Source organism: Rubinisphaera margarita (assembly GCF_022267515.1).
Classification (GTDB): domain Bacteria; phylum Planctomycetota; class Planctomycetia; order Planctomycetales; family Planctomycetaceae; genus Rubinisphaera; species Rubinisphaera margarita.
On record NZ_JAKFGB010000011.1, the window covers coordinates 57,672 to 170,337 of the forward strand.

A 112,666-nucleotide genomic window follows, 5' to 3' on the forward strand; every position below is an offset into this window, starting at 1 on the left:
CAGCGTCATCGACAGATCAGTCTGCCGGCGGCTTTCGGCTGTGCCTTCCGCGGCCTGACCGGAGCTTTGAAACGCGAACGCAACCTGAAAATCATGGTCGCGTTCGCGATTCCGGTATTCATTCTCGGAGCCGTGCTGACACTCGCCCCCTGGGAGTGGATCGTTCTCATCCTGACCATCGCCTTCGTCCTCGTCAGCGAACTCCTCAACACGGCTCTGGAACGTACCCTCGACCGCATCGGCCTCGAAGATCATCCCCTCACCGGAGAAGCCAAGGATATCGCCGCCGGCGCCGTTCTGTTGAGCTCAATGACAGCCGTGGTGATTGGGGTGATCATCTTCGGCCCGAAGTTGTTTGCCCTGCTCAAGTAGTAAAACGGAGTGTCTCGCTTTGGTTCGCTTTCAAGAACTCATCGACTGGTTCGGACAACTTCCTGCGGATCATTCCTTGAGACATGAAACCGACAAAGTCGAGCGACTTCTGTTGAGTTGCGAAGACGTTCGCTACACGAAACTGAGCATGAGCCGAGACAGATATCTGGAAATCACCTCGTTGAAATCAGAAATGTTCCGGCAACGAACCGGAGTGACACTCAATGGTGTTCACGAACTCCTGGAGCAGTTGCGGCATTCATGCTCCGAGACAGTCGTCATCTACACATTTTTAAACGACGAGATCGGAGTCGATATTGTCACGTCGGATCGGACCATCTTCGGGGCATTCTTCTCACAACGGCGCGTCGTTAACGGAATGTCGACCGAAGTGGGCCAGAGTTTTCACCTCGATCGCAAATCGACGGAGGAGATTTAAAACTCAAGTGATCGAGACAAATCAGTGCTGGCAGGGAGAACCGCTGGCATATCCCTGCACATTCGACGATCCACCTCACGACCACCCCGCATGCTTGCCCTGCTTCGCGATGCAAGCATGGCACCCGGCACCGACATAGTCCACTCCAGTAGGGTCCGCTGTGCGGACGCGGAATGGACTCCCGGTCGCTGAAGAGGTCACTGTGCTCCAATTGGTTTTGAAACGTCCGATTGCAAACCACACTCCAGCAATTCCACGCCGTTCTCACAGCCACCTGCCGACGATGTCGGCACTGCGGACCTTACTTCTTCCGGCGGGCTTCGATGGCCTCGATTTTCTTCCGTTCCTTTTCGAGAACGTCTTCCGGAATCTCGGCCGGCGTGAAGTCGCCCGCTTTCACCTCTTCGTCAGCAGGGATTTCCCGCATGCGAATGTTGCGGTACCAGACCGGATCGCCGTGATCCTGCAGCGACAGCTTGGCACCGCGAGCCGTGAGATCGCCGCCGCGACGTTTGAGCAGTTCGACATTCCAGGCCCACTGCGGATCAGTGTAGTCGAAGTCGATCACCTTTTCGCCGTTCAACCAGTGTTGAATGACGGTTCCCTTGCAGACAATCCGTCCCGTGTTCCATTCGCCAACCGGCTTGGTCGCGTCTTTGGAGGGGGCCATGCAGAAGTAGACCGAAGCGGCACTGGTCCGCGGGTTCTCGCCGTCGGCATGTCGAGAGTTGTCGAGGATCTGATACTCGTACTGCGTCGGACGATAATAGACGCCGGAGTTGCTCTTGGGGCCGACCTTCCATTCGAATCGCAACTCGAAATCATCGGGGATCGATTCCTTCTGATAAACGAGACTGCCCCCTTTGCCCGAGCGGGTGATCACACCGTCTTCGACCTTCCAGTTGCCGGAGTGCTGCCAGCCTTCCAGATCCTCGCCATCGAACAGCAGTCGAAAGCCCTGCTGTTTTTCCCTGGCCGTGAGTTCATTCTGTTCAGCCGCGGCGGCGACAGATCCCAGCGACAGACACAACACGCTTAACGCAATGACGAATTTCATGAGTCATCCTCGGAGAGTGTTTCCAATGAGAGCCGGACTGCGAAGGCAGCCAGAGGAATGTTCGCATCAATTCTGCCGGATATGTCCGGCAATTTCCACCGGCTGCGATCGAAGCGATGTGAGCGGTAGAGTTCCGTGGAGCCGGACTGCCGGGTAAACTTCGGGCAGCGCTTTGTCCGCCCGCCTCACCTGGAATTGCCCACCCGATGGAGTTGCCCGATGAAATGGACCACATTGCTGCTCATTCTGCTCGCCTCGTCCCCCACATTCGCTGCGGACTGGCCCCAATGGATGGGCCCGCAGCGAGATAACGTCTGGCGGGAATCGGGAATTGTCGAAGAGTTCGGCGACGAACCCCGCTACGTCTGGAAGACCCCCATCGCCGGTGGTTATGCCGGTCCTTCGATTGCGAACGGTCGCGTGTATGTCACCGACTATGTGACGAAGGACAATGTCCAGGTCGCCAATTTCGAACGCGAGCTATTCACCGGCATCGAACGGGTGATGTGTCTCGACCAGAAGACCGGCAGGGAGCACTGGAAGCACGAATACCCCGTGCAATACACAATGTCCTATCCGGCAGGGCCGCGTTGTACGCCCAATGTTCATGACGGCCACGTTTACACGCTCGGCGGCGAGGGCAATCTGATCTGCTTCAATGCGGACTCGGGAGACGTTGTCTGGTCGAAGAATCTCCCGGTCGAGTATGCCACAAAGACTCCGCTCTGGGGTTACGCGGCTCATCCGCTTATCGAGGGCGACACGCTGATCACGCTGGCCGGCGGTCAGGGAAGCCTGGTCGTTGCTCTCGATCTGAAGACGGGGAACGAAGTCTGGCGTTCGCTGACCTCGAAAGAACAGGGATATGCTCCGCCGCGAATCATTCAGGCGGGCGGCAAGCGACAACTCGTTGTGGCTTATCCGGAAGGGTTGTCCGGACTCGATCCCGCGACCGGGAAGGAATACTGGACCACTCCCTATCAGGCCAACAACGGCTCGATCATCATGACTCCGGTTCACGCCGGCAACTACGTGTATGTCGGCGGCTTCAACAACAAGAACCTGCTTGTCGAACTTGGAACAGACGAGCCAACCGCGAAAACGGTTTGGCGGGACCAGCCACGTCTGGCGATGAGCCCCGTCAACGTGCAACCGTTTCTAACCGATGACAAAACGCTGATCGGCTTCGACCAGAGTGGCCAGATGCTCTGCCTCGATCTGCTGACGGGCGAACGCATCTGGCAGTCGACCGAGCCTTTGAACATGTCCCGCCCCGTCAATTCGGGCACGGCGTTCATTGTGAAAAATGACGACCGTTTCTTTCTGTTCAACGAACAGGGAGAACTGATCATCGCCCGGTTGTCTCGCGAAGGATACGACGAAGTCGATTCCATGAAAGTCATCGAACCGACGAACCTCGCCTTCGGTCGCGATGTCGTTTGGAGTGCCCCTGCCTACGCAGACAAGTGCGCGTTCATTCGCAACGACAAGGAAATTGTCTGCGTCGATCTCTCTGCCCGTTAGGCTTAACGGCGAGAGTTGAGATTCTCATTCTTCACAAGTACGATCACCCCTGCTCTTCGGAAAGCATGTTCAGGGACCATAGCTCAATCGGTTAGAGCAGCGGACTCATAATCCGTTGGTTCTCGGTTCAAGTCCGAGTGGTCCCACTTCCCTCCTCCTGAATGGCCTGCCTGATGAAATTTCTGTCGACTGCTCTGCTGACTCTCTCCCTGGTTCCCGCATCGAGTTTTGCGCAGATGATCGTCGCCCATCGCGGGGCTTCGTTCGATGCACCGGAGAATACACTGGCCGCGTTCGAACTGGCCTGGGAGCAGAACGCCGATGCGATCGAGGGGGACTTCTACGTCACGGCTGATCAGAAGATCGTCTGCATTCACGATAAAACCACGAAGCGGACGGCTGGCAGCGAACTGAAGGTAGCCGAGTCGACCTACGAGCAGCTGAAAGATCTCGATGTCGGACGATGGAAAGCCGACCGCTATGCCGGGGAACGAATTTCGCTGCTCGAAGATGTGTTGAAGGTCGTGCCTCAGGACAAGATCTTCCTGATCGAACTTAAGAGTGGGCCGGAGATCGTCGAACCGCTGACGAAGGTCCTGGAAAACTCGCCTGTGCCTCGCGAGAACCTGCGGATCATCTGCTTCAACGATGACGTTGTCGCTCAATGCAAGAAGGCGATGCCGGACATCAAGGCGTTCTGGCTGACGTCCTTCAAACAGAAGGAAGACGACCAGACCTGGGCGCCGACCGCGGACGACATTCTGACGACCCTGAAACGCCTTAACTGCGACGGCGTCGACACCAAAGCCGAACGAGCCGTGGTGACGCAGAAGTTCGTCGATCAGATCAAGACCGCGGGGTACGAGTACCACGTCTGGACCGTCAACGATCCGACCGACGCAAAGTACTTCAGCAAGATCGGCGTCGACTCCATCACGACCGACCGCCCGGAGTTCATCCGCGAGGCGATCCAGAAGTAAGTCATCCCCCAGCAGGCGGCGGCGCAGCCGTCGGAGAAGTGGGCTTTGACGAGGCTTGCTCCGGGAAGCGTACCTCGCCCTCGCAATCAGCGAGAACCCGCGAGTTGAGGCGAGCGACAGCAGCGTTCTCCTACGGCTGCGCCGCCCTGATAGCCGAGCTATCAGGGCCACCCATAAGATAGCGTCTTGCATAAACCTGCGAGAATTGGCAGCGAACGAGGAATTCGACGGGGTCTCGCTCAAGAGCCCTCGCTGACGCTTCGCGTTGGGATTGGACGTGAAGCACTCTCCACCACAGTGGACTACGCTCCCTTTTCCTGCTTCTCGCGTTGTTTCTCGGCCTGATACTGGGCTTCCATCTCGACGAGCGTCGCCTTATCGATCGACATCCCGTTGCGGGCGAGGCCGGTTTCGATGGCACGGAAGCGGCGTTTGAATTTCGCGTTGGTCTTCCGCAGAGCTTCTTCCGGATTTAACTTCCAGCGACGCGCGATGTTCGCGAGCACGAACAGGACATCGCCGAGCTCTTCCTCGGCTCGCTGGCGGCGGGCTTCGTCTTCAATCGGAACATCATGCGTGTGCTCGGCATCGATGGAGATCTCCATCGTCTCCGACGGTTCGGCTTCGTAAAGTTCATCCCGCAGTTCGTCGAGTTCTTCCTGCAGTTTGCTGAAGAGCATATCGCGATGCGGGAAGTCGTACCCGACGCGGGCCGCTTTGTCCTGCAGTCGTGCAGCCGCGGCTAGAGCGGGCAAGTCCTGCGGAAGACCGTCGAGCTTCGATTCGCGTTTCGGCTTGCCTTCCGCCTGCTTGATTTTGTCCCAGGTCTGCTTCACCTGATCCGCGGTGTCGACCGATTCCTCGCCAAAGACATGGGGATGCCGCCGGACCATTTTCTCTCGGAGGACGCGAACGACATCGATGATATTGAAGCGGTCTTCATCGGCTCCGATTTGTGCATCCAGAACGACCTGCAGCAGCACATCGCCGAGTTCTTCGACAATCGCCGCATCGTCTCCGGAGTCGATCGCTTCAAGCAGCTCGTAGGTTTCTTCGAGGGTAAACGGCTTGATGGTTTCCAGTGTCTGTTGACGATCCCAGGGGCAGCCCTCGGGGGAACGCAGATGGGCGATCACCTGGCAGAGCTGCCAGAATTCCTGTTGAACCTGGCTCTGATCTGGCGGATGGCCCATGGACCGATTGGATGGGGACGTCATAGGATTCCTCGTATGAGTTCCGCCGGTTTCAGTGAAATCGGGCGGAGGATGATTTGCGGAGCAGACGCGACTATACTGAAGTCTGCTCGTGCATCTCAACGCACCACTTCCCCGAAGATTCGAGGAGTCTAATCGTGTTCAGGTTCTCTGCACTGTTGCTCGCTGCCTGCTTGTTCGCTCCCTCCGCCGCCGGCGTCTGCTTCGCCGATGACGGGAAAGAAGGCCCGAAGGTGTCCCGGCAGGAAGCCGAGCAGGCTTTCGTCGAACAGCTTTCCAATGTTGCCCTTGTCGGCTACTTCTCGGTTGAAGGAGCGAATGACGGGAACAACAAGCCGGAACGCTACGAGATCCGTAAGATCAACAAGGTCAACGAATCGACGTGGATGTTTCAGACCCGCATCAAGTACGGACAGGTCGATGCCACCGTGCCGCTGCTGATCCCGGTTGAATGGGCCGGAGACACGCCGATGGTCTCTCTCACCGATTTCACCATTCCCGGAATGGGAACGTTCACCTGCCGCGTGCTCTTTCACGAAGATCGCTACGCCGGCACATGGCAGCACGGCGAGAACGGCGGTCATATGTGGGGGACAATCGAAAAGCTCCCTGAACAGCAGGACGAGAACACCGGCAACCGCCGCAGCCGGGATGGTTCGAAGAGCAAGTAGGTTCACTCCGGTAGCAAAACGTCGATTCGCCCCCTTCACCGAAGCGGGCGATACTCACATTGCACAGCAGGGTTAGCATTCCGCTGGATCGCGTTTGTTGAAACGAGTGAAAGGAAACGTCCTCTTCGCTGTTCTGCATCCAGAATGACCCTCCCGAGAAAATCCTTCTTCGTTGAAGTTGACCCCGGCGTCGATTGGCATGCTTGCCCTGCTCCGCGATGCAAGCATGGCACCCAGCAGAAAGTCCACTCCAGTAGGGTCCGCTGTGCGGACGCGGATTACGTACCGCTGACCGAGTCGGCGTTCCTTGTTACTTCGAACGAGACTGCGATGTGAATCCTGACAATCGACCGCGAAGTTCACGTCCATTCCGAGTCCGCAGAGCGAACCCGACGAAAAAAGCCCACTCCTGTTAAGGAGTGGGCTTTTTGTTTTCTCGTTCTTGTTCGACTTAGCTGAGCGACAGGGCTCCTTCGCCGCAGTAGTCGGGGTTACCGAACGTCTTGAGGTTGTGGCCGAAGCTGTGGGCCAGAGCCAGATGCAGGCGGTTGTGGGCGACGCGGCCGAGCTTCAGTGAGCGGCCCATCTTGTAACCCATACCGCCACCGATCATCACGAACGGGATGTCGTTCAGCGTGTGCGAACTTCCCTTACCGAGTTCGTTGGTCCAGATGACCATCGTGTGATCGAGCATGCTGCCGTTGTCACCCGGTTCCGGCGTTTCGGCCAGCTTCTTACACAGGTAAGCAACCTGCTCGGCATACCAGGTATTGATTTTGGTCAGCTTATCCATGGCGTCGGTATTGCTGTCCGGTTCGTGCGACAGGGAGTGGTGTCCTTCGTCGATACCGAGCCAGCTCATCTTGGCCTGGCCAACCGAGTTCGTGTACTGCAGCGAGGCGATACGGGCGAAGTCGGACTTGAAGCTGTTGACCATCAGCTCGATCTGCATCTTGCTGATCTTGGGCATGTTCTCGTTGGTGTCGCGGACGCCGAGTTCAAGCTGAGGCACGGCGTGGCCGACGGCAGCCGGATTCTCCTGCTTCAGTTCCTTCTCCATCTCGCGAACGAACGTTGTCTGCTCTTCGAGCAATTGCCGATCTTCCACGCTGACCATCGAGCGAATCTTCGCCAGGTCCGCCTGAAGGGGATCGAGAATGCTCTTCAGACTCTCTCGATCTTTCAGCTGACCATAGAGCTTGGAAAGCATCTTGTACGGATCATCAATCGGAGCAATCGGCTTATTGGCGCCGGCGTAGACCATCCGGGTCCAGGTATCGGCCCGTTCTGGAACCACGACACCGAATTCGAGCGAGCCAAACCGGGTCCGGGTTTCAGGATTGCTCTGCAGTGCGTTCTTGATCTCCTGATCGATCGACAGACCGCTCGCCCAGCCAGCTGGCGTGTGCGAACCACCCTGAATGTTGCCGGGGAACAGTTCGGTCCCGGTCAGCAGGCAGCCGATCCCTCGCATGTGGCTGTCGCCGTCTCCGCCAATCTTGTCGCTCACGCCGTGCAGGAGCAGCATCTTGTCTTTATACGGAGCGAGCGGCTGCAGAATCGGCTTGAGAGTGAAGTTCTCGCCCTCTTCTTCCGGCCAGAACTGATCCGGCACCACACCATTCGGGCTGAAGATCACCACCAGACGCTGCTTTTTCGCCGATGCCCCGGCAAATCCGAGACTTGGCAGACCCGACAAAAACGGCAGGGAAAGCGCGCCAAGTCCAAGTTGCTTGACGAAATCACGGCGTTGCAGATTGTATGTCATGGCAAGATCCCTAAGGCAGGATGAGTAAGGTGGGTCAATTCAATTATACAGCGATTTTGATGGATGAACAGCCGAATTCCCTACAGGCGCTGGAGTTCCGGCACAGCACGGAGCTCCGCCCCTAAGGCACCTTTGTTCACTTCGCGGCAGACTTCGCCATTTGATCCTGACGGGCCTGTCGACGCTGCTGAGCCGATTTCAGGGTAATCTGCACCAGCATTCGCTGCATGTTGAAGTTGTTCTTCTGGAAGTCTTCATGCAACTGGCCAAGCATTTCCGGTCCGAAGGCCTGAATGGGCTGCTTGGTCAGGTACTGAAACATCTGTTCGATGAACGCCTGATGAGCCTCGTCACTGGTCACCAGGAATTTTGAGAGCTCTTCGGCACCGACAAACTTCGCTTCTTCACCGTCCCGGGAGACGTAAGAACCGGATGCGTCGATCGATTTCGCCCCTTCCTTCGTTCGGTATCGGCCAACCTCATCAAAATTCTCCAATACGAACCCGAGATGATTAATCAGTCCGTGGCAGGATTTGCAGGCAACAGGAGCCGTCTGATGGGCGACCCGTTCGCGTGTGGTCAGTGACGGATCGAGATCCGGCGGCGTCGGCGTGACGGCGATCGGGGGCGGCTTGAGGAATCGCCCCAGCAGACTGCGTGACAGGAACACCCCGCGGTGAATCGGCGAGGTCGCACTCTCATAAGCCAGTCCGGCCAGCATGTAGGGGTGTGTCAGCAGTCCTGATCGCTGATCCGGTTCGAACGAGGCCTTCTCGAACAACGGCCCATCCACTTCGCCCAGTCCGTAGAACTTCGCGATGCGCGGATTCACGAAAATCGTGTCGGCCTGCAGCAGTGTGCGGAAGTCCGAACTTTCCGACCAGAAGATGTCGTTGATGTAGAGTTCGAGCGAGGCCCTGAGATCGTTCGCAAGCTCCGGCGTGAACTCGGCGTGTTCTTCGTCGGCCTTGTCCATTTCGGAGAAGTGGTCGAAGTAGAGCCACTGATGGAAGAAGGACCGGACCTTCGACCGGGCTCGCATGTCCTGAGCCATCCGTTCGGCCTGCCATTGCAGATCCTTGCCATCGACAAGCTTCTTCTGGGCGGCGGATTTCAGCAGCGAAGCATCCGGGATCGAATCCCACAGAGTCAGCGCCATCCAGGCGGCGTAGTCGTAATCGTCGAACTCACTGCTGCCGACATAAGGGAACAGAAACCGCGGCGACTTGAGCGTGAGGAGCAGCGAGCGTTTCACACCCGCAGCCAGATCGGGAGCCCCCTCGAACTGCTGATCGACATAGAGCTTCTTCACTTCGTCTGACAGCGGGCGACGAAATGCACGGCTCGCGAAGTCGACACAGAACTGCTTCAGCTTCGGCTCCGTTTCCTCGGTGAACTCCCTCACTTTGATCAGGGAATCGAGGCGGGCAAGAACCTTGTCAGCGACTTCGATAGCCGCAGCAGTAGTGGCGTCGTCCCATTCGGGCGAAACCTGCACGCCGCGTTCGTAGCCGACACTCTTGTCGTCCGGCGGGAAGTTCGTCTCAACGATCAACCATTCCGGGAACGTCGCCTTAGACAGCGCATAGGGGGGAATTAACTCTTCGGGCCCATGCGGAGGCTTCCATTTCAGTTTGATGCCGACTGTCTTATCCGACTTGGCTTTGTTCAGATCGAGGCGCAGTGAATAAGGGCGGCCCTCGATCAGGAAGATGTCTTTCCGGTACTCGGTCTGATCACCGGACTTCACGCGGAAGTCGATCAGCGGTTCCGAACCCCCGTTGATCCAGAGTTCGCCGCCGTTCGCGGAGTCGACTACGAATTCGTAGTACCCGGTCTTCGGCGCGAAGATCGAGCCAGACCAACTGATGACGTACTGCTCGTCCTTAATGTTTTCCGGATCGGGGCCGGCTTCGCCGAAGTCGAAGTCGATCACGTGATCGATCCGCTCGATGGCGATGTTGTCCTTGCCACGATTGCGGGACTTGTAATAGCGGCCTTCGAGCCCCTGCTCGTTCCCGAACTGATTGGTCCACTGAAAGCTCGCCACCAGGTCGGCAACGCTGTTGCGATACTGCCGCACGGTCAGGCGCGAGAAATCGACCGTCGGCGGCTGATTCCGCACGCGAGCAATGATGGAGTAAAACTCCTGATGGATATAAGCGGCGACAGCTTCCGCGTCTTCAGCGACACAGGCTTCCGGCTCGCCTTCCGGCATGGCCGCCGAGATGTAGTTGGCCAGTTCACTGACAGCCAGATCGCCAATCAGCGGTTCAGCGTAAACAGACGGAACGCCCTGACCCTGATTCCCGTGGCAATCGGCGCACTGTTTGGCGTAGATTGCCTTCCCCTTCTCCAGCTGCGGATCGTCGGCGGCTGCAACACCATTCGAGCAAACGAAAAGCACAACACACAGGAGCGGAAAGACTCCTGGCTGAGTTCGAAATCGAGCGTGAATCCGGAAATCAACCATATTTGTCCTCTATGGGTCGCGGGGGACGCGAAGGCAGGCAGCGATGAGGGAGGGGTGGACCGACACCGGGGCGGTACCGATCCAACCATCATTATATGAGTCTCGGTGCGAACAGGCAAACGAATTCCGCGTGAAGTCCCCTGTTTCCATGGGCGAAACCACCCATAGTGATCGGATTTCGACGAGTTTTTCGGGTTTCGCTGTTGATTGTCTTCGCGCCGTTATAGAATTGAGATCCATTCAAAAAATCGCCAGTTGCAACTCGCGGGCCGGCGATTGTTTCTCATGCCCTTCAGTGGCGTCAGCGGGTCGGGGGAGTTGGGTAATGCGTTGGTTTTCAGTCGGACTCTGGCTGTGCTGCGTGGCAACGATCGGCTACGCACAGGAACAGACCGGACAGCAGGATGTGACGGTTTTTGTCGGCACCTACACCACGGCTGGAAGCCAGGGAATTTACACGCTCAACTTCGATCCTGGCACGGGCGAATTGAAGCATACGGGAGATCCGGTCTTTCTCCCCAATCCTTCCTTTCTGCGAATGCACCCGAAAAAGCCGGTGCTCTACGCCGTTAGTGAAGTGAGAGACTTCGAGGGGAAGCAAACCGGATCGGTCGCCGCCTACGCCTGCGATTCGGGCGCGGACACACTCACGCTTCTTAATCAGGTGGATTCCGCAGGGGGTTCGCCCTGCCATCTGGCGGTCGATTCGACCGGGTCGTCGCTGGTTGTGGCCAACTACAGCTCGGGCACGGTGGCCAGTTTCAAGATTCAGGACGACGGCTCGCTGTCCGAAGCGGTCAGTGTGATGCAGCACGAAGGGAGCAGCATCAACGAAACTCGCCAGGAAGCACCGCACGCGCACTCGGTCATGATCTCCGCCGATAACCGCTTTGTATACGCGGCCGATCTCGGCACCGACAAGGTGATGATCTACCGGTTCGATCCGAAATCGGCTGAGCTGACGCCGGCGAGTTCTCCGCCTGTTGACCTCGAACCGGGCTCTGGGCCACGGCATCTGGTGATCAATACCGAGGGTGATGGCGTCTATGTCCTGAACGAACTGGCGTCCACGATCACGCTGCTGGAACGGAACGGGGAAACCGGGTCGCTGGCGGTACTGCAGACGATGAACACGTTGCCGGAAGGGTTCGAGGGAACCAACGGCACTGCCGAGATCCTGCTTCATCCGTCGGGCAAATCGATTTACGCGTCCAATCGGGGGCACGATTCGATCGCCATGTTCAAGGTGGTGGGCTGCACTGGAAGACTGGAATCGCAGGGGCATATTTCCACAGGTGGCGAGGTTCCTCGCAATTTTAATATCGTTCCGGGCGGAAACTGGCTCCTCGCCGCCAATCAGAAGACTAATAATATAGTCGTCTTCCGGATCGACCCCGAATTCGGCCAGCTCGAGAACTCGGGGCAATCGATCTCGGTGCCCGCACCGGTTTGCCTCTGCTTCACGGAGCGGTAGAGTTCAGACTGCCGTCTGCTGGTTTCGCCATCTCCTCGGAGATCCTCCGCATTTCCATCGCGTGAGGATCTGAAGGTCTTATGTTTCGATTCGCGCTGCACAATGTTCTCAGCCGACCGGTTCGCTCCGGCCTGGCCATTCTGGGAATGACCGTCGCCATCATGGGCATGGTCGGACTCTTCTCGATCGCCGAGGGATTGGACCGCGTTGTCGGCAACACGCTGAACCGGGTCTCAGGCTTCGTGGCCATGCAAAGGGGCGCTCCCATCCCCCTCTTCTCAACGTTGCCGCGAGCGTGGATTGAGGAAATTGAGACCATTCCGGGCGTTCGCGCGGCCACCTCGGAATGCTGGACCCGGGTGAATGTGATTGAAGGAGAAATCGTCGTCTCTCCCCCTCGAATGCTTTGCGGGACCGATATCGAACGCCGTTCGCAACTCGAAGTCGGTCTGTTTCGGGAAGATATTGTCGCCGGGCGGTTTCTGCAGCCGCAGGATGTCGGGACGCGACACTGCGTGATCAGTCGACAGATCGCTGAAGAGCAGGAGAAAACGGTCGGCGATCCGCTGGAAGTTAACGGGTACGAACTGCAGATCATCGGCGTCTACCATACCGGATCGCTAATGCTCGACGTCGCGATCATGATTGACGATGCCCTCTTCCGGGAGATTGCCCGCTTCGATGAGAAGACCGTCTCAAACTTCTACATCGAGCAGGACGGCACGGTCTCCGACGAAGAGCTCCAGCAGCGAATTCAGAATCAGTTTCGCGGACGAGGGCCTCAGGCCTGGCAGGGGTCGTCCTTCGTCTCGGCGTCCGGCAGGAATCCGCTGTCGGAACTGGTGACCGCGATTGACCGGTACCTCAAACAGGCCACGGACGGAGCATCGTCGCCGGGGGCTCCAGAGTCGACTTCAACGGGGGAACGGAAAGCAAACAGTGCGGCTCTCAGCGATGATCCGATGGAAGTCCGGCTCGCAGCCGACTGGGCCGGACGATTTGACGAGTTCATCGACGATCTCGATCTGGCTCTTGCACTGTTGACCAGCCTGGGGATCATCATTGCAGTGGTCAGTATTGTGAATACGATGCTGATGAGTGTGACCGAACGACTGAGTGAGTTCGGGATTCTACGTGCCAACGGCTGGAGTCAGTTCGATCTGGTCCGGCTGATCGGCTGGGAAAGCCTGACGCTCGGAACCATCGGGGGGCTGTTCGGCTGCCTCATCGGCTGGGCGGGAACACTGATCGTGAATGCCACCTTCCCCGCAAAATTTGAACTCTATGCGAGCCCGTCTCTGCTGGTGGTGTCTTTGCTGGCGAGTGCAATCCTGGGAGGCTTGAGCGGGCTTTATCCGGCTTGGTGGGTCGCCCGCATGAATCCGATGGATGCAATCCGCAGAAATTAAACGGTTGATCCGGTTTCCAGCCGGACCTCGATGAAGAATCGCCGGAAAGCGAAGGGACGTACTGATTATGACTCGACGAGGCGAATGGGCAGCCCGGCAGAAAATCGGTTATCTCATGCAGCAGGGAGTCGATCACCCCGACTGCCTTTCGCTGGCGGCTGGCCTGGTCGACTACTCGTCGCTTCCTGTCGAGCTCGTGCACACGGTGATGGAGCGAATCCTCAGCAATCCGGCCCGCGCCCGGGCGGCTCTGCAATACGGAACGACGCCCGGGTCTGTGGGTTTTCGTCATCAAATCAGCGAGTTTCTGGCGGAACTCGATGAGACGGAAACACGTCCGGAAGAAGTTCCGGTCGACCGCATTCTGATTACCACCGGTTCCCAGCAGTTTCTCGATCTGGTCAGTCAGGCGGTCTTCGATCCCGGCGATATCTGCCTGGTGACGGCCCCCAGTTATTTCGTCTATCTCAGCACGCTCGAAGGCATCGGCGTGGAGATGGTCTCGGTCGCCTGCGATGACGAAGGGATTTGTCCCGATGCTCTCGACGAGCGGCTTCGCGAACTCGAGGAAACCGGCCGGTTGCCGCGGGTGAAGATGCTGTATCTGGTCAGTTACTTCGACAATCCTCGCGGGATCACCATGACGCTCGAACGCCGACAGCAGGTGCTCGACATTCTGACCCGCTGGTCGGCCCGGCAGTTTATTTATCTGCTTGAAGACGCCGCCTATCGCGAGATCTGGTTCGAGGATCCGCCGCCCCCATCCATGCTGAGCCTCGACCGGCACCAGAACCGAGTGATCTATACGCAGACGTTCTCGAAATCGTTGTCCCCAGGATTGCGAACCGCCTTCGGTGTGCTGCCGAGAGAACTGGTCAAGCCGGTGACCGATCTCAAGTCGATTCACGACTTTGGTTCGCCGCATCTGAATCAGTTCGTGATCTCGGATCTGATCGAGACCGGAGAATACGAACGGCATGTGGCCGAGGTGCGGCGATCGTATCGCGATAAAGCCGCCGCGATGTGGCGGGGCCTGGAAGATTACATCCTCCCACTGCCGGACACCGACGCCCGCCGTCCCGAAGGCGGATTGTATGTCTGGCTGCGATGTGCGGCTGCAAACTGCGAGACCAACTTCGAACGGCGGCTGTTTCAGACCGCCGTCGATCATCAGAAAGTCATGTTCGTTCCCGGCGAATTGTTTTACAGTGACCCCGCCGATCCCAACGCTTCGCTGACAATGCGACTCAGTTACGGCGTGCAGCCGATCGAGAATCTTCCCAAGGGAGTCCGCCGCCTCGGCGACGCCCTGACCGAAGTCGGTGGGTTCGCCGAGAGCCAGACCTGAAACGAGCGGGCAGTCTGTTGCCCTCAGGCGGGGATTCTCTAGCATGGAGTGGCACGGCGTATCGGACAACCGCCACCTAGCTCGAAACGCGCTTCGAGTTGGGATTGCGTTCAGAGGAATTGAAACAGACATATGAGTTGGCAGGACTTAATCGGGCATGATCTCCAGCAGGAGATGTTTCGTCGGGCGAGCAGTCGCGGACGGCTGGGGCACGCCTACCTGTTGACCGGAACGGCTGGCATCGGGAAACGGACGTTTGCCCGGCTGCTGGCGCAGGCTCTGCTTTGCCGCAATTCGACGCCCGAGAACCTCGAAATCTGCGACGAGTGTCCCAGTTGCCGTCAGGTGTTGTCTGGCAGTCATCCCGATCTGCTGACCGCCGGACTCCCGGAAGGGAAGTCGGAACTGCCGATCGAAGTGTTCGTCGGATCGCCCGAGAAGCGGGGACGGGAAGGTCTCTGTCACGATCTGGCCCTTTCGCCGATGCAGGGCGGGTACCGCATCGCCATTATCGACGACGCCGACCGGATGAACGTCGCGAGCAGCAATGCTCTATTGAAAACCCTGGAGGAACCGGGAACTCGATCGATTCTGATTCTGATCGCGGCGGACTCGGATCAGGTGATCAATACGATTCGCTCCCGCTGCCAGCAGGTCCACTTCAGCCGACTCGCTCCCAACGATCTCTCGGCCATTCTCACCCGAATTGTCGAACAGCAGGGAGAAGAGGCTCCGGATCCACAGCGACTCCAGCGAGCCGTCGATCTGGCGGATGGATCCGTGGCGAAGGGGCTCGATGCATTCGAACGGCTGCGATCGGGAGACCTGCTGGAGGGAGAAGGCTTCGGTCGAATTCTGTCCCGTCCCGGATTTCAGGCCGCCGATCTTGCCGCCGCCGGGGACGTCATTTTCAGCAAAGCGGCGACGGATACCACCTCTCAACGCGAAGCCGGACTGGTCATTGTTCAGTCCTGTCTGGAGCATTTTCATCGTCAGATTGGCGATCCCGGCCAGACCCCGAGTCACAGCGGAATTATCGATCGTCACCTGGATGCGCTCGACTGTTGTTTCGAGGCGGCTCGGCAGATTGACCGCAAGGTGAATGTGCCGCTCTGCCTGGATACGTTTTACCACGATCTGGAAATGCTGCTGCGCCCGACTTGGAAGACCGCTGCGGACAAGTCATAATCAGACTCTCTTCTTAATATGCCGTTAAGGCAGTTCTTCTCACTTGAGAGAGTCCATGAGTACCGATCAACCGATCGATCAATATATTGTCCGTTACGGTGCAAGTCGTTTACTGGGAGTGTTCAGCTATCGAGGCCGGGAGCAGCCGCGGCGGGGCAACGATGTCATCGTTCGCACGAAGCGTGGCAACGAATGGGGAGAGGTCCTTGGACCAGCGACTCCCCAGGCGATTTCCTTCCTGAAAAGCCCGGAGCCTGAAGGCAAGATTCAGCGATTTCCCACCGCCGAAGACTACACCGCCCGCGACGATTGCCGTCTCCGCGAGCAGAAAGCGTTCGAAGGCTGCGCGAAGATGATCGCGGAGCGGAAGATGCAGATGCAGCTGGTCGATGTCGAGCAGTTGTTCGGCGGAGAACGGGCCATTTTCTATTTTGTCGCCGAGAAGCGGGTCGACTTCCGGGACCTCGTCAAAGCTCTGGCCAAGACCTACGCCCTGCGAATCGAGATGCGGCAGATTGGGATCAGGGACGAAGCCGCCCTGCTCGCCGATTATGGCGACTGCGGGAAGCCGGTCTGCTGCAATACTCACCTGACCGAAATGCCGCCGGTCTCCATGAAAATGGCCAAGGTTCAGAAGGCGACTCTCGATCCGAACAAAATCTCGGGCCGCTGCGGTCGCCTCAAGTGCTGCCTCCGCTACGAGTACGACACCTACGAGGAGTTCCGTCGAGAGCTTCCTAAAATCGGAGCCGAGGTTGTAACCCGCGAGGGGCAGGGCAAGGTCATCGGGCAGGAGATCCTCAGCAAACAGGTGATTATCGCCTACGAAGATCGGCGCCGTGTGACGACGCCCGTGCATGAAGTCATCTCCGTGCTGAAGGCCAAGAACACGCGGAAGCCGGACAGGAAGCCCAAGGAACAGGCGACCACTGAAACGACCCGCCCCGACGATACGGAATCCTGATCGCGAGGGTGTTCCGTTCTATCGTGGCCATGGGTCCCACGGTGATCTCGAAAAAATGCGCAGAATTTCTGCAACCTTCTCCGTTTCGGTGGGTTAGTTATTGAGTGATTCTCGAAACGAGGTCACACAATGACTATGATATCGACTCTGCGGGCTTCTCCCGGTGGTAGCTGTCCACCGAAGAACGGGTCCTGAGCTCAGGACCTGCATTCCACGCACCGATGCACCGCGCACCCAATGCGCAATATCCCCCCCGGTTCAATTAACAGGACTCTCTTCGATGGCGAAACTGGCGTCTGGCCGCAAGGCATTCACACTGATCGAACTCCTCGTCGTGATCGCAATTATCGCGATACTGGTGGCTCTGTTGCTGCCCGCCGTTCAGCAGGCCCGCGAAGCGGCTCGTCGTTCGAGCTGCAAAAACAACCTGAAGCAGCTGGGCATTGCGATGCACAACTATCACGACACTCACGGCGTGCTTCCCCCGCTGAGCAACGCCGGCCTCGGATCCGACCGGGCGCACCAGTACTCCTGGACGCTGCATGTTCTGCCGTACATCGAGCAGAGCGCACTCTACGACGCCATCATGGGACAGGCTGCCGGAACCGGACTGCCGTACTCCTACAACGCGTTCACCTTCCTGGGAACCAACACGACTCCGATCGCAGGTCTGATGTGCCCTTCGGACATCGTTCCGAGTGCGTTTGTGAACGCCGCCTTGAGCTACAAAGCGAGCGTGGGCGACCACATCTTTGAGAACGATGAAGCCTCGATCACGCGCGGCGTCTTCCGTCGTAACGGTCGGACCGGCTTCCGCGACATCACCGACGGCCTCAGCAACACTGCTCTCTTCGCTGAAGTCGTGATGGGCCTGGCGGACACTCGCGACACCACAACCGGCGTCGCAACCTTCGCCCCGGCAACGGCTGTGGCAGACGCCACTCCCGCTCGCTGTCGCGCTCTGGTCGATCCGGCGAATCCCAAGCAGTTCCTGACGTCGGCAACCATCGTTGGCGGTGGTGCCAACCGTTGCCGCGGCTGCCGCATCTGGGACGGTCGTCCTCACTACTCAGCGACCGTATTCGCCATGTCTCCGAACGGCCCGGCCTGCCTGGCAACCACGACCGGCGACAACTGGAGTCTGTCGACTCTGTCCAGCCGCCACCAGGGTGGCGTGCAGGTTGTCCTGGCGGACGGTTCGGTTCGCTTCGTGAGCGAAAATATCGATGCCGGCAACCAGTCCGGTCAGATCAGCCAGACAACGGGAACCGCTTCGCCTTACGGCGTGCTCGGTGCCCTCGGTTCCATTGGAGCTGGCGAAGTTATGGGCGAATTCTAGAGCAAATTCAAAATTCGACTGCAGGCGTTTACAGGAGCAACACAGCATGGCGGGGAATTCCCGCCCATGCGACTGCAGGAGAAGCATGAAAGATTTTCTAAGTTCCATTGAGGAACAATCGAACGCCAAAGAGCCGCGAAGACCAAAGATCTTTGCGGCTCTTTGTATTGGATTCGATCTATTTCTTCATCGACCGTTTCTTAGCCTGCGTAAGTCCCTTCGAGACGGTATCGGCCATCTCGTCGGCGGACATTTTTGAGAGCAGCTCAAATGCCGTGGCCAGAACCCGCTTGGTTTCTGCGACGTTAATCTGCGTTTTGCTCGTATCAACGTGGCGCGAAACTTCGTTGTAGAAATCGGTCAACTTCATGATGTCTCCTTGAGGGAACCCGAGTACGTTTCGACCATGAAACGGTCGTGAGAAACAGTATGCCAATCTGAATGACAGGCGACGGAAACTATCGTGACGTCTCCGTCGCATCCGTCAATGTGAATGACTGCTTTTTCAAGAGCAGCTGCAACATTGACCGGCCGTCATCCCACGTTACTGAAGTTTCACATCGAATTCACAGACGTAGTCGCTCCAGATCTGCTCGAACACTTCGGACTTCGGATCTCCATCAAAGGTCAGGAACAGATAGCGACTCTGCAGAACATCTCCCGGTTCAAGCACCAGCTGCTCATCAATCACCGGGCAGAAACAGAAGTAGGGTTTGGTCGGATGCAGCCGAACCTTTTGGGGGAAGCGGACGTTGTCCGGATGAGCCATCATCACAAGTCCGCAGCGGGAATGCTTCGTGGCCGAATCCGCCGTTGGTCCGGTAATCTTCACCCAGCGTGCGGACTCATGATTGCCCTGCTGTCGGTCGGATCCTTCACTGGTCAGCATCGTGCAGTCATCGTTGTCTTCGCTGATGATCCAGTCGACGCTTCCGCGAAAAGCCATTCCGCCGTAATGGTATTTTTCCAGGGTGATGGGCACATCGAGCACGTTTCGCTGTGTGGACCGCAGTTCCCAGAGATGGAACCGGTCCGAGGGAAACACGCTGACCGTCCATTGTTCCCGAAGTGCGGTTTGAGACTCGGACGTCGGCTGAGTGAGATGCTCAAGCTCGGCCTGGAACGAGGCGAACTCACTTCCCTGTTCGGGCTTTTCAAGCGCCTTATGGAGAACAGTCCCCTGCCCTTTGGCCTGATTCCAGAAATCGACGGGCTTCCCATCAATCGTCGTCTTCACCCAGGCAAAGAAGATGCCGTGCTGATGAGCGTGATCAGCCGGAAAGTCAGCCGTCAGGACATTGCCGGCTGGGGTATAAACGGGATGAAAGTAGCCACTCCGGCGATAGAGCGGATCGAGACCAGACGGGGGCTCATCGATGGCGACGTTGTAATTCAGAACCGGTCGATCGTTCCGGGCGAGTGTCAAATCCCCCTGGGAATGGTTCCAATTAAACTCCGACTTGCTCGGCAGTTCGGCGGCCCGCATTTCAAACGACTGAACCGACCCGGCCGTCCACTTCTCGGATTGCGTAAACACTAGCCGGTTGCCGACGGTCTGAGCGGGGATCTGCCTGCCGGAGGTGGGTTCGAGCAATTCCCAGTTCCCGTCCCGGACATCGTCGGGAAGTTCAATTGAAACGGGAAGATGTCCCTTTCGTTCGCCGCCGGGAACAATCGTGAGAATGAACTCAGGCTCGGCAGCTGAGACGATTGTCGAGAGCACCAGAGGCAGGCAGCACCAGAGGAATCGCATGGAGTCTTCCCTATAAAAACGGGAGCAAAATGGTCGATTCGCGTGTAAGAATTGCATGAACGACCGCTTTGATGTCGCCATTCCGCCGCGAGCCGGGCTCGCCTTGACCGACGACAACCAGTCAGCATAGAGTTCCCATCCCATCACAGCAATTCCCTCCGCGGAATTCCCACCTGAGATCCTCTTCTCATACTCAACGTCAGGTTCACCCCATGCGTCTGATGCCGCCCGCCGTTTGGCAGACGATCTCCTTCTGCCCAGAATGTTCTGGCCGCTCCCTCTCTGCGCTGTCTTATCCCGCGATTCTGCTGGTCATGGTCGTTGTGGGAAGTGGCTGCGCGAATTTCAACGAGAAGCGGACCATCAATGCGTTTCAGGAAGGGCTTGAAACCGGGGACATCATCGCGCTGCGGGAGAAATCGACATCACGATTTCATGAGCTGGCACTGCGTCATCCGGAGTCCAACGATTCTCTGGAGCAGCTGAAGATCCCGGACGGAAAGTTCGAAGTGCTGCACGTTGAGGAAGTCTCCAAGACCGAGAAGAAAGTCACACTCGGGTTCGGCGAAGACGCCAAACGCAAAATCCAATACCACCTCGTCCGCAATGAAGAAACGAAGAAGTGGGAAGTCGACGACATTTATCTGCGTCAGCGTTCCGGCACCAAGGCGATCACCATGCCGGTGACCGATCAGATGGATGTCCTGCTTTCCTCACGCGAATTCTTTGAAGCCTGGACGGGCACCGACCGTCAGCGGGCGCTCGATCAGTGCGGCGAGGACCTGTCCGGTCAACTCGCCAAACTGCCGCCGCATGTTCTGTCGGAAACCATTTCCGGCATGATGGGCAAATCGAACTCCGGAAGCGCCTTCCGACCGGAAGTGCTGATCAGTGGCGATCGAGCAGCCGTGAAGATCAATCGCCCGCATGGAAAACTGTTGCTCTCGATGGAGAAATCCGGGACCGACTGGACAGTCAAAGATCTCGGCCTCGAAACGTCGGAGAAGGAAACCAATATTACGTCGCTGCTGAAGACTTCGCAGATCATGAATAAATCGATCGCGTTTCTGGACGCCTGGCAGCGGAACGACAAACAATCCCTGAAGAAACTCACGAACGAGAAGTTCTTCACCTCCGGTCTGGCTCCCGCCAGCCTTTCGGATCTCACTCTGCCTGATTCGATGGAGATCCAGGGGAAGGTCGACGTCAAACTCGTCGACCAGTCTTCGGACGTCATTATCACCGGAGCGGACAAGACGATTCGGATGACGATCCTCGAAGTCGACACCGATAAGTACGAGATCACCGATGTCACACTTTACGATCGGCATCAGGACCAGACACTTTCACTGACTGCGGCACTGACCGCGCGGCCGGCGGCGACTTTGTTTGTCGAAGCCCTGCGGACGCGCGATCGCAAAATGCTGCAATACAGTTCCACACGAAATTTTCATGAGAAGGTCTGGAACCGCGCTTCGGAGGCCACCCTGTCTGTGGTGCCGATGCCGTTCACGGCCTTCAAGAGTGCTCAGATCCGCGAGACTCAGTTCCTGGGGAACGTGACTCACATCCATATGCAGTCCGAGTCGGATCGCTTCACCGTTGTGCTGCACGACCAGGGTGGACGCAACGTCGTCGATGATGTGCTCGTTCGCCCCTCTGCCGCCGATGCGAGCCAGAACAAATCGCTGAAGGATCATCTCACCGCGATTGTTCCAGTTTACGAACTCGCTTCGGCCATTCATCACAGCCATCTCGACAGCACGATTCGACTCGTGACCGACGACTTCTACGATCGTGTCTTCTCGCTCACCAAAACCATGCCGCAGAATGCGTACACATTCCTCAATCACGTTTCCGCGGGAACGACAGGTTCGCTGGAAGTCAGTCAGCGGAAGCCGGGAGAAGCCGTGGACGCCAAGCTGCACAAGGCTTCCACGATCCCGGGCACGGGCAATTCCATCATCGAACGCTATGTCGCCGATGTGGAAGAGACCATCGTCACGGTGAAGAGCGATCTCGGCACGATGCAGGTCCTGCTTCACCGCGAACAGGGACTGCTCCGGGTCGACGATGCCATCGTGGTGACGCCGCAGAACCCGGTTGCAACTCGCCTGAAACAGACCATGCGAATGGACCTGGTGGCGGCCCGCCAGCAGAACATGATTCAGATGGCGAGCGGAGAGATCCGCACCCTGCCGAAAGCCTCGAAAGACGGTCAGCCGAAACCGACTCCGAAACCGATGGTCCCTCAGACCCTTCAGGATCCGGAAGTCACGACCGCTCATTATGAAGAGCGTCAGCAAGCCACTCCGCAGCAGATGATTCACACAACCGCGGCTCAGGAGCCCCAGGCTTGTCCGGTTGATGAAGACTGCAAGGAATGTCAGGCCGATCCACTCGTGGCTGATGGTCAGTTGAAACCGCACCCGGATTATCTGATTCTCCAGCCGGTGCCCACCGAATAGTCGTTCAGCTCGAGTATTCTCCCGGCATGTGGCCGACGTCGACAATACTGCATGCCTGAATCACATTGATTCCCAGTTCGCGGGCCCGGGCCACCAGATCCGGGCTGTCGCTTCCAGGGTTGAACCAGACTTCCTTCGCATTGGCGGCTTTGATTTCGTCGAGCAGTTGGACGCCCACCTTGGGCGGCACATACACGCTGATCCGGTCAAGCGAATCGACCGGCAACGCTTTCAGCGACGGATAGCACTTGAGCCCTTCAATCTCGGTTGCTTTGGGATTGATGGGGAAGACCTCGAAGCCTTCCGCCTGATGGGCCCGAACCGATTTGTTGCCAAATTTCTCCCGGTTCTCGCTGGCGCCGAGAATCGCAACGGTGCGGTGGCTCATGTCAACTCTTCTCCGACTCAGTCGGTGCTTGAAGATAGCGGGTTAACCCGCTTCGCTTGATCGTTAAGGTACCCACAGGATATCGTCTCCGTAGCTACGGATCGAGGTCCGCCTTGCCGATTTCGCATATGGAGGCGAGCAAACGCCGCCATTTTGTCGTGGCAGACGCGATCGAGCTGAACGGAGTTGTGTTGATGGAAATTCATGTCCGACATACCAATGAGGCAGATACTCCGCGCGCGGTGGAAAGTCTGCTGACGGAGATGACGGACGCGCTGCAGGGGAAGACTCCGCAACTCTGTTTCCTCTTTGTCACGCACCACCACGAGGAGCATTTCTCGACCCTGGCCGGCACGATTCAGTCCCGACTGAACGCCACCGATCTGCTGGGATGCACGACCGAAGCGATCATCCACGACGCGACGGAATGTGAAGGTCTGCCGGGCATTGTCCTGTGGGCCATGGCCGATACCGACGCCGAATTCCAGACGTTTCATCTGCAGTTTGAGCGGGATCAGGATCAGGAGCGAATCGAATGTTTCGGGCATCCGCTGATCAATTCGCTCAACGACCGCCCTTACGGAGCTGTCTTCCTCTTCTGTGAACCGTACAGTTCCTCGCCACATGTCTGCCTGCCCCAACTGACGGAAAGTTTGAATGGCACTCCCATATTTGGCGGCGTCGCCAGCGGAGGCATCGGCCCCGGGGAGAGTTGTCTGTTCCTGAATGGCGAGAAGATCGATTTCGGAGCGGTTGGAGTCGTGTATCGCGGCGAGCACCGGGTTCGCCCGATCGTCTCCCAGGGCTGCCGTCCGATCGGTCACACCTTTGTGATTACGCGGGCCGAGCGAAACATCATCTACGAACTCGGCGGCCGCCCCACGATGACGCAGTTCCGGGAGATGTTCGAAGATCTCGGCGAGGAAGACCAGGAGCTAGTCCGTCAGGGGCCTCATCTGGGCGTCGTGACGAACGAGTACAAGAACGAGTTTCAGCGAGGTGACTTCCTCGTTTCCAATGTTCTCGGCAGCGATCCGGAAACGGGGGCCATTGCCGTCAGCCAACCGGTTCGGGCCGGTCGTACCGTTCAGTTCCACGTGCGGGACTCCGTCACTGCCGACGAAGATCTACTCCTGATGATCGAACAGGACCAGAAGCTCTATCAGGAGTCCGTCCAAGGGGCGTTGCTCTTCAATTGCAACGGTCGTGGCGAACGGCTCTTCGGAACTCCGCATCACGATGCCGAGGCCCTCCGCAAGGCATATGGCGAGATTCCACTGGCCGGGTTCTTCGCTCAGGGAGAGATCGGACCACTCGGCGGCCGCAGCTATCTGCATGGCTTCACGACCAGCATCGTGCTCTTCGAAGAATAGGCAGACCCAACTCGGGTTGACCGCCTGTCGATACGCTTACGATTCGACCGCGGCAGTCTCCTGAGGTTCCAGCAAACGGTCTTCGAAGACTGTCTGATTCACATACGGCGCCCGCAACAGAACCGCATCGTGGCTGAGCAGGTTGGCCAGCCAGCGGCGATATCCGGCCCACTTTGAGAAGGTTCGCAGTCCATAACCCATCCAGTTGGGCTGGTTGATCTGGGCCAGAACGTTATCGGCGATACGAGTCAGCGTCGCGGGGATAATATTCGGCTCGGGGCCGAGATGAATCACGTGATCGATTCCCATATCGAGAATTCCGTGCACGCACTTCCACAGCTGTTGAGGGTGATCGACCCAGTCGGTCAGCATCTTCCGGGTATTGAAACCGGTATATCCAAGATTGCCTGAGACGCAGGAGAGGATCGGAATCTGCGGCGGGCCGGCGTGAACCGGGGTCGTTTGCAATGTCACCGCCGCCCGGTCCCGCAGTTGTTTCTGCAGGACAATCGGCGTGTGCAGGGGCGGCCAGAGGTGCTGGTTCTTCCGCAGATGTGTCGCCTTTGGCAGGAACTCCGACATCCTCGAGCCGAATCGATCGACCGTGTCGCCTTCGCCCATCAGCAGCACGGTATTCGGTGCCAGATAGGTCGACACCGCAATAACGCCCTGCCCTTCGGCCGTGATCGCCTCGCACTGCTGTCGAACCAGTTCCACATCCAGCGCGGGGCCCCGTGAGAAGACGATGCCCATCGTCACGCGGTCGGCCAGTGCGGCGGCATCGCGAGAAAGTTCGAGAACGGGCCGCATCGCCGCTTCATAGTCGATTAAGCCACTCACGATGGCCGCAGTCACTTCGCCAAGACTGTATCCGACCAGCACCTTGATATTGCTCTGCCGCTCGCCAAGAAGTTCCTGAAGCGCATCCCAGTGAGCAAGCTCAACCGCGACAATCATCGCCAGATCCGCCGGATAGGTGTCCAGGTCCGACGGACGGCCCTCAAGGAGATCCTGTCGGATCTGCGTGTGGCGATTGATCAGATCGGAGCACAGCGCGTCCGCCTGTTCGAGCCGGCGGTCGAGATAGGGACCGAGCAGCGGATGATCGAGCAGAGCCGCCGTCTTACCGGCATTGGTGACGTTGTAGCCACGGAATGTCACCGCAAGCTTGCCATTCGTAGCGATCTCAGGATAGAGCGGATTGCGGGCCATCGGGCGGAACCTTGTCAGCGAGAACTGGGGAACGGCGATAGTCAGAACCTGTCCGCGAACAGGCTCTAATGCGGCAGAGCAGAGTGAGCCGCTGGGCTTCGCACGGTTCGCGGCTGGAGCCGGCAGGATTCCCCGGAGCAGACTCCGGCAGGGAGCAGCAGGGAACGGATTCCGAAAGGTATCAGATGGTGCATGTCTTTTTCCCGAGCGAGTGGAAAGTCCGTCCCTCAATTGTAGCGCTCGACCAATCCCCGTGGCTAGAGGGGGTCGTTAATTGTGCGACAAGACGTCGACAACAGTCCCCGCGCCGGTCGACTTCTCGTTCAGCAGCGGCTTTGTTAGCGCCCGAGCCGCAACAGATACATTTCGCGCAACGGAGCGAAGGGCGAATTGGGAGCGACTTCGCGACTGGCTTGAAACGCCGTGACGGCTGCGAACGTGTCGCCCGCTTCCAGACCGAGGCATCCCTGATAGAACCAGGCTTCATCGGCAAGGTCTGCTGGAATCGTGTTAGCACCGAGCAGTCCGCTCAACTCGTGATACAGTTCGACTGCGGATCGGTCCGGTACACCGATCAAAAATGAATAGAACGGCTGCCGATCCGCCGGGAGTTGCGAAAGGAGTTCCGTTGCTCGCTCCCGGTCTCCGTTCTTCAGATGAATCCGCAGCACCTGCTCGGGGTCGCTCAATGCCATCCGATCTGCAAGCCTTTCGCTGTCCGCCTTTGCTTTCCTGATCAGGGCTTCGGCATCATCTGTTCGTTCTGGATGGGAGAACGATCCGTCACCCAGACTCGAATTCGCGAACTCGACCGCTGGTCCATCCGCTTCCAGCACGTGCAGGCTGACTGCCATATCGAGTCGTTCGTCTGCCGTGCACGCGCCTGACCGCAACGCGTTCCGAAAACCCGCGATCGCCCGGGATTGATCGAGAAGCGACGTCCTGCCCGTGTGCCGTCGAACCCGATGGGCGATCTCCACCCAGCACCACGACCGCTGTTTGAGTGTCTCGATCGAATCATCATCCGCAAGGTATCGCATCGCGGCATACGGAAAGCGAATCGCGCAAATGACGGCCGAGACCCGCAGCGATTCGTCCCAGGAATCGGCGACAATGGTATTCCTGGGCAGCTCATTCGCTTTTCCACGAGGCCACTCGAGTTGATTCAGCAGCTCGATCGCACGCCGCCCCTGCGGCTGGATGGTGCGATCATCGGTATAGCCAAAGTACGTGCGTTCGGCATCAATTCCCAGAATTCGCCAGTGTGGACTGAGCGACAGGCGGCGAATCTCCACCAGATTGCCGGAGGACTGCACAAGCAGCGTCGGCTCGATCTGGTCAAGAGGAGCCGCATATCCTCCCCAGCCAAGGTCGGTTCGCAGATAACTGCCGGCCCGGCCCTCGTTCAGATCGCGGCAAAGCACCGCGTAGTCCTCAAACCGCTGCCGACCTTGTTCCCAGCGATCGTCCAGCACGAGATCGTAGCGTTTCCGCAGTCGGCTCCGTTGCCAGTCGCTGGCGTCATTAAGGTTCATCAGCAAAACATGCCCGCTGCTCTGCCAGGCGGCGACATCGAGTCGATGTTCGGACCGATCTCCCAGGACGAAGCCAACCACCGCCGGTATTTGTGGACTTGCGTGGAAACCAGCGAGGACCAGGCCAGCAGCCACTGCGATCTGATTCACCCGCCTCGTCCCGACCGCCAGGGTCGGCAAACGGAAGCTTGCAGAGAGAATGAAAGCCACCAGCCAGAGATAATGCGTGCAGAACAGAGCGACAGGAACGAGAGCAAACGACTGCAGCAGCCGATCAGACGACCTCGCCGCATGCAGCAACCCGAGAATGAGCAGTCCCAGCAGCAACCATTCAGCCAGCGTCGGGCCTGTTCCGGCAACGATGCTTCGAGCTGAGGGAATCAGCATCTCCGCGTGAGGCGTCAGCCCCGCTGTGAGAAATCGCAAACCGGTCTCGATGAAGCCGGGAACAAATGCGAGGCCCCCCAGTATCAGACAGACTGCCGCCCCAGCGATCATCGACAGCTTCGGCTTCAGGGCTCGCAGAAGATCCACGCCCGGGCCGATCAGCAATCCGGCAATGACCAGACCAAATTCCCGCGTACAGAAGATCGCCGCAAGAAGTCCGCCGACGACCAACGCGCTTCGCTTTCCCGGCGATTTTGTTCGCTGAATCAGTCCGTTTGCCGCCAGAACAATCGCTGCAGCCAGCGTGAACTCCGGCTTCATTCCCAGGGCCAGCGCAGCAGTCCCGACCAGCAGAGCAGGCATCGGAAAGAGATGCCGTTGCAACCGCGCGAGGCCGGTCACAAGTGTCGCTCCGATGATCGCGAACACGACGTACGGAACCTCGAGAAACGGATCGAGGAGCATGAACCGCCCCAGCGGGACCTGCCACCCGGTTCCTCCCCAGAGAGTTGACTCTCGGGAATCGAACAGGCGAACCTCGTCTCCCGGATTCACGATCCTGCTCAACAGCAGTAGAAGGGCAATCAGCCACAGTGCGGGCCATAACCACCGCGGTTCCGGAAGCCGGTCGTCGGTGGTTGTGGAATCCGCTTCCTCATTCCGCCGCATGCGTTCCCTCCATATCAGAGCGAACGCGGATCCAGTGATCGGTGAACTCCAGCGGAGAGTCGGCGCGAACCTTTGGCATGTGGCAACGAACACATCCCGATTCCTCCCCCGCTCCGCAATGAGCCTGCGCAGTCCCTTTCGGGTTCTCGTGATGACACTGATTGCACTGCCAGTCTTCATGCAACTTCTGGTCAGCAAGAGGTGTGTGCGGATCGTGGCAGGTCATGCACGTCATCTCCGGCGAACGGAAGCAGGCCGACCGCATCAATCCGACCGGCTGGAAGCGGGCGATATGCGGATTGTCTTCGTGGATGTCCTCGCCATCGACATCGTCCTCGCGGCGATGACATTCCGCGCAGCGATGCACGGATTCGACCTGATCGATGTCTCGCCAGGAGAAATCGGAGATCTTCCCTTCGCTGGCCACATGCTCGCCTCGGGGCCCATGACACCGCTGACAGGTCACTCCGGGATGGATGTGGTCAAAATCGACACGACCATCGACCACTCGCAACTGCGTGGCATGGCAGGCAAAGCAGCGACGCGTCTTCGGGTGATCGAACAACGCTCCCAGGTACTGGAAATAGCCGGGGGGCGGATCAGCCGGTTGTCCGGGTGTGATCTCGAAGTCCCCGGTCAATGCATACCAGGTCAGTCGGAACTCGACCAGATCGGCTGCGCCCCAGCTGTCAGACAGGGAGCCGACCCAGGTTCGCGCATGATGTCCGGACCCGAAACACCACTCGAGGGGAATCTCCTGCGAACTCTGGTCCTCGTGGTGGACGGCGAACAGACCAGCGTCGCGGTGTTCGAGGGAAACCTCGGCTGTCTGAGGAAACTTCGAGGTGCGAAGCGACTGCAGAATCGACAGCGAAGGTTCGGAATCGGCCGGAAGCAGCGTGCGCGCGTGCCCGGTCCTGGCGAAGTCAGCGGCTTCGACGTGGCAGTCCATGCAGCTGGCTTCATCGGCCCAGCCGCGAGAAATATTCAAGGGATGTCCGGGAATCTCGCGATCAACTCGGGTCCACCCCAGGAAGGTCGTCGACAGCGCGCAAACCACAAGCGCGGCGAACAGCCGCAGCCGGGGAAATCTGTTGACGACCGCAGAACCGCTTTTCACTTTCGTCCGTCCAATCATCCTCCGAAATACAAAGAGGAAGCATCGCTGACTCAGCGATGCTTCCTCTGTTGAGTTCAGACCTGTTCAGCTTACTAGTTGGAGAGTCCCTCTTCCATCTCAAGCTCTTCCGGATCGGTAATCTCGGTACTTTCGCCCTGCGTTTCCGGCGGAGCGGCAGAATCTCCTCCTGCACAGCCGAGACCAAACGTTACAAGAAACAAGAGGAGCGCCAGCCAACTGGACTTCATTTCAGACAGACCTTTCAACGGGAGATATCTCAAGAGAAAATGGCGAGGCAGCGCATTCCCACTGCCCCGCTAAACTGGGAGAAACAGTGCTCGTTTTTAGTTGGTCAGCGAGGTCGTTTCGCGACCCTGCATCGACCCGGCTCCGATCCAGGTTCCCTGGTCGACGTTTTCGCTGACGAAGATGACCGAGCCATCCATCATCAGAGCCTGGACACCACCTGAGTGATAGCTCGTCGCGGTCTTGACCCGCATTTCGGTGACGGAGGTATCGTTGTCACACGAAGGGCCCTTCGGGTTCGGCGGCACAAGCGTGTTGAACGCCGGTCCCCAGGTCCAGCGACCGGAAGCCCAGAACCGCTGAGCACCATCGTCGTCGCCGTGAAATGTACTCGTCTGCCACTGAGCCGCACAGGCGTCGTAGTACGAGTTGATGGCGGCGATATCGGTGGCGTTGTTCTCAAAAACGCGACTGTGCCCGGTAGAAGACGTCAGATCGCCGGCAGTACTCACGCGGAACGTCTGATCGCGAACCTGACCATTGGTCGCAATCTTCACTTCAGACATGAAGATCGTATTGGTCAAACCGTCGGTGACGTCGCGAAAGCGTGTCGAGGACTCGAAGCTGAACGGTCCCGGAGCGTTGTTCTGCAGGTTCCAGCCAGTTGCCGGACCAGCCGAGAAGCAGTAGGAAAACGGAGCCGAGTTCCCTTCCTGACGACGCATTCCCATCGGATCGCTCGGACAGCAGATTGTCGGAATCAGATTGTTCGTCGTGTTCCGGTTGTTGTTGCCAGCCGTGCTGTTCCAGTAGCGATTGAAATCGCACTGGTCGTAGATGGCCCCCTGCTCGATGTAGGGGAGCAGCATGGCCATGGCACTCCAGCCTTCCCAACCTTTGTTGCGATAGGCACCGTCGGAGATTGCAGCCACGGGGTTACCCGGCAGGCAAGTGTGAGTGTCGTGATAGTTGTGGAGTGCGATTCCGAGCTGTTTGAGGTTGTTTTTACAGGAAGAACGTCGAGCGGCTTCGCGGGCCTGTTGCACCGCGGGCAGCAGCAGAGCCACCAGGATGGCGATAATCGCAATCACCACCAGGAGCTCGATGAGCGTAAATCCGTCTTTCTTTGGAAATCGTTTCAGAGTTCCGGCCATAACACAGTCCTTGCAGTCTCGAGAATTGAGAAGAAAAAATTGGAGAGAAACTCTCCGCCGAGATGGTATGAATGGTCAGAAAAGTGACCGTGATCGATCCGAAAAGAGATAGGGATCGAATCAAAATTGGACAAATGCAAACAGAACAGAACGTTCAAGCGTATCCTGATATTAACTACGGCTGAAATGATCCGCAACTTAAATTCCGTCGGATCTCTGCCGATTAAGTAAGAATACGCACTCAGAATCGCCGAGTTTCAGCGGTTGGCCCGAAACGAAGCGCACGCAATTACACGACACACATACACACTAGTGAACACGCCGTCCGATACGAAACAGCAGCGAATCAGGGGTCAGACTGCCCACTCTTAGCCGTGGAAAGTGACGAGGAGCGAAGGATGCGTCGATTTCGCGGAGCAGCGCGAACAGAGACGGAGAAAAATCGATCGGGCGAGGATCCGTCCTTCCCGATCGAAAACTTGCTGAAATGATCTGCAGATCAAATCAGCCCTCTGAGGCTGGAATCCTTTCCGGCCCAATTCCACGTCGCCCGGTAAGGCAGCGGGAAGAATTAAGAACGAGCATTAAAACTCGTAATGAGGTGCTTTCGTTTAGTTCTCCAGCGATTGCATCGCTTTACTGGTCAGATTGTCGAACTCGTCGGCATGTTCCGCCAACAGTTGATCCCAGCGGCTTGAGTCCCAGATTTCCGCATGATCCCGCACGCCGACCAGGACGACCTGATTCTCCAGGCCGGCAAACTGCACCAGCCTTCCGGGAAGACGGACTCTCCCCTGCTTGTCGGGCTCAACGGCTTCCGCCTGGGAATAGAAAATTCGCAGATAGTTCCGAACGTCGCTTTGTGCGGACGAAAGCCGCGTAAGACGGTCAGCGAGTTCCTCGAATGCCTTGCGGGAATACAGCGCCAGACAGCGATCGTTTCCGGGAGCGGCATACAGGCTCGTTTCAGTCTCGGACAGGATCTGATCACGGAATGGCTTGGGCAGGGCAAGTCGAAATTTATCGTCGAGCGATCGCTCGAATGTTCCGGTTAAGGGCATCTCCCCACTTCTCCCCACTTCTCACCATTCGGCACCAATTTACCCTCATGGTGGGACCCGTCAAGGTTTGGTTTCGCGGTTTGAACGGTTCGCCGATCCGGAATCGACTTAGCTGTTTGCGGGATAATCGATTACGACTTTCCCAAATTCTGAAACGACCGTCTGCCCCGCGAATCCCGGCCGCCGCAGTCGTGTCAACCTGCGGGCTTTACGCAGCACTGGTCGCAGTTCCGCAGACGAATGCCGATCCCCACGCCGCCCCACAGCTCTGGAGCCGCCGTTCGGCTCCCCACGAGGGCCTTTCCGTCGCAAGTCTTTTCATATCCTGAAATTACAGCCAACACACGTCTTCCCGATTTCGTACCGGGATTGCGGGAATGGCAGGGGCCTGCGGGATTTCCCGGTCCGCGTGACATTCCTCTTAGATCAGCTATCATCACTGCGTCGCAGCGACGGCGTCTTTCCACTTCAAGTCGCCGCCACGACGCCTTTTCACTCCGAAGTTCTTAAGGAGTCCTTATGACGTTACGGCTTTCCCCCGCAGTTGCGTTCGCATTCAGCGCACTCATTCTCGGCTCGACTGGCAGGAGTTCCATGGCGGCAGATCTCGACTACCCCGAGACCAAAAAGGTCGACCAGGTTGATACCTATCACGGCGTCGAAGTCGAAGACCCGTATCGCTGGCTCGAAAAAGACGTTCGCGAAGCTGATGACGTCCGACAGTGGGTCGAAGCCGAGAATCAGGTGACCGATCAGTACCTGTCTCAGATCCCGGCTCGGGACAAAATCGAGAAAGAACTGACAAAGCTCTGGGACTACGCGAAGTACTCCGCTCCCTTCAAAGCGGGCGACCGCTACTTCTTCCAGAAGAACGACGGACTGCAGAACCAGTCTGTCCTGTACACGATGAAATCGCTCGACGATGAGCCGGAAGTGCTGATTGACCCGAACAAGTGGTCGGAAGACGGCACGGTTGCTCTCTCGAACATGTCCTTCAGTGATGACGGACGCTATCTCGCCTACGGCGTGCAGGATGCCGGCTCCGACTGGCGAACCTGGCACATCATGAATGTCGCCACGCGCGAACTGCTGCCCGAGAAGCTCGAATGGCTGAAGTTCACTTCCGCGGAGTGGACTCCGGACGGCAAAGGCTTCTTCTACGGCCGCTTCGACGAGCCTGAAGAAGGCGAAGCGTTCCAGAGTCTGAACCTGAACCACAAGCTCTACTACCACCGCGTCGGTACGCCGCAAAGCGACGATGTCTTAGTCTACCAGCGCCCGGACGAACCCGAGTGGGGGTTCGGACCGACCGTGACCGATGACGGCCGCTACCTCATTATCACGGTCTGGAAAGGCACGGCCGACAAGTACCGTGTCTTCGTGAAAGACCTGACGGAACCTTACGGCATCCCGGTTCCGCTGATTGATCACTTCGAGAACGAGTACACGTTCCTGACAAACGACGGCGCGAAGTTCTACTTCAAGACCGACCTCGACGCGCCCAACAAACGCGTGATCACCATCGACCTGCGGAATCCGCAGCCGGAAAATTACGTCGAGGTGATTCCAGAAGCCAAAGAGCCGATGGAGTCTATCAATGTCGTCGCCAACCAGTTCGTGGTCAGCCTGCTGAAAGACGTGAAAACGCAGGTGAAGATGTACAGCCTGGACGGCAAGCCGCTGCGGGAAGTGGAGCTGCCGGGCATCGGCACGGCGTCCGGCTTCGAAGGCAAGCGGACCGACATCGAAACGTTCTATTCCTTCGCCAGCTTCACGACGCCGCCGAGCATCTACCGGCACAACATGATTACCGGAGAGAGCGAGCTGTTCCGTCGGTCGGAAATCGAATTCGATGAGTCGCAGTACGAGCTGAAGCAGGTCTTCTACAAAAGTAAGGACGGCACGAAAGTCCCGATGTTCATCGCCCATAAGAAGGGCCTGAAGCTCGACGGGAACAATCCGACCCTGCTCTACGCCTACGGCGGCTTCAACATCTCTCTCACGCCGTACTTCTCGATCAGCCGGGCCCAGTGGCTGGAAATGGGGGGCGTGTATTGCGTCGCGAATCTTCGCGGTGGCGGAGAATACGGTGAAGACTGGCACAAAGGCGGAATGCTGCAGAACAAGCAGAACGTCTTTGATGACTTCATTGCCGCAGCCGAATGGCTGATCGACAACAAGTACACCAGCACGCCGAAACTCGCCATTCAGGGGGGCAGCAACGGCGGCCTGCTCGTCGGTGCCTGCATGACGCAGCGTCCGGAACTGTTCGGAGCCTGTCTGCCGGCTGTCGGCGTGATGGACATGCTGCGATTCCAGAAATTCACCGCCGGTCGTTACTGGGTCGATGAATACGGTTCGTCAGACGATCCGGAGCTGTTCAAAGTGCTGAATCAGTACTCGCCGTACCATCAGTTGAAGAAGGGAACGAAGTACCCGGCGACGATGGTGACCACGGCTGATACCGACGACCGCGTCGTTCCTGGCCACAGCTTCAAGTTCGCCGCCCGGTTGCAGGAGTACAACGTCGGTGAAGAGCCGGTGCTGATTCGCATCGAAACCAAGGCGGGACACGGCTCGGGAAAACCAACTTCGAAGATTATTGAAGAACTTGCCGACGTTTACGCGTTTCTGGTGAAAGAGCTCGAAATGGAGTACAAATAAGGTGTCCTGCAGTCTGGCAGGGGCGATTAGGAATCGGCCCTGCTTTTCTGCTTTGATGATGATCGCAGTGTTTCGTCGTCCGAGCGATATTACCTGAATCATCACATCGAGGCAGAACGCAGCCTGTCGGGATGAATCGCAGCGGATGGAGTTCGCTGCCTGGGAGTTGTCCGGTGACGACGCCCGTTTGATGGAGTGACCCTTTACAAACGAAGTGGTACCGGACCCCAGTCTGAGAGCATTCCGTCGGATGGATATCAATCTCGCTCCCATTTTTGCCGCATCGGCCAGTGCGATATATATCGCACTGGCGGGCGTGGCGGTTTTCGGCCTGTTTCAGGTGATTCTGCTTACCCGCAAGATCTCCGAGAAGAAGATGTCGCCCGCAGCGACGGCTCGCTTTCGGGAAACCGTCCAGGAGTTCCTGGAACGTCGCGACTGGCAGGCTATCGCGGAACTCTGCGACACACCGGAATACTGGTCGCGAGCCGTGCCCCAAATGATTCTGGTCGCCATCGAACAGATGGATCGCTCTCCGGCCAAACTGCGACAGGTCCTGGCCGAGCGTTTCGAACGAGATGTGGTCGCCGAACTGGAATACGGGGCCTCGTGGATCAACACCGTCGTCAAATCGGCGCCGATGCTCGGACTGCTCGGGACGGTGAGCGGGATGATCCAGGCCTTCGCCAAGATTGCGGATACCCAAAAGACGGGCGGAGACCCTTCGGCTCTGGCCGGCGAGATCAGCTTCGCTCTGTTTACAACGGCACTCGGACTGGCGATCGCGATTCCGCTGGTGATTGCCGGAGCCTTTCTTCACATCCGCATGGGCAAACTGCAGGATCACGTTCAGGATGAACTCTCCTGGTTCCTGGATCAGATGGAGCAGTTCCGACGGACCTGATTCCGGTTGCCCGTCCACGTTCGGCAAACTTCCGCACAATCCACCGCCACGGTCGGCACTCGATTGCCAACACATCAAGAAATCGAATAATGTAACATGACGCGGTCTCTCGCCCGCGTTTTATCACATCAACGATCGAGCCGGCCTTCTTCAGGCTCGTGATCTGTTCTTTACGTAAGAGTTCAAGCATGACGATTCGCTGGCTACAGAATTCGCCCGCTTCGAAATTCCGCTGTGTCCGTCACCTCTGCTGCTGGGCAACACTCTTCGCTCTTGTCTTTTGCATGGCACCGGCTCGAGTCTCTGCCGAGGAGCCTTATCTCAAGTTCCTGCAGGGACTGCGCGATCGGCAGTATTTCGACATGGCGATGGCCTACATGGACACGCTCGAAGAGCGAAAGGATGTCCCGGCCGACATCAAGACGATTGTTCCTTACGAACGGGCACTCACGCTGCTTCAGAGTTCGAACTTCGTCCAGAATCCGGAAGCACAAACCGAACAACTCGATCAGGCGCAGGCTCATCTCGAAAAGTTCATCAAGAACAGTCCGAACCACGCACTGGTGCCTCGAGCCAATACCGAACTGGCCAACATCATGCTTGGCAAAGCGCGGGTGTTGATCTGGGAATCGAAGTCGCCGTCGAACGTCGACAACCGGCTGAAGTTTCAGCAGGACGCCCGCAAGCTGATTCAGGAAGCCCGCAAGATCTACCAGGCCGCCAACGACGCCTACAAAAAGGAATGGGAGAGCTACGGCGTCTACATTCCGGAAGATGAACGCGAAAAGCGGGCCCAGCGCGAGAACGCCGAAGGGCTCTACATGCGAGCCCAGCTCGATTTGGCCACGTGTACTTACGAAGAAGCTCAGACGTACGACGTCGACTCCGACAAGTTCAAGGAAACCCTGCAAAAGGCCTCGCTCGAATTTGAAGATCTGCACAGTAAGTATCGCAGCCAATATGCCGGTCTGTATGCCCGCACAATGCAGGGCAAATGCTTTGAAGAACAGGACGACATCCGTAAGGCCCTCGGTATCTACGACGAGCTGCTCGGCCACCCCGGTTCCTCGGCTGGTCTCAAACGATTGCAGAGTCAGGTCCGTCACTTCCGACTGATCTGTCTGAATCACGAAAGCCGCAAAGACTATCAGCTCGTCATCATGGAAGCGGACGAATGGATGAAGTCCAACCGTGCCGCGGTCCGCACAACGACCGGGCTCGGCATTCGCTGGGAAATGGCTCAGGCGCAGGAGAATCTGGCTCTGGCCCGTACGACTCCGGAACTCGATCGCACACGATTGCTCCGACAGGCTCTGGAGAATGCCCGCGAGATCAACAAGTATGCCGGTCCTTATAAAGATGTCTCCAACAGCATGATTCAACGCGTGCTCGTGGCTCTCGATCGAGAACCGGGCGATCCCACCGACTTCGACGGCGCGTTTGGCACCGCGAACACGATGCTCGAACAGATTGGCAAACTGCGAGAAAACCTCAAAGTCGCCGAGCAGAAGGGCGACAAAGAGCAGATCAAGAACGTGCAGGACGAACTGCAGGCTCTGCTGAGTGAAACCGAGCGGATGTATCGCCTGGCCCTCAATCTCGCAACCGGGCAGATCGAACCGAATCAGATCAATGCAGCCCGGTATCGTCTCGCTTATATGTTCTACCTGCAGCGGAAGAGCTTCGAGACTGCCGTCGTTGGTGATTATCTTTCGACGCACTCGATTGATGGCGATCCGACGATCGCTCTGGATGGAGCCTATCTGGCGATGGCCGGTCTGACTCAGGCCGTCAACGATGCTCCTGAGAACTCCAAAGACGATATTCTCGACATGATGGTCAAGATCTGCGAACGCATCGCGACGCAGTGGCCGAACTCCGACCGGGCGACCGATGCCCGAATGGAAATGGGCCGCATCTACCGCCAGTACGACCAGCCACTCGACGCGGCGAAGTGGTACGGCGATGTCCCGTCGACCGCGACGCAGTTCTCCACCGCTCAGCTCGAAGCCGGTCAGGCTTACTGGAACGCCTATCTCAATGCCATCATCAAGGAAGAGCAGGACACACCAACTGCGACACTGAAAGAGTGGCAGAATCAGGCCGCGGCGTTCCTGGCCAAGGGCATCGAAGAAAAGGAAAAGGGTCTCCCAGCCGACAAGGCGACTCCACCCGAGTTGGTTCGCGCGAAAGTTTCGCTCTCGCAGATTGAGATTATGCGAGGAAACGACGGCCGCGCCGTCGAGCTGATCACCAAGGATCCACATTCGGTGGTGAAGGCCGTTTCCGTCGGCGATGGCGAATCGCGTCCCTCCGAAGATGGCAACATCAAGAGCACCGCCTTCGCCAGCTTCGCCTATCAGCAGTTGCTCCGAGCCTATATCGGCACGCGGCAACTCGACAAAGCCGAAGAAGCCCGGAATCAACTTGAACAGATCGCCGGCCAGTCGGGCGGAGAGGCGTTGACCGCTGTTTATGTCGAACTCGGTCGTGAACTTCAGAACGAACTCGAGCGGCTCAACAAGCAGGGTGATCAGGAACGTCTGACTCAGGTTCGCAGCGGCTTCGAAAGCTTCCTCAAGCAACTGTTCGATCGCAAGGATGGCCAGACCTACGGCTCGCTCATCTGGATCGCCGAGACTTACTTCGGTCTCGCTGAGGGAACGGCTCAGGATCCTCAGAAGGCCAAGCAGTACTATGCCTCGGCTTCCAAGACCTACGAAGAAATCATCCGTCGGGCATCCAACAATCCGCAGTTCCTGGACCCGAGTCGCCTGACGGCTGTCCGATTGCGTCTGGTCAACTGCAAGCGGGAAGAAGGCGATTACCCGGCGGCCGAAGAAGCCATTCAAATGGTGCTCAAGGAAAACCCGAAGGCTCTCGATGCCCAAATCGCAGCCGCCGCAGTCTATCAGTCCTGGGGCAAAGAGGAGAACGACGCCGAGAAGTCACTGCTGGCCGTCCGCGGACAGACGTTCGACGACGGAGCCGTCGTCTGGGGCTGGGCAAATATCGCCAAACGTCTGCAGATGATCATCGATGGCGGTCAGGCTCCCTCCGAGTACGTCGAACGGAATCGCGAGGTTCAATACCGGCAGGCCGAATCACGACTGGAGTATTCCGATCTGGCTCCGGATCAGAAGGCAGGCGAAGAACAGCTGAAGCGAGCCAAAGCCGACATTCTCACCTACGCTCTGTTCAGTCCCGATCTGACCAAGACTCCCTGGTGGGATCAGTTCGATGAACTCTACCAGACTGTTCAGACGCGTCTCGGCGAAGCAGCCGTGCCGCTCGAGAAGCCGGATCCCGATTCCCTGCTCGCCGACGCAGGGACGACGTCGAGCAACTATGACAGTGGCGAGACCGAGACGGTTCCTGTGACCGAAACCGCCGCCGCTCCGGCCAAACCGACCGAACCGCCCAGCAAGATCGGTACGTACGCTCTGATCGGCTTTGTCGTCATCATGGCGATCGGCATTCTAGGCTATACGATGACGAGCATGAAAAAACCACGGAAGCGCTCGACCGCGGAAATGGTTTCGACGATGCCGAAATCGATCTCCAGGAAGGGAGTTTCCACTGGGGAGAGCAAGGCCCCGTCAGGGAAGTCGCGCCCCAAGACGGTTGCCGCGCCCGATCCCACTGGGGCCAAGGTTCGCAATACGGAGAAGAAGAGTCGTCCCCGAACCCCGGAAGAAGTCGCCAAAATGAAAGCGCGCCGCAAACCCAAACCGGAATAAACCGACCGGTCTCAGTAGCCCGCTTCCCCGACTTCATCTCAGATAACAGCATATTTCAATGACGGAGATACCCGTGATCAATAATTCGTTCCGCCTGATGTCACTGGCGTTGACTCTCGCCGTCCTGACCGCCTCTCCGGCCTGGGCCATCGATATCATTACGCGAAAAAGTCAGACAACCCGTCTCTCGGGAGAGATTACCGGCATCACCAAGAGCGGTGTGAAGATCAAACAGCAGACCGGCGGCGAGGTGGAAGTGCCCGCCAACGATATCGCCCTGATTGAATGGGAAGCCGCTCCGGCAACTCTGAAAGCCGCACTGGGTCAGGAATCAAATGGCGCTTACAATGAAGCCATCGATGCTCTGAAGAAGATTATTGATGGACTTCCCGCAACGGCGACGAACGTTCGTACGGATGCTGAATATTTTATCGCGCGAAATCTCGCCAAAGCCGGCCTCGCGGATTCCGAACGGCTGCCGGAAGCGATTGCCCGGATGAAGGCGTTCACCGACGCCAACATCACCAGCTATCACTACTACGAAGCGATGGATTTCCTCGGCCGTCTGCATTTGGCTGCCGGAAACTACCCGCAGGCTGAAGCCGCCTTCACCTCGGTTGAGAACTCCGGATTCGAAGACTGGAAGATCTCTGCTCAGTCGTCCAAAGCCCGCGTCATGCTGGCTCAGAACCAGGTCGACCAGGCTCTTGCCGCCTTCGATGCGGTGCTCGCGACTCCGGCCAAGGATGACGCCTCCAAGCAGCGTCAGCTCGAAGCCAAACTGGGGAAGGCCAAGTGCCTGAACCTCAAGAACCAGTACGACAACTCGTTGACCCTGCTGGAAAGCATCGTCAAGGAAGCTGCTGAAGACGACGCCCGCCTTCAGGCCGAAGCCTGTGCCCTTTCGGGAACGGCTCTGCTGGGCCAGGGCAAGAATCTCGAAGCGGCTCTGGCGTACCTCAAGATTGATGTGCTGTTCCCCGGTCAGCAGGACTTCCATGCCGAAGCTCTGTACAACCTCGCTCAGCTGTGGCCGTCTCTGGGACAGCCCGGTCGTGCCGAGGAAGCGCGGGCTCAGCTCGAATCGAAATACCCAAACAGCCCCTGGACCAAGAAGCTGAGTGGCGTTTAAGCCGATTCAAATCGTGAGACGAGGCAAGATTTACAGTCTAGCCAGTTGCTTCCCCTTCTCGGGTTCGTCATGATTGGACGTCACTTTTTCGCTGCCGTCCGAAGTGCAATTTACCCATAACTCGACCACCGCTGAAAACAAACTGCCTACGGTTCTGGAGAACAACCCCGTGAAATTTTCCGACACGAATTCTGCACCTGCCCGACGCTTCGGCCTGTTCTGCGTGCTGAGCCTGACCGTTCTGATGGGTCTGCAGGTCTTCGCACCCGCCCCCTGGATGTCTGTCGCGCAAGCACAGGAAGAACCGGCCGCCGCAGAGGCACCGGCTGAAGCCCCAGCGGCCGCCAGCGAGTCATCTGGTCCGGAAGAGAAGAGCTTCCTGATGTGGATGATCGAAGCCTCGGGGATCTTCGGGGGCATTCTGCTGATTCTCTCCGTCGTCATGATGGCCCTCATCATGACCAACGTGATGCAGGTCAAACGGGCCGTGTTCGTTCCGCAGGACTTCATCGACGAATTCCGGGCCAAGCTCGACGCCAAGGACTACAAGGGAGCCTACGATCTGGCCAAGGCCGACGATTCGCTGATCGCCCGCATCATGGCGGTGGGCATGGGTCGCCTGGATCGCGGCTACGCTTCGGCTGTCGAAGCGATGCAGGAACTGGGCGAAGAAGAGAACATGAACTACGAACACAAGCTCAGCTACCTGGCTCTGATCGCATCGGTCGCCCCGATGATCGGGCTGATGGGTACGGTTTACGGGATGATTCTGTCGTTCCAGAAGATCGCCACCGCGACTGTCGCTCCGAAGCCGAGCGAGCTGGCCGACGGGATTTCAACCGCTCTGTTCACGACGCTGGAAGGTCTCGCCGTGGCCATCCCGGCCATGGTCGCTTACAGCATTCTCCGCAACCGGGTCGCTCGCTACATGCTGGAAGTCGGCATGATCAGCGAAGGACTGATGAGCCGTCTGCCGATCACCAAGCAGCAGGCTCCTCAGGCGTAACGACATTTGTCGCTGTCCTCCCTACCGCCGGAACATGAGAGCTTTCCATGCGTTATAAGCAGCAACAGTCCACGGTGCTCGAACCGGACATGACGCCAATGATCGACGTCGTGTTTCAGTTGATCGCCTTCTTCATGCTGGTGACCAACTTCGAACAGACGCAGGCCGATGAGCGGGTCAAGCTTCCCAGCGATCAGCTGGCCCGTCCCCCGGAAGTCGCCCGCGAGAAGGTGCTCGTCGTCAACATCGGTTTCAATCGGAACCGGGAAGGCGAGAAGACCGATCCTCAGGCGTATATTTTCGAGGGGGATGAACTGATTCCCGTCCTCGATTTCGGCCGCCGTCTCAAAGAAGAGCAGCGGGTCGCCAATGCTCTTTACGGACCCGATGGTGTCAAAGAGATGACCATCGAAATTCGAGCCGACGCCGAGACTCCCACCGGGCTGATCCAGGAATTGATCAAGCTCTCCCAGGAAAACGGTTTCGAGAAGTTCTCATTGAGAGCTAAACAGCTGGTGAAATAAACTCCCTTCTCCGTTCGAGAAGTTCAATATCGAGGTTTGCGATGGGTCAGCGACGTTCCCGTGTCTCAGCAACGAAAATCGAAGCACAGATGGCGCCGATGATCGACGTCGTCTTTCAGCTCCTGATCTTCTTCATGCTGACGCTGAAAATTATCCCAATCGAAGGGGATTTCAACATCAACATGCCTCTCGGCAAACAGGCGACCGAGAGCCCTGATGTCCCGATCCCGCCAATTAAGGTCCGTCTCACGGCGAACGTCGACGGCACTCTGGCCGGTGTGCAGTTCCGGCAGGTTTCGCTCGGCAACGACAATCTGGCCTTCGACCGGTTGAACGCCGAGATTGGCAAGCTGGTCGGTCGTCGGGACAATCCGTATCTCGATGAACTCGAGGTCGAGATCGATGCCGACTATAATCTGCATTATCGACACGTGATCGCGGCTGTCTCCGCCAGCACCGGGTATGTCAGTCCGCAGACCGGTCAGGTGATTCGATACATCGAAAAAGTGAAATTTGCCCCGCCGCGTCGTCCTGCCGGCTGAGTTTAATCGAGTGTCGCTGCTGCCGGCGCGAACCGGGAGCGGCTTTCCGGCGTCCAGAGACTCAGGCAGCACGCTGAAACTCTGGCCCTCCACCCACGCCGGCTCTGATTCCGGTTCTCAACCGATATGATCTTCATTCTCGATAATTACGACTCCTTCACGTACAACCTGGTCCAGCGACTGGGCGAGATCGATCCGCAGGTCGAGATCGTCGTCAAACGCAACGATCAGACGACGTTGGACGAGATCGCCGAATTGCAGCCCGAACGGATCATCATTTCGCCGGGGCCCTGCACGCCGAACGAAGCCGGCCTGTCCCGGGATGTCATCCGCGAGTTCGGGCCGCAGGTTCCGCTGCTCGGCGTCTGTCTGGGGCATCAGTCGATCGCCGATGTCTACGGAGCGAAAGTCGTCCGAGCCGTGCGGTTGATGCATGGCAAAGTTTCGAAGATCCGCCACAACGGCGAGGGAGTCTTCGTTGGCATCGAAAATCCCTGCATCGCCACCCGTTATCACAGCCTGGCCGTTCCCGAAGATTCGCTGCCGGACTGCCTGGTTCCGACTGCCTGGTCGGACGATGAGGACCAGCCTGCCGAACTGATGGGCCTGCGCCATCGGGACTACCCGGTGCACGGCGTCCAATTTCATCCGGAAAGCTTCCTCACTGAAGCCGGCATCCCTCTGCTGAAAAACTTCCTGACGCTGTCGAAGTAGAACCGAGTCCGTTCGGTCGCTTCCAGACGTCTGCACGCCTGCGGGCACGAGGTTTCCCATGAAGATTTCCCAGACTTCGCCACTGCTCGCCGCTGCCCTGATCGCAATCGCAAGCTCACTGGCCTCCGCAGCCGAGCTGAAATTCGAACAGGTTCACGCGTCTCTCACGAAGTTCTGTGGCGATTGCCACAGTGCCGACGACGACTCCGAAGAGAGCGTCCTGTTTCTCAAGGCAACCTCGATTGAAGAGCTGAGCCAGATGCGATCGCTCTGGGCCAGCGTTGCCGAGCAGCTCAACAACCGAACAATGCCTCCGCCCGATGAGGAACAACCGACCGAGAAAGAGCGGCTTGAACTGTCCGGATGGATCGACCAGACGTTGCGGGAAACAGCCTGTGCTCAGGGCCCGTTTGCCGGCTCGATCACGACGCGGCGTCTCAATCGGATCGAATACACCAACACGATTCGCGATCTGCTTGGCGTTGAAACGGATGCCGCAGTTACGTTCCCGGTCGATGGTTCCGGGGGTGAAGGCTTCGACAACAACGGCGAGACGCTGTTCTTGCCGCCGATTCTGCTGGAACGCTATCTCGAAGCCGCCAGCAACATTGTCGATGAAGCACTCCCTTCCCGTCCCCTTTCACTTCGGCTCGCTCCTCACGAACTCACCCCGGAGCAGAAGAAAACGGACGAACTTCGAGTCCTCGAAAATAAGCAGGCCGTCCGCTGCTTTCCACGAATCTACGCACCGGGAAAACACGCGCTGACCCTGCAGGCACAACCGGTCGAAGCCGCCAGCGAGATCGTGGTCAAGGTCGATGGAATCGTCGCGGAGCGCTTTGCCGTCGAGGCGCGGGAGACCCCGGGGAACTTCCCGGTGACGTTCGAAACGTCGATTCAACTTTCCAAAGGGTTCCACGCCATCGAAATCCGCTGCAGTGGACCTGCCCCCATCCAGCTCAATGGCCTGAAGATCGAAGGCAGGAGCCGGAAACTCAACGACCAGCAGAAGAAGTTCTATCGACTTCTGACCGGAGTCAATCTCGACGAAGAACCGGAACAGCCCCGCAAGCTGGCCCGAACTCAACTGGATCACTTCGTTTCTCGCGCGTTCCGCCGGCCGGCGACCGACGCTGAGATTGAAAAGTATCTGCAGCTGTTCGATCGATCAGCCGAGCGGGACGAGCCCTATCTGGAATCGATGAAGCTGGCAATCAAAGGCGTCCTGGTTTCCTCGCACTTTCTGTTTCGCGTCGAAACTCCACCGTCGTCGCCCGAACCGGAGCCGATCTCGGACTTTGAACTTGCGTCCCGATTGTCGTACTTTCTGTGGGGATCGATGCCCGACGAAGAACTCTGGCAACTCGCGGACGCGGGAGAACTGCAGAACGAGGAGACGTTGCGGAAACAGATTGAACGCATGCTCAACGATCCGCGCAGCCGGTATTTGAACGAGGAGTTCGTCGGACAATGGCTCGGCACCCGTGAAGTCGGCGCACGAGTCGCTCCCGATACCAGCAAGTTCAAAGGCGAGTTCACTACCGAACTTCTGCTCGGTTTCCGCGAAGAACCGATTCAGCTGTTTTCGTACATTCTGGCCGAAGACCGCAGCCTCATGGAGCTGGTGACGGCTGATTATGTCGTCGCCAACAAGCGTCTTCAGAAGCATTACGGGCTGGAAGAGAAAACCGAGAAAGACAAAGCCGACTGGCCCTGGTCGCCGAACCCGCAATTGAAATCAGACGGACCGTTCGAGAAAGTTTCGGTCGAAAACGGCCAGCGGGGCGGCGTACTCGGCATGGGCGGCGTGCATCTGTTGACGTCGTACCCGAACCGAACCAGTCCCGTTCTTCGTGGCGGCTGGGTGCTCGAAACGCTGCTCGGCATTCATGTTCCCAACCCGCCGCCCGATATCCCCGAACTGAAGAAGAGCAAGAAAGAGAAGCTGACCGTCCGTCAGCAGCTGGCGAAGCACCGCGAGCCCTCGGCCTGTTCGGCGTGCCACAACCTCATCGACCCGCCCGGCTTCGCGCTGGATCATTACGATGTTCTCGGTCGCTGGCGAGAGAAAGAAGACGACCAGCCGATCGACGCCTCCGCAACGTTTCCGTCGGGTGAGACTGTCGAAGGTCTCCCGGGGCTCAAAGAGATGCTGCTCAAACGCAAGGCCGACTACTATCGCCAGATCACCCGCAAAATGCTTGGCTTCGCACTGGGCCGCAGTCTCGATGACCGCGACGACTGCGTCATCAATCAGCTGACCGATCATCTTTTAAACGGCGACGACACTCCACGCGAGTTGATCACCCAGGTTGTCCTGAGTACCCCATTCCGGTATCGACAACAGGGAACAGCCGAGCAACATCACGCCGGGGAATGAAACACCGTTCTTAACCCGAAGCGTCAGCGAGGGGCCGTGCAACATACAGCCCTCGCTCACGCTTCGGGTTGGGATTGCTGCGGCGGAGCTTCGCAGCCCGTTTTTGATGGCACGTCCATTCGGCGGCAGGATGCGCAGGATGTCGCCGCTACGATGGAACTTCCGTGGACTATGGGGGATCGTAGCCTTCTCCGCCCCAGGGGTGGCAGCGGCAGATGCGTTTGAGGCCGCGCCAGGATCCGCGAACAGGTCCGTACTTCTCGACCGCTCCAATGAAGTAGTGACTGCAGGTCGGCTGATAGCGACACTGGCGGCCGATGATCGGGCTCAGCGTCCACTGATAGACACGAACCATGCCGATCAGAATTCGGGACGGCAGATTGCGAATCGTGTGGAGGAACCGGCTCATCGCGACTGTTCTTCTCCGTCCGGGAATCGACTGGCAACCTTCTTCATCAGTCGCTTCAACGATCTTCGGTACTCGCCCACAGTCGCTTGCGTTCCCACTCTGGGGATCAGCACAAAATCAAACCCCGCGGGCAGCTTGGGACGGGAGAGCCGGAAGGCTTCCCGCAACAGCCGCTTCTTGCGGTTCCGGTGCACAGCATTGCCATGCTTCCGCGACACACTCAGGCCGATTCGACTGAACGCCCGGCCGTTCGGGAGGCCGAAGATCAGCAGCAGATGATCGCCCGCCCTGTTCTTTCCGTTGTAGATTCGCTCGAAATCGTCCCCGGATCGCACTCGAAACTCACGCAGAAATCGCAGACCGGTTTCCGAGCCAGACTCGTCGGTCATGCTGATTCGTCCTTCTCGGGCTCGGGTTCCGCACTTGCATCGTTCTTGAGATACCAGAACTCGTTCTTCAACTTGGCCTGCGCCCGTGAGCTTCGGGCGATGCGACGGGCCCGCGCGCCCAGATAGATGACGACCAGTAGCGCGATTCCGCAGAGCATGGCAATCCCGATCAGCATGATCCACGAAGCCGACAGGATGTGCTTCTTTCGCTCGCGAACTTCTTCGGCGACCTCGGGCTCGGCGACGTCTGAACTCGACTGCGGTGACTGCACGGCCAGGGCGACGACCGGACGAAATAAGAACTCAACCGCTAACGCCGGCGTCCGACTCGCCGCCAGGCACCCGGCGAAGGCGAGCAGACAGCAGAGCCTTCGAGCATCAATTGAAAACCAGGCTCTCATAGCGGTTCGAAAACTCATTCAGCAATCAGTTGGATCGGGGGAGTGAGCAGAGCCTTCATTTCGCGGACGGCTCGTTCCATACCGACCATCACCGCACGCGAAACAATACTGTGACCGATATTGAGCTCCGAAACTTCCGGGACCTCCACAATCGGACCGACATTTCGATAAGTCAGGCCATGTCCCATGTGAAGCAGCATCGAGAGCGAATGAGCCTGGGCGGCGGCTTCACTGAGCAGATCGAGTTCGCGAGTCTGCGTTTCGACATCAACCGCGTCGGCATATTGTCCGGTATGAAGTTCGACGGCGTGGACGTTCATTTTGTCGGCCATCGCAATCTGCTTCTCATCCGGATCGATAAACAGGCTGACTTCGATGCCCGCTTCCAGCAACCGGTCGATGCAGCGTCGCACGCGATCTTCGTTGGCGATCAGATCGAGCCCGCCTTCCGTGGTCACTTCTTCGCGTTTCTCCGGAACCAGGGTGCACTGATCGGGCATGATGTCGAGCGCGAAATCGGTGATCTCGTCGGCAATCGACATCTCCAGATTCAGCTTCACCCGAACCGTTTCACGAAGAATGCGAACGTCCCGATCCTGAATATGCCGGCGGTCTTCGCGAAGATGGACGGTGATTCCATCAGCGCCGCCGAGCTCGGCCAGAGCCGCGGCCCAGACCGGATCGGGTTCGACAGTTTTACGGGCCTGTCGCACGGTAGCGACGTGATCGATATTGACTCCAAGTTTGGGCATCTGTTCTCTCTATTCGCTGAATCGGAAACGCACCGTCGGGGGGAAAGACAGGCGAAGTCGGGGTCCGGTTCTCCAGGTTCGATCATATCGCAGCCACGGGAGATTCCATAGCCACTGTTTTCAGTTCTCGGGATCGGTTACGCGCGGAGGAATCGAACGCCCGTGCGGATCGGATTCGGGAGAGCCGAGTTCCCGTTCGATCTGTTCCCGCGACTCCTGATCGAGATAGTGTTCGATCTGATGGGCGGCTTCGTGCAGATGGTCTTCGGGCAATTGAAATTCCGAGCCGAGATAGCTTTCCCAGAGTCGGTGTCCGCGCACGAGACGCTGTGCGGCCCGGCGGCCGCGATCGGTGAGCACATACCCTTCGTCTCGCGTCTGCTCAACCAGAACCGCGTTCTCGAGACGATTGAGCGAGGACTGCATCCGGTGCTGGCCAGCCGAGTCTTCAGCGAGTTCTGCCATTCGTTCCAGCGACATCGAACCATGGGGATCAACTTCTTTACGCTGCTCTTCCCAGCGGAACAGAATCCCCAGCAGGTCTTCTTCGCGGATGCGGGATCGCAGGCGGGCCCGACGGAGCCGGGTGACGAGCAGCCCCTGTGAAGGCGAGAAGACCAGTGCCAGACCGTAGCCGAGTCCAGTAAAGACGGCCATCATCCCGGCTGCACTGGTGTTGAGGTGCCAGGCGACCGCATAGCCGAATGCAGTGGCGATCGCCGCGAAGACGCCCGACAGAACAAGCATGTTGACCAGTCGCTGGCTGACAAGTTGAGCGGTCGCCCCCGGAACGATCAGCATGGCAACAACGAGAATACTGCCGACGATCTTGAACGAACCGACGACGCAGATCGCGACCAGAACGACGAGCACGCCGAGCATCGTCTGACCGTAAAGTCCGATCGCAGCCGCGTACATCGGGTCGAACACGGCGGCTTTGATTTCCTTCCAGAACAGCCCCAGCCAGAGCAGCGAGGCAGCCAGGATTGCCGACGTCGTCCAGAATGCCGTTGGCCAGCGGAGTCCGAAGAGCGTGATCGTTTCCAGAGCAACGTATTCGATCGCTCCTTCAAGAACGACGTCGCGATCGAGATGGACTTTCTCCGCGAACATCTGCACCAGAAGGATGCCGAGGGCGAAAAACGCCGTGAACACGATGCCGAGGCCGGACTCCTCCGTCGCGTGGCCGTAAGTTGTCAGCAGTCGGGAGAGGCCTGCGGTCAGCATGGCGAAGACAGCCGCCCCGACAAACATCGGCACGGCTGCGGTGGTTCCAGTCAACAGAAACGCGATGGCCAGTCCGGGGAGTACGGCGTGACTGAGCGCGTCGCCGAGCATGCTCATCCGTCGGAGAACGAGAAAGCAGCCCAGAATGGCACACGTCACATTGGCGATCGTCCCCACGAGGATGGTCCAGAAGGCCAGCCTCATTGTGGGGTCCAGAAATGCAGGCCAGTCCAGCATGTTCGAATCGCCTGCGACAACTCCCGGGGATCAACACCAACTGCGGCCGGTTGCAAGCCGGCCCTACCTCAACATTAAACCGGCTGTGGCGGCTGGGTCTGGAAGGCCCGGCTGCGGAACAGGAAGTCGACGATATTCCCTTCGTGAGGCTGCAGCCAGTTGAGCTGGTTGGTCCGCACGTGGCCAATGTTGAGCCGGTCGATGTTCATCGCATCGACCAGTTCCGCCGACCAGCTCTTGTTCTCCGTCAGAGCCGTGCAAACCAGCGTCGTGCCGATCGTCTTGATCATCTTGTCCTGCGGACATTCGACAACCGAAACGAACGGGAACATGTATTCGGTATTGGCCAGAGTCGCCGAAGGATTCTTCGTGTGAACGACCGTCGGACGCAGGAAGGCGTACCGTTCGTGCTTCTCGAGCCGTTCGCCATCGCGATACTTCGCGGTCACTTCCGTGACGGACGAGTCCTTCAGGCCATCTTCGATCTGATCGTGCATCGCCTGAGCGACATCCGGATTGGTAAAGGCGGCGAGCTGAGCCTCAGGGTCGGTCATCTTCGTCGTCTTCACCGCGGCCAGACGCTGAGCCAGAGCATCGGCGATCTCGTCGGTATGACGCGATGCGTAAATCGCCGAGGCATTCACGCAGCTGCGACCGCCATTGGAAAGGACGCTGTCGACCATCAGATCGAGATACGATTCCCAGTTGTCCACAACATCGTCGCCAAGCAGAATCTTGCTGAAGCCCGGCCCGTGGACCTGGACGTTCGGATTGCTCGAATACTTGTCGACTGTCGCCTGGCCGCCGAAGATCATCACCCGCTTGCAGAGTTCGGTCACCGAGTTTCCGACTTCATGCGGTCCCGGGTAGAGCGAGATGGCTTCTTTCGGAATCCCGGCTTCAGCGAATGCCGAGGCCATGCGATAGGGTGTCCACGGCTCCGACGAACCCGGCTTCAGCACCAGGCCAATCTGCATCGGAATACAGGGAAGCCAGAGCGTGTGCACGCCCGGGGAGTTCGACGGGAGCACGAGCCCGAGCACCGGCGAGGTCGGCTGGTAGCTGACCATCACGCCGCGATCCTCCATTCCGTAGCCCTTCTGGAGGATTTCGAGCGGCAGGCCGCGTGTCAGGGCGTCGAGGATCTCCTTCATGTTCTTCAGCACGAAGGCGATTTTGTGCATGTTGGCCGCACACATGTTTTCCGGCAGACCGGTGCTCGCCGACTGAATCTTGCAGAAGTCGGCTGGCGACTGGGTTCCGTTCCCGAGGGGCAGCGTGCCGTTCATGTACAGATCGCCGGCTTTGGCACACATCTCGACCAGATCGTAAATGTCGATCTCCCGCAACGCGTCGCGGGCCTTCTGGGCTTTCCGCATGTCCATTTTCACAAGGCCGCCATTGGCCTGATGGACGTCGGCCAGTTTCTCGCCGGTCTCGAAGTGAACAACTTCAGCTTTGTCGAGGCTCTCGTACGGCTGTCCCCAGCGGATCACGGGAATTTCAAGCATCAGTGTCTTTCCTGCTCGGGCGGGCGTCCCGGTCGAATCGGGAGCCTCCCTTTGTGTTCATGGAGTCGCGTTCGGGATTTTTATGATCTTAGCCTGCGCGACCGATTTGGCAATCATCGCCCCGGGCGGGTGGGTGGGAACGAGGCGGGGGATCGACTACGATCCGTTCATTGAACGGGAATTTCCCTCAGAAATCAACCTGCTGACAGGAACCAGCTTACGATCATGAAGACGATTGAATGGATCGGCGATGTGGACGGGCATCTCCGCCTGCTCGACCAGACCGCTCTCCCCGAAAAGACCGAGTTTCTCGACTGCCGGACACCCGAAGACGTTTTCGGAGCGATTCGTCGCCTCAGCGTGCGTGGAGCCCCCGCCATCGGCGTTTCCGCGGCTTACGGACTGCTTCTCGGCCTGAAAGATGTCGCCGACACCAGCCGGGAAGAATTCGATGCCGCCTTCGATAAAGTCTCCACTTATCTGGCCGAAAGTCGTCCGACGGCTGTGAACCTGTTCTGGGCCATCGCCCGGATGCGGGATGTCGTCGCCGAGTCGAACGACATGTCGTCCAGCGACCTCCGTCAGCGGCTGCTCGAGGAAGCTCGCGAGATCGAAGCCGAAGACCGCGAAATGTGCAACGCCATGGGGCGGTTCGGAGCCGAGCTGATTCCCGAAGGAGCCGGCGTGCTTACGCACTGCAACACCGGGATGCTGGCGACCGCAGGAACCGGAACCGCGTTCGCTGTGCTGCTGGCCGCTCATCAGGCCGGGAAGAATATTCACGTCTACGCCGACGAAACCCGCCCGCTCTTGCAGGGAGCCCGGCTGACCGCGTGGGAATTGCTGCAGTCGAACATTCCCGGAACGCTGATCACCGATTCGATGGCCGGCTGGGTGATGAAAGAAGGCAAGATTCAAGCCGTGATCACCGGTTCGGACCGCATTGCCGCCAACGGAGACGCCGCCAACAAGATCGGCACCTACTCAGTCGCTTTGCTGGCGAAAGCCCACAACATTCCGTTCTACATCGCTGCTCCATCGAGCACGTTCGACCTGTCGCTGCCGACGGGTGAATCGATCCCGATTGAAGAACGCGATCCGGCCGAGATCGGTCACGGCTTCGGCCGCCAGACCGCTCCGAAAGAAATCAACATGTACAATCCGGCCTTCGACGTGACCCCGGCTGAGTACATCACCGCTCTCATCACCGAAAAGGGCGTGATCCAACCGGTGACCACGGAGAACGTGGCGAAAGTGGTCGCTGGATAGACCCGACGACGGGTGGGATAGAACTCAATAATGACGGGTGCCATGCCCACGCTCGCGTGGGCATGCTTGTCTTGTGCGCTGAACCAGCAACCGCGCATTGTCTGAGGTCCACGCAATAAGCTCGCCGCGAGTTTTCGGACCCGACGTTTCCTATCCCTTGAACGTCCTTTCCCAGCCTCCTGTTGCGTTGCAACACAGAGATGAATCTCTGTGCCATCCCGGTTAGACGCTCGTGACGTGCCCCCTCCGGGGTGCCATACTTGCATCGCGAAGCAGGGCAAGCATGCCGATGGGCGTGGGGGGGGGGAATGATTCGATGTTAATGGGACTGTCTGCGGTCGTGGGACGCCGTCAGGAGGTTCCCTTCACCCATGATCGGCATAACATCGGTTCACGCGCATGCTTGCCCTGCCTCTTTGAGGCGATGCAAGCATGGCACCCTGGGACGCTACGACTTGGATTTGGCGGGTTTGCGTTTTGGTTTCGGCGGTTGCCAGGTGTCGCCGTTGTCGGGGGGCATCGAGTTGTTCCAGTCGACGACGGCTTTGGTCATCTCTTTCACGATCTTCGGATGCTGCTCGGCGACGTTCTTTGTTTCGCCGCGATCCGATGCGAGATCGTAGAGTTGCGGGTCGGAACCGTCGTATTCGCAGAGGAGTTTCCAGTCGCCGTCCCGCATTGACAGATCAGGGAGATCGGCCTGGCCATAATAGCCGTCGCGATCGGGCGGGCGGCGGAAGTAAAGCGGCTGCTGACGGGAGTTCTCTGACTTTCCAAGCAGTGTTCCGGCGAGGTTCTCGCCGTCGAACATCACGTCGTCCGGTTTTTCGACTCCACTGATCTCAAGCAGACTGGGCACGAGATCGATCGCCGAGAAGACCGAATCGGTATTCACGGAACCGCGAGCCTCTTTCGCCAGCAGTCCCGGTCCCCAGGCCACGAGTGGCGACCGGACGCCGCCTTCGTAAAGCATCGTCTTCATGCCGCGAAACGGTCCGGCCGAGCCGGCGTCCTGATCGGGTCCGTTGTCTGAACAGACGAGAATCAGGGTATTGTCTTTCAACTCCGGTTGAGACTTCACGTAATCGAAAAGCTCGCCAAGCTGTTCGTCCATCGTATCGAGCACGCCCAGGTAGAGTTCCCGGCGTGAACCATCACCGCGACGAGCTTCCGGCGGGTAGTACGGGCCGTGAACGTCGTCTGGCCAGACATTGATATAGAACGGCTTGTCGGCCTTCTCGTTCTTCTTCACGAAATCAAGAGCGGCCTGCGTAAACGACTGTGTGACCAGCGATCGATCTTCCCAGATAATCTCGCCGCGGCCCAGTTGGTCCGACCCGAGTGTATGCCGGCGGAGCGGAGAACCATCGTGAGCATCGCAGATGGCCAGAACGCGGGGGCCGAGCCCCTCGAAGTTGGTCAGCGATTTGTCGAAACCGTATTCGGTGATGAGCGGGGCTTCCCCAACGTCGCGTTGCCCGCCGAGATGCCACTTGCCGAAATGTCCGGTAGCGTAGCCGGCATCGTGCAGCATGTCCGAGAGCATCGGGGCTTCCGGATCGAGCCAGTTAGCGACGCCCCGATCTTCATTCAGCTTGCGATGCGCGAGATACGAGTTGATCCTCCACCGCTGTGGATACTGTCCGGTTGAGATCGCACAGCGGGACGGCGAACAGATGGGCGAGTTCACGTAGAACTGTTCGAACCGAATCCCCTCGGCGGCGAGGGCATCGATGTTCTCGGTTTCGATGTCGGTGTTGCCGAAGCAGGAGAAATCGCCCCAGCCCATGTCGTCGATGAACACCAGAATCATGTTCGGCGGAGCCGCCTGCGTTGTTGAATGCAGACAGAGACCGAACAGCAGCGTGAGCAGCGAGAGCGAGTATCGCATGAAGAGTTCCTGCTTGAGTGATTGAAGCGGGATGATGGGGATCACCCGATCAGGCTAGGAAATCTTCCGCGGAAACTCAACTCGGAGCCTCGCCGGCGCGGCAGGCGACTACTTGCGGGCAAACACCTGCGGCAGCGTGAGCCGCGACTGCAGAATCGCCGGCGGGAGATCGAAGTCGATCGCACACCGGGGAATATTGAAGCGATCTGTCGCGGTCATCGGATCGTACTGGCCATAAAAGCTGAACGCGAATGTGTAGCCGGCTTCACGAACCAACTGCTTCGTTTCTTCGGTAAACATGTCCGGCTGACCGACGGGATAGCTGAAGGCCTTTGGTGACTTGCCGAGTTCTTCCGTGAGTCGCCGCATGCTGCCAAAGATCTCTTCACGCTGGACGCTGGTCTCCTGACGGGCGAGTACCGGGTGGGAGACGGTGTGACCTCCGATGTCGAAGCCTTCGGCGTCTAGTTCACGGACCATGTCCCAGTCCATCCAGAGGTTCCGGGCCTGCTCGGGACCGCAACGCCCCGTGCCGGCCTCTCTGGCGAGGTCGTTCATGAAGTCTTCCGTCGCCGGCCCCTGAAGCTGCCAGTAAGTCTGCACGGCACGGCCGACAGCCGCTCGGGGATCGTTGCTGTCGATCTGGAGCCCGCACTCGAACCAGCGACCGGCTGCCAGCGACGACACTTTTGCGTTGCGGATAATCCAGGCGATCTCGTCCCACCAGGCGACATGCGGACGGTCGATGAAGCCGGTAGCGATAAAGAAGGTCGCCGGCACCCCGGCCTGCTTCAGCACCGGGAAAGCGAGGTCGTAATTGTCGCGGTAGCCATCGTCGAACGTGATTAGAATATGTTTTCCGGGTCGCCCGGCAACGATGGTTTCGAGATCATCGATCCCGACTACATCGGCGTGACGCTGATACTGCTGCACCTGACGTTCGAGCCGTTCCGCGGTCGCGCTGTAGAGATTGCCATCGAACGGACACGATTCGCGTGCCCCGATTCGATGATAGTTGACGACCAGCAGCCCCGACCACGAAGGCAGTCCGCCGAGGGCGAAGTTCACTCCCGAGGCCTGCATCATACCTGCCAGCAACTTCTTCTTGCCGAATGGAACCAGCTTACGCACGAGCTTCATGGGAAGTTTCCAGATGTCGTTTCGAGAGTACGAGGCGCGGGAGTGGACCAGGAGGGCGACTACTTGTCCCGGACATCCTTCAGTCGCAGCATGGTCAACCACTTCTGACCGCCGGAGACCCGCTCGCGTTCTGATTCGCGGACTTTTTCGCTGACGATTCCGGCGTCCTCCAGTTCGATCAAATCGATGCCGTGCTTCTTGGCATGCTTCTCGACCTGCATCCGAACCTGATTGAGTCGGGTTGCTTCCCGGGAAAGCCGGGCCCGTTCGAGGGACAGCGTGATTTCATTAACCCGGGATTGTTCTTCGAGGTGCTCCTCGAGCGACTCCAGCTGTTTGCGGAGTTCTTCGGGGTACTCGTTGAGACTTTCCCAGTCGACGGCTCCCAGCAATCCCGCGTTCCTCCGGACATCCCGATACAGCAGGAGGCACGTTTCGATGTAAACGTCCCGTTCCTGAATCGCGGTGACGAGCTGAGAGCGATCGGCTTGTTCGAGATCGACTTCCGCGGGAGGGACCGGCAGGCCATCGGGGACGGCGTCGCTGACTTCAGAATGGTGAGACCGCGGCGTGCCGAATGATTCCTCGGAAATTTCCTCATCGGGAATCTGTCCGGAGGAGTCGAGCAGAACATCAGCAAGCGTGTCAAACAGTTCGTCTTCCGAGGGGCGATCCGGATTCTCTTCGACGTACCGGGTCTCTGGCTGGTTGTAGATTGTGGGCGGCGTATTGGTGAACCGGACGACGAGGTCGCGAAGTTCCTCGATCTGCATCTCGATTCGGCCGAGCGAGCCGGGCATCTGCGCAGTATCCCACTGCTCGACCAGATAACCGACATCCTGAGCGACCTGCTCACTGTATTCGTCGTTGGTCGAAGCGCGGTGAGGCGCGAGTAATCCGCCGGAACGCTGCATGCGGTCAAGCTGCTCAGCAGCCTGTTCCAGCTGCTCGGTCAGCGCAGCGACGAGTTCTTCCTTCTCGCTGAGTTGTTGCTCGAGTTCGGTCGACGACATAGAAATCCATGTTTTCTATTGCAGAGCCTGTGGGGAAAAGTCCGTCCCCGGCCAATCCGTTTCAACTGTAGCTCGTATGGGCCGCGACGTTTCGCTGTCGGCAGAACTCGCCGGTCAATTGCGGCCCGATTATGAATCTGGCAGCGATTATCCCGAATCGACCGGTTATTCCGCCTCAGAACACGCTGAATCGCGCTTCGACCGGCGGACCGGGAAGGCGAACTGCAATTGACACCGCAGGGACGGAACGTGTAATCAGCCCCTGCACCTGCCTTCAGGATCTGATCAGCCAGGGAACGGCGGCTTTGATGCGTAAATTTTCAATTCGACGTCCGTATCTACTGCGGAAAGCCTGCTCAGTCCTGCTGATCGCCGGATTGCTCGCATTCTGCTGCGCGGAAACAAGGGCTCAGGGCTGGCCGGTCGAATTCACGCACGAGCACTTCGTCGTGCATTCCCAGGTCCCCGGGGAAAAGATTCTCCCAGCCGTACGCGATCTTTCGGCACTGCAGAAACGAATTGGCGATGCTCTGCAGATCACGGTCTACGACGAGCGGATCGACATCATCATCTTTTCGTCTCATTCCCAGTACCGGGCCTACATTCGCCCGAGGGTCCCGGAAGCGGCATCCCGCCCGGCTCTGTTCGTGAAAGGACCGGATCGACTCTATGTCTACGTCGTTTACTCCGATCGCTGGGAAAGGGACCTGCGACACGAGATGACACATGCCACGCTGCATGCGTCCCTCCCCTATCTGCCGATCTGGGTCGACGAGGGGCTGGCCAAATACTTTGAAGTCCCCGACCGTGACGAAGGACTCAATCGCGATCTGCTCGGCAATCTGAAGTGGAGACTCCGCTTTCGGCAGGACGTGAGAACGCGGGAACTGGAACAGATCCAGTCTCTCACCGACATGAAGCCCGAGCATTACCGCGACAGCTGGGCCTGGATCTATTTTCTGCTGCATTACAGTGAGGAGAGCCGGACGCTGCTCCAGGCCTACCTGCAGGAAATTCAGGAAGAAGAAGTGGTCGGCTCACTGATCGACCGCATTTTCGCTGGCTCGGCGGATGCTCACGCCGATATCGATCGCTTCTATCGCTGAACGCTTTCAGCCCCTCGGCCAGACTCTGCCCGGCTACCGAGCGGAAAATTGGTGACAGCAGCCGATGAATCGGAGCCCCGATGAAATTCGCGCGCACTTTTCGGCCGGAACTTACTGCAAATCTTACAAAAGCCGCGCATTGCCTCAATCCCACTCAGATCAAGGTCCGATTAGACCGACTGTTAAGAAAGGATGGACTGTTTCCATCTGATCGGATCTACCCGTCAGGAGGATCCAGTTCGTGTCCGTTCTCATTGGAAAACGACGGACGTGAAGGCAGTTCTGAAGCTGGATGCTTCAGAGTCTTTTCTTTGACCTCCACGAATTAAGGATGATGCACGATGAAGGTAACGATTTTGAAGGGCGCTCTGGCGAGTCTGGCCTGTCTGGGGATGGCGATTCCATCCACCGTGATGGCAGATGCCAAAATGAACCAGGTCGCGAGCAAGGTTCAGATTGCCGATGTGGCGCTGAACAACGGCGTGATGAGCGGAAAAGTGGTTGACACTCAGGGTCAGAACGTCAACGGCGGCGTGGTGAAGGTCAGCCTCGGCAGCAAAGTGGTTGCTTCGGCTGTCACGGATGCCAACGGCGAATTTGCCATCAACGACTTGAAGAGTGGTCTGTATCAGGTGTCCTCTGGCGAATCTCAGTCTGTTGTTCGCCTCTGGGATGGCCAGGTCGCTCCTCCAGCCGCCAAGAGCAATGTCCTGATCGTTCAGGGAAACACTGTCCGTGCCCAATGCGACAGCCCGACCGACTATGTCATTCTGGGAACCGCAATCACCGGTGTTGCCCTCGGTGGTGCTGCTCTGGCTCAAGGCGACGGCGATACGATCATCGTCAGTCCCTAAAACGACCCGTCACCATAACAGTTTCTGACCAACCCACCCGCGGATACGAATGTTTAAACTCGGTATTTATCCCGGGTGCGGTTGGAAGAATCTGATAATTTTCGAAAATGCAAGCAAAAACTTGGAGCAGGTTCCAAATTCCTTCCGAAAGTAATGACTGAGCGGTGGGGACCGTTCGCGATGTCGAATAGTGACGTCTAAGGACAGGTGGTGCTCAGTAGTACTCACTTCTCGTAAGAGGAATGCAGGGCACGCGACTCGGCGAATGTGGAAGACGAGTAACGTTATCTGTCTGGCACGAACTTCAGCGAAAGGATTTGGGGGATGAAACGGTTCAATCTTATTACGAAATCAATGGTCGGACTCGCCTGCCTCGGCATGGCGATGCCACAGGCACCTGCATTTGCAGGTCCTGCAACTCAGCAGATGGCTGCAAAAGTCCAGATTGCTGACGTGGCTCTGAACAACGGAATGCTGAGCGGCAAGGTTGTTGACGCTCAGGGACAGGTCATTTCGGGCGCTGTCGTTAAAGCTTCGCTGAACAACCAGACCGTCTCGACGGCTGTCAGCAACGCCAACGGCGAATTCCAGCTGAGCAGCCTCAACACCGGTATGTACCAGGTTTCGTCCGGCGAATCTCAGGCTGCCGTCCGCGTCTGGGAAGGTGCTGCTGCTCCTCCGGCTGCCAAGTCCGGCCTCCTGCTCGTCAACGGTCAGACCGCTCTGGGTCAGGACTGCTGCGATGATGGATGCACCGGTTACGGTGGACGCACCGGTCTGGGTATTGCTGCGATCGTCGCTGTCGGTGCTGCTACCGCCATCGCCATCACGGCTGCTCAGGACGACGACGACGACGCTGTCATCGTCAGCCCATAGTTGAGACACACTTCCTCGCGGTGGAAAAGACCACGAAGCTTTCGCGGAAGACTTAACAGACTTTCCTACGCTTCTCGCTGAATGAATCCACTTCGCACGGAAAACTGACTCGCACGCATCGAATCGGCCTCAGCTTTTGCTGAGGTCGATTTGCGTTTTTAAGCCCCTCCCGATGGCGTTCTCCGTCTCGAAGCCAATCCCACCTGCAACCTGTATACTTCGCACTGCACCTATTCTCTCTATCCCTGCATTCGCGGTCGATCGTGGCCTTGGTGAGAAATTGCAGTTTGCTTTCGATTTCCTCACCTGTACAATCACGCTATTCCCTCAGGCCACTTCGTGCGACCACTCGGAAACTCTGACACGGTGAGTCGAGGGATTAGAGAAGATTTACGGCCGAGATCAGTTATGTCGGCCCTGCCTGCTTCGACTTCTGTCATCTCCCCTACCAGTTCCGTCGATATTGATGATTAATAGTGTCATTACAACTGCAGCGTGAAGTCCTCAGGTGCACTCTTGAACGACTTCATTTCCCCCGAAGTACGACCGGTCGAGACGACCGCGACTCCGGAACTGGCATTCGCCGGTATTAAGCCTGCATTCGCGTTTCAAGGCGACGAAACGGAGAGAGAATCGTGAATTTCCGATCACTCGAAACATTCCCAAATACGCTCCGACATGCTCTGGCAGTCGCTGCTGTCTGCCTCTGCTCTGCTGCCGGTCAAACGGCCCTGGCCCAGAATCAGACCGATGTTCCGTCCAATCACCCCTTTGCCCCGGTGATTAACCTGGCCATGAAGGGCCAGCAGGCCACGCAGCAGATCAAGGACTACGAAGCTGTCCTGACTAAACGGGAATACATCGGCAAGGAACTGGTCACCAGCCAGATGGAAATCAAGGTGCGGCACGAACCGTTCAGTGTCTACCTGAAATTCCGCGAGCCTCATGCCGGTCGCGAGGTGATGTACGTCGCGGGCCAGAACGGCGGCAAGATCCTCGCTCACGAAGGTTCAGGACTCAGTTCGCTGATTGGAACGGTTTCCCTGGACGTCAACTCCCGCGAAGCACTCAAGGAAAACCGCTACCCGATCACCATGATCGGGATTCGCAACATGGTTTCCAAACTGATCGAACAGTGGGAAGTCGAATCGCAGTACGGCGAATGCGACGTTAAGTACTACCCGAATGCTCAACTCGGCAACGTGGAATGTCGCGTGGTGGAAACTTCCCACCCGGTTCCCCGCCGCCAGTTCAAGTACAGCACGACTCGCCTGTACCTCGACAAGGAAACCAATTTGCCAATTCGCTGTGAATGCTATGGCTTCCCCGTCAGCCCCGGCGAGAAGGCTCCACTGATTGAAGAGTACACCTACACCAACCTGCGGACGAACATCGGCCTGACCGATTTCGACTTCGACCGGAACAATCCCGCCTATCAGTTCTAGCAGATTGCTGCAGACAGAGTGTCGAATAAAAAGGACTCACTTTTTCGGTGAGTCCTTTTTTTGTTTTACGCTTTGGGCAAGGAAACGTTCCCGATCAGCGGGTGGCCGTTTCATTCTGCCGATCCGCGGGAGGCTGAATCTCCATCGTCGCCCGCAACCCGGGCAGCAGGAAGTTGCGATCGTTCTGCACCTCGGCCCAGACTCGGATCCGCTGTGTCACGGGCGTGACTGCTCCGTCGATGAAGCGGATCTTGCCGTTGAAGCTCAAATCCGGCCGCTTCGGCAGCACGGCTGATTCCTCGAGTCGCACGACCACCGGGTCACCAGGACGGATATTCCACGAGTCGGTGACGTCGACAAAGCCTTCCACCTTGAGAGTGTTGTAATCCACCACTTCGACGATCTCGGTCCCCTGCTGGACCGCCTCGCCCTCAGTCTTGTAGCGTCGAACAATCATCCCCGAGAGCGGACTCTCGATCTGATACTCTTTCAGACGCTCGGTGGCTTCCTGAAGCTCGAGATTCTTGATGGCGGCTTCATGCTCGGCCTGTTCGATCTGCAGAGCCGTCTGTTCGGCCGACAGCTTCAGTCGACGAAGTTCGTAGCGGGTCACGACCTGAAGATTCGGATTGATGTTCGCCTGCACGGCCTGTTCGTGCTCCGCTTCGGCCACTTCGTTCGTTTTCTCCGCCAGACGAATATCGATGTCGTTCTCGGTATGCTTCCTGGCGGTCTCCACGGCGGCTTGAACCAGATCGTCTCGCAACCGGCCAATCAGCTGACCGGCTTTGACTTGATCTCCTTCTTCGACAGAGACCAGTTCCAGTACGCCGGGGCGGTCGCTGGCGACTTTCGCCGAATAGAGCGGCGTGATGGAACAGTTGTCGACCGTGATGACATTGCGATCCTGCGCGGCTGCAGAACCGGTCAGCGTCAACGCGGACAACAAGAGCGAGAGAGCGGGAGCGGCGAGTTTCGATGGCTTTATCATGAGTTTTCTATCCGTAGAACACGGTTTGTTGATGTCGAAGGATTCCAGGTCGACTCGTTCAGGATGATCGATTCCCCGGCTGCTGACAATGTGAGTCTTCTGATTTCGGTCCGGCGAACTCAGGAATCGCCCGGCTATTGATCGCCGGCCTCCAGATACGGATTCAGTCCGATGCGACGGTACGTCTCCATCTGCTTTTTCTCGTATTTCATCATCTGTTTTCGCTGCTTGTAGTGTTGCCGCTCCAGGAAACGTTGTGTGCGACGGAAGACGTTCACCCAGTTAGCTGGGAGTTCTCCTTTGCTGGCCTGCAGAGCATTCTCACGCAGACGCTTCACCTTCTCCGGCGGCAAAGCGGTTAGCAGCTCATCTTCCGGCGACAGGAAAAACTGATAACTTCCCGGATCCCCCTGCCGGGCACTCCGTCCGACCAGCTGGCGGTCGATTCGAGCCGAGCTGTGCATTTCGGTGGCGACCACATGCAGGCCACCGGCTTCACGGACTTCCGGTGAGAGTTTGATGTCGGTACCGCGGCCCGCCATATTCGTGGCGATTGTCACGGCCGCTCGCTGCCCTGCTCTGGCGATGATCTCGGCTTCAATTTCATGATAACGGGCGTTGAGGATCTCGTGCGGAATCTGTCTTTCCGTCATCGCGGCACTGAGTCGTTCCGAAGCAGCGACCGACGGCGTTCCCACGAGCACCGAACGCCCCTGTTCGACCAGTCCCTGCATACTCTCTACGATAGCGGCGTACTTGGCTTCCTGGGTCGAAAAGACGCGAGACGGCCACTTCTTGCGTAGACAGGGTTTATCAGTCGGCACCCGTCTGACACCAAGCCGGTACGTACGCCGAAACTCCCGGCGAGCGTCCGATGCTGTCCCTGTCATCCCGGAAGCGTGTTCGTACTGCTGATAAAACCGTTGCACCGTAATGCGAGCCGCGTCGGTCGTCGGCGAAGTGATCGGCAGATTCTCTTTGGCTTCGATCGCCTGATGCAGACCATTCTGCCATTTCCGGCCCGGCATCAGCCGCCCGGTCGATTCGTCGACAATCACCACTTCATCGTCCTGAAGCGTGTAGTGACGATCCCGCATGTAATACAGATTCGCTTCCAGAGCCCGCTCAATGTTCTCGAAGATTGTTTCCATGCTGACCGCTTCCATCAACGGAGGCTTCCCGAGCAGCACAACCTTGCGGCAGCCCGGGTCAGTCAGAAAAACCTGCCGCTTCTTGGTGATGGCGACGTAGTCTTTCTGCGGATCGAGCCGGCGGATGGCTCGCGAACACCAGCGGAACAGCGCAACTCGCTGCGGAGCCTCCGGCTGAGCCGTTCCAATGAGCAGCGGCGTCCTCGCGTCGTCAATCAGGACGCTGTCCGCTTCGTCGACGATGGCGCAAAATTGCCCGCGCTGGACCAGACCGCCTTCCTGGCCTTCGAAAAGTCGACGGGCGTCATCGGTAATTCGTTCCGCTCCCAGTCGCAGGCGATCTCGGAGAAAGTCGAAGCCCATCTCTTTCGCGGTTCCGTAGGTGATGTCGCGGGAGTAGGCCTGCCGGCGCTCTTCATCTTCCATGTCGGTGATCACACAGCCGACAGAAAGCCCGAGCCGTTCATAAATCGGCCGCAGTTCCGTCGCATCGCGATCGGCCAGATAATCGTTCACAGTGACGACATGCACGCCCTTGCCAGCCAAAGCGAACATTACAGCCGGGAGCACCGCGGTCAGTGTCTTTCCTTCCCCGGTCTGCATCTCGGCAATAGCATTCCGGGCCATCATGGCGGCTCCCTGAATCTGCACGTGGTGCAGATCGAAGCCGTGTGTCCGACGAATCGACAGGCAGGCGAGCGCGAAAGCCATTTCCTGAACAGCCGAGAAGGGCTCGCCGTTCTGCACGCGATAACGCAAACTGCGAACGAGACGGGTGAGTTCTTCGTCACTGAGGTGATCATGCTCGTTGGCGACACGAAGGACCGCGTCGGAAGCACGAACGTAACGAGAGTTCGCCGCACGGACGGGACGGACATGCGGCTGCACCGGCGTTTCAGAACCGGTCGGCTCCTGCATCGTCACACTGTCCACAGATTATGCTCCACTGATAGCCACACTCACACGGCAGGCCGCCGCCATGCCTTCAAGCCCTGGCAATGCGCTCAAAGACCTTGCATCCTGTTGAATCCGATCTGTTCAATCGTAGACTGAATCAGACGCGGGGGGAAATGCGAATCGCGATTCTGCCGCGAAACGGACCGGTTTAACCGTCAGAATTCGTTTCAGGCAAAATTTTCCAAGGTCGAACCACCCCGCCAAATGGCGTCCGACGTACACGAAGAAAGCGTGCCCCGTCGAAAGACCGACGTGGCACGCTTTTCAACTGCTCTCGGTCCTAGCCCTGGGGCTGGGTTCCCGGATTCTTCACCCGCTTGCGGATGTCGGTTTCGAGTGTCCCGAAGGTCTGCTCATGACGCTGCACGGCCGAAGCCAGCAGGGAAACCAGTCGCTTGGCGGTATAGTGGTTCAGAATGACCCGCTGGGAAACGCGAATCTTTTCCGGCGGCTGTCCGACGGGATTCGGATTCAGAGCCAGGTCAAGGATCACTTCTTCCGGCGTGCTCGAAACGCGGCACATATTGGCGTAGATCGCTTCCACACCCGAGTCGTCGATCTCGATCCGGATCTGCTGTCCTTCCGGAGCGGCGGTGCGTGGTTCTTCAGCGGGTTTTGCTTCGTCAGCCATCTTGTTTCCTTCTCGTGTTGCAACGTCCGTTGTGCCCGGTCAGAACGCCTCCTCAGTGAGGCAGATTGATCCATTTCCGACCGGTGTGTGGTGTCGGATTATCCCTGAAAATCAGGACTCGACGTCTGATCATGAAGCCAGTCTGATTCAATCTCAGAAATTGTCAACCTGAGTCCGCGGGCTGAGCACTTTCGCGCGAGAAAATCACTCGAGCCATTCACCCCCAACATTCCCTCTCTACCCAGTTTGCAACCAGTTACGTGCTCACAACTCCACTGCGGGCGAGATCGAGCGGGCAATTCACTACACTTTCAATAACCCGCAATCATTACGACAACCGCGCTTTGAGAGGACCTTTCCTGATGCTGCGTCGACATGCCCTTGCTGCCACCTTGTGCCTCCTGCTAACCGCCCCTGGAGCCGCCTCTGTCGCGGCGGAAGCCAGTCCGCAATTCGTTACACCCAATGAATTCGCCGGCAGCGACATCGAACGGATCAATCAGGCGGTCGAGAAAGCTCACGAAGTCGGCTGCCGCGTGCGAATTCCGCGAGTCAATCTCGTCGACGGCGAACGCCGCGAGCTCTGGCTGATCGACTCGGCCATTCTTCTGCCCGGCGATTCCGTACTCGAACTCGACAACTGCCACATCAAACTTTCCGATCGCTGCCGCGACAACTTCATTCGCAGCGCGAATTGCGGCATTGGCTTCGAAGAGATCGAGCCGATCGAGAACATCACCATTCGCGGCATCGGCCATGTCGTTCTGGAAGGAGCCGATCATCCTCGTGCGACCGGCGACGCCGCGAAGAAACTCGGCTCCCGCACCTACGGCACCGACGCCGGGAAAGAAGGCGAAAGCCAGACTGGCGACTGGCGGAACATCGGCATTCTCATGGCCTATGTCGAGCACTTCCGAATCGAGAACCTGACCATGATTGACTCTCACGCGTGGGCGATCTCGCTGGAACGCTGTGCTCACGGCGTGCTACGGGACCTGCATTTCGAGTCGGACGGCTTCAAGGAGATCGACGGCAAACGCGAGACGATTCTGAATCAGGACGGCGTCGACCTGAGAATGGGCTGTCACGATATTCTCATCGACAACATCACCGGGTCCACCGGAGATGACCTGATTGCTCTCACCGCGATCGCCCGCACCGAAGATACGAACGGCAATCTCGACTCGACCATGGTCAGCTCGGCGGTCGATCGCGGGAACGGCCTCGATGAAATTCGCGACGTGATGATCCGCAACGTTCGCGGCTACTGCCGGGGTGGACATCACATCGTCCGTTTCCTGAATACGTCCGGCGTGAAGATGCACGACATCATGCTCGACGGTCTGATCGATACCTCGCCCGAAACGATGCAATGCAAAGCGGCGGTCAAAATCGGCGACAAGAACTACGGCACCGGCGTCGCCCCGCTCGGCACGACGTACCGCATCTTCGTCAGCAACGTGACCAGCAGAGCGAAACACACCGTCCTCATCGGCGGCTCCCTGGCCGACTCTCTCCTCACCAACCTCATCCGCCACGGCTCCCCCGGCGAAGTCGTCACCATCCTCCCCGGCAAAGACTTCATCGAGAACGTCACCATCAGCAACACCCACGTGATGGAATAGAATCGCCAACTGCAATCTCAATCCCCGGGGTGCCATGCCCACGCTCGCGTGGGCATGCTTGCCTTCGACACTCTCAGTCCTTGGCATCAGCCCCCTTGGAGTCCCGACGTGTCAACGCATCGCCCCAAATGTTGATGGTCGTGGTGAAGTGCCCCGGTTCGGAGGCTTCGATTCGAATCGCGATCGGGATGAAGCTGTCGCCCTGGTATTCGGGCAACGCCGTGTAGCTTGTGATTTTCCCCTCCGCCACGAGTGGCGCGATGATGTTGTTATCGATCCCCGCCTTGATGTCAGCGACGCCGATCGGAACGAAGAGTGTATTGCCCGGTATCTCCTGTCCGCCGAATTCGGGCGGCATAAGAAACAGCTTTTCTAACTGCCCCTGTCGATGAAGCTTCTGAGCCTTCGACTGCGAATCAATCGTCGAAAAATCGGGACCGGGCGGCGGAGACTTCTTCTTAAACCAATTGAACATCGCTGTGTCCTATGAAGAGGAGAGTGACGGAGTGATCCCTGATCCAAATGCTACCCTTGCGCAGAGTCCACTCACGTAGAAATCTGGGCATCAATCATCGTTGGTTGTCGAACGTGAGTTCGCACTGCTGGGCAAGCCAGCAGTGGCACCCCCTCGGGTGATAAGCAGCAATGCCATACGACTCAGTACCCGTGGTGAAAGGGTCGAGAGAGGACGGTATCAGGCTCTGAGATAACAAACGGGATCGGAATTTCCAATCCCATCGAATGTTTTGGATGAGTGAAAGGGAGATACCTTGTGTCTACGCCACTTCTACTCCAGCAGAAACACTTGAGCCTGCCGTGTCGCCGGGTGCCATGTTTGCATCGCCTCGAAGAGGCAGGGCAAGCATGCCCGCTGGACAATCTTTCTCCACGACGGGGGTGGGAATTGTCGTTCAGGACAGGTCCATCTGCGTGAATTTGAGAACCATATCGACTGGCATGCTTGCCCTGCTTCGCGATGCAAGCATGGCACCCTCGAAGAGTTATTCGACGGCGAGAGACTCGGTTGGCCCGGAGATAAATCTCCGGACCATCCTGTGTTCTTGTCGAACGTCGAAGAAGTGTGTGGAACGTAGTTGAAATGCCAATGCCCGTGACAAGCATGCCCACGCGAGCGTGGGCATGGCACCCATCTTTGCTGAATTCTCCTGCGATCGCGAACGGCGAACGACCTATCAGCTGTATTCGGGATTAACGCAAAGCACTCGGTCTGTATCAGCGTTCCAACCGTAAGGAAGCAAACCCTGTCTGTAGGCATGGAGAACTGCTTCGAGCGGGACGAATTCCGTTCCCGATGTCAACATGCGGATTTTTACGATCGACTCGAAGTGCGCACGGAGCGTGATCTGGATACATCTTTCGAAGTAGACCCCAGTGAGTGCTCCACCGACTGAATTTTCGATCTGCTCAAGTTTCTTGGCGATGATCGAAATTCGTGAACTCACCTCGTTCGAGACTTGGAGTTTATTTCTTACCGTGCTGAGGTCCTTCTCGAGATGACTCGCGCCCGATCCGGAGATCATCATGAACATCCCATCGACTTTATCCATCACACTTCGACGAAGCATGACAAGCGAAGACTCATCGTCTTGCAGGTCGAGATCACTATGGAAGCCATTCAAGGTTACGATTGAGAATCCCGCAGAGAAACCGTCTCCCCGGAACTTCTCAATACGATATGGAGGCTCCACGCCCGACAAGAGCGTATCTGAATTGAAGACTTGCAGGACGTCTTCAAGGAGTTCAAGTGGACATTCTATTTTACGATTCAGCACGTTCATCTCACTTCTTGGTATCTCACTCATCGGAAACTGACCCGACCAACCAGCCCACAAAAAAACCGGGTGAGATCGTTTGATCTCACCCGGTGATTCAATTCCGATCAGCAACGCTGAATTACTCGTTGTCGCTGTCGCTTTCGCCTTCTTCGGCGTCGGCGGTTGGCATCTGGAACAGCGGGCCGCCGCCAGCTCCCATACCGCCCTTGAGTTCGCCCTGCGATGCGCCGGCTCGGCTGGCGGCATCTTCGGCCTGCAGGGTTTCGATGTCGGCATCGAGACGACGGCTCAGGCCGATCTTGCGATCGTCCAGGTCCAGACGGAGGATGCGGACTTCGATTTCTTCGCCGACTTTCACTTCCTGTTCCGGATCGTCGACCTTGTGGTCGGCCAGTTCAGAAACGTGCAGCAGGCCTTCCAGTTCCGCCTCCAGTTCGACGAAGACACCGAAGTTGGTGATCTTGGTGACCTTGCCGGTGACCGTTGTGCCCGGAGCGTACTTGTCGGGGATGGTGGTTTCCCACGGATCGCCGTGCAGCTGCTTCAGGCCCAGAGCGATGCGGCGACGATCTTCGTCGACCGAAATGATCTGGCATTCGATCTCGTCGCCCTTCTTGAGCATTTCGCTGGCGTGAGAGATCTTGCGGGTCCAGGACATGTCGCTGACGTGCAGCAGGCCGTCGACACCTTCTTCGAGTTCGATGAACGCCCCGTAGTTGGTGAGGTTGCGGACCTTGCCGGTGACGGTGGCGCCAACCGGGTACTTCTCGCCGACGTTGTCCCACGGGTTGGGCTGCGTCTGCTTCATACCGAGCGAGATTTCCTGCTTGTCGGTGTTGATGTTCAACACGACCACATCGACCTTGTCGCCGATGTTGACCAGCTCGCTCGGGTGATTGATGCGGCGGGTCCAGGACATTTCGCTGATGTGCACCAGACCTTCGATACCGTCTTCGAGACGGACGAAGGCACCGTACGACATGACATTGGTCACTTCGCCGGTCACGCGGCTGTTGATCGGATAACGATCTTCGATGTTCTCCCAGGGGCTCTTCGACTTCTGCTTCAGGCCCAGGGCGATCTTTTCTTTTTCGCGGTCGACATTGAGGATCACGACTTCGATCTCGTCGTCGATGCTGACCATATTCGACGGATGATCGATGCGGCCCCAGCTCATGTCGGTGATGTGGAGCAGACCATCGATGCCGCCCAGATCCACGAAGGCTCCGAAGTCGGCGATGTTCTTGACCACACCCTTACGCAGCTGACCTTCTTCGAGCTGCTCGAGCAGCTTGCGCTTCAGGTCGGCGCGGCGATCTTCGATCAGCTTACGGCGGGAAACAACAATGTTCCGGCGCGGTTCGTCGATCTTGAGGATGACGCATTCGATATCCTGGCCGATGAAATCGGCGATATCGTTCGGACGGCGGATGTCGACCTGGCTGGCCGGCAGGAAGACGTTCACACCGATGTTGACCAGCAGACCGCCCTTGATCTTGCGGACCACGTTGCCGGTGACGATGTCGCCTTCGTCGCACTTCTCGATGATCCGTTCCCATTCACGGATCCGATCGGCCTTCCGCTTGGAGAGCAGGATGACACCGTGGATGTCTTCCATGTCTTCCATCAGGACTTCGACGGTATGTCCCGGTTCGGGATCAGGCTCGCCTTCTTCCCATTCTTCGCGGAGCACGAGACCTTCGCTCTTGGCTCCGACATCGACGAGCACTTCGTCGTCGTCGACCCGGATGATCTTTCCGGTGATGATTTCATTCGCGTCGAAAGACCGCGATGTTTCGTCGTACAGCAGATCCATGTCGGCTTCGTCGCCGGTCAGTTCTGCCAGCGAGGTTGCCAGATAGGAGTCGAGTTCTTCGTCTTTAATCGAGAATTCGCGGAGTAGATTCCTGTCGACCATGTGATTCCCACGTCAACCCGCTGTCGATTCTGCCACCCATCGATCCGGGTCAACTTAACTCAAAATAAATAGGACCTTGAAACCTTCGGCTGTGGAAGGCCCTGCCTTCCGGAAAACAGCACTATCGCGATCAGCAGAGATACGTGAACGGTGAGAGATCGGGAAAATCTCTGAACGGAACGACAGAGGCGTCCCGTGCCGCGACACGCGCGATAAGAACGAGTTATATCACATTCCGGTCAATCCTGAACAGTCGACCCCGGGCCAAGTCGTCAAAAAACGCCTTGTTTTCCGAAGGTTTGTCTGTCGAAAGACCGCTCGGAAGGAAAAACTCAAGCCGCATTATCCGTCGCTCATGATGTCCCGTAAAGGAACCCTCCCCGTGCGGCTCGCGGGAGGAGAAAATCAGAGCGTGAACACGCCGGGCGCCCGTTGCTTCTCGACGCCAACGTGATTGATTTTCAGTCCGAATTTTTCGCCGATCTTAACCGCTTCGCCCTGTGCGAAAGGCTTGTTATTCACATACAGATCGAGCAGATCGTCGCACGATTTCTGGAACATGATTAAGGTCCCCGGGCAGAGATTGATCAGCTGTCCCAGGTCGATTTTCTTCTCCGCCAGCCGGACCGACACCTTGACCGAGAGCGGCATCACCCGCCGGACCCGGTGAATCAGATCCTGGGCTTCCCGATTAAGAACCGGAGCGGCCTCTTCGGGTGCGGCTTCGATTTCCTCAGGATCCGAAGCTTCCGCTGCGGATTCCGATGTCTCTGCAGAAGCCTCGCCAGCCGGGATCTCGTCGACCGGAACTTCCTCTCCCGCAGATTCGCCGCGTCGGGCCAGGACGTACAGTGTCTGGGCGAGATTGGGATCACTTCCGGAGAAGGCTTCGAGCGGAAGGACGCCGCATTCCTGCGGATCTTCGAACGAAGCGGAGATTTCTGAGAGTTCTTCGATCCATTCCGCTGCCGAATCGGCCGGATTGACGCCAGGAAGATCGAGCAACTGGGTCAGATCAAAGATCAGGTCGTTCAGCAGGGTCTGTTGTTCATCGGACGGGGCCGAAACCCAGTCTGGCAACAGCGGCCCCTGAGGAATGGCAAGCAGGATCCGGCCGGTGCTGGTCTCGAGAATAAGATTGAGCCCGGGACCTTTCAGGTGGGAATCGTCCGCAGACAAATCTGCCAGGACGGTCTGATCCCCTGGAGCGACGGTCCAGTCGCCGCCAAATGTCGACACGAGAGCCGCGGTCAGGCCGGCGGTTTTTCCGCTGAACGATTGGGCCAGCCGATCAAAGTCGATTCCAGGTTCCGACATACCACGTGAATGAGGGTAAAATTTGAGTTCGCAAGCGATGCCCCGCCGGCACTCGCTTCAGCAGTTCCCGCCGGGGAGGAAAGATCCGGTTGGGGACCTTCGCTCGACCGGGATTCGGCGCAGCAGGAATGCTCCAGATCAGATATCGACGTGCTTCGACCTTCGGCTCGACCGGAAAACCGGAATTTCAGGCACACTCCGCCTATTTTTCCCGTTCGCCAAGCGATCCAGGCGGACAGGACGCATCAGAAGTCCATGATATTTCCGCAGATCGGGTTATTGACAAGTCGATGCGGGCTCTGCATAATTGGGAAACCGCTCCATACTCCTACTCTCCTGTGGGAATCTCCGGGTGGCCATCTCACGGAATGCCCGCGCCTGGGTACAGTGATCGCCGGTGAACACAGCTCGTTCCCCGATTCCTCATTTCCCTCCGCCGTGTCGCAGCAGCTGATTCTGTTTCGGCTCCTGCCTACTTCCCGTGTCACTTTGTGCTCTGGCTCCAGTCGCTGAAGATTCGTCGACTGTCTGGCGCAACGTGAACGCCCCCGGCAATCAGCGCGGCTTCCCGTGTCTCAGATATTTCCGGACATCGACCCCTCCTCGCCAAATCCATTTTGGAGAAACTCAACATGACCTGCTTAGGTTTCATCCCCGGTATGCCCGGCGGCATCGAGCTCGTTATTTTTCTGCTGATCATTCTGATTTTCTTCGGCAAACGCCTGCCCAGCGCCATGTTCTCGGTCGGTAAGAGCATCACCGAGTTCAAGAAGGGCGTGAGTGAGCATATCGATGACGATTCCGACGAGGACGAAGACGAAGAGCCGCGTCCGAAAAAGAAGAAGACGGAACACATTTCCGAATAGTTCGTGTTGAGAGTCAGGTGCCTTACCGGCTCCCGGCGAGCCATTTGATAGAGGAGAGAGACCATGTTTACACCCGGTTGGACAGAAATGATCATTCTCGGCATGATCGCCCTGCTGCTGTTCGGCAAGCGGCTGCCGGAAGTTGCCCGCAGCCTGGGACAGGGCTTCGTCGAGTTCAAGCGCGGAATGCGGACGATCGAAACCGATATGCGGTCAGCCGTTTACAGCGATCCCCAGCCGACCGCCCCGAAGTCGACCAGTTCTTCGCGCGTCGACGAAGATCTGAAGCCGACCGCGGAGAAATTCCAGATCGAAGACGAAACGCAGGAAGAAACGGCCGACAGCTCGAAGGCATAGTCCGATGACGCGTTCGCTTCTCTTCTCTTCGCTGCACTCTGGGGCATGGGAAGCGTAGCTGCCGTCCTGTTCGGAATCTGGAGTCTCGGTCTTCTGTCGCTGCACGGCGGGGCGATTGCCGTGACGATCCAGCACGGAGGGCATCACGTGACAATTGACCCGACGGTTTCGTCCTCGATGTTTCTGCTCTCGATTCCCGCGTGTGTCGCTATAGCAATAACGGCTGCCCTGTTACAGGCAGCCGTTTTTTACGCGCTGTTTGGTGATCGTGATTCACCGAAGTAGAGCGGCTCGCATCTACTCGATTTGAAAGCCCTGGCCGCAGCTGCCGCATTCGTGGTATTCAACCTCACCGATCACGTAGTCGGTCCGGCCGCACCCCGGGCACTGGAAGCGGCCTGAGGTGGGCAGCCGATAGCTGCGGACTTCGTCGCCATGCCGGCGCGAACTGCGGCGGCGATCTTTCGCGGAGCGGCGATCGACCGCGATTTCTTCGTCCGACTTTCGTCGGTCTTTTCGGTCACGCCTTTCGGCAGCCTGGCGTTTTTCAAGCAGATGCTGGAGGTCAGTGGGCAACATATGGTGCTTCATAGCGGGCTCACGGAGGACAAAAAAAACTGTCATTCGTACGGCTCATACTGCTCGTACGAGTAGGGTTGCGAGTTCGAAATCGGCGGCATCGCATGCGGAGCAATCGAGGCCTCTCCCGGCGGACAGTAGGGTTCTGTCACCACGGGCGGACCAAGGTTCCGGCGGCGAATCCGACGGGGATTTTCCATCGCATCAAGCAGGACCGGTTCCGGCCGAGGCACAGGAATCAGTGGACCTTCCAGCAGCGGCGTCGTCGCACGGTAGAATTGATCCTGATCGATACAGCGATAGGGATCGTCGTAAGGCACGATACGAGGCACGAGTGTGATGATGATTTCGCGCCGTTCTCGAACGGCGGTTCTTCGACCGAACATTCGTCCGACATACTTGATGTCACCAATGTAGGGAATCTTCGTCTGTCGATCCGAATCGACTTCCTGGATGAGTCCGCCCAGCACGATCCCCTGTCCGTCCGGCAGCATGACCGTGGTGTCGACTTCCGTGGTGTCCTTGTCGGGGACCCCCGTGGCGGCGTTCACGGTGCCGGTCGAAACTTCAGGCTTGACCTTCATCAGGATCTGGCCGTTGTTGCTGATGTGCGGCGTGACGTTGAGAACGACCCCGACATCCATGAAGTCGACGTTCTGCAGTGTGCTCGTTTCCGTCGTCGTGGTCACGATGTAGCCGAGCTGGCTACCGATCTGAATCTTCGCTTCCTGGCCGTTCAACACGAGCACTTTGGGGGAAGCGAGCGTCTTGGCATCGGTCGTGTCTTTGATGATTTCGATCACGTTGTCGAGCTTCGAGCCATCGATGTTTAGGACCATGGCCGGACTGCCGGCCGGGTTGGCAAAGCCCTGGGAATCGATGGAGAACTGAGCTCCGGCGAGTGAAGTCACGTAGGACAGGTTCACGCCGTGCCGGTTTTCGTCGTCCAGATTCACCTGAAGAATATGGGCCTCGATGAGCACCTGACGCGGTGCGACGTCGGTCCGTGCGACGTAGTCCTCGATTCGCATCAGGTATTCCGGCAGATCCTCCACAATAATCTGTTCGCGGGAACGTCGCCCATCCATCGGGCTGGTCTGATGACTGAAGATCTTGCCGACTGGCGAGAGAAGCCCCGTCACGACTTTCTCGACCTCTTCCGCCGAGACGAAATTCAGCGTGATCACCCGAACCTGTCGTCCCTGCATCTGGGGGCCTGACAACGACTCCTTGCTGATGCGCGACACAATGATAATGTTTCGCTGCTGCACCCAGGTGCAGTTTGAGGCTGCCAAAATCGTGTCCAGAGCATCGTCGAGCGGAACGTCGTTCAACGTGACGGTCACCTTCTCCTGAACGTCGTCGCTGAGCACGAGATTCAATCCGTGCTGCTGGGCGATCATCTGCAGCACGGCGTTTAGTGGAGCTTCGCGAGCAACCAGCGTCAGAAAGTCGCCGGATCGATGCAGATTGATATTGTCCGGAGCAGAGGGCGTCAAAGGCACATCGTAGTACTTGTAGGCACTGCCCCGTCGCGGTGCGGGCGCTGCTGGTGCTGCAGGAGTCGGAGCCGAACCGAGCGGCAGGGGAGCGGTTTCCCATTGTTCGGTCTTCAGCTTCGCGGCCCCCGAGGACCTAGGCTCGGTCACCTGAAACTCCCGGTCCTGAGAAAGTTCCGGGCCGATGACCGGATCGAGTTCCGGATTCCAGTTCAGATCCGTGAACGGATCGACCTGTTCCTGTTGCGGCTCTTCACCGGCCAGTTGCCGAATCGTCCCAGGCACCGGGGACGACAGAGTTTCCGCGGTCCGGGCGGTCTGTCGCTGTGAGGAAACAGGCGCTGGACGACTGGCTGCGGCGAGGCGGTCTGGGGTTCCGTTATCGTAGACCGATGCGATGTACTCTTCCGGACGAAGATCGATGATCTCCTGCTCGCGTTTAACGGGAGCTTCCGCGACAACCGGTTCTGTCTCTGTCGAGCGGAACGGGTTGCGAACCATCCGGGACAGCGAGTCGGTCTGACACCCCCCAAGGCAGCAGACGACCAGCGCGATCAGCACCGGTCCCATTCTGAATCTACTGCTGGTGTGAGTCATAAGAATGAAACGTCAGAGAGTGGAGTATTCGGAACGAAGTTGATGAATCAGGCGAGCGCGGATTTCGCCTTCCTCACTAACATCGACCTCGCCTGCCCCGAGAATGTGCGCGATTCGCGCAATCGTCACATCAGGCCAACATTACTGACCGGCTTGATCGTAAATTTTAACGCGACGAACAAACTCCCCCGTCTCTATGCTTTTATCCCGTCTTACGCAGCCTGCCGCCCTGTAAACAGGCGTATACAACTACTATTCGGCGAGCAAACGAATGTTTCCATCGGTGATTTCCCCCACCACGAGGCCATTTGGCAGCCTGTCTCCCTCGCTGTATATCACATTGTCGATCAGAGCCATTTTCGTATTCCCGTTTGACAGCACCGCCGAAACTCTCACCAGGCGAGGGTCAAACGCTGCGACCGGCGTTTCCGACTCGGCTGCGACGAGTTCCTCATCGTCGGCGTCTTCGCCGGTCTGTCCCGGAGCGAACGGGTTGTGAGAAACGACCTGATCAAGTTCGAACTTTGGCAGATTCCGGACGCGGGCCAAAGCCTCAAGATCAGGTCCGCCGGCCTGCTTGACCACCTGCGTGGCCAGTTGGGTCACCAGCGATGTCTGAGAGCTGGATGATTTGTCGGACCCTCCCCAGAGAACGTAGCCCAGGGTTGAAGACAGACTGAGAATCAGCATGACTTTCCCTCGTGTCAGGGACGACCCGCCTGAATATCTACCGAACATCAGTGCTCTCCATTCCATCAAGCGTGGTCACTCGGGAAGGCCGGTGAAGGCTCGCGACTTCCGGTGGCATGGTCGCAAACAGTTCCAGCGTCAACGACACTGCGTAAAGGTCCTCTGAATTGCCGTGCGGCGCCATGCTGGCCTGAATCACCCGGTTCATTCGGTCCAGTGACTGCAAAGCCGCAAAGAACTCGCAGATGCCCCGATAAGGGCCTTCGAGCGACATCTGAACGCTGTGAACCCGATATCCATAGCGTTCGCCGGTCGTCCCTGGTCGAAGTTCGCGGATTCGGATCCCGCATGGTCGAGCCGCGTTGCCAACCAGTTCGAGAAACCCATCCAGATCCGATCCCAGCGACACGCGTGACTGACTCACGGCCAGCAAGCTCGCGGATTCTTCGAACTCCTGCATCAACTGCTCGAGTTCCGCCGCGGCAGTCTCGTGGTGCTCACTGAGGCCGTCCAGTTGGAGAGCGTGCTGGCGGCTGCTTTCGATCTGTACCCGCATCGGCATGATGACAAAGACTGTCGTCAGCGCGATGATCAGGCAGACCGAAAGGGCCCCCAGGGAGTGTACCAGCAGGACGAACTGGTGAATTGTCAGTTTCTCGGCGAGTCCGTTCATGGGCTAATCTCCATTCCAACTTCTGCCTGGATCTGGAACTGCTTTCCTTCCTCTTCTTCACTCTGAATGTGCGTCGCGGACAGCAGATCGACGTTCGTGAACAGTCCGGTTTCCAGGCTGGTAATCATCTCACCGACATCGCTGTCGGTCTTTCCGGTCCCGACGATCGAGACGTTGCAGACGCGGCTAATCGATTCGGAGGCAGGAGTGACCGGCGGTGTCCCTTTGGAAGCCGGTGGTTTCCGATCTTCGAGATTCGCGGACCATGACGAGACCACGACGCCGCCTTCCGTTGCGATACTTGCGGCTGCAATCGCGCCGAGAATATCGACCGGAGTGGGCCCAATGATCAGATTCTCCAACCGGCGTTCCTGTCGTTGAACTTCGGCCAGTTTCTGACGAACTTCAGCGGTTTGAGCCAACAGTTCGCGAACAGGCTCGTGGGACTGTTCCACTTTCTGGAGTTGTTCCTGAACATTCTGGACGTCTGACGCATGAAAGAGCGCGACGACCGCCATGACCAGCATCACGATCAGTGCGACAAGCAGCCACTGCCGGAGCAGACCGTAGGAGATCAACTCGAACTGATTGACTTTCGGTACCAGATTGAAATCAGCGGTCGACATTATCGAATCCTCCCGTTCGTCATCGCGACAGCCAGGTCAAACTCGCTCGCAGAGAATGCCCGGTGGAGATCCGCGTCGCTGGCATACGCGATCGGTTCGCTGAACGCGCGGCCGAGCTCTTCCCGAATCAGCGGAAGACCGCTGCCCGATCCAGTCATCACCAGACGGTCGATCGCCCCGAAGTGGGACTTCTGACGGGCGAAGTTGAGCGTCCGCTGAACTTCTTCGGCGAACCGGACAACCAGGGCTTCGACGCACTCCTGGTAGTTACTGAGGAGAGATCGACTGACTTCCGGACCTTTCCCCAGGCGTCGGATGATCGTCTCGCAGTCCTTGCGGCTGATTTTCCACTCATCGATCAGTTCATCCACCAGCAACTCCCAGTGACTGTCGCGAAGCCGCCGTGTGTAGAACGGGATGCCATCGCGGAACATCACCATCGTCACATCGTCAGCGGCCCATTCGATAACGGCTCTAACGCCTTCGACCGGTTCGCCGATTAATCGTGAAAGGCATGTCGTTCGAGAGTCCATCGTCGCGCATCGCAAGCCCACCGAACGGAACTGCCGCAAGACCTGGTTAATCAAAGCCCGCGAGGCCACCACGGCATGCACGGTCACCATCCCCTCGTCGTCGGTCTCGGGTTCGGCCCAGTAGTCATAGGTGAGTTCATCCACGGAGACGCTCATGAAGTCGCTGAGTTCCTCTCCCACCAGAGACCGCATCTCAGCCCCACCCGTTTGAGGCAGGCGCGCGGAGTACATACGGGTCAATTCGTGTGGCAGCACACAGCACATGCAATCCTGCCGAAACTGGGAGAGCGGCCGCCGATTCTGCTGGAGCACCTGCTTGAGCCCACCCGATTCGATCCAGCGATCCAACGGCAGTTCACACGGAATCGGGATCACGTGCCCGTTCAGCGCAGCATTGCTTCGATCTCCCACGGAGCGTTCCGCGAACACAAGTTGCGTACGTTGAAAATCAACGCCCAGCCGGGTCATGGCCAGCGACTTGCGAAAGTTGAACAGTGGCATCAGATCAGACACAACACTCATCATCAGCCCCCTGAAGAAGACATATCGAGCAGCGGCAAAATCACCGACATGACGACGACGGAAACGATGCCCCCCATCAAGACAATGATGAGCGGTTCCAGAACTTTTGAGAGCTCCCGAACATGACGCTCGGCTTCATCTTCGTAGTGCTCTCCGACAATCTCCATCACGCTTCCCAGGTCGCCCGATGCTTCCGCGGTTGAAATCATCTGGGCCAATCCATCAGGCAGAAAGTCGAATGCGAGCAACGCGACCGAGAGCCCATTGCCCTTTGTCAGCTGAGTTTCGATCTCGTCGAACAGTCGCAGGTATTCCGAATTGCTCACCGAGCGCCGGCTGAGCCGGACGGCTTCGAGCAAGGGAACGCCACTTTGAATCATTGTCCCGATCAAGCGGAATGTTCGTCCCGCCAGAAGGGTTCGCGTGGCCTTGCCAATCCCCGGCATGTTCAACAACGATCGATCGAGCCAGGACTTGAACCACCGGGAGCGCGCAGCCACAACCAGGCCGCACATCGCCAGCACGAGTCCGATTCCGACGCCAATAAGATTGCCACTGACAAAGGAACCGAATGAAAGCAGAAACTGTGTCGTCGGAGGCGGCACGCGTCCCAGATCTTCGAAGACCTTCGCAAACTGCGGAAGCACGAAGAACACGAGTGCGTTGATCACCGAAAACGCGACCAGCATCAGAATCGCCGGATAGGTGATGATCCCGCGAATGGTATTGACCAGTCGTACTTCGTTTCGCAGCAGGACTGTGAGTCGAGACAGCACCTGGCCGAGTGTTCCCGACGCTTCCCCAGCCGCGATGCCGGCAACATACGCTTCGCCGAATACCGAGGATTGATTCCCGAGCGCGATCGAGAACGACTTTCCGTCTTCAATATCGCGAACGACCTGCCGCATGGCTTCGGCCAGACGACGATTGGTCACCTGCCGCGCGACGGACTTGAGCGACTCGGCCAGATCGGTTCCCGATTTCTGCATGATTGACAACTGCGTCGTCATCATCATCAGGTCGTTCTTCGATACGCGACCCGAACGACCGACATTCCGCACCATCGATCGATGTTCGGTCACCGACAACGGGAACAGTCCGCGGCCGCGCAGCTGTTGCCGCGCAGCGGCCAGCGAAACGGCTTCGACGAAGCCTGCTTCAATCTGCCCCCCTTTGGACCGTGCCTGATATGCGTATGCCATGATTCGGCTGCCGATGAATTGAAAAGATCTGTTAGTCGAAGAATGCGACGCGCATTACTTCGTCGATGGACGTGACTCCCTGCTCGGCAAGTCTGAGCCCTTCGTTGAGCAGATTGGAGGCTCCATGTTCGCGGTGCCACCGACGGATGACTTCCGCCTGCACGCCGCTTCCAATCAGTTCCCGCAGCTCGTTGTCGGCCTGCAGGATTTCGTAGATACCGATTCGTCCCTTGTAACCACTGTCGTAACACTCGTGGCATCCCTCTCCCCGGACAAACTGCCGGTTGAGGTCTCCACTGTAGTGCAGTCTTTCGAGTTGACCCGCCGGCGGATAGTACGTGGTCCGACAGTTCGGGCAGATGCGGCGGACGAGTCGCTGAGCGATCGCTCCCAGGAACGCAGCAGCAATTTTGTAGGACGCGATTCCCATATCGGAGAGCCGGGTGACTGCTGAAGCACTGTCGTTGGTATGCAACGTCGACAGCACGAGGTGTCCTGTCAGAGCGGCCTGAGTCGCCACTTCCGCGGTTTCTCCATCGCGAATTTCCCCAATCATGATCACATCGGGGTCCTGACGCAGAATGGCCCGTAACACTTTGGCGAAACTGAGCGTCGTCCCCGCATTGGCGTGGACCTGATTGATCTGAGCCAGCTGATACTCGACTGGATCTTCCACGGTCACAATATTTTGCTGAACGCTTTTGACCAGTTCGATGGCCGAGTACAGCGTCGTCGTTTTTCCGCTACCGGTCGGGCCGGTCACCAGGGCCATGCCGTACGGCTTGGCGAGGAGACCTTTCATGATCTTCAACTGATCGTCGGGAATTCCGAGTTCATTGAGGTTGAACGTGACGTTCGAACGATCGAGCACACGAAGCACAACCTTTTCGCCCTGAACGGTGGGCAACGTCGAGCAACGCAGGTCGATATCGCGATGATCGACCACGACATGGATTCGGCCGTCCTGTGGCAGTCGGTGTTCGGCGATGTCCATCTTCGCCATCACCTTGATTCTGGAAACGATGGCCGGATGGAACTCGCGTCGCGGACGCAGAATTTCGCGAAGCATGCCGTCGACTCGGAAACGAACTGTCGACTGATGCATCCCGGGTTCGATGTGAATATCGCTGGCGCCCTGACGGGCCGCCTGGAGAATCATATAATTCACCAGGTTGACGATCGGACTGCCATCGGCAATAGACTCGACCTTCTGCAGCTCAACGTGAATCGCATCGTCCTGCACCGAGACGGCATCGCGATCCATGTCCGCAGTCACGGCGTCGACTTCGAAGCCTTCGTCGTAACAGCGGGGCAGGAGCTGTTCGATGGCCGACGACAGCGCCAGAATCGGACGGACGCGACATTCGGTCAGCCGCTCGATCTCATCGATGTAGTCCAGCTGCTGAGGATTCTGCATCGCGACGGTGAGCACGCCGCGAACCTTGAACATGACGATCGCGCCAAATTCCTCCGCTTTGCTTCGCGGAAGAACGCGAACGGTCTTGGGATCGATCAAACCTTCCCGCAGAACGACGTAGGGAATTCCCATCTGCTCGGCCAGGAATGGCAGCAGTTGTTCTTCTTCGATAAATCCGAGTTCGACCAGCGCTTCGCCAACGCGTTGCCCTTTCGCGCTCTGCTGCTGCAGAGCCGATTCGAGTTCATCGGGCGTGAGCAGACCGGCGTTGATCAGCTTCTCGCCGAGACGCTGTTGACGCGGTGCTCCCGCATTCGTGCCATTGCCCTTGATGCGCAGACTGGAGCGATTTCGTGCCGTAATACTGGTCATACTGCAAAACTCCCTGCTGCCTGCACAGAGTCTTCGTAGTGTTCAATCTGATCAAGCAGACCGGTCACCCGCAGAATGTCCTGACACAGATGACTGGCTCCGGCAAGTTTGAACATCCCGCCTCGTTTCACGCAGCGGTCGCGCAGATCCAGAATCAACTCCAGTCCCTGGCTGTCGCACAGAGCCATGTCGCGCAGGTCGAGCACGAGGCGCGGCTGCCCCGGCTTGATGGCCTGTTCGACGGCCGTTCGCACGCGGTCGGCGTTGCTGTAGGTGAGTGAATCCTGGAGCTGGACAATGTCGACGGCTCCCTGGCGTGTGTATTCAATCATCGCTTGCCTCCGTTATTGACTGGAAGCACGAAGCTGAATGTCGAGCCTTCGCCGAGTTCGCTGGAAACGTCGATCCGTCCACCGTGCAATCGCGCGACTTCGTGCGTGAAGGCGAGTCCCAGGCCGGTCCCGGTCACATCGCGGACACGACTGTCGTCACTGCGGAAGAACTTCTCGAAGACGCGAGGAACTTCCTCGGCGGAAATCCCGATCCCGGTATCCTGCACGTTGAAGAAGATCTCCTGATCTTCCATCGCAACCGTAAAGACGACTTCGCCGCCCTCGGGCGTGTATTTGCAGGCGTTCCCGAGCAGGTTCACCAGAGCCGCCGAGACGCTGTCCTTGTCGATGGTCATCGACGGAAGTTTGGGAGGCAGCGAGATCGTGAAGTCGATCTGCTTCCGCTGCATTTCCGGCCGAACCTTGGCGCCGATCTCCTGCAGCAGGCGTTCGAGATCGGTTTCGCGCTTGTCGATCGACATGGAACCGGCTTCCATACGACTGATGTCGAGAAGCTCGTCCACGAAACGCGACAGGCGTGTCGATTCGGTGAGAATAATGTTGTAGAACTGTTTCTGCTGTTCGACGTCGATTTCATCGGTGACAGCCAGCGTTTCGGCATAGGCACTGATATTGGCCAGCGGCGTCCGCAGTTCGTGCGTCGCCATCGAGACGAACTCTTCGCGCATCTTCTCGGCCAGTTTCTGCTGTGTGACGTCGCGAATCGTCCAGACGTGCCCCACGGTTTCCCCGCGGTCGTCGATGCTGGGACGTCGAGTCCACCGCAGATAGTTTTCCCCCAGATCGGAGGAGGTATTCGATTCGAAACTCAGCGGCTGCGGTTTCGTGACAGCCTGCTGAACGTGTTCGGGGAGGTTCGGAGGCAGGAACTCAAGCAGCTGTTCCTCGAGAAGCTGATCGCCATCGGTCGACAGAATCGCTTCGAGTGCCCGGTTGACGAAGGTCATCCGTCCTTCGATATCGGTGACGGCGATCCCTTCGGCCAGGCAGTGCAGCACGGTCGAATCATCGGCGCCGTTGCGGGATCCAAGCTTCTGATCAATTCTCGATTCCAGCAGTTGCAGGGCGGCTCCGGCCTGGACGGTCTGTACGATTTCGTTCCAGCCGTTCGAGGGCGCATCGGTCTGCAACACCGGTTGCAGCGTTTGCATCAGTTTTTCCGGATGTTCGCCAATTCCGACGAGCTGATGATGAATCGCGGGAGCGACTCGCCCCGATCGATTCTGGGGAATCAGCGAGAACATCGCCAGGAAGAAGCTGCTGACCATGGCGGCAATGAGAATGCGAGCCGACCAGTACGTTCCGATATCAACCAGAAACGTACTGACTGCCGCGATCCCCAGGATCAGCGTCAGCACGCCGGCGGCGCGCTGCACCATACTGAACTTATCACCGTCCACGTGTCTCTCCGTAGTCCATTAGCCGCCGGGCTCATCCCGCGCGACAGATCTCAGGTTTGCTCAGCCCGCAACTGTTGCTCAACACAAGCGACAATTTCAGTGGGACTGAACGGCTTGAGCAGAAGGCGCTGAATTCCCCACTGTTCGCGGAGTTCAGCCTCGTTGAGTTCGTAACCTTTCGCCGAGCAGAGAAAGATCGGAATGTCCGCATACTCCTCCATACCTCGGAGAGCAGCGATCAATTCCGGTCCGCCCATGCGGGGCATCTGATAATCCGTGATTACCAGATCGAACTGCCGCGATCGAGCCTGTTCGAGGGCGGCTGCTCCATCCAGAGCAACCGTCACCTCGAAACCCGCTCTTTGCAGATTGAACCGGACGACATCAGCCATCACGCGATTGTCTTCAGCAATTAGAATCGCAGTCTTGTCCATGGTCCGTCACTCCAGCCCTTCAATTACTTACGTCGGATTAACTTACAGGAGGTTCAGACTATCGGTCGTATCATTGATGATGAACGCTCCCGAAGCCGTGTCGTACGCCCAACCCTGGGTTCCGGTCGGCGTCGGCGAGCCTGAGTGCGTTCGCACTGCTGCGCTGCCGGCGTTGGCACCGGTTTCCACCTTCGGGAACGGTCCCCGCAGGTAAGGAGCCAGTTCGGTCGTGATCGAGGCGGTCGGATACGATCCGGTCTGAGCTTTATAGAGTTCGATGGCATCCCGCAGGACGGCCAGCGACTGCTTTGTCGCCGACATTTTGGCGTCTGAGGCGGTGTCGAACATCTTCGGTCCCGCTACAGCCGCGATAATCCCCATCACCAGTACCACCACGACGAGTTCGATGAGTGAGAAGCCACGTCGTGCCTGAGTCTTCATCTGATTTGCAGCAACCATGGTTGTGCTCCGTAGTAAACAGACTTCTGAATTTTTAACGGACGCCGCGAAATGCGATGCCGTGAGTCAACAGTAGTTCCAAAAAGCCGACGGAGCAAAAAATTCATCAAAAGTTCAGGGACAACCCGCCAGGTGCAGGCATACACCGCAAATTGTGACCTATGTTTGACGTAAGCTTTCCTTGTTCCCGACTGCACGCAACACGCCCTGGTGCCACAGCAGTCCACAGCTGCGAGATTAAATATGTCCCAGATAACAACGGATAACACGACCGATCACAATCAGCTGCATCAGATTGCAGAGCGGCTCTCCGACCGCTTCGATTGCGGCATTGAAATCTGGCGGAAGATGAACGACTGGATGCCGGTCGTCCGTGGAGACGATCGCCTCAGCCCGTCTTCGGTGCTCGATGTTCACTTCTATATCAGCACCTCAAAATTGACGAACGACCCGGCCCTGCGGCAGATCAATCCGGAGCAGAGCCTGTTTATTCTCCCGGTCGATTCCCGATCGGGGTTTCAGACCGTTGCGGTCGGCATCTGCTCGCACAGTTCCGAAGCCCTGTTGCAGAACGCTCTTCAACAGGAATCTGTGATCGAAGAGCTGCATGCGCGAGAGAAATCGCAGGCCGAACAGGTCGATCTGTACGCCGCCCAGGTCACCGCGGACTTCGAAGAAATGACCTGGCTGCGGAATCTGGCGCAACAACTCGGATCCTGCACCGTGGAACGCAGCCTGGAATCGCTGGCCAGCGCGACCCTGGAAATGCTGGCCGATTTGATTCGCTGCAAGACGGTGGCGCTCATCACCCCTCGCCAGAACCAGCGCGACGATGAAGATGAATTTGACGTTTTGCTCTGGGGGCAGTCGTTCCCGCGGAAGAGCTGCTGCGATCTGATGCTGCTGGTTCGCGAGGATGCGTTCAAGCAGCCAGTGGTCTGGAATCGCGATCGCGTGCGGGCGGCTGGCGATAAAGTTCCGTCGGGTGTCAACAGTTTCATCGTGACTCCGCTGCGGAAAGATGGCACAACGTACGGCTGGCTGACCGCGATCAACAAGAAGAAAGACCTCAACGGTCAGATCCGCAGCCATCTTCACGATGATCTCGAAGGCATCAGTGAACTCGAGTTCGGCACGTCCGAAGCAACGCTCGTCAGTTCGACCGCCAGCCTGCTGGCCTCACATGCCAAGAACCTGGAGCTGTTCCAGCAGCAACAGAATTTGCTTATCGGCGTTATCCGGACGATGATGAACTCGCTCGACGCCAAAGATCCCTACACCTGCGGTCACAGCGACCGCGTCGCCCAGTATGCCCGGATCATCGCCGAGAACCTCGGGTTGCCGGCTGATGAGTGTGAGAATATCTACGTCACCGGGCTGGTGCACGACATTGGCAAGGTCGGCGTTCCCGATCACATTCTGAAGAAGCCGGGCCGGTTGACTGATGAAGAGTTTGACGAGATCAAGAAGCATCCCCGCATCGGGTTCGTGATTCTGCAGCATCTTTCGGCTTTCTCATTCGTGCTTCCGGGCGTGTTGCATCATCACGAATCGATGGACGGCACCGGGTATCCGGATCAGCTCAAAGGCGAGGACATCCCGCTTCACGCCCGCATCCTGGCCGTGGCCGATGCCTACGACGCGATGACGAGCACCCGTCCGTATCGCGATGGCATGCCGGTCCGAAAAGCCGTCAGCATTCTGCTTGAGGGCCGCCACACACAGTGGGACGCCGCCTGCGTCGACGCGTTTCTCGACAGCATGCCAACCGTGCTCGAAATCACGATTGAAGCCAACCGCCAGAAGGAAAAGATTCTTCGTAATTCCACGGCCTGGCATGAGATCCTTCAGCAGGAGATCACCAACGTGCAGGAAGCGGTCGCAGCCGTGACCTTTGTGTAACCGGGAAATTCTTCCATGAACGCAGGACGCACAACACGCAATGGATTCACCCTGGTCGAGCTCGTGGTCGTGCTTTTGATCATGGGCATCGTCTCGGCTGTCGCTGTGCCGCGTTTTTTCGATGTTCAGAATATCCGACTCAATCAGGCGTGCGAGCTCGTGGCTAGTGACCTGAAATGGGCCCGGCACCTGGCCATGGCCCGAAGTACTCCGATCACCGTCGTCTTCAATAAAGACACCGAGTCGTACGCGATTCAGGGCGTGATGGACCGGGATCACAAGCAGTCGCCCCACGGCGTCGATTTAACACAAGCTCCGTTCGAAGTGGAAATCAAAGGGGCCAATTCTGGACAGGATATCGTATTTGACCACTTCGGAGCTCCGGACGATGACATCGATGTCGAACTGGAGATCAACGGACTGACGAAAAAGGTCAAAGTCGATAAACACTCCGGATGGGTAACGATCGAATGAGAACGTCTCCGTTAAATGCCCGCCGAGCGTTTACGCTCGTGGAAATAACACTGTCGCTCGTCGGGACCTCCGTCCTCGTGGGTGGCATGATGTCGGCCTTGTACGTCACGATGAAATCGCTCGATCCGAATCTGTCAAATGCGAGCGTCATGCTCACCGTAACCGACGTGCTCCATCAAATGCGGGAGCTCCAGTTCACGACGGAATTCCTGGATCAGATGACACGTGAAGTCGAAGTCTGGGTCCCCGATCGTGACGATGATGACGACGAAGAGAAGATCAACTACCGCTGGTCGGGCATTCCGGGAGATCCGTTGATCAGGGAATACAACGGCCACAATATCGACATTGTCCCTAAGGTCTATCACTTTTCTCTCAGCTATATCAGCTCCGGAACGTACACCATTGGAGTGACCATCGAACTACAGTCCACGCCACGGGCCAGCGACCGGGTGCAGATTGAACTTCCAATTCTCAACAAGCCGCGAACCTATCAGTACGACGATTAAACCGTATTGCAGATCAGACGCAAATCATGAACGCTCTCCATCGCCAGCCATCGAATGCCCGAAAGGGATTCTCGCTACTCGAAGTGAGTATCTGCTCGCTGTTGGTCGCGGTGTTGATGATTGCGTCGCTCCGCTGCATGGGAGCCATTGTCGTTGGACGAGAGCACATCGCTCAGCGAGCCATCGCCGACCAGCTGGCCGATGAACTGCTGTCGGAGATCATGGAGAAATCTTACAAGGACTCGTTCCTGCCGCTCTTCGGGTTGGAGGCTCTGGAGGTCGGCTATAGCAATGGTCCGCGAAACTCCTTCGACGATGTCGACGACTACGACAACTGGTCCGTCAGCCCCCCTCGCAATCGGGACAATTCGACTCGGAGCAATCTGAACGGCTGGCGCCGGGAAGTCAGCGTCGCCTGGGTGACGAAGGCAAATCCCAATCAGACTTCGATCACCGAGACCGGACTAAAACGGATCATCGTGACTGTCAAACGAAACCAGAACACTCTTGCCCAGGCAATGGGTTATCGAAGCGAGAGTTTTACAGTCGCCCCCTCACAACGGGGAGGAGGCAACAGTGGTTAATTGCATACTATCGACAGCGGAGACCGCATTTCCCTCTCGCCGACGAGGAGCCGCGCTCTATATGCTTGTGATTACGATCTCGTTGTTGGTCTCGATCACGGGATTAGCCGGTGTCAACCTGGTCAGACTGCAGCGAGAACACATGTCTATGGCTCTCGAAATCCAAAAGGCCCGCAGGCTGGCCCGATCAGCTGTCGAACTTGCACACGACAAATTGTTACTGACCAACGAATGGCGGACAGCCTATGCGTCAGGCTTCGAATCGACGCCATTCGCTCCGGACGGGTTCGATGGCAACATGAGTTGGAGAGTTTCTGACAGCGATGGAAGCTTTACCAACAACGACATCCAGCTGCGTATCGATGGAATCGGCCGCATCGGCCAGACCACCCAGGTGATATCTTGCCATTTTAAGAGTGTCGTTGGCCCCACCGAACTCCGCTCTTTCAGTGCACTGTTAGGCAACTCCGACGATGACCTAAAAAACGACAAATGGTGGGGGCAGTATCTCAAGCCGTCCCTGCCCGGATCAGCGACCGCGTATCGCGTGACAAGCATTCAGTTCTATTGCCGGAGAATCGAGAGAGAGGACTTCTCCGTCTCCATCTATACTGCCAACGCCTTCAATAAGCCTGGCACTCTTATCGATGTCACTTCGACGAAAAGTGATCACTATTCAACGAGTTGGTCGTGGGTCACGGTTCCGATCGCAGGGTCCCAATGGGTCGACGTTGCGAACGGCATCTGCCTGACGATCACCACTAGCAGCACGATCACCCCCCTACGTTTGTATTACAAAGGCGGAGGCGTGTTTGAGTCCAACTCTGCAATGCTGCGCGGAAGCCCGAGTGGATGGAACTCCGTCGAAACCAACAAAGCCATCTGGTACAAGGTCCAAGGAGAGTACCGAACCAATCCGGCTGATATCGATATCACCCCCGGCTCGTTCCACTGGGGCGCCGCCCCATGATCCAAGACGTTAACCGGCGTCGCGAGCCGAGCCACCGGACTCTTTGTCGTTCTGCGCCACCAGCTGCTGCACGCGGGACCGGGTTCGTTCGATGGTCTGATACTCCAGCGCGTTGTCATCGTCGCGACGCATCTCCGCGATCACTTCTCGCGGCAGCCGAACGATGAACGTGCTCCCCTTGCCGAACTCGCTTTCGACGGTCACCTCGCCCCCCAGCAGCTTGCACAGTTCCTTCACGATCGACAGCCCCAGTCCGGTTCCTTCGTATTCACGCGTCAGCAGATTGTCCTGCCCCGGCACGTGCTCGGCCTGCCGGAACTTCTCGAAGATCCGTTCCTGATCGGCCAGCGGAATCCCGATGCCGGTATCGGCCACACTCACCTGGACAAAGTCCTGCTGAGACGCCGGGGCCGAACCACTACTCGCTCCGGTAATGCAGATACTGGTCGCCGTCACCCGAACCCGCCCCCCTTCCGGCGTGAACTTCACGGCATTGGAAAGCAGGTTGGTCAGAATCTGCTGAATCTTGCCGGAATCCTGATTCATCTGGGGAACATCGGGGGCACAGAACCAGGTCAGTTCGATGTTCTTGCGATCGGCCAGCGGGGAAATGCTCAGGCAAAGCTGCTCGACAATCTCGGCAATCGAGAACTTGACCGGATGAATCTCCATCTTGCCGCTCTCGATCTTGGCCAGATCGAGAATGTCGTTAATCAGCGTGAGCAGCCGCTGACCGGAGGTCGAAATGTTCTGCAGATACCGCTTCTGCTTGTCATTGAGATTGGACGCCGAGCCGAGCACATCGCTGAAGCCCAGAATACTGTTCAGCGGCGTTCGCAGTTCGTGGCTCATCGTCGCCAGGAACTCGTTCTTCAGCTTGTTCATTTCGAACAGCGACAGGTTCGCCCGAGCCAGTTCATCGACTTTATGGTCGAGATTCGTATTGGCTTCCTTGAGTTCATCCTGAACCGTGACCAGGTGCCGCAACATCCGGTTGAAGGCGTGACTCAGCTCTTCGAACTCATCGCCCGTGCGAATATCGGCTCGCAGATCGAGCGTTCCCCGGGCAATTTCATCGCTGACATCTTTCAGGTGGAGCACCGGTTTGACGATCACGTACCGCACGATGGCATACGCCGCGACCATCGCCAGGAAGGAGGTCACAATTGCCATTGCCAGCAGAATGGCATTGTTCTTGGCGAGACGACTCTTTGTCTTCGTGAGCGGCAGCGTGATCTTCACCATGCCGAGCAGATCGCCCTCCGCCACGTTCGGCTTGCGATGATAATGGCAGGTCAGGCACGACTTCGAGGCCTTGACCGCAGCGTAGTAGCGATACTCCTGCCGGTCCGGCAAGGTGAGAATGTACTCGGAATCCCCACTGCGGATGCGGGCCAGTGCTTCGTAACCGAAATCGTCGGTCGGACGGTCCGGGGAATCGGCGGTCGGATCGGATTTGAGCAGTCGCCAGCGATAGTCCTGAATTTCGACCGGCTTCAGAAAGCTGGCCATTTCCTCAATCTTCTCGATGTGTTCCTGATCGATATCGACCGCCTTCATGTGCTTTTCCATGATGATCGGCGCGACGAGCAGCTGGGCGGTTTCCTTGTTCTGATTCTCGATAATTCGGGCGTTAAGCTGCGCGTAGAAGTAGAAACTGCCGGAAATCAGCAGCATCAAACCGCCGCCGAACAGGAAGCGACACTTCCGTTCGAGGCTGGTTTCGCCGAGCAGACGTTTAATCGTACGATACGACATGCGATTCAGGAGTCATCAGGAGACGGGACAAATTCGACTGTCGGAATTGTTTCACGGTCGGAAGTTTGTTGCAATGTCGGTTCCAGATCCTCCGGCGGCGAAACAGCGAAATCCGCATTGAGCCTTTCCGGCCGCCCGCCCGGAGTCGTCTTCAAGTCCTACATCTCAGGAGACTTCCGCGTGCGCACAGTCCTGATCTTCTCTCTCGCCGCCGTGACGACGTTTTTCTCCGGCATCGACTCAGCCTCCGCCGCTCCGCCGAATATCCTGATCATCATGGCCGATGACTGTACGTACAACGATCTCCCGCTGTACGGAGGACAGAACGCGAAAACGCCTCACATCGACCAGTTCGCCCGCGAAAGCCTCACGTTCAACCGGGCCTATCTCGCCGAAGCGATGTGCCAGCCCTGCCGCTCGGAACTGTTCACCGGGCTTTATCCTCTGGGCAATGGCTGTGCGTGGAACCATTCCGGCAGCCTGCCCGAGACGAAGAGCCTGCCGCATCACTTCAAACCGCTCGGTTATCGCGTTGGCATCTCCGGCAAGGTGCACGTCAAACCGGACTCGGCCTATCCCTTCGAGAACGTCGACGGTTTCGACCAGAACTGCGTCCGCAATCCGACTCAGCAGCATAGCTTGAACGGCATCGCCGAGTTCATGACTCGCGATCAGAAGCAACCCTTCTGTCTGGTCGTCGCCCTGGTCGAACCGCACGTACCCTGGGTGATGGGCGATGCCAGTCAATACCCGCCCCGCTCCATCAAATTGCCCGCCAACATCGCCGACACGCCTGTGACCCGCAAAGACTTTGGCCGCTACCTGGCCGAGATCACCTACATGGACGGGCAGGTCGGCGAGATTCTCGACGTGCTTGACGAGCATGACCTGAACGACGACACGCTCGTCCTGTTCACCTCCGAACAGGGCTCGCAGTTCCCCGGCTGCAAATGGACCAACTGGGACACCGGCCTGCACACCGCGCTGGTCGCCCGCTGGCCCGGCCAGATTGAAGCCGGCCAGCGAACCGATGCCCTCGTACAATACGCCGACGTCGTCCCGACTCTACTCGAGTTGGCCGGTGGTCAACCAGTCAGCGAAGTCGACGGCTCCAGCTTCGCCAGTGTGCTGCGTGGCGAGAAGAACTCTCATCGCGAATTCGTGTACGGCATTCACAACAATATCCCCGAAGGACCGGCTTATCCGATCCGCACGGTCAGCAACGGCGAATTCCGGTACATCCGCAACCTCACCCCCGGCGAGATCTACATCGAAAAGCATTTGATGGGCAAGCAGAATCGCGGCGAGCTCAACAACCCGTACTGGGCGACCTGGATCTTCACCGCCTGGGAGAAGCCCCGAACGTACAACCTCGTGAAACGCTACATGAACCGCCCGCCCGAAGAGTTCTACCACACATCGTCTGATGCCTACGAAATGGAGAACCTGGCCGATGATTCGCAGTTCGCCGAAGAGAAGAAGAAACTCTCCGCCGAACTCGACCGCTGGCTGAAATCCCAGAACGACCCCGGCATCCCGATGGACACCCACGAAGCCATCCAGGCCGCCAAGGATGGTAAGCACCTGTATTCCTCGCGGGAGGAGTGACAGGATCTGGTTGATTCGCCCTGTCCACCGGGGTGGCCCCGAAAGATTCTTTCGGGGCGGCGCAGCCGTCGGAGGAGTGAGATTTGACGTGTTGTTCCTTCACGTTCCCTCAAGTCGATCTAAGTGGGCGACGTATTCTCAAGCGACGTGAAACTGCAGTCTCCCACGGCTGGGAATGTGGGATCTATTGTGGCGAGGGTTTCGCAGATTTATGCGACCCAGGGAGATTGTCGAGGAATGGTTAGAAGACGCCCGGGGACATCAGTTCCCTCGCCCCCGTGGGGGAGAGGGTTAGGGTGAGGGGGAAATGCGGGTGACAGGCTCCACGGGCCGTTGATTCTCATTTGTATGGAACATCGCTGGTTGATCGCCCCCTCATCCGCCCTTCGGGCACCTTCTCCCCCTGAAGGGGGCGAAGGGACATGATCCGCCGCGCTACGAGAAATGGCCAGTCTATTGCATCATCTGGTTGAAACCCTTGGAGTAATACATCCCACGTTCCGCGTCGCCCTGATCGCACAGCTGCCAGAGCCACCCGTTGAAGGAGGTTCCGTGAATCACGCTATCACTTCAGCATCTTCAAAAACTGCTTCGCCGTCTTCGTATTCGCGACGTCTTTCTTCGTCAGTCCGGCTCGCCGCGCCTGGTAGACGCCCCAGACCATTTTGTCGAAGCCGCCGGTGGAGTGGGCGTCGGTGCTGATGACGATCGGGATCCCGTAGTCTTTCGCCTGAGCCGCCCGGACGTCGTCCAGATCAACACGGGCGGGGTGGGCGTTAATCTCCATCATCACGCCGTAATCGGCGGCTGCTTTGAAGATGGTTTCGTAATCGACATCCGCCCCCGGCCGCTTGCCGAGGAGCCGCCCGGTGGGATGGCCGATGATGTCGACATGCGGATTTTGAATCGCGGTCAGCAGTCGCTCGGTGATCTTCTCTCGCGGCTGCTTCAACCCGTAATGCAGCACGGCAATCACCCACTCGGCTTCGGCCAGCACATCGTCCGGCAGATCCATCGTGGCGTCTTCGAGGATGTCGCATTCAATGCCGCAAAGGACTTCGATGTCGTCGTACTTCTTACGGATCTTCTGGATCTCTTTCCAGTGCGCCCGCAGCCGATCGGCATCGAGCCCGTTGGCCATCATCACCCGCTTGGAGTGGTCCGTAATGGCGATGTATTTCAAACCGCGTTCGCGAGCCCCTTCGATCATCTCTTCAATCGTCGCCGTGCCGTCGGTGGCGGTCGTGTGCATGTGCAGATCGCCACGGATGTCGGACAGTTCCAGCAGATCGGGCAGCCCACCTGATTCGATCGCTTCAAACTCCCGGCGATCCTCTCTCAACTCAGGTGGAACCCAGGGAAGATCGAGGGCGGCATAGACCTCTTCTTCGGTCTCAGCATTGAGTTGCTCTTCGCCGCGAAACAGACCGTATTCATTCAGCTTGAGATCACGGTCTTTGGCCATCCGCCGCGTGACGATGTTGTGTTCCTTCGAGCCGGTGAAGTACTGCAGAGCGGCTCCAAAACTCTCCTTCGGCACGACGCGGAGGTCCATTTCCATCCGCATCCGATTGCCATCCGGCGTGATACAGGGGGCGAGCGGCCGAAACCGGACCCGCTGTTTGGTCTCGCCGCGAGCGAGGACTTTATCGAGCTGCGGATGAGCTTCCAGATAATCCATCGCCTCGCCTGGATCGTCGGCGGTGACGAGCATATCGAAGTCCCCGACCGTCTCCTTGAGCCGCCGCACACTCCCGGCAACTGCGATCTGATGCACCGACTTCAGCTTGCGAAGTTCCTCGGCAATGCCATCGACAAACGGCTTGGCATCGGCCAGATACATTCGCACGCCGGAGCGTTCCAGATGCACCAGCCCATCAAGGATGATCTGCTCGGTCTTCTTGCCGAAGCCCTTCTTCTCGGCAATCGTCCCCTGCTCCGCCGCGTGTTTGAGTTTATCGAGCGAGGAGAGTTTCAACTCGCGATACAGCGTGGCCACCTTCTTCGGACCGAGCCCCGGGATTCGGAGCATCCGCACGACGTCTTCCGGCACCTTTTCTTTGAGCTCAGCCAGTTGCGGCAACTCGCCCGTTTCGAGAATCACGCGGATCTTCTCCGCCAGATCCTTCCCAATCCCCGGCAGATCCTGCAGCGACCGGGAATCATCAGCGACCAGTGTTTCGAGAGCTTCCGGCAGACTTTCGATCGTCCGAGCGGCATTGCGATAGGCCCGCACGCGAAACGCGTTGGCCCCTTCGAGTTCAAGAAGATCGGCGAGCTGTTCAAACTTGTCGGCAATTACGGCGTTGTTCATGGCGAACCATTTCCTGAAGTCCCTGGAGTGTCTGCAGAAATCGTAACGACTGAAGTCGACCGACGAAAACGAGAGACAATGCAACGCGAATCCAATCGAGGTGCCATGCTTGCATCGCGCAGCAGGGCAAGCATGCCAATTGACGTCGGTTCCAGCGAAGGCAACGAAGGAACGTACAGAGATCGATTGGGGTCTCTCCAGACAGTTCCTTCTTCGTCCACTTTCAAACTCTATTCAGCGGCATGCTTGCCCTGCATCTTCGATGCGATGCAAACATGGCACCCGGCACTCTCTTCCGCGACCGGCCAAAAACGGTCACCCCCAATCGTAGCGGCGGCATCCTGTCGCCGAATGGACGTTGCGTTCAATAAGGATGAGACAAGTTCATCACTCTTCATCACGCAACGTGGGTGGCCCGGCCGAAAACGGCGGGGTGACGAAGTCACAAGAGGTCGCGTCATCAGCGAACTGGTTCTGAAAGCGTCCGATTACTTCACCGACACCCCGCATGGTGCTGCCTCTTGTCGCTGTCGCGACCCGGCCGATGCTGGCCGGGCCACCCGATATCATGGTGATGGCATGCCCAATCGACGGCAAGATGCCGCCGCGACGAGGTTGCCAACGAAAAAAGCCGGCATCGAAATACCGGCTTTGTTCCAGGATCTCATTCGAAGACTAAGCCTCAACCGGCTCACCTTTCGCGGCTCGGGCTTCTTCGAGCAGTTTGATCCACGGGCCGAGGTAGTGGCCGTTGTCGTGGAAGGTGCGGCCGCTGACGAGGTTGCCGTCGATAACGCAGGCTTCATTCACGAACTCGCCGCCGCAAACTTCGAGATCGAACTTACACTTCGGCACGGTCGCCATTTTGCGGCCGCGAACACAGTCGGCGTAGGCCGGGATTTCGACACCGTGGCAGACGCTGGCGATCGGCTTGTTTTCTTCGAAGAAGTAACGGGTCGCGCGGACGAGATCTTCGTCGTAGCGGATGTATTCGGGAGCACGGCCGCCGGAGAACATGATGCCGGCGTACTCTTCGGGCACGATCTCGGCGAAGCTGATGTCGGCATCGATCGTGTAGCCTTCCCACTCCTTGGTGATGGTCCAGCCCGGCTTCACTTCGTGCATCACCATCTGATACTTCCGCTTTTCCGGAGCAGCCACGACCGGTTGGAAACCGGCTTCAATCAACCGGTAGTACGGATACATCGTATCGAGCGTTTCGGAAGCGTCGCCGACGATGATGAGAACCTTTTCTTTTTCCTGTGACATCTTGTTAAGAACCTTTCGAGGTTTTGAAGATCTGTTTCAATCGCGCCCGATGCTACTTTGCGGGCACGGCGTCCATCGTCGAAATCGTTTCCGCGTACATCAACGCCCCATTATAGCCATCATGCCAGCGAACCGTGACTGTCGGTTCGTCAAAAGCCATCCATTGCGGCTGATCGCCTTCCGGAGAAGCCACTTTCAGGACATTGTTCACCTGCACGACACCGTAGAACGTGTTGCGAATCCGCTGGTAGGGCAGATTGTTCGGGAAGCCGGACACCCAGCGAATCTCGACTTCGCGGCCCATGCTCGACCACTTTCCGCCTGTCGGAGGATTGCCGAGCGTGCCGAGGGGATGTCCGGTCGAGCCGAGCGGGCCGCACATCATTTCCCAGACGTTGTCGGCCAGCTTCACCGAAGCGGCGGCGTGGACATCGCCGGTGAAAATCAGAATCGGCTTCTCGACTTCGTCCATCGCCTTCAGCAGCATTTCCCGCTGATGCACGAACGAGGGGAAGCCGTCCCCTTTGTCATCCTTGTCGGCATCGGGAGCATCGCTGACATGAGCTGCGGTGTGATAAATCACCCACGGGTCGGGCGAAATCAGAAAGATGAAATCGGCCGAGGTATTGCGGATGCCGTCGAGCAGCCATTTCTCCTGAGCCGGTCCCAGGATGAACAGACTCGGATCGTCCCGATTCTTCGGATTTCGACTGGAACGTTCGCCCCGCGTATCGAGTGCGAAGAAATGACAGTTCGAGATCTGCCAGTCGTAATAATGGTGGGTGCCGATGCTGTAGGAGAGTTCTTCATCGAATTTCGGAGCCGGGGTGATGCGAAGATGCTGAGCATCGATCACCTCTTCGAGTCCATACACGCCCGCGTTCCTGGGAGCGGGTCCCCGGCGTCGAGGTGTCTCCGCAACTCGCGTGAAGTTGCCAAGATGAATCGTGCTGACCGTTGCCGGATCAAGATTGCTGAAATCGGCTTCAGGATCGAACAGAATATCGGAACCTTTCTCGACCTTCGCGGTGCCGAAGCGGAGTTCGCCCGTCTGCGGACCTTCAAAGTTCGCCCACGCCAGGTTCTCTCGATAGCCGCGAAGCCCGGTGTCTCGAATCAGATGCGGTCCCTCTTTCAGGCCGATCTCTCCACAGCCGTGGATATCCCAGCCGACGTCGTGGTCATCGAACGTGAACATCCCCGGCACATGGCGGAAGAGCTGCGTGAACGACTTTCCGCGTGAGAAGTAGAGCCGGTAGTTGTTCCGCACTCCTTCGAGCGTTCCGTCCCGCTCGGCTTCGTAGATCACATCGCCGTTGACGATTGCGAACATCACTTCGTCGGCGTGCTTGTCGAGAATGTTCGAGTAGGCCGGCGTGCTGCCGTACTGTCCTCCCGAGATGAACGGATCCTGCGACGCACAGTGTCCGACCGCAAAGCGGACATTCATGCGGCCTTCCGCGTTGTACTGCTCGTCTTTAAAGTTTTCCGGCACGGGCAGCGTGCGGAACGACGGCCACCGCGACTGCATCGAAGCTCGCAGATCGGCCAGCATGCCGTTGATGCGAATGCCGTAGTAGTAGCGTGTCTGCGGCTCGAGATCCGTCAGATCAACGATGCCGGTGTTGCCGTCCTCCGCTCGGGTTTGCCCCTCCACGATAACGGGATCGCGATTCAGCGGGAGTTGAGTCGTGTAGAGGACTTCGAACTCGACCGGCTCCAGCGTTTGAATCCAGACCCGCATCGACGTCGGGGTCGGGCGTCCCAGAAAGGGTCCGTTGACGAGTCCCGGCGATTCATACGGAAGGACCTCGTTAATCGTCGGATCGGGCCAGCCCGTTTCCTGAGCCGAGGCAACCCCGGCGGAAAGGAACAGGACAGCCAGCAGTGCGAACGTCTCACGCAATCTCATCAGGATGCAGTCTCTCTGTTGCGAAGCTCTGGGTGCGGGAGAAAAGATCGACTCAGCCGATCTCCGTCAGCAGGTTTTCGAGGTATTTGCGGGACCGGTTGATTTCGGCGGTCACTTCCGCGGTCTCTTCGTGAATGGGAATCCCGCGTGGAACCGGATGCATGAAGATCTCGGTCCAGCCGGTGTAATTGATCGACTTCAACGCGGCGAGCAGCGGTTTGAAATCGAGTTCACCGCGGCCGGGCATCTGCAGCAGTTCCTGCTCTTTCGGCAGCTTTGTCATGCAGCCCATGCCGTGCTGCCAGGCGTAGAACATGGCGATCGAGTCATCCAGGTCTTTGATCAACTGGCTCAGCTGCTTCTCATCTTGGGGCAGATGATACGGAGCGAAGGCGATCCCCAGATTCTTCGACGGTCGCAGCTCGGCCAGCCACTTCAGCGAATCGGGTGACTCGATCAGATTGTTCGCGTGATTCTCAATGGCAATCGTGACGCCGGTTTCTTCAGCGACCGCCAGGTGCGGCTTCATCTGCTCGCAGAAGTCTGCAACCGCTTTCTTCAATTCCTGCCCAGTCAACCCGCGTGGTCCTTTGCCCCCAGTGACCATTGTCGGGCAGCCGAATGACTTTGCGAATCGCATCTCGTCCTGCAGACCGAACGGCCCCAGTTTGTACTGTGTGATGCAGCCGAGCGTGAGGTCATTCTCGGCCAGCAGCTGGCGGAACTTCTCGGCTCCCATCTCTTCGACCTGTTCCCGCTGATCGCCATGCACCTTGGGCCAGATGTCGATGGCCGTGGCTCCGGTCTTGCGGACTTCCGGCAGAATCTCAGCGACCGGCTTGTAGCCGTACATGCAGGAACCCACGATGTACTTCAGCTCGAAGCTCTTCCGAGATTCGCTGGCGAAGGTGATGCCGGGAACCATCGCGGCCGCGGTTCCGGCCGCCAGTGTCTGACAGAACGATCGGCGGGAGAGTGAAGGTTGTTCGGTATGCATCTCGGACTCCAGAATTCAGGCGTCGATGGAAACTATTCAGACGAAGTGTTCGGCAAAATCGCCGGCCACCACGCTTTCAGTTGGGCGATTAACTGAGTCTGCTGCTGACGATAAGCCGCATCGCCATACAGATTCTTCTGCTCCGCCGGATCTTCACGCAGGTTGTAAAGAGCCGCATCGAGTGGCTTCGGCCCCGGCCCCGGCAGAATCAGTTTGAAGTGACCGTCGCGAATCCAGACGGCCCGGGCATGGCGAGGGGCGTCGCGGAGCACTTCGGCATCATTCGGATAGATCGCCCCGAACGCGGCTCGATCGGGCAAATCCTGCAAGCCTTTGGCAGCCGGCAGCAGATTGTATCCGGGCATTCGCGGCGTGATCTCGGCTTCGAGCCCGACCGCAGCCAGAACCGTCGGCATCAGGTCGACCGTCTGCACGAGTTGTTCGTAATCAGACGGCCGGATCATGCCCGGCCAGCTCAGCAGAATCGGCGTGCGGAGCCCGTCCTCGTGGACCGACAGTTTCGAACGACTGTTGTAGGCTTCTTTTCGCGTTTTGTGCGGACGAAATCCGTTATCGGCGGCAAAGACAATCAGCGTGTTCTCGCGGAGACCATTCTCATCGAGAACTTTCAGCAGTTCGCCGACCGTGTCATCGAAGCGGGCAATCTCGGCATAGTACGGCAGCATGTGCGGTTCGATGTCCCGCCCGGCGTAACGGTCACGGTATTCCTGAGGGGCATCGAAGGGCGTATGCGGCAGGAAGGGGGCGTACCAGAGGAAGAAGGGGCGCTGGCGATTCTCGACGATGAACTCCGACACCGGCTGCATGGTCACGCGGCCGATCTCAAGTCCGGCGTCTCCGTTTCCGTGAGCGACCCATTCGCCGTTGATCTGCTCCCGGGTGCCGGTAATCGAACCGAGCCGATCGGCGGGACGGGCGGTTGTCATTCCAGAAGTGAACCCGGCATTGCGGAAGTTTCCTTCCCAGTGTTTGCCCGCCTGAAAGGAAACATAGCCGTGACGGCCCAGAATGCGGGGCAGTGTCGGGACATCGCGAATCAGCTGTTCGGCGACCGCCCGGGTCTGGTGGTACTCATCAGCCGACATCTTCCGCATTTCACTCAACCCGGGTGGAGGGTGATTGAAATGAATCCCGTGCTGATACGGATAGAGTCCGGTGAGAAACGTCGCCAGAGACGGCCGGCAGACGGACATCGGAACATAGCCGTTCGGAAAGCGAGCCGACTGTTCCGCAAGAGCATCGATGTGCGGCGTGAGAACCTTGTCGTTCCCCATGAAGCCGAAGTCCTGATAGGACTGATCATCGGCGAGGATGTAAACGATGTTCGGCGGCGCGGCCCCTTGCGATTCACTGCTGACGACCAGACATGCCACCAGAATCAGCAAACCGGTCAGGCTGCTGCCAAGATTCCTGGATTCGCATGATCGCTTCATAAGAAAGTTCTCAGCAGGGTACCATGCCCACACTCACGTGGACATGCTTGTGTTTGATCTTACCTGTTCACCCGAGAGGCAAATTTCCGAAAGGGTGGCACAGACATTCCTGTCTGTGCGTGCTGCGGCTTCGGTTGTTCACCGACCGCTGAAGACAGACCGCCTGTTGCTTCGCAACACAGAGAGGAATCTCTGTTTCATCCTGATGGGAGCGAAGTGAGATCGATGTTTCCCCCAGGAATACATCGCCCCTCGGGGCAAGCGGCAGATGCGTTCTCCTACGGCTTCGCCGCCCTGATAGCACAGCTATCAGGGCCACCCTTCATGTCTTCGAGTGAGTCGATCCGTGAAATTGGTTTCTCTTGATTCCTGTCTGTGCGCGATGCGGCGTCGGTTGTTCATCGACCGCTGAGGACAGGCCGCCTGTTGCTTCGCAACACAGAGAGGAATCTCTGTGCCATCCCGGTGTGATCCGAGCTTGTTTCGGGCGTTCTCAAGGCGCATGCCCACGCGAGCGTGGGCATGGCACCCGTTGAACTGATCAGCCGATTTCGAAGCCGGCCCGGTATTCGCGTTTGAGCCATTTGTTGGCTTCTTCGTCGCCGACGAAGACTTCCTGCTCGGGGTCCCATTTGAGCGGGCGGCCGAGTCGCTGGGAGATATTCCCCAGGTGGCAGGTGCTTACGCTGCGGTGCTGGCTTTCGATGTCGGAGATCGTCTGCTTGCGAGATTCGACGCAGTCGAAGAAGTTCCCCATGTGGTTGACGATCGCTTCGATCTTGCCAGTCCGAATCGGGCGACTGAGATTGTCGTTGTCGTAAGCCTTGAACGACTCTCGAGGGAACGGGTTACTCTTGAGCTCTTCGGCTGGAGCTCCGTGAATTCCACCCCGGTTGACGAAGATGCGGCCCTTGTCCCCTTCAAAAAGGATGCCATCACGGCCTTCGTCGGAAACTTTGAGTTCGACGCCGTTGGCGTACTTGTAGTCAGCCGCGAAATCTTTGGCGACGTTGAACCCGTTTTCGATATCCGGGAATGTGGCGCGGCCGTCGATCTCGACCGGCAGGCTCTGAATGGCCCACTGAGCGATATCAATATGGTGGGCACCCCAGTCGGTCATCTTGCCGCCCGAGTACTCGTACCACCAGCGGAAGGTGTAGTGAGCCCGCTGGGGAATATAAGCCACATCGGGCGTCGGGCCCTGCCACAGATCCCAGTTGAAGTGCTCGGGCACCGGCATGGTCTGGAACGGTCCGCCGGTCGGGTTCTTGCTGGTCGTGCAGGTGACGCGCTGCAGCTTTCCGAGTCGACCCTGGTGGACCATTTCGACGGCGAGACGGAAGTTATGATCGCTCCGCTGCCAGGTTCCGACCTGCACAACGCGATCGCTGTTGCCGACGACATTCCGCAGGATCTTGCCTTCGTCGATTGTCAGCGTCAGCGGCTTTTCGCAATAGACATCTTTCCCGGCACGGACGGCATCGACGAGCATCTTCGTGTGCCAGTGGTCCGGCGTCGCGATCAGAACGACATCGATATCCGGGCGAGCCAGCATGTCCTGATAGTCTTCGAAGATTCGCGGCGTGCTGCCGAAACTGGCCCGAGCCTGTTCGCGAACATGACGATCAACATCAGTGATGGCGACGACATCGGCGTACTTGCGCGCCTGCTCGGTAATTACCGAACCCTGGTATCGCATGCCGATGGCACCAATTCCGAGCCGCTCGACTTTAGCCCGGGGCTTTTCGTCGGCCATGGACAGCATGGGCCAGGCAGCGGCGGCTCCGATGACGCCCGCTGAAGTCGAAATGAAGTTCCGTCGCGAAAGATTGTTCTGTGTCATTGAGTATTCCCGGTTACAGGTCCCGCTCTCAGGCAGCGTTCGCAGATGCACACAAGCCAAATTTGCTGAGCCGATTGTAACAACTCATCAACAGACACGATTCTGTTTTTTCGTATTCTTTTTACAGAATTTTGTCACGACGCATCATCACTCTTTGATCGCTCGCAAACATGGATAGGATCGGTCCTCCTTCCCGGCGAGCCAACCTCCCGCAACAAGATTGATCAAGCTCATGAAGCGCGTCGCACTGCTGATCGAAACCTCCCGCACCTACGGTCGGGATCTGCTGCGTGGAGTGAAGCAGTACAATGAATCTCATGGCGGCTGGTCGCTGTTCGTCGAAGTTCGCGACCTCGAATCGCGTGTGCCTCCCTGGCTTTCAGGATGGGACGGCGACGGCATCCTCAGCCGAGCCGGCTCGCCGCGGATTTATCAGGCGGTGAAGGAAGTCGGCGTCCCCATGGTCGAACTTCGGGCCTCGGGGCAGATCGATCCGAACGTCCCCTTCGTCGGCGTCGATAATCAGGTCGCCGGGCGGCAGGCGGCCGAGTATTTCCTGGAGCGGGGCTTCAAGAACTTCGGCGTTTACGAGCTCGATACCGAGTCGTTCTTTGTCGAACGTCGCGACAGTTTCGTGGCGACACTCGCCGAAGCCGGCTACGAGTGTTCGGCCTTTCTGCAGAAGGGGCACAGCGAGAAGCCGAGTCAGTGGGAGCGGCAGCAGCAACAGCTGATTGAATGGGTGCAGACGCTGCATCAACCGGCAGCCGTACTCGCCTGTACCGATCAACTCGGCTGCTGGCTGCTCGATGCCTGTCACCGGGCGGGCGTGCATGTGCCGGAGCAGATTGCCGTCGTCGGCGTCGAGAATGACGAAACCTTCGCAACGATGAGCACGCCGCCCCTTTCCAGCCTGATGCTCCCGGGAGTCGCCGTCGGATATGCCGCTGCGGAACTGCTCGATGCAATGATGAATGGCGAGGACATCTCGCCGGCTCCAGTGCTGATTCCGAGCCATGGCGTCTGCACGCGGTTGTCTTCCGATGTGCTGGCCGTGGATGATCCGCTGATTGCCGATGCGCTGCGGATGATTCGCCAGGAAGCCTGCTCCGGGCTGCGGGTCGACGCGATTCTCTCGCGGATTCCGGTCTCGCGCAGCTATCTGGAACGGGGCATTCGGGCACTGCTGCATCGCTCTCCACACGCGGAAATTCTTCGCGTCCGACTGCAACGGGTCAGCGACCTGCTGGCCGATACGGATCTGACGCTCGACGAGATCGCCCGGCGGACCGGATTCGCGACCGCTCAGTATCTTTCGGAGAGTTTCAAGAAGGATCGAAAGATCACGCCCGGACAGTATCGTCGACAGTGTCGAATCGGCCAGATTTAGTTGTGGGAAGCCGTCGAACGGGATTTTCCACGGATTTTCAGGGAGGAGCGATCGGTATTGGTTGACGTTTGCCTGCGGATTCGAGATAACAATCGCTTCCCCGAATTGAGGGGGCAAGTATACTGTGCGCATGTTGAGCGAGTGATTCGAAGGAATCCTCGATCCTGCCGACACAAAGTCGTGTGACACGCAGAGCTTCACCGTTCGGCCGCCGTAACGATGAGTCGGGCCGGACAGATAACACCGCTGGCGTTCACATATCGTATATTTCGCGTCAGAACATTGTCAGAGACAGAGGATCCAAGGGAGATCAGATGGGGCATTACACCGGAGCCAAAGCCCGAATCAATCGACGGCTGGGAGCTGCAGTTTTCGAGAATGCTGGGGCACTGCGTGCGTTCGAAAAGCGGGATTTCCCACCGGGGATGCACACCCGTCGTAAGAAGCCGACGATCTACGGAACGGCTCTGACCGAAAAGCAGAAGATCAAGTACTACTATGGCCTGCGTGAGCGTCAGCTGCGGAAGTACTTCACGGAAGGTCGTCGCCTGAAGGGCAACACCGGAGAGAACCTGCTGGTTCTCTGCGAGCGTCGCCTCGACAACGTTGTGCGTCGGGCCGGTTTCGTCAGTACCCGTCCCCAGGCCCGCCAGGGCGTTGTGCACGGGCACTTTCAGCTGAACGGCCGCAAGGTCAACAAGCCGTCCATCATGGTGAAGCCGGGCGATGTCATCACCCTGCGTAACCGTCCCAACCTGCAGAAGGTCTACCGTGACATCGTCGACAGCACGTCGACCGAAGGTTGCGACTGGATTTCCTTCGATGAGAAGGAACTGAAGGCCATCGTTACGTCGCTGCCGACGTTCGATGATGTCAGCCTCCCGGTCGAAGTCAACCAGGTGGTCGCCTTCCTGAGCCGCTAGTCTGCTCAGAGAACTGGAACCAAAAACGTCGCCTGTTTCAGGCGACGTTTTTTCATGCGCTCAATCCGATCTTCGGATCGTTTTTTCCTCAATCCAGCGCAACCGGCTACGATGGCGAGTGGCAGAAACGCCCCCTGCATTGCCCGACTGGAGCAGGAGCCGGCCGGCTCTCGAGCAAATTCAGAATTCGACTGCAGGCGTTGGCAGGAGCAAATTCAGCATGGCCGGGGGATTGCCGCCCATGCGACTGCAGGCGAAGCATGAAACTGCTCTAGAAACCGCGGCTCCGAATTAGACGCCCTTCTGCACGCGGGCGGGGATTCCCCAGGCTTTCACGCCATCGGGGATGTTGCGGTTCACGACCGAGCCTGCTCCGATCAGCACCCCACTGCCAATCTTCTTTCCCTCAACGACCGAGGAGCCGATCCCGATCCACGAACCCTCACCGACGTGGACATCGCCCGCCAAGTGAGCTCCCGGGCAGATATGCACGCCATCGGCGAGTCGGCAATCGTGATCGACCGACGCCATGGTGTTGACGATGCATCCCGCCCCCAGTTCCGCGTGCGTACTGACCACGGCTCCCGGGCAGATAACGGTTCCAGGGCCGATTTTCGCATGAGCGGAGACGCTACTTCGGGGATGAACCCAGACGCGACTCTGCCATCCCAGCGAGAGACCGTGCCGGACCGCTTCGAGACGCACGTTGCAGTTTCCAATTGCCACCACGAACTCGTTCAGTCCATGGGCGAGTAACTCTGGCAACCGGTCGCGGCCGCCGAAGATCGGACGATCGAGAAAGGTGTCCGTTCTGGCGAAGTCATCGAGATAGCCGGCGACTTCGCAGCCATCCGTCAGTTCGATGATCTCACTGACAACCCGGGCGTGTCCCCCCGTGCCCCAGACAATGACTCCAGTTGCTGACATACGTTTTGCCCAGCGAGTAGTTGTCACCGATTTCTCAGGAAGATGCCGCTCTCCGATGGCTGCGCCGCCTCGAAAGAAACTTTCGGATCCACCCCGCAATGAAGACACCACTGGCCCCGGATCGATTACCGACTCAGGAAGCTGAAGAGTTTCTTCTTGCCGGCCGGTTCGGTTCCTTCGTCGAGTTGCACGCCGGAGAGCTGAGTGGCCAGATCGATGTACGATTTGGTCAGCTTCGCTTTGGGAGCATGCAGAATCAGAGGCACACCATTGTTCCGCGATTCGACCATTGTGGCATAGTCGTTGGGAACCTTCCAGAAGATGTCCCGCCCAATGATCTCAGTCGCCTTCTTCGTGCTGATCTGCATGTCGTTCAGACCGGCTCGATTCAGGACGATTTTCAGCTTCTCGTTCGACATCTCCATGTGATCGAAGTATTGAACCAGCCGAACGACGTTTCGCAGACACGGCAGATCGAGCTGTGTTACGATCAGCGTTTTGTCCGATGTGTTGATGGCCGCCATTTCGATCGGGCCGTACGATTTGCTGATGTCAATCACCAGATGGGTGAATGTCGCCTTGAGCAGACCGATCACACGCCGCAGGTCTTCCGGTCCCAGGTGAAACTCGGCGTCGAGATTGACGGGACGTGGCAGCAGAAACAGTCCGCTCTCGTGCTTGGTTAAGGATCGCTTCAGCAGCGAGTAATCGATGCGCGTGATGTTTTCAGCGACATCCTGAATTGTGTAGTCAGGAATGATATCGAGCCAGACATCGGCATCTCCCAGGGCCATATCCAGATCGATCAGAGCGACCGTGTTGTGTTCATCCTGAGCGAGCACGCAGGCCAGGTTCACTGCGACGGACGTTGAACCGACGCCGCCGTTGACCCCGCCAATGGTTATGACCTGAGAATCGCGAACCTCTTCGCCCCCTTCCCCGCTGGGCGCCGCGTGCCGAACCCGTTCGAGAGCCGAGAGAAAATCTTCGAGCTGAAGCGGGAAGTTGAGGAACTCCTGAGCGCCCTGCCGCATCGCCTGCAGAATGAGCGGCCCGTCCTGCGAGGAACTGGCCACCAGAATGGCGCTGCCCGGAAGTTGCTGCCGCAGTTTGCCGACCAGCTCGAGCGCCGCCTCCTTGTTGGCATCAATGGCCACGAGGAGAATATCCGGGATCGTCTGCATGGCGACGTCGAGGAAGAATTCGTAGCGGGAGCACTCGGCTTCAAGCCAGACGGTGTCCACACCCAGCATCAAGTTTTTGAGCTGGGCACGTGTCACGTCGTGCGGGTCGACGACCGCCAGTCGTATAACCCTTTTCATGTGCAGCTCCCTTTCCTCGACACAATCTCACTATCTCGCATGGCCCGTCAATCTCACTTACTTCGCGATCACCTACGGCATTGGAGCCTGGACGCCGTCGGCTGTTTCGACTTGTCGCTGACCCGGCGGAATCAGCGATGGAGCCTGCCCCGCGTTCCCAGACTGATAAAGCGCCTGAGTCGCCTTCTGATTATTGCCGACACCGCCGGTCAGCATGACTTCAGCCTGACCGGTCGACTGCTTCCAGTTGGGAGCATCGTTCTGTGTCGTCGGTGCCGAAGGCGGCAACAGCGGAACAGTTGGCGTCGTGGACTTCGGATTCACGGGCATCGGTTCTTCACCCGGCATCGGCAGCATGGGAACAGCCTGTTTGGATTCACCGCCTGAAGGGAACGGCATCGTTTCGGGCGGCCCGTAAACAGGTGGAGTTGTGATTGGCGGCGGAGTCAGACTCGGCGGTGTCAGGCTCCGTGGTTGAAGTCCCGGCGATTCCATCATCGCTCCCGGCGGCAGTCCCATGCCGTCCGGTCCGATAACTTCGTATCCCTGTCCCGGCGGACAGTATTCCATTCCCGGTCCACCGTACTGATCGATCCCCGGAGGAACTGGGCCCCCGTAGTTGGGCACTTCGATCAGACCCTGGCCGAACAGTTCGCGATCGGTCGGAATGTCCGAGAAGGCTCCCGGTCCGCCCTGTGGAACCTGACAAGGATCGAGCGGCGCAACGTATTCCGGTGTCACCAGAATGATGAGTTCGGTTTCGTTCTCGTCGTAACGAACACGACGGAATGCGGCTCCAATCCAGGGCAGTTCGCCGAGGATGGGAACCTTATCCGTTTCCGCGGTGTATCGAGTCGCGATCAGTCCCCCGATCATCAGCGTCTGTCCGAACCGCATCCGCACCTGTGTGTTGGCTCGCCGTGTTGTGATGGCGGGAATCGTCGTATTGTTGAGAGTGGCGGCGTTGGCGAAGTCGCGTTCGCTGAATTCCGGAGCGATTTCGAGAACGACCTGTCCTTGTCCAAGCACAATGGGCACCGCTTCGAGCTTCACGCCGAACTCACGCCATTCCACAGACAGAGTTCCCAGTGCCTGCGGCACGAGAATCGGGAATTCCCCGCCGGACAGCAGAGACGCCGGGCGTCCACTGTCGGCGACAACCGAAGTTTCCACCAGAATCCGCAGCAGACCTTCCTGCTTGAGTGCTTCCAGGAAGCCACGGAAGATCGAGTCGCCGCTAACGATGCCGAAGCTGATTGAGGAATCGGACAGGCCGGCTCCCCCGTAGGTCAACGAGTTGGTGCCGCCTCCGAGAGAAGCATCTGACGGAGTCCCCAGGTTGCCGGGGTTACTCGCGACGAATCCATTACTGCTGAGCAGCGACCAGTTGAAGCCGAGCTGACGAATGCGGGAACGCTGCGCTTCCATAATTCGCACCTGCAGTCGAACCTGGTTGGCGGCTCCAAACTGCATGTGGTTGATGACTTTGGGATTAAACTCTTCGGCGACTTCCGTGATCTGTGAGATATGAGCTGGATCCGAGACGACGCCACGAAGGACAATACTGTCTTTGACTTTGACCGCTGTGACGGAAGAGTCCGGGAAAAAGCGATTGATGTACGACTGGAGATGCCGGACATCCCCTTCGACGAAGATTTCAATTTCGTAGTTCTTGTCGAATTCGTCGACGAGAACCAGAGTCGTTACGCCAGAAGCGACGGCCTGCAGCCGAATGCGATGCGGCGTGAGCGCCTGCACTGAAAGAATCGCGGGATCGAAGCCATCGACGCGAACAATGCGGGAGTCGAGTTCGACCACGCGGGCGAATCGTTCCGTGAGCGTCAGCTCATTGCGGGGCGAAACGACATGAAAGACTTTCGCCTGAGCCGAAAGCGGCGTCTCGGGCTGAGCCTGCGCAATGTGAATGTTGCAGGCGAGCACGAACAGGCTCATCGAAAGCAGGCACATCCACCACAGTCCAGGGGCTATGCCTGACCGATGTCCGGCACGCTCCCCACGATCGGTTGGACCGAGATCAATTTCGACTGCAGTAGCGAACGGTTGCATCCTTGCACTCCGTCAATCGTAAAACGTCCTGCAGAGCCCACACTGGCCTCTGCGAGACAATTCCATTTCAAAAGAGCGACCTGTCGTCAAAGCGCCGACAGATCGCTAACTCCCCCATCCCTGCTTATTTCATGACCGGGTTGGAAACAGCGAATCGTCCTCATCGCCGAATTCCATGACTTCCCCGTCGTCTTCGGTCTCTGACTCAGAAGCCGGGAACTCGTTCAGTTCACCCTCTGCAGGCGTGAAGAACGAATTCATCAACCCCTTGAGCATCGTCATCGTTCCCTGCGAGGTCGCATCGGCGGTTCGATCCGTCATGCTCTCCAGCAGTTCCGATGGTGTTTCCACGTCCGTTTCACCAGACAGCGTTGCTGTTTCCGGCTTCAAGTCGGTCTTCTGTTCCGTCGTCGATGCCGCGTTGGAGATTCCCAGACTCGGGCCGCTGGTCGTCAGAGAGACGGGCAACGGAACGTCCTGAGAAATGACATCCTCTCCGGCAAAGATTTTGATGGTCCACATTTGCGGCTCGGCGGCTTTGACCACCTCGACCGGCTCTTCGACTTTTGGCTTCTCCACGACCTGACGACTAAGGAACTGCTTGAAGGCCTGAGCGGCGTTCACCGGTTCGTTTTCCTTCTTCGTTTCCTTTGTCCTGGCGAACTCATCGGACTGATAAACGTTGCCGGTTTTGAGCTCTTCGAGCAGGATCGCGTGTTCTTCTTCAGTTGTAATTGTCGAGGTATCGTTCTTGGCCCGCATGACGGGGATGACTTCGGCTTTCCGCTCGGCCAGCTGAATCAGCTGAGCCTGAGCCGGCGTCACCAGGAACGTAATGTTCTTGGCTTTGATTTCCTTGGATTCGCCCGCTTCCAAGTTTCGGATGGAATCGGAAGCGAACACTTCGATGTATTCCAGCAGAGTTGCCGTCTTGGTCTGCATCTGACCGTTGGCCGTTCGCAGGTCGTAGGTGACCTGCAAGTCAACCCGGTCGCCCGGCTGCAGCAGTCCGCTGTGTGTCTTTGTATCGTCTACCTTAATCGAGAAGGTTCGCATCCCTTTGGGGATACTCGCCGAGGCGGCAATCTCTCCCCGACCACCCAACTTGGCACCCCGGATGATGTCGCCGGCGGTGACCGGAACGAGCAATCCGCGATCGTGATATTCGTCCTTTGACCGGATGGCGTCTTCAGGCACCATACTGGCCGGATATTCCTTGAACTCGCAGTTCACGTCGCTGATCAGAACCCCCGGCGGAAGATCCGTCGTGGCGACCAGCACTTTGACTGGTACGTCCTGACCATCGTTCGACTGCTGAGCGATCATCTGCTGGACACCCATCATGGCGATCAGGCCGCATCCGACCGCAAACGCCAGGACTACAACGGTTTTCATCTTCATGGCTATCCCCTCGATCAGTATTTGACTGATCGGCAGCTCCTCGCTGCGATCGAAAATGACCGAGAGAACACGCGGCGCAAAGTCCGCTGTGTCACTTCATCGGCTGTAGATTGTTAAACTCTTCACCTTATGACGGACGTATCGGATGGTTTGAAGATGACGAATTTGCACTCAATCACCACAAAACACCCAGACTTCCCAGCCCATCGATCCCGTGGGCTCGTCCGTCCAGTCTGTTACATCATGCCGGCGTAGAAGAAGTACGCGATCGACCCGATGCAGATCGGAATGCCGTAGGGCAGCAGCAGCATCTGCGGCTTCCGCTCAGCGGCAATTTTGTACAGTTCGGCTGGTTTCCGGATGGTCAGAAACTCAAAGACAATCATCAGGAAGTTCGAATAGTGACGCTGCCAGCTGCGACGGTAGAGCACCATGATGACGGCCATGATGGCTCCGACGATCACGGAGACACAGAACGCATGCCAGGTGACAGCTGCTCCCAGCCAGGCACCGATGCCGGCCATGAGTTTCACATCACCCGCTCCCATGCCGCCCACAGCGTACAGAGGCAGCAGCGTGAGCAGACCGACGGTCATGCCCCAGAGCCCATCGCCAAGGCCATTGATTCCGCCCATCCAGGTGGAATAGATCAGTCCGCAGAAGACCATTGGGAACGTAATCCAGTTCGGAACCCGCAGTTCCTTACCATCGATCCACGCAGCCACGATCAGAATCACAGCCACCAGTTTTACGTGCCAGTTTTCCAGTAGAAATTGCCAATCCATGAGTTGTCACCTTTCGGCCTGTTTGATGAGGGGCATCGTTGAGCACTGGACTTCTTTGTCCAGCAGCAGTCGTCGCGTCAGTAACTCCTCTGTCGCGGAATACGGAAGGACTGCCCTGCAACCATAGGTCGAGATTGGGGGGTCTGCGGAGAAAATTCCGAAAATCTGAGGAGCCTCGATCGAGCCGATCAGAGACGCAGCCGAACCCGCAGTCGCAAAGCGCCAGTGCAGGAACACGGGACTCGCATCCGGCATTTCAGATCGAGCGCGCGAAGGCATCGGCCAGGACAAGAACAGGCCGAGCGAGGGGTGGAGCAGTTGCCCCAACAGGGAAACAATCCGTCCGCGTGGAATGCAGGGAACTCCGCGGCCAAAGCATTTTCATGCTTCTCCTGCAGTCGCGTGGGCGCCAATCCTCTGCCATGCTGAGTTTGCTTCTGCAAACGCCTGCAGTCCGATTTTGAATTTGCTTTAGCGTCCCGCGCAGGAAAACAGCCACATCAGCATTCCGACCAGAACAGGGAATGCCTGGCAGACGCTGGTAAACAGAGTGTCGCACCAGAAGGGAAACATATTTGTTTCTCGATTACACACAAAGGAATGAAGTTGCCGCAGAGGGGCAATGTCTCGCCAGCGAACCGGTTGGTCGTAGCGCGGGAAAATGGGCTGTCAGACCCGAACGCCTGACAGCCCATCGATTCCAGCTGACTCTCCTCCGGTCACAAAATGCCCGCGAGGTGAACGGCGGAGAATCGGTTGTTTTCAGACTTAGCTGATGGCGTCGCGAACTTTGCCGAACTGGGTGTTGGCGTTTGTTCCGATGGCCTTGATGGCGGTCAGACAGACGACCACGATCAGAGCCAGCATGACGGCGTACTCAACAGCCGTCGGTCCATCTTCACACACCAGGAAGTGCTTCACGTTGTCGATGATGTTTTTCATCTGGGTTACCTCTCAAATTTTTCTAACCTGACACATTATTTCTCGCGCCATCAGGACGCGAGTGACACCCGTAGGAAGGTCCGATCGAACACCCGTGAAAGAATTTATGCCCAATCGGTCAGGATCGCTGAGCAGCAGTCCTACTCAAACCTAGGTCAGGTTTTCGGTCGGGCCAATTTTTTCTAGAATATTTTCGACATTCTCCTTAAGCTGCCCGGTCGCTACAGTTTGAATGCAGGCGGCGAATCTCCTTCCGCCCTGCTCCCAAAGTGAAATCCGAGGCTGGTGCCCCTTGCGGCGCCGAGGTCCATGATGCGTTTTGACGACCCACGGGAACCTGCTCCTTATCTCAACCGGCAAGACCAGAGACGTCTGCTCGGCATGGTGGCGGTGCTTTCATTCGTCGTGATCGCCGTCATCTGGGCGGCTCGCCCGGCCTCGTGGCACTGGCTGATCCCGCCCGATAACGAAACGGCTTTGAACGAAGCCGATCCGGAGTCCGATCTCGATTCCGCGCCTCGCTTCGAAAGTGACCAGGCTCCGCCGGCTTCGAATCCCTTCTCGGCTCCCGAAACTCCGCTGAAACAGAACGATTCTCGTCCGGTCGCCAACACAACGGGATCCCCGGTGGAGATCCCCGAAGACTGGTTGGAAGATGTCAACGACCAGTACATCGGGCTGCGGGCCGACGAGTCCGACTCGTACTACCGGGTGCTCGCTCATGTGACGCGGCTCGATGAAGATCTGTTGAGCCGGTCTGCCCGCAGTGATGTCCTGCACGTCAATCTGATGCACGAGCCGGAACGCTATCGCGGCGAACTCGTTCAACTCAAAGGGACGGCTCGCCGCATCGTCCCACTCGACGCGACCGAGAATCAGTACGGAATCCGCAAGCTGTATGAGATCTGGATTACAACTGACGATTCCGGCAGCGAGCCGTGGCGAATCGTGGCCAAGTCGATCGATGAACGGCTGCCGGTCGGCGAAAACGTGAATGCTCCGATCAAAGCGATCGGCTACTTCTTCAAGCAATACAGCTACGCCTCCCAGGGCGGCATGCACATCGCCCCGTTGATTCTGTCCGCTCGAGTCGACTCAAACGTGGTGGTCCGGGTCGCCCCCAGTGGGACGGGACTTCAGCCCTATATCATTCTGTTCGCGGCCTTCTTCGGACTTGGCACAATTCTGCTTGTGTCCGCTTACAGCCATGGCGATCGATTGTTTCAAACCCGGATGAAGGAACAGTTTCCCCCCGTGGACGATGAAGCCCAGAAAGTCCTCAAGAAGATGGAAGGCCAGCGGTACGACCCAACAGACGTGCTGAACGATCTCCCTGACGATCAGGTCAAAGACAATGCAATCTTTCTGCAGTCTCCGTCCGGGGGAGAAGGTTCTTCGAGTTCGGGGTAGAGGGAGGCCCCTGCAGTGTGCCATATCCTTTGGGAAGGCAATCCGCAGGCAGCCTTGTTGAGGCATTTCTGACGGGATATCATCCGCCACCTTTCTCCCCACTGACCACGGCATCTGGAGGATTCGCATGCTTCTGGCAGGAGACACCGGCGGCACCAAGACAGTTCTCGCGTTGTTCGACAAGGACCGTCCCGGAGAGCCGCTGCACGAAGAACGATTCCCCTCAGCCACCTTTTCCGGTTTGCAGGAAATCGTCTCGTCGTATCTGGAGAAGCATCAGGTCAAAGTCGAAGCCGCCTGTTTCGGACTGGCCGGCCCGGTTGAAGACGGCGTCTGCAAGACGATCAACCTGCCCTGGACCGTCGAACAGAAGAACCTCGTGTCTGTCGTTGGCACCGAACGCGTCCATCTGACCAACGACCTGGAAGCAATGGCCTGGTCGGTCGAAACGCTGCAGCCCAAGGACTTGGTCTGCATTCATGAAGGCCGAGAAGTCGACGAAAACCGGGGCGTTATCGCTGCCGGAACGGGTCTGGGAGAAGCCGGGATCTGGTACGGCACGCGATATCATCCCTTCGCCAGTGAGGGTGGCCACGCCGATTTCTCGCCACAGTCGCACGAAGAAGACGCTCTGCTGAGCTTCCTCCGCAACAAGTATCATCATGTCTCCTGGGAACGGGTGCTGTCCGGGCCAGGCATTGAGAACATCTTTGAGTTCCTCGTGAATACCTATCGCGAGAAGCCGTCTCAAGCCGTCCTCGACAAGATGAAGGAAGAGATCCCGGCCGCCGTCATTACGGCTGCTGCCCTCGACGAACAGTGTCCGGCATGCATTCGCACGATGGAAATCTTCGTGGGGCTCTACGGAGCCGAAGCGGGCAACCTGGCGTTAAAGATCATGGCCGTAGGGGGTATCTACATCGGCGGGGGAATCGCTCCGAAGATTCTGCCGTTACTCGACAGCGAAACCTTCCGCGACGCCTTCCGCCACAAAGGCCGCCTGCAGTCGGTCCTGAAGAAGGTGCCGGTCTACGTCATCATGACCAACCGCGCCCCGCTGCTCGGAGCGGCTCACGTCGCCAAACTGCTCTCCGAAGGTCAGCCAATTTTCTAGAGCGGATCGCTCTACCGTATGTCCGCGAATGAGCGTTGAATCCCTGAAACGCTGCGTCTTCCACAGGATGGCCCAGACGCGTGCGTCTGGGTGGCGAGTGACGCGGGATTTATT

General features: G+C 57.9%; 95 protein-coding genes and 1 tRNA gene (1 of these 96 running past the window's edge). 42 read left to right on the plus strand and 54 right to left on the minus strand.

All coding sequences use genetic code 11. From position 1 onward, the window contains the following. Window positions 1–372: the 3' portion of a diacylglycerol kinase family protein gene (locus tag L1A08_RS08145; RefSeq protein WP_238755835.1), read on the plus strand. It extends 33 nt beyond the left edge of the window; only the last 372 of its 405 coding nucleotides appear in the window; the start codon falls outside the window, past its left edge; its stop codon occupies window positions 370–372. A gap of 76 nt (window positions 373–448) precedes the next feature. Further along, complete coding sequence (locus L1A08_RS08150; RefSeq protein ID WP_238755836.1) at window positions 449–811, plus strand: hypothetical protein; 363 nt, start codon at window positions 449–451, stop codon at window positions 809–811. A 301-nt stretch (window positions 812–1,112) separates the two neighbouring features. Here L1A08_RS08150 and L1A08_RS08155 read toward each other — a convergent pair whose 3' ends face one another. Continuing rightward, window positions 1,113–1,868, minus strand: coding sequence for a 3-keto-disaccharide hydrolase (locus L1A08_RS08155; protein ID WP_238755837.1), 756 nt, complete (start codon window positions 1,866–1,868; stop codon window positions 1,113–1,115). A 219-nt stretch (window positions 1,869–2,087) separates the two neighbouring features. Between L1A08_RS08155 and L1A08_RS08160 the strand changes: the two genes are divergently transcribed. From L1A08_RS08160 to L1A08_RS08170, 3 genes are all read left to right on the plus strand, one after another. Beyond that, window positions 2,088–3,392 carry a PQQ-binding-like beta-propeller repeat protein gene (locus tag L1A08_RS08160; protein WP_238755838.1) on the plus strand — a complete coding sequence of 435 codons (1,305 nt, stop codon included), beginning with the start codon at window positions 2,088–2,090 and terminating at the stop codon, window positions 3,390–3,392. Between the two features lie 72 nt (window positions 3,393–3,464). Further along, window positions 3,465–3,538 (plus strand) — tRNA-Ile (locus tag L1A08_RS08165). A 27-nt stretch (window positions 3,539–3,565) separates the two neighbouring features. Next, the gene (locus tag L1A08_RS08170; protein WP_238755839.1) at window positions 3,566–4,372 is read left to right on the plus strand and encodes a glycerophosphodiester phosphodiesterase; all 807 of its coding nucleotides are present in this window, start codon (window positions 3,566–3,568) and stop codon (window positions 4,370–4,372) included. 302 nt (window positions 4,373–4,674) lie between these two features. Here the strand turns inward: L1A08_RS08170 and mazG are convergent, their stop codons facing one another. Continuing rightward, entirely contained in the window at window positions 4,675–5,589 is a 915-nt protein-coding gene (gene mazG / locus L1A08_RS08175; protein ID WP_238755840.1) for a nucleoside triphosphate pyrophosphohydrolase, read from the minus strand. Between the two features lie 134 nt (window positions 5,590–5,723). Between mazG and L1A08_RS08180 the strand changes: the two genes are divergently transcribed. After that, window positions 5,724–6,257: a hypothetical protein gene (locus tag L1A08_RS08180; protein WP_238755841.1), complete on the plus strand. Its 534-nt coding sequence runs from the start codon at window positions 5,724–5,726 to the stop codon at window positions 6,255–6,257. Window positions 6,258–6,708: 451 nt separating this feature from the next. On the opposite strand, the gene L1A08_RS08185 is transcribed toward L1A08_RS08180, so the two are convergent. Together L1A08_RS08185 and L1A08_RS08190 are read right to left on the minus strand one after the other, a co-directional pair. Further along, window positions 6,709–8,025 (minus strand): DUF1552 domain-containing protein, encoded by a 1,317-nt coding sequence (locus L1A08_RS08185; protein WP_238755842.1) that lies wholly within the window; start codon window positions 8,023–8,025, stop codon window positions 6,709–6,711. 136 nt (window positions 8,026–8,161) lie between these two features. Continuing rightward, entirely contained in the window at window positions 8,162–10,498 is a 2,337-nt protein-coding gene (locus tag L1A08_RS08190; protein ID WP_238755843.1) for a DUF1592 domain-containing protein, read from the minus strand. A gap of 325 nt (window positions 10,499–10,823) precedes the next feature. Here L1A08_RS08190 and L1A08_RS08195 point away from each other — a divergent pair, with 325 nt between their 5' ends. The 6 genes from L1A08_RS08195 to L1A08_RS08220 all read left to right on the plus strand — a co-directional run bounded on the left by L1A08_RS08195 (window position 10,824) and on the right by L1A08_RS08220 (window position 18,220). Next, window positions 10,824–11,972, plus strand: coding sequence for a lactonase family protein (locus L1A08_RS08195; RefSeq protein ID WP_238755844.1), 1,149 nt, complete (start codon window positions 10,824–10,826; stop codon window positions 11,970–11,972). Between the two features lie 80 nt (window positions 11,973–12,052). Next, window positions 12,053–13,381 carry an ABC transporter permease gene (locus L1A08_RS08200; RefSeq protein ID WP_238755845.1) on the plus strand — a complete coding sequence of 443 codons (1,329 nt, stop codon included), beginning with the start codon at window positions 12,053–12,055 and terminating at the stop codon, window positions 13,379–13,381. A gap of 67 nt (window positions 13,382–13,448) precedes the next feature. Further along, on the plus strand, window positions 13,449–14,729 hold the full coding sequence (locus tag L1A08_RS08205; protein WP_238755846.1) for an aminotransferase-like domain-containing protein: 1,281 nt from the start codon (window positions 13,449–13,451) through the stop codon (window positions 14,727–14,729). A gap of 132 nt (window positions 14,730–14,861) precedes the next feature. Then, on the plus strand, window positions 14,862–15,917 hold the full coding sequence (locus tag L1A08_RS08210) for a DNA polymerase III subunit (protein ID WP_238755847.1): 1,056 nt from the start codon (window positions 14,862–14,864) through the stop codon (window positions 15,915–15,917). Window positions 15,918–15,972: 55 nt separating this feature from the next. Further along, a complete protein-coding gene (locus tag L1A08_RS08215) occupies window positions 15,973–16,881 on the plus strand; it encodes a PSP1 domain-containing protein (protein ID WP_238755848.1) in 909 nt (302 codons plus the stop codon). Between the two features lie 280 nt (window positions 16,882–17,161). Further along, complete coding sequence (locus L1A08_RS08220) at window positions 17,162–18,220, plus strand: DUF1559 domain-containing protein (protein ID WP_238755849.1); 1,059 nt, start codon at window positions 17,162–17,164, stop codon at window positions 18,218–18,220. A 178-nt stretch (window positions 18,221–18,398) separates the two neighbouring features. Here the strand turns inward: L1A08_RS08220 and L1A08_RS08225 are convergent, their stop codons facing one another. Together L1A08_RS08225 and L1A08_RS08230 are read right to left on the minus strand one after the other, a co-directional pair. Continuing rightward, on the minus strand, window positions 18,399–18,590 hold the full coding sequence (locus L1A08_RS08225) for a hypothetical protein (protein WP_238755850.1): 192 nt from the start codon (window positions 18,588–18,590) through the stop codon (window positions 18,399–18,401). 174 nt (window positions 18,591–18,764) lie between these two features. Then, window positions 18,765–19,973, minus strand: a complete 1,209-nt coding sequence (locus L1A08_RS08230; RefSeq protein WP_238755851.1) for a DUF6807 domain-containing protein — start codon at window positions 19,971–19,973, stop codon at window positions 18,765–18,767. Window positions 19,974–20,185: 212 nt separating this feature from the next. On the opposite strand from L1A08_RS08230, the gene L1A08_RS08235 reads away from it, so the two are divergent. Next, window positions 20,186–22,441 carry a hypothetical protein gene (locus tag L1A08_RS08235; RefSeq protein ID WP_238755852.1) on the plus strand — a complete coding sequence of 752 codons (2,256 nt, stop codon included), beginning with the start codon at window positions 20,186–20,188 and terminating at the stop codon, window positions 22,439–22,441. Window positions 22,442–22,445: 4 nt separating this feature from the next. On the opposite strand, the gene L1A08_RS08240 is transcribed toward L1A08_RS08235, so the two are convergent. Continuing rightward, on the minus strand, window positions 22,446–22,829 hold the full coding sequence (locus L1A08_RS08240) for a CoA-binding protein (protein ID WP_238755853.1): 384 nt from the start codon (window positions 22,827–22,829) through the stop codon (window positions 22,446–22,448). Between the two features lie 194 nt (window positions 22,830–23,023). Between L1A08_RS08240 and L1A08_RS08245 the strand changes: the two genes are divergently transcribed. Beyond that, complete coding sequence (locus L1A08_RS08245; RefSeq protein WP_238755854.1) at window positions 23,024–24,202, plus strand: FIST signal transduction protein; 1,179 nt, start codon at window positions 23,024–23,026, stop codon at window positions 24,200–24,202. 36 nt (window positions 24,203–24,238) lie between these two features. Here L1A08_RS08245 and L1A08_RS08250 read toward each other — a convergent pair whose 3' ends face one another. The 6 genes from L1A08_RS08250 to mraZ all read right to left on the minus strand — a co-directional run bounded on the left by L1A08_RS08250 (window position 24,239) and on the right by mraZ (window position 31,586). Then, complete coding sequence (locus L1A08_RS08250; protein WP_238755855.1) at window positions 24,239–25,414, minus strand: hypothetical protein; 1,176 nt, start codon at window positions 25,412–25,414, stop codon at window positions 24,239–24,241. 338 nt (window positions 25,415–25,752) lie between these two features. After that, window positions 25,753–28,005 (minus strand): tetratricopeptide repeat protein, encoded by a 2,253-nt coding sequence (locus L1A08_RS08255; RefSeq protein ID WP_238755856.1) that lies wholly within the window; start codon window positions 28,003–28,005, stop codon window positions 25,753–25,755. Next, on the minus strand, window positions 27,992–28,996 hold the full coding sequence (locus tag L1A08_RS08260) for a multiheme c-type cytochrome (RefSeq protein WP_238755857.1): 1,005 nt from the start codon (window positions 28,994–28,996) through the stop codon (window positions 27,992–27,994). The genes L1A08_RS08255 and L1A08_RS08260 overlap by 14 nt, the downstream gene beginning before the upstream one ends. Window positions 28,997–29,217: 221 nt before the next feature. Then, window positions 29,218–29,373, minus strand: coding sequence for a hypothetical protein (locus L1A08_RS08265; protein WP_238755858.1), 156 nt, complete (start codon window positions 29,371–29,373; stop codon window positions 29,218–29,220). 96 nt (window positions 29,374–29,469) lie between these two features. Beyond that, window positions 29,470–30,525: a DUF1559 domain-containing protein gene (locus L1A08_RS08270; RefSeq protein WP_238755859.1), complete on the minus strand. Its 1,056-nt coding sequence runs from the start codon at window positions 30,523–30,525 to the stop codon at window positions 29,470–29,472. A gap of 611 nt (window positions 30,526–31,136) precedes the next feature. After that, a complete protein-coding gene (gene mraZ, locus L1A08_RS08275; protein WP_238755860.1) occupies window positions 31,137–31,586 on the minus strand; it encodes a division/cell wall cluster transcriptional repressor MraZ in 450 nt (149 codons plus the stop codon). Window positions 31,587–32,180: 594 nt separating this feature from the next. Here mraZ and L1A08_RS08280 point away from each other — a divergent pair. From L1A08_RS08280 to L1A08_RS08320, 9 genes are all read left to right on the plus strand, one after another. After that, window positions 32,181–34,250 carry a prolyl oligopeptidase family serine peptidase gene (locus tag L1A08_RS08280; RefSeq protein ID WP_238755861.1) on the plus strand — a complete coding sequence of 690 codons (2,070 nt, stop codon included), beginning with the start codon at window positions 32,181–32,183 and terminating at the stop codon, window positions 34,248–34,250. Window positions 34,251–34,500: 250 nt separating this feature from the next. Beyond that, entirely contained in the window at window positions 34,501–35,154 is a 654-nt protein-coding gene (locus tag L1A08_RS08285) for a MotA/TolQ/ExbB proton channel family protein (RefSeq protein ID WP_238755862.1), read from the plus strand. 188 nt (window positions 35,155–35,342) lie between these two features. After that, window positions 35,343–38,894, plus strand: a complete 3,552-nt coding sequence (locus tag L1A08_RS08290; RefSeq protein WP_238755863.1) for a hypothetical protein — start codon at window positions 35,343–35,345, stop codon at window positions 38,892–38,894. Window positions 38,895–38,967: 73 nt separating this feature from the next. After that, window positions 38,968–40,026: a tetratricopeptide repeat protein gene (locus L1A08_RS08295; RefSeq protein WP_238755864.1), complete on the plus strand. Its 1,059-nt coding sequence runs from the start codon at window positions 38,968–38,970 to the stop codon at window positions 40,024–40,026. Window positions 40,027–40,195: 169 nt separating this feature from the next. After that, window positions 40,196–41,032: a MotA/TolQ/ExbB proton channel family protein gene (locus L1A08_RS08300; RefSeq protein ID WP_238755865.1), complete on the plus strand. Its 837-nt coding sequence runs from the start codon at window positions 40,196–40,198 to the stop codon at window positions 41,030–41,032. Window positions 41,033–41,079: 47 nt separating this feature from the next. Next, the gene (locus tag L1A08_RS08305) at window positions 41,080–41,556 is read left to right on the plus strand and encodes an ExbD/TolR family protein (RefSeq protein WP_238755866.1); all 477 of its coding nucleotides are present in this window, start codon (window positions 41,080–41,082) and stop codon (window positions 41,554–41,556) included. A gap of 89 nt (window positions 41,557–41,645) precedes the next feature. Further along, on the plus strand, window positions 41,646–42,098 hold the full coding sequence (locus L1A08_RS08310) for an ExbD/TolR family protein (RefSeq protein ID WP_238755867.1): 453 nt from the start codon (window positions 41,646–41,648) through the stop codon (window positions 42,096–42,098). A gap of 126 nt (window positions 42,099–42,224) precedes the next feature. Further along, window positions 42,225–42,812: an anthranilate synthase component II gene (locus L1A08_RS08315; RefSeq protein ID WP_238755868.1), complete on the plus strand. Its 588-nt coding sequence runs from the start codon at window positions 42,225–42,227 to the stop codon at window positions 42,810–42,812. Window positions 42,813–42,870: 58 nt separating this feature from the next. Beyond that, on the plus strand, window positions 42,871–45,192 hold the full coding sequence (locus L1A08_RS08320; protein ID WP_238755869.1) for a DUF1592 domain-containing protein: 2,322 nt from the start codon (window positions 42,871–42,873) through the stop codon (window positions 45,190–45,192). Window positions 45,193–45,361: 169 nt separating this feature from the next. Here the strand turns inward: L1A08_RS08320 and yidD are convergent, their stop codons facing one another. From yidD to L1A08_RS08350, 6 genes are all read right to left on the minus strand, one after another. Further along, entirely contained in the window at window positions 45,362–45,601 is a 240-nt protein-coding gene (gene yidD, locus L1A08_RS08325; protein ID WP_238755870.1) for a membrane protein insertion efficiency factor YidD, read from the minus strand. Then, on the minus strand, window positions 45,598–45,990 hold the full coding sequence (rnpA, locus tag L1A08_RS08330) for a ribonuclease P protein component (RefSeq protein ID WP_238755871.1): 393 nt from the start codon (window positions 45,988–45,990) through the stop codon (window positions 45,598–45,600). Before rnpA ends, yidD begins: the two co-directional genes overlap by 4 nt. Then, the gene (locus L1A08_RS08335) at window positions 45,987–46,391 is read right to left on the minus strand and encodes a hypothetical protein (RefSeq protein WP_238755872.1); all 405 of its coding nucleotides are present in this window, start codon (window positions 46,389–46,391) and stop codon (window positions 45,987–45,989) included. The genes rnpA and L1A08_RS08335 overlap by 4 nt, the downstream gene beginning before the upstream one ends. Window positions 46,392–46,405: 14 nt before the next feature. Then, entirely contained in the window at window positions 46,406–47,143 is a 738-nt protein-coding gene (locus L1A08_RS08340) for a pyridoxine 5'-phosphate synthase (protein WP_238755873.1), read from the minus strand. A gap of 120 nt (window positions 47,144–47,263) precedes the next feature. Then, a complete protein-coding gene (locus L1A08_RS08345; RefSeq protein ID WP_238755874.1) occupies window positions 47,264–48,607 on the minus strand; it encodes a metal ABC transporter permease in 1,344 nt (447 codons plus the stop codon). A gap of 74 nt (window positions 48,608–48,681) precedes the next feature. Beyond that, window positions 48,682–50,118: an aldehyde dehydrogenase family protein gene (locus L1A08_RS08350; protein WP_238755875.1), complete on the minus strand. Its 1,437-nt coding sequence runs from the start codon at window positions 50,116–50,118 to the stop codon at window positions 48,682–48,684. Between the two features lie 225 nt (window positions 50,119–50,343). Here L1A08_RS08350 and mtnA point away from each other — a divergent pair, with 225 nt between their 5' ends. Further along, entirely contained in the window at window positions 50,344–51,387 is a 1,044-nt protein-coding gene (mtnA, locus tag L1A08_RS08355; protein WP_238755876.1) for an S-methyl-5-thioribose-1-phosphate isomerase, read from the plus strand. Between the two features lie 448 nt (window positions 51,388–51,835). On the opposite strand, the gene L1A08_RS08360 is transcribed toward mtnA, so the two are convergent. The 3 genes from L1A08_RS08360 to L1A08_RS08370 form a co-directional block, all read right to left on the minus strand. Further along, on the minus strand, window positions 51,836–53,278 hold the full coding sequence (locus L1A08_RS08360; RefSeq protein ID WP_238755877.1) for a sulfatase-like hydrolase/transferase: 1,443 nt from the start codon (window positions 53,276–53,278) through the stop codon (window positions 51,836–51,838). A 108-nt stretch (window positions 53,279–53,386) separates the two neighbouring features. Then, window positions 53,387–54,418 carry a polysaccharide deacetylase family protein gene (locus tag L1A08_RS08365; RefSeq protein WP_238755878.1) on the minus strand — a complete coding sequence of 344 codons (1,032 nt, stop codon included), beginning with the start codon at window positions 54,416–54,418 and terminating at the stop codon, window positions 53,387–53,389. Window positions 54,419–54,477: 59 nt separating this feature from the next. Next, entirely contained in the window at window positions 54,478–55,431 is a 954-nt protein-coding gene (locus L1A08_RS08370; protein ID WP_238755879.1) for a hypothetical protein, read from the minus strand. Window positions 55,432–55,739: 308 nt separating this feature from the next. Between L1A08_RS08370 and L1A08_RS08375 the strand changes: the two genes are divergently transcribed. The 4 genes from L1A08_RS08375 (at window position 55,740) to L1A08_RS08390 (ending at window position 59,712) form a co-directional block, all read left to right on the plus strand. Next, window positions 55,740–56,537, plus strand: coding sequence for a DUF1570 domain-containing protein (locus L1A08_RS08375; protein WP_238755880.1), 798 nt, complete (start codon window positions 55,740–55,742; stop codon window positions 56,535–56,537). A 341-nt stretch (window positions 56,538–56,878) separates the two neighbouring features. Continuing rightward, on the plus strand, window positions 56,879–57,391 hold the full coding sequence (locus L1A08_RS08380) for a carboxypeptidase-like regulatory domain-containing protein (RefSeq protein WP_238755881.1): 513 nt from the start codon (window positions 56,879–56,881) through the stop codon (window positions 57,389–57,391). A 324-nt stretch (window positions 57,392–57,715) separates the two neighbouring features. Beyond that, window positions 57,716–58,267 (plus strand): carboxypeptidase-like regulatory domain-containing protein, encoded by a 552-nt coding sequence (locus tag L1A08_RS08385; protein WP_238755882.1) that lies wholly within the window; start codon window positions 57,716–57,718, stop codon window positions 58,265–58,267. A gap of 635 nt (window positions 58,268–58,902) precedes the next feature. Beyond that, window positions 58,903–59,712, plus strand: coding sequence for a DUF1571 domain-containing protein (locus L1A08_RS08390; protein ID WP_238755883.1), 810 nt, complete (start codon window positions 58,903–58,905; stop codon window positions 59,710–59,712). A 94-nt stretch (window positions 59,713–59,806) separates the two neighbouring features. Here the strand turns inward: L1A08_RS08390 and L1A08_RS08395 are convergent, their stop codons facing one another. From L1A08_RS08395 to L1A08_RS08405, 3 genes are all read right to left on the minus strand, one after another. After that, entirely contained in the window at window positions 59,807–60,703 is an 897-nt protein-coding gene (locus tag L1A08_RS08395) for an efflux RND transporter periplasmic adaptor subunit (protein ID WP_238755884.1), read from the minus strand. A 134-nt stretch (window positions 60,704–60,837) separates the two neighbouring features. Then, entirely contained in the window at window positions 60,838–62,787 is a 1,950-nt protein-coding gene (locus L1A08_RS08400; protein ID WP_238755885.1) for a preprotein translocase subunit SecA, read from the minus strand. Window positions 62,788–63,091: 304 nt separating this feature from the next. Then, window positions 63,092–63,442 carry a DUF3467 domain-containing protein gene (locus L1A08_RS08405; RefSeq protein ID WP_238755886.1) on the minus strand — a complete coding sequence of 117 codons (351 nt, stop codon included), beginning with the start codon at window positions 63,440–63,442 and terminating at the stop codon, window positions 63,092–63,094. Between the two features lie 362 nt (window positions 63,443–63,804). Here L1A08_RS08405 and L1A08_RS08410 point away from each other — a divergent pair, with 362 nt between their 5' ends. Continuing rightward, window positions 63,805–65,067: a hypothetical protein gene (locus L1A08_RS08410; protein WP_238755887.1), complete on the plus strand. Its 1,263-nt coding sequence runs from the start codon at window positions 63,805–63,807 to the stop codon at window positions 65,065–65,067. Between the two features lie 73 nt (window positions 65,068–65,140). On the opposite strand, the gene L1A08_RS08415 is transcribed toward L1A08_RS08410, so the two are convergent. The 4 genes from L1A08_RS08415 to L1A08_RS08430 all read right to left on the minus strand — a co-directional run bounded on the left by L1A08_RS08415 (window position 65,141) and on the right by L1A08_RS08430 (window position 70,098). Beyond that, on the minus strand, window positions 65,141–65,542 hold the full coding sequence (locus L1A08_RS08415) for a hypothetical protein (protein WP_238755888.1): 402 nt from the start codon (window positions 65,540–65,542) through the stop codon (window positions 65,141–65,143). A 718-nt stretch (window positions 65,543–66,260) separates the two neighbouring features. Next, window positions 66,261–66,866, minus strand: a complete 606-nt coding sequence (locus L1A08_RS08420; RefSeq protein WP_238755889.1) for a hypothetical protein — start codon at window positions 66,864–66,866, stop codon at window positions 66,261–66,263. Between the two features lie 115 nt (window positions 66,867–66,981). Beyond that, window positions 66,982–68,781: a 30S ribosomal protein S1 gene (gene rpsA, locus L1A08_RS08425; protein ID WP_238755890.1), complete on the minus strand. Its 1,800-nt coding sequence runs from the start codon at window positions 68,779–68,781 to the stop codon at window positions 66,982–66,984. A 405-nt stretch (window positions 68,782–69,186) separates the two neighbouring features. After that, window positions 69,187–70,098 (minus strand): FliM/FliN family flagellar motor C-terminal domain-containing protein, encoded by a 912-nt coding sequence (locus L1A08_RS08430; protein WP_238755891.1) that lies wholly within the window; start codon window positions 70,096–70,098, stop codon window positions 69,187–69,189. Window positions 70,099–70,730: 632 nt separating this feature from the next. On the opposite strand from L1A08_RS08430, the gene L1A08_RS08435 reads away from it, so the two are divergent. From L1A08_RS08435 to L1A08_RS08445, 3 genes are all read left to right on the plus strand, one after another. Beyond that, the gene (locus tag L1A08_RS08435; protein WP_238755892.1) at window positions 70,731–70,964 is read left to right on the plus strand and encodes a twin-arginine translocase TatA/TatE family subunit; all 234 of its coding nucleotides are present in this window, start codon (window positions 70,731–70,733) and stop codon (window positions 70,962–70,964) included. Window positions 70,965–71,027: 63 nt separating this feature from the next. Further along, a complete protein-coding gene (locus tag L1A08_RS08440) occupies window positions 71,028–71,321 on the plus strand; it encodes a Sec-independent protein translocase subunit TatA/TatB (RefSeq protein ID WP_238755893.1) in 294 nt (97 codons plus the stop codon). A gap of 45 nt (window positions 71,322–71,366) precedes the next feature. Next, window positions 71,367–71,606: a hypothetical protein gene (locus tag L1A08_RS08445; protein WP_238755894.1), complete on the plus strand. Its 240-nt coding sequence runs from the start codon at window positions 71,367–71,369 to the stop codon at window positions 71,604–71,606. A gap of 12 nt (window positions 71,607–71,618) precedes the next feature. Here L1A08_RS08445 and L1A08_RS08450 read toward each other — a convergent pair whose 3' ends face one another. From L1A08_RS08450 to L1A08_RS08505, 12 genes are all read right to left on the minus strand, one after another. Then, on the minus strand, window positions 71,619–71,900 hold the full coding sequence (locus L1A08_RS08450; protein WP_238755895.1) for a hypothetical protein: 282 nt from the start codon (window positions 71,898–71,900) through the stop codon (window positions 71,619–71,621). Window positions 71,901–71,941: 41 nt separating this feature from the next. After that, the gene (locus tag L1A08_RS08455; protein WP_238755896.1) at window positions 71,942–73,969 is read right to left on the minus strand and encodes a secretin and TonB N-terminal domain-containing protein; all 2,028 of its coding nucleotides are present in this window, start codon (window positions 73,967–73,969) and stop codon (window positions 71,942–71,944) included. A 279-nt stretch (window positions 73,970–74,248) separates the two neighbouring features. Further along, entirely contained in the window at window positions 74,249–74,686 is a 438-nt protein-coding gene (locus tag L1A08_RS08460) for a hypothetical protein (RefSeq protein ID WP_238755897.1), read from the minus strand. A gap of 37 nt (window positions 74,687–74,723) precedes the next feature. After that, window positions 74,724–75,359 carry a type 4a pilus biogenesis protein PilO gene (gene pilO / locus L1A08_RS08465; protein ID WP_238755898.1) on the minus strand — a complete coding sequence of 212 codons (636 nt, stop codon included), beginning with the start codon at window positions 75,357–75,359 and terminating at the stop codon, window positions 74,724–74,726. Next, window positions 75,356–75,985: a PilN domain-containing protein gene (locus tag L1A08_RS08470; RefSeq protein ID WP_238755899.1), complete on the minus strand. Its 630-nt coding sequence runs from the start codon at window positions 75,983–75,985 to the stop codon at window positions 75,356–75,358. The genes pilO and L1A08_RS08470 overlap by 4 nt, the downstream gene beginning before the upstream one ends. Then, a complete protein-coding gene (locus tag L1A08_RS08475) occupies window positions 75,985–77,040 on the minus strand; it encodes a hypothetical protein (protein ID WP_238755900.1) in 1,056 nt (351 codons plus the stop codon). The genes L1A08_RS08470 and L1A08_RS08475 overlap by 1 nt, the downstream gene beginning before the upstream one ends. Window positions 77,041–77,042: 2 nt before the next feature. Then, window positions 77,043–78,242, minus strand: coding sequence for a type II secretion system F family protein (locus tag L1A08_RS08480; RefSeq protein ID WP_238755901.1), 1,200 nt, complete (start codon window positions 78,240–78,242; stop codon window positions 77,043–77,045). A gap of 31 nt (window positions 78,243–78,273) precedes the next feature. Next, window positions 78,274–80,031, minus strand: a complete 1,758-nt coding sequence (locus L1A08_RS08485; RefSeq protein ID WP_238755902.1) for a GspE/PulE family protein — start codon at window positions 80,029–80,031, stop codon at window positions 78,274–78,276. Then, window positions 80,028–80,363: an STAS domain-containing protein gene (locus L1A08_RS08490; protein ID WP_238755903.1), complete on the minus strand. Its 336-nt coding sequence runs from the start codon at window positions 80,361–80,363 to the stop codon at window positions 80,028–80,030. The genes L1A08_RS08485 and L1A08_RS08490 overlap by 4 nt, the downstream gene beginning before the upstream one ends. Continuing rightward, entirely contained in the window at window positions 80,360–81,784 is a 1,425-nt protein-coding gene (locus tag L1A08_RS08495) for a sensor histidine kinase (RefSeq protein WP_238755904.1), read from the minus strand. The genes L1A08_RS08490 and L1A08_RS08495 overlap by 4 nt, the downstream gene beginning before the upstream one ends. A gap of 50 nt (window positions 81,785–81,834) precedes the next feature. After that, the gene (locus L1A08_RS08500; protein WP_238755905.1) at window positions 81,835–82,218 is read right to left on the minus strand and encodes a response regulator; all 384 of its coding nucleotides are present in this window, start codon (window positions 82,216–82,218) and stop codon (window positions 81,835–81,837) included. A gap of 42 nt (window positions 82,219–82,260) precedes the next feature. Beyond that, a complete protein-coding gene (locus L1A08_RS08505; RefSeq protein WP_238755906.1) occupies window positions 82,261–82,677 on the minus strand; it encodes a type II secretion system protein in 417 nt (138 codons plus the stop codon). A 243-nt stretch (window positions 82,678–82,920) separates the two neighbouring features. Between L1A08_RS08505 and L1A08_RS08510 the strand changes: the two genes are divergently transcribed. The 5 genes from L1A08_RS08510 (at window position 82,921) to L1A08_RS08530 (ending at window position 87,116) form a co-directional block, all read left to right on the plus strand. After that, on the plus strand, window positions 82,921–84,579 hold the full coding sequence (locus L1A08_RS08510; protein WP_238755907.1) for an HD-GYP domain-containing protein: 1,659 nt from the start codon (window positions 82,921–82,923) through the stop codon (window positions 84,577–84,579). 15 nt (window positions 84,580–84,594) lie between these two features. Further along, on the plus strand, window positions 84,595–85,053 hold the full coding sequence (locus L1A08_RS08515) for a pilus assembly FimT family protein (protein ID WP_238755908.1): 459 nt from the start codon (window positions 84,595–84,597) through the stop codon (window positions 85,051–85,053). Then, on the plus strand, window positions 85,050–85,562 hold the full coding sequence (locus L1A08_RS08520; RefSeq protein WP_238755909.1) for a hypothetical protein: 513 nt from the start codon (window positions 85,050–85,052) through the stop codon (window positions 85,560–85,562). Before L1A08_RS08515 ends, L1A08_RS08520 begins: the two co-directional genes overlap by 4 nt. 26 nt (window positions 85,563–85,588) lie before the next feature. Then, entirely contained in the window at window positions 85,589–86,146 is a 558-nt protein-coding gene (locus L1A08_RS08525) for a type IV pilus modification PilV family protein (protein WP_238755910.1), read from the plus strand. Between the two features lie 61 nt (window positions 86,147–86,207). Further along, a complete protein-coding gene (locus tag L1A08_RS08530; RefSeq protein ID WP_238755911.1) occupies window positions 86,208–87,116 on the plus strand; it encodes a hypothetical protein in 909 nt (302 codons plus the stop codon). A gap of 9 nt (window positions 87,117–87,125) precedes the next feature. Here L1A08_RS08530 and L1A08_RS08535 read toward each other — a convergent pair whose 3' ends face one another. Beyond that, the gene (locus L1A08_RS08535) at window positions 87,126–88,874 is read right to left on the minus strand and encodes an ATP-binding protein (protein WP_238755912.1); all 1,749 of its coding nucleotides are present in this window, start codon (window positions 88,872–88,874) and stop codon (window positions 87,126–87,128) included. Window positions 88,875–89,054: 180 nt separating this feature from the next. Here L1A08_RS08535 and L1A08_RS08540 point away from each other — a divergent pair, with 180 nt between their 5' ends. Continuing rightward, entirely contained in the window at window positions 89,055–90,482 is a 1,428-nt protein-coding gene (locus L1A08_RS08540) for a sulfatase family protein (RefSeq protein ID WP_238755913.1), read from the plus strand. Window positions 90,483–91,047: 565 nt separating this feature from the next. On the opposite strand, the gene polX is transcribed toward L1A08_RS08540, so the two are convergent. The 6 genes from polX to L1A08_RS08570 form a co-directional block, all read right to left on the minus strand. Beyond that, on the minus strand, window positions 91,048–92,796 hold the full coding sequence (gene polX, locus L1A08_RS08545; protein ID WP_238755914.1) for a DNA polymerase/3'-5' exonuclease PolX: 1,749 nt from the start codon (window positions 92,794–92,796) through the stop codon (window positions 91,048–91,050). Between the two features lie 675 nt (window positions 92,797–93,471). Next, on the minus strand, window positions 93,472–94,065 hold the full coding sequence (locus L1A08_RS08550; protein WP_238755915.1) for a DJ-1/PfpI family protein: 594 nt from the start codon (window positions 94,063–94,065) through the stop codon (window positions 93,472–93,474). Window positions 94,066–94,117: 52 nt separating this feature from the next. Next, window positions 94,118–95,977 (minus strand): alkaline phosphatase D family protein, encoded by a 1,860-nt coding sequence (locus L1A08_RS08555; RefSeq protein WP_238755916.1) that lies wholly within the window; start codon window positions 95,975–95,977, stop codon window positions 94,118–94,120. A gap of 52 nt (window positions 95,978–96,029) precedes the next feature. Further along, entirely contained in the window at window positions 96,030–96,974 is a 945-nt protein-coding gene (locus L1A08_RS08560) for a TIM barrel protein (RefSeq protein ID WP_238755917.1), read from the minus strand. Window positions 96,975–97,006: 32 nt separating this feature from the next. Then, window positions 97,007–98,428 (minus strand): sulfatase family protein, encoded by a 1,422-nt coding sequence (locus L1A08_RS08565; protein WP_238755918.1) that lies wholly within the window; start codon window positions 98,426–98,428, stop codon window positions 97,007–97,009. A gap of 541 nt (window positions 98,429–98,969) precedes the next feature. Then, window positions 98,970–100,271, minus strand: coding sequence for a Gfo/Idh/MocA family protein (locus tag L1A08_RS08570; RefSeq protein ID WP_238755919.1), 1,302 nt, complete (start codon window positions 100,269–100,271; stop codon window positions 98,970–98,972). Window positions 100,272–100,503: 232 nt separating this feature from the next. On the opposite strand from L1A08_RS08570, the gene L1A08_RS08575 reads away from it, so the two are divergent. Continuing rightward, window positions 100,504–101,661: a XylR family transcriptional regulator gene (locus tag L1A08_RS08575; RefSeq protein ID WP_238755920.1), complete on the plus strand. Its 1,158-nt coding sequence runs from the start codon at window positions 100,504–100,506 to the stop codon at window positions 101,659–101,661. A 314-nt stretch (window positions 101,662–101,975) separates the two neighbouring features. Continuing rightward, a complete protein-coding gene (gene rpsD / locus L1A08_RS08580) occupies window positions 101,976–102,584 on the plus strand; it encodes a 30S ribosomal protein S4 (RefSeq protein ID WP_238755921.1) in 609 nt (202 codons plus the stop codon). Window positions 102,585–102,875: 291 nt separating this feature from the next. On the opposite strand, the gene L1A08_RS08585 is transcribed toward rpsD, so the two are convergent. The 6 genes from L1A08_RS08585 to L1A08_RS08610 form a co-directional block, all read right to left on the minus strand. Then, window positions 102,876–103,511 (minus strand): acetyltransferase, encoded by a 636-nt coding sequence (locus tag L1A08_RS08585; protein WP_238755922.1) that lies wholly within the window; start codon window positions 103,509–103,511, stop codon window positions 102,876–102,878. Between the two features lie 125 nt (window positions 103,512–103,636). Next, the gene (locus L1A08_RS08590; RefSeq protein WP_238755923.1) at window positions 103,637–104,833 is read right to left on the minus strand and encodes an AAA family ATPase; all 1,197 of its coding nucleotides are present in this window, start codon (window positions 104,831–104,833) and stop codon (window positions 103,637–103,639) included. A 72-nt stretch (window positions 104,834–104,905) separates the two neighbouring features. After that, window positions 104,906–106,801 carry a type II and III secretion system protein family protein gene (locus L1A08_RS08595; protein WP_238755924.1) on the minus strand — a complete coding sequence of 632 codons (1,896 nt, stop codon included), beginning with the start codon at window positions 106,799–106,801 and terminating at the stop codon, window positions 104,906–104,908. Between the two features lie 228 nt (window positions 106,802–107,029). After that, window positions 107,030–108,295 (minus strand): Flp pilus assembly protein CpaB, encoded by a 1,266-nt coding sequence (gene cpaB / locus L1A08_RS08600; protein ID WP_238755925.1) that lies wholly within the window; start codon window positions 108,293–108,295, stop codon window positions 107,030–107,032. A gap of 242 nt (window positions 108,296–108,537) precedes the next feature. Continuing rightward, window positions 108,538–109,086, minus strand: coding sequence for an A24 family peptidase (locus L1A08_RS08605; protein ID WP_238755926.1), 549 nt, complete (start codon window positions 109,084–109,086; stop codon window positions 108,538–108,540). 768 nt (window positions 109,087–109,854) lie between these two features. Continuing rightward, window positions 109,855–110,028 (minus strand): Flp family type IVb pilin, encoded by a 174-nt coding sequence (locus L1A08_RS08610; RefSeq protein ID WP_238755927.1) that lies wholly within the window; start codon window positions 110,026–110,028, stop codon window positions 109,855–109,857. Between the two features lie 312 nt (window positions 110,029–110,340). Here L1A08_RS08610 and L1A08_RS08615 point away from each other — a divergent pair, with 312 nt between their 5' ends. Both L1A08_RS08615 and glk read left to right on the plus strand, forming a co-directional pair. Next, a complete protein-coding gene (locus tag L1A08_RS08615; protein WP_238755928.1) occupies window positions 110,341–111,438 on the plus strand; it encodes a hypothetical protein in 1,098 nt (365 codons plus the stop codon). A 127-nt stretch (window positions 111,439–111,565) separates the two neighbouring features. Next, window positions 111,566–112,552, plus strand: a complete 987-nt coding sequence (gene glk / locus L1A08_RS08620; RefSeq protein WP_238755929.1) for a glucokinase — start codon at window positions 111,566–111,568, stop codon at window positions 112,550–112,552. The last annotated feature ends 114 nt before the right edge of the window (window positions 112,553–112,666 follow it).

Excerpts from the sequence above, each read along its gene's own strand:
- L1A08_RS08475 (WP_238755900.1), bottom strand. The coding sequence starts at position 77,040 with ATGAGTGTTGTGTCTGATCTGATGCCACTGTTCAACTTTCGCAAGTCG.
- L1A08_RS08585 (WP_238755922.1), bottom strand. The coding sequence starts at position 103,511 with ATGTCAGCAACTGGAGTCATTGTCTGGGGCACGGGGGGACACGCCCGG.
- L1A08_RS08210 (WP_238755847.1), top strand. The coding sequence starts at position 14,862 with ATGAGTTGGCAGGACTTAATCGGGCATGATCTCCAGCAGGAGATGTTT.
- glk (WP_238755929.1), top strand. The coding sequence starts at position 111,566 with ATGCTTCTGGCAGGAGACACCGGCGGCACCAAGACAGTTCTCGCGTTG.
- L1A08_RS08235 (WP_238755852.1), top strand. The coding sequence starts at position 20,186 with ATGCGTCTGATGCCGCCCGCCGTTTGGCAGACGATCTCCTTCTGCCCA.
- mtnA (WP_238755876.1), top strand. The coding sequence starts at position 50,344 with ATGAAGACGATTGAATGGATCGGCGATGTGGACGGGCATCTCCGCCTG.
- L1A08_RS08410 (WP_238755887.1), top strand. The coding sequence starts at position 63,805 with ATGCTGCGTCGACATGCCCTTGCTGCCACCTTGTGCCTCCTGCTAACC.
- L1A08_RS08270 (WP_238755859.1), bottom strand. The coding sequence starts at position 30,525 with ATGGCCGGAACTCTGAAACGATTTCCAAAGAAAGACGGATTTACGCTC.
- L1A08_RS08190 (WP_238755843.1), bottom strand. The coding sequence starts at position 10,498 with ATGGTTGATTTCCGGATTCACGCTCGATTTCGAACTCAGCCAGGAGTC.
- L1A08_RS08245 (WP_238755854.1), top strand. The coding sequence starts at position 23,024 with ATGGAAATTCATGTCCGACATACCAATGAGGCAGATACTCCGCGCGCG.
- L1A08_RS08255 (WP_238755856.1), bottom strand. The coding sequence starts at position 28,005 with ATGCGGCGGAATGAGGAAGCGGATTCCACAACCACCGACGACCGGCTT.
- L1A08_RS08505 (WP_238755906.1), bottom strand. The coding sequence starts at position 82,677 with ATGGTTGCTGCAAATCAGATGAAGACTCAGGCACGACGTGGCTTCTCA.
- L1A08_RS08405 (WP_238755886.1), bottom strand. The coding sequence starts at position 63,442 with ATGGCTGACGAAGCAAAACCCGCTGAAGAACCACGCACCGCCGCTCCG.
- L1A08_RS08365 (WP_238755878.1), bottom strand. The coding sequence starts at position 54,418 with ATGAAGCTCGTGCGTAAGCTGGTTCCATTCGGCAAGAAGAAGTTGCTG.
- L1A08_RS08560 (WP_238755917.1), bottom strand. The coding sequence starts at position 96,974 with ATGCATACCGAACAACCTTCACTCTCCCGCCGATCGTTCTGTCAGACA.
- L1A08_RS08335 (WP_238755872.1), bottom strand. The coding sequence starts at position 46,391 with ATGAGAGCCTGGTTTTCAATTGATGCTCGAAGGCTCTGCTGTCTGCTC.
- L1A08_RS08535 (WP_238755912.1), bottom strand. The coding sequence starts at position 88,874 with ATGTCGTATCGTACGATTAAACGTCTGCTCGGCGAAACCAGCCTCGAA.
- L1A08_RS08520 (WP_238755909.1), top strand. The coding sequence starts at position 85,050 with ATGAGAACGTCTCCGTTAAATGCCCGCCGAGCGTTTACGCTCGTGGAA.
- L1A08_RS08515 (WP_238755908.1), top strand. The coding sequence starts at position 84,595 with ATGAACGCAGGACGCACAACACGCAATGGATTCACCCTGGTCGAGCTC.
- mazG (WP_238755840.1), bottom strand. The coding sequence starts at position 5,589 with ATGACGTCCCCATCCAATCGGTCCATGGGCCATCCGCCAGATCAGAGC.
- L1A08_RS08290 (WP_238755863.1), top strand. The coding sequence starts at position 35,343 with ATGACGATTCGCTGGCTACAGAATTCGCCCGCTTCGAAATTCCGCTGT.
- L1A08_RS08225 (WP_238755850.1), bottom strand. The coding sequence starts at position 18,590 with ATGAAGTTGACCGATTTCTACAACGAAGTTTCGCGCCACGTTGATACG.
- mraZ (WP_238755860.1), bottom strand. The coding sequence starts at position 31,586 with ATGCCCTTAACCGGAACATTCGAGCGATCGCTCGACGATAAATTTCGA.
- pilO (WP_238755898.1), bottom strand. The coding sequence starts at position 75,359 with ATGAACGGACTCGCCGAGAAACTGACAATTCACCAGTTCGTCCTGCTG.
- L1A08_RS08435 (WP_238755892.1), top strand. The coding sequence starts at position 70,731 with ATGACCTGCTTAGGTTTCATCCCCGGTATGCCCGGCGGCATCGAGCTC.
- L1A08_RS08590 (WP_238755923.1), bottom strand. The coding sequence starts at position 104,833 with ATGAAAAGGGTTATACGACTGGCGGTCGTCGACCCGCACGACGTGACA.
- L1A08_RS08315 (WP_238755868.1), top strand. The coding sequence starts at position 42,225 with ATGATCTTCATTCTCGATAATTACGACTCCTTCACGTACAACCTGGTC.
- L1A08_RS08375 (WP_238755880.1), top strand. The coding sequence starts at position 55,740 with ATGCGTAAATTTTCAATTCGACGTCCGTATCTACTGCGGAAAGCCTGC.
- L1A08_RS08525 (WP_238755910.1), top strand. The coding sequence starts at position 85,589 with ATGAACGCTCTCCATCGCCAGCCATCGAATGCCCGAAAGGGATTCTCG.
- L1A08_RS08170 (WP_238755839.1), top strand. The coding sequence starts at position 3,566 with ATGAAATTTCTGTCGACTGCTCTGCTGACTCTCTCCCTGGTTCCCGCA.
- L1A08_RS08215 (WP_238755848.1), top strand. The coding sequence starts at position 15,973 with ATGAGTACCGATCAACCGATCGATCAATATATTGTCCGTTACGGTGCA.
- L1A08_RS08310 (WP_238755867.1), top strand. The coding sequence starts at position 41,646 with ATGGCGCCGATGATCGACGTCGTCTTTCAGCTCCTGATCTTCTTCATG.
- L1A08_RS08265 (WP_238755858.1), bottom strand. The coding sequence starts at position 29,373 with ATGAAGTCCAGTTGGCTGGCGCTCCTCTTGTTTCTTGTAACGTTTGGT.
- L1A08_RS08385 (WP_238755882.1), top strand. The coding sequence starts at position 57,716 with ATGAAACGGTTCAATCTTATTACGAAATCAATGGTCGGACTCGCCTGC.
- rpsA (WP_238755890.1), bottom strand. The coding sequence starts at position 68,781 with ATGGTCGACAGGAATCTACTCCGCGAATTCTCGATTAAAGACGAAGAA.
- L1A08_RS08420 (WP_238755889.1), bottom strand. The coding sequence starts at position 66,866 with ATGAACGTGCTGAATCGTAAAATAGAATGTCCACTTGAACTCCTTGAA.
- L1A08_RS08320 (WP_238755869.1), top strand. The coding sequence starts at position 42,871 with ATGAAGATTTCCCAGACTTCGCCACTGCTCGCCGCTGCCCTGATCGCA.
- L1A08_RS08565 (WP_238755918.1), bottom strand. The coding sequence starts at position 98,428 with ATGAAGCGATCATGCGAATCCAGGAATCTTGGCAGCAGCCTGACCGGT.
- L1A08_RS08555 (WP_238755916.1), bottom strand. The coding sequence starts at position 95,977 with ATGAGATTGCGTGAGACGTTCGCACTGCTGGCTGTCCTGTTCCTTTCC.
- L1A08_RS08575 (WP_238755920.1), top strand. The coding sequence starts at position 100,504 with ATGAAGCGCGTCGCACTGCTGATCGAAACCTCCCGCACCTACGGTCGG.
- L1A08_RS08380 (WP_238755881.1), top strand. The coding sequence starts at position 56,879 with ATGAAGGTAACGATTTTGAAGGGCGCTCTGGCGAGTCTGGCCTGTCTG.
- cpaB (WP_238755925.1), bottom strand. The coding sequence starts at position 108,295 with ATGAAAACCGTTGTAGTCCTGGCGTTTGCGGTCGGATGCGGCCTGATC.
- L1A08_RS08595 (WP_238755924.1), bottom strand. The coding sequence starts at position 106,801 with ATGTGCCTGCTTTCGATGAGCCTGTTCGTGCTCGCCTGCAACATTCAC.
- L1A08_RS08430 (WP_238755891.1), bottom strand. The coding sequence starts at position 70,098 with ATGTCGGAACCTGGAATCGACTTTGATCGGCTGGCCCAATCGTTCAGC.
- L1A08_RS08510 (WP_238755907.1), top strand. The coding sequence starts at position 82,921 with ATGTCCCAGATAACAACGGATAACACGACCGATCACAATCAGCTGCAT.
- L1A08_RS08440 (WP_238755893.1), top strand. The coding sequence starts at position 71,028 with ATGTTTACACCCGGTTGGACAGAAATGATCATTCTCGGCATGATCGCC.
- L1A08_RS08350 (WP_238755875.1), bottom strand. The coding sequence starts at position 50,118 with ATGCTTGAAATTCCCGTGATCCGCTGGGGACAGCCGTACGAGAGCCTC.
- L1A08_RS08615 (WP_238755928.1), top strand. The coding sequence starts at position 110,341 with ATGCGTTTTGACGACCCACGGGAACCTGCTCCTTATCTCAACCGGCAA.
- L1A08_RS08155 (WP_238755837.1), bottom strand. The coding sequence starts at position 1,868 with ATGAAATTCGTCATTGCGTTAAGCGTGTTGTGTCTGTCGCTGGGATCT.
- L1A08_RS08230 (WP_238755851.1), bottom strand. The coding sequence starts at position 19,973 with ATGCGATTCCTCTGGTGCTGCCTGCCTCTGGTGCTCTCGACAATCGTC.
- L1A08_RS08530 (WP_238755911.1), top strand. The coding sequence starts at position 86,208 with ATGCTTGTGATTACGATCTCGTTGTTGGTCTCGATCACGGGATTAGCC.
- L1A08_RS08360 (WP_238755877.1), bottom strand. The coding sequence starts at position 53,278 with ATGCGATACTCGCTCTCGCTGCTCACGCTGCTGTTCGGTCTCTGTCTG.
- L1A08_RS08220 (WP_238755849.1), top strand. The coding sequence starts at position 17,162 with ATGGCGAAACTGGCGTCTGGCCGCAAGGCATTCACACTGATCGAACTC.
- L1A08_RS08415 (WP_238755888.1), bottom strand. The coding sequence starts at position 65,542 with ATGTTCAATTGGTTTAAGAAGAAGTCTCCGCCGCCCGGTCCCGATTTT.
- L1A08_RS08610 (WP_238755927.1), bottom strand. The coding sequence starts at position 110,028 with ATGAAAAACATCATCGACAACGTGAAGCACTTCCTGGTGTGTGAAGAT.
- L1A08_RS08370 (WP_238755879.1), bottom strand. The coding sequence starts at position 55,431 with ATGTCGTCGACCGAACTCGAGCAACAACTCAGCGAGAAGGAAGAACTC.
- L1A08_RS08305 (WP_238755866.1), top strand. The coding sequence starts at position 41,080 with ATGCGTTATAAGCAGCAACAGTCCACGGTGCTCGAACCGGACATGACG.
- L1A08_RS08450 (WP_238755895.1), bottom strand. The coding sequence starts at position 71,900 with ATGTTGCCCACTGACCTCCAGCATCTGCTTGAAAAACGCCAGGCTGCC.
- L1A08_RS08455 (WP_238755896.1), bottom strand. The coding sequence starts at position 73,969 with ATGGGACCGGTGCTGATCGCGCTGGTCGTCTGCTGCCTTGGGGGGTGT.
- L1A08_RS08480 (WP_238755901.1), bottom strand. The coding sequence starts at position 78,242 with ATGGCATACGCATATCAGGCACGGTCCAAAGGGGGGCAGATTGAAGCA.
- L1A08_RS08285 (WP_238755862.1), top strand. The coding sequence starts at position 34,501 with ATGGATATCAATCTCGCTCCCATTTTTGCCGCATCGGCCAGTGCGATA.
- L1A08_RS08500 (WP_238755905.1), bottom strand. The coding sequence starts at position 82,218 with ATGGACAAGACTGCGATTCTAATTGCTGAAGACAATCGCGTGATGGCT.
- rnpA (WP_238755871.1), bottom strand. The coding sequence starts at position 45,990 with ATGACCGACGAGTCTGGCTCGGAAACCGGTCTGCGATTTCTGCGTGAG.
- rpsD (WP_238755921.1), top strand. The coding sequence starts at position 101,976 with ATGGGGCATTACACCGGAGCCAAAGCCCGAATCAATCGACGGCTGGGA.
- L1A08_RS08195 (WP_238755844.1), top strand. The coding sequence starts at position 10,824 with ATGCGTTGGTTTTCAGTCGGACTCTGGCTGTGCTGCGTGGCAACGATC.
- L1A08_RS08185 (WP_238755842.1), bottom strand. The coding sequence starts at position 8,025 with ATGACATACAATCTGCAACGCCGTGATTTCGTCAAGCAACTTGGACTT.
- L1A08_RS08570 (WP_238755919.1), bottom strand. The coding sequence starts at position 100,271 with ATGACACAGAACAATCTTTCGCGACGGAACTTCATTTCGACTTCAGCG.
- L1A08_RS08395 (WP_238755884.1), bottom strand. The coding sequence starts at position 60,703 with ATGATAAAGCCATCGAAACTCGCCGCTCCCGCTCTCTCGCTCTTGTTG.
- L1A08_RS08490 (WP_238755903.1), bottom strand. The coding sequence starts at position 80,363 with ATGATTGAATACACACGCCAGGGAGCCGTCGACATTGTCCAGCTCCAG.
- L1A08_RS08445 (WP_238755894.1), top strand. The coding sequence starts at position 71,367 with ATGGGAAGCGTAGCTGCCGTCCTGTTCGGAATCTGGAGTCTCGGTCTT.
- L1A08_RS08240 (WP_238755853.1), bottom strand. The coding sequence starts at position 22,829 with ATGAGCCACCGCACCGTTGCGATTCTCGGCGCCAGCGAGAACCGGGAG.
- L1A08_RS08460 (WP_238755897.1), bottom strand. The coding sequence starts at position 74,686 with ATGCTGATTCTCAGTCTGTCTTCAACCCTGGGCTACGTTCTCTGGGGA.
- L1A08_RS08550 (WP_238755915.1), bottom strand. The coding sequence starts at position 94,065 with ATGTCACAGGAAAAAGAAAAGGTTCTCATCATCGTCGGCGACGCTTCC.
- L1A08_RS08250 (WP_238755855.1), bottom strand. The coding sequence starts at position 25,414 with ATGGCCCGCAATCCGCTCTATCCTGAGATCGCTACGAATGGCAAGCTT.
- L1A08_RS08345 (WP_238755874.1), bottom strand. The coding sequence starts at position 48,607 with ATGCTGGACTGGCCTGCATTTCTGGACCCCACAATGAGGCTGGCCTTC.
- L1A08_RS08160 (WP_238755838.1), top strand. The coding sequence starts at position 2,088 with ATGAAATGGACCACATTGCTGCTCATTCTGCTCGCCTCGTCCCCCACA.
- yidD (WP_238755870.1), bottom strand. The coding sequence starts at position 45,601 with ATGAGCCGGTTCCTCCACACGATTCGCAATCTGCCGTCCCGAATTCTG.
- polX (WP_238755914.1), bottom strand. The coding sequence starts at position 92,796 with ATGAACAACGCCGTAATTGCCGACAAGTTTGAACAGCTCGCCGATCTT.
- L1A08_RS08280 (WP_238755861.1), top strand. The coding sequence starts at position 32,181 with ATGGCGGCAGATCTCGACTACCCCGAGACCAAAAAGGTCGACCAGGTT.
- L1A08_RS08340 (WP_238755873.1), bottom strand. The coding sequence starts at position 47,143 with ATGCCCAAACTTGGAGTCAATATCGATCACGTCGCTACCGTGCGACAG.
- L1A08_RS08485 (WP_238755902.1), bottom strand. The coding sequence starts at position 80,031 with ATGACCAGTATTACGGCACGAAATCGCTCCAGTCTGCGCATCAAGGGC.
- L1A08_RS08205 (WP_238755846.1), top strand. The coding sequence starts at position 13,449 with ATGACTCGACGAGGCGAATGGGCAGCCCGGCAGAAAATCGGTTATCTC.
- L1A08_RS08470 (WP_238755899.1), bottom strand. The coding sequence starts at position 75,985 with ATGTCGACCGCTGATTTCAATCTGGTACCGAAAGTCAATCAGTTCGAG.
- L1A08_RS08605 (WP_238755926.1), bottom strand. The coding sequence starts at position 109,086 with ATGGATTGGCAATTTCTACTGGAAAACTGGCACGTAAAACTGGTGGCT.
- L1A08_RS08200 (WP_238755845.1), top strand. The coding sequence starts at position 12,053 with ATGTTTCGATTCGCGCTGCACAATGTTCTCAGCCGACCGGTTCGCTCC.